Annotated in this window: 93 protein-coding genes and 1 pseudogene; 39 read left to right on the top strand and 55 right to left on the bottom strand. The window is 39.6% G+C overall.

The features are described 5' to 3' along the window. The first annotated feature begins 51 nt into the window (after positions 1-51). A protein-coding gene (locus tag L641_RS0106025) for an IS3 family transposase (RefSeq protein WP_139016074.1) occupies positions 52-1598 on the top strand; the annotation gives its coding sequence in 2 pieces (ribosomal slippage) (positions 52-532 and positions 532-1598; 1548 coding nt in all). Between the two features lie 243 nt (positions 1599-1841). Here the strand turns inward: L641_RS0106025 and L641_RS0106020 are convergent. From L641_RS0106020 to galU, 22 genes are all read right to left on the bottom strand, one after another. Then, positions 1842-2555, bottom strand: a complete 714-nt coding sequence (locus tag L641_RS0106020) for a VpsP family polysaccharide biosynthesis protein (RefSeq protein WP_024601429.1) — start codon at positions 2553-2555, stop codon at positions 1842-1844. Continuing rightward, positions 2548-3276 (bottom strand): CpsB/CapC family capsule biosynthesis tyrosine phosphatase, encoded by a 729-nt coding sequence (locus L641_RS0106015; RefSeq protein WP_024601428.1) that lies wholly within the window; start codon positions 3274-3276, stop codon positions 2548-2550. Before L641_RS0106015 ends, L641_RS0106020 begins: the two co-directional genes overlap by 8 nt. 12 nt (positions 3277-3288) lie before the next feature. Then, complete coding sequence (locus L641_RS0106010; protein ID WP_024601427.1) at positions 3289-5496, bottom strand: polysaccharide biosynthesis tyrosine autokinase; 2208 nt, start codon at positions 5494-5496, stop codon at positions 3289-3291. Between the two features lie 24 nt (positions 5497-5520). Beyond that, positions 5521-6042, bottom strand: coding sequence for a polysaccharide biosynthesis/export family protein (locus L641_RS0106005; protein ID WP_024601426.1), 522 nt, complete (start codon positions 6040-6042; stop codon positions 5521-5523). Beyond that, entirely contained in the window at positions 6039-7253 is a 1215-nt protein-coding gene (locus L641_RS0106000; RefSeq protein ID WP_024601425.1) for an outer membrane beta-barrel protein, read from the bottom strand. Before L641_RS0106000 ends, L641_RS0106005 begins: the two co-directional genes overlap by 4 nt. Continuing rightward, the gene (locus L641_RS0105995; protein WP_024601424.1) at positions 7237-8640 is read right to left on the bottom strand and encodes an undecaprenyl-phosphate glucose phosphotransferase; all 1404 of its coding nucleotides are present in this window, start codon (positions 8638-8640) and stop codon (positions 7237-7239) included. The genes L641_RS0106000 and L641_RS0105995 overlap by 17 nt, the downstream gene beginning before the upstream one ends. Before the next feature lie 177 nt (positions 8641-8817). After that, positions 8818-9216: a hypothetical protein gene (locus L641_RS0105990; protein WP_024601423.1), complete on the bottom strand. Its 399-nt coding sequence runs from the start codon at positions 9214-9216 to the stop codon at positions 8818-8820. 109 nt (positions 9217-9325) lie between these two features. Further along, the gene (locus tag L641_RS0105985; RefSeq protein ID WP_024601422.1) at positions 9326-11527 is read right to left on the bottom strand and encodes a choice-of-anchor A family protein; all 2202 of its coding nucleotides are present in this window, start codon (positions 11525-11527) and stop codon (positions 9326-9328) included. 706 nt (positions 11528-12233) lie between these two features. After that, a complete protein-coding gene (locus L641_RS0105980) occupies positions 12234-13316 on the bottom strand; it encodes an acyltransferase (RefSeq protein WP_051385858.1) in 1083 nt (360 codons plus the stop codon). Positions 13317-13365: 49 nt separating this feature from the next. After that, positions 13366-14295 carry a glycosyltransferase family 2 protein gene (locus L641_RS0105975; RefSeq protein ID WP_024601420.1) on the bottom strand — a complete coding sequence of 310 codons (930 nt, stop codon included), beginning with the start codon at positions 14293-14295 and terminating at the stop codon, positions 13366-13368. A 17-nt stretch (positions 14296-14312) separates the two neighbouring features. Beyond that, positions 14313-15224, bottom strand: coding sequence for a glycosyltransferase (locus L641_RS0105970; protein WP_024601419.1), 912 nt, complete (start codon positions 15222-15224; stop codon positions 14313-14315). Between the two features lie 20 nt (positions 15225-15244). After that, positions 15245-16258 (bottom strand): glycosyltransferase family A protein, encoded by a 1014-nt coding sequence (locus L641_RS22610; RefSeq protein WP_024601418.1) that lies wholly within the window; start codon positions 16256-16258, stop codon positions 15245-15247. Then, positions 16258-17406, bottom strand: a complete 1149-nt coding sequence (locus L641_RS0105960) for a hypothetical protein (protein WP_024601417.1) — start codon at positions 17404-17406, stop codon at positions 16258-16260. Before L641_RS0105960 ends, L641_RS22610 begins: the two co-directional genes overlap by 1 nt. After that, positions 17403-18287, bottom strand: coding sequence for a polysaccharide pyruvyl transferase family protein (locus L641_RS0105955; RefSeq protein ID WP_024601416.1), 885 nt, complete (start codon positions 18285-18287; stop codon positions 17403-17405). Before L641_RS0105955 ends, L641_RS0105960 begins: the two co-directional genes overlap by 4 nt. A 1-nt stretch (position 18288) precedes the next feature. Continuing rightward, complete coding sequence (locus tag L641_RS0105950) at positions 18289-19767, bottom strand: oligosaccharide flippase family protein (RefSeq protein ID WP_024601415.1); 1479 nt, start codon at positions 19765-19767, stop codon at positions 18289-18291. After that, positions 19767-20720: a glycosyltransferase family 2 protein gene (locus L641_RS0105945; RefSeq protein WP_024601414.1), complete on the bottom strand. Its 954-nt coding sequence runs from the start codon at positions 20718-20720 to the stop codon at positions 19767-19769. The genes L641_RS0105950 and L641_RS0105945 overlap by 1 nt, the downstream gene beginning before the upstream one ends. A 32-nt stretch (positions 20721-20752) precedes the next feature. Further along, positions 20753-21577: a glycoside hydrolase family 16 protein gene (locus L641_RS0105940; protein ID WP_024601413.1), complete on the bottom strand. Its 825-nt coding sequence runs from the start codon at positions 21575-21577 to the stop codon at positions 20753-20755. Positions 21578-21580: 3 nt separating this feature from the next. Continuing rightward, a complete protein-coding gene (locus tag L641_RS0105935; RefSeq protein WP_024601412.1) occupies positions 21581-22480 on the bottom strand; it encodes a glycosyltransferase family 2 protein in 900 nt (299 codons plus the stop codon). After that, positions 22477-23460, bottom strand: a complete 984-nt coding sequence (locus L641_RS0105930; RefSeq protein ID WP_024601411.1) for a glycosyltransferase family 2 protein — start codon at positions 23458-23460, stop codon at positions 22477-22479. The genes L641_RS0105935 and L641_RS0105930 overlap by 4 nt, the downstream gene beginning before the upstream one ends. Next, positions 23457-24419 (bottom strand): NAD-dependent epimerase/dehydratase family protein, encoded by a 963-nt coding sequence (locus L641_RS0105925; RefSeq protein WP_024601410.1) that lies wholly within the window; start codon positions 24417-24419, stop codon positions 23457-23459. Before L641_RS0105925 ends, L641_RS0105930 begins: the two co-directional genes overlap by 4 nt. After that, positions 24416-25645, bottom strand: coding sequence for an O-antigen ligase family protein (locus L641_RS0105920; protein ID WP_158000844.1), 1230 nt, complete (start codon positions 25643-25645; stop codon positions 24416-24418). Before L641_RS0105920 ends, L641_RS0105925 begins: the two co-directional genes overlap by 4 nt. 130 nt (positions 25646-25775) lie before the next feature. Then, positions 25776-26669 (bottom strand): UTP--glucose-1-phosphate uridylyltransferase GalU, encoded by an 894-nt coding sequence (gene galU / locus L641_RS0105915; protein ID WP_024601408.1) that lies wholly within the window; start codon positions 26667-26669, stop codon positions 25776-25778. A 259-nt stretch (positions 26670-26928) separates the two neighbouring features. Here galU and L641_RS0105910 point away from each other — a divergent pair, with 259 nt between their 5' ends. The 4 genes from L641_RS0105910 to L641_RS0105895 all read left to right on the top strand — a co-directional run bounded on the left by L641_RS0105910 (position 26929) and on the right by L641_RS0105895 (position 31571). Beyond that, positions 26929-27627: a transglutaminase-like cysteine peptidase gene (locus L641_RS0105910; RefSeq protein ID WP_024601407.1), complete on the top strand. Its 699-nt coding sequence runs from the start codon at positions 26929-26931 to the stop codon at positions 27625-27627. Then, the gene (locus tag L641_RS0105905; RefSeq protein ID WP_024601406.1) at positions 27611-29617 is read left to right on the top strand and encodes an EAL domain-containing protein; all 2007 of its coding nucleotides are present in this window, start codon (positions 27611-27613) and stop codon (positions 29615-29617) included. The genes L641_RS0105910 and L641_RS0105905 overlap by 17 nt, the downstream gene beginning before the upstream one ends. Positions 29618-29638: 21 nt before the next feature. After that, positions 29639-30184 (top strand): hypothetical protein, encoded by a 546-nt coding sequence (locus tag L641_RS0105900; protein WP_013464705.1) that lies wholly within the window; start codon positions 29639-29641, stop codon positions 30182-30184. 64 nt (positions 30185-30248) lie between these two features. Next, the gene (locus L641_RS0105895) at positions 30249-31571 is read left to right on the top strand and encodes an O-antigen ligase family protein (protein WP_024601405.1); all 1323 of its coding nucleotides are present in this window, start codon (positions 30249-30251) and stop codon (positions 31569-31571) included. 883 nt (positions 31572-32454) lie between these two features. Here the strand turns inward: L641_RS0105895 and L641_RS0105890 are convergent. From L641_RS0105890 to yceD, 14 genes are all read right to left on the bottom strand, one after another. Next, positions 32455-34314 (bottom strand): alkaline phosphatase D family protein, encoded by a 1860-nt coding sequence (locus L641_RS0105890; RefSeq protein ID WP_024601404.1) that lies wholly within the window; start codon positions 34312-34314, stop codon positions 32455-32457. A gap of 4 nt (positions 34315-34318) precedes the next feature. After that, complete coding sequence (locus tag L641_RS0105885) at positions 34319-35098, bottom strand: YchF/TatD family DNA exonuclease (RefSeq protein WP_024601403.1); 780 nt, start codon at positions 35096-35098, stop codon at positions 34319-34321. Between the two features lie 17 nt (positions 35099-35115). Further along, positions 35116-35442: a PilZ domain-containing protein gene (locus L641_RS0105880; protein WP_010389644.1), complete on the bottom strand. Its 327-nt coding sequence runs from the start codon at positions 35440-35442 to the stop codon at positions 35116-35118. 12 nt (positions 35443-35454) lie between these two features. Next, positions 35455-36369, bottom strand: a complete 915-nt coding sequence (locus L641_RS0105875) for a DNA polymerase III subunit (protein WP_024601402.1) — start codon at positions 36367-36369, stop codon at positions 35455-35457. Between the two features lies 1 nt (position 36370). Then, entirely contained in the window at positions 36371-36997 is a 627-nt protein-coding gene (tmk, locus tag L641_RS0105870; protein WP_010389641.1) for a dTMP kinase, read from the bottom strand. A gap of 5 nt (positions 36998-37002) precedes the next feature. Next, positions 37003-37989, bottom strand: a complete 987-nt coding sequence (gene mltG / locus L641_RS0105865) for an endolytic transglycosylase MltG (protein WP_024601401.1) — start codon at positions 37987-37989, stop codon at positions 37003-37005. Further along, positions 37989-38786, bottom strand: a complete 798-nt coding sequence (gene pabC / locus L641_RS0105860; protein ID WP_024601400.1) for an aminodeoxychorismate lyase — start codon at positions 38784-38786, stop codon at positions 37989-37991. The genes mltG and pabC overlap by 1 nt, the downstream gene beginning before the upstream one ends. A 68-nt stretch (positions 38787-38854) precedes the next feature. Continuing rightward, the gene (gene fabF / locus L641_RS0105855) at positions 38855-40093 is read right to left on the bottom strand and encodes a beta-ketoacyl-ACP synthase II (protein ID WP_024601399.1); all 1239 of its coding nucleotides are present in this window, start codon (positions 40091-40093) and stop codon (positions 38855-38857) included. A gap of 269 nt (positions 40094-40362) precedes the next feature. Beyond that, the gene (gene acpP / locus L641_RS0105850) at positions 40363-40599 is read right to left on the bottom strand and encodes an acyl carrier protein (protein WP_008109873.1); all 237 of its coding nucleotides are present in this window, start codon (positions 40597-40599) and stop codon (positions 40363-40365) included. A 250-nt stretch (positions 40600-40849) separates the two neighbouring features. After that, positions 40850-41596, bottom strand: a complete 747-nt coding sequence (fabG, locus tag L641_RS0105845; RefSeq protein WP_010389634.1) for a 3-oxoacyl-ACP reductase FabG — start codon at positions 41594-41596, stop codon at positions 40850-40852. An 11-nt stretch (positions 41597-41607) separates the two neighbouring features. Further along, positions 41608-42534, bottom strand: a complete 927-nt coding sequence (gene fabD, locus L641_RS0105840; RefSeq protein ID WP_024601398.1) for an ACP S-malonyltransferase — start codon at positions 42532-42534, stop codon at positions 41608-41610. 55 nt (positions 42535-42589) lie between these two features. After that, positions 42590-43627: a phosphate acyltransferase PlsX gene (gene plsX, locus L641_RS0105835; protein WP_024601397.1), complete on the bottom strand. Its 1038-nt coding sequence runs from the start codon at positions 43625-43627 to the stop codon at positions 42590-42592. Between the two features lie 12 nt (positions 43628-43639). Continuing rightward, the gene (gene rpmF / locus L641_RS0105830) at positions 43640-43810 is read right to left on the bottom strand and encodes a 50S ribosomal protein L32 (protein WP_008109865.1); all 171 of its coding nucleotides are present in this window, start codon (positions 43808-43810) and stop codon (positions 43640-43642) included. A 9-nt stretch (positions 43811-43819) separates the two neighbouring features. Next, a complete protein-coding gene (yceD, locus tag L641_RS0105825) occupies positions 43820-44344 on the bottom strand; it encodes a 23S rRNA accumulation protein YceD (RefSeq protein ID WP_008109862.1) in 525 nt (174 codons plus the stop codon). A 131-nt stretch (positions 44345-44475) separates the two neighbouring features. On the opposite strand from yceD, the gene L641_RS0105820 reads away from it, so the two are divergent. Further along, positions 44476-45081, top strand: a complete 606-nt coding sequence (locus tag L641_RS0105820) for a Maf family protein (protein WP_024601396.1) — start codon at positions 44476-44478, stop codon at positions 45079-45081. 4 nt (positions 45082-45085) lie between these two features. On the opposite strand, the gene L641_RS0105815 is transcribed toward L641_RS0105820, so the two are convergent. Next, on the bottom strand, positions 45086-45730 hold the full coding sequence (locus tag L641_RS0105815) for an HAD-IA family hydrolase (RefSeq protein WP_029750333.1): 645 nt from the start codon (positions 45728-45730) through the stop codon (positions 45086-45088). An 11-nt stretch (positions 45731-45741) separates the two neighbouring features. After that, entirely contained in the window at positions 45742-46701 is a 960-nt protein-coding gene (gene rluC / locus L641_RS0105810) for a 23S rRNA pseudouridine(955/2504/2580) synthase RluC (RefSeq protein ID WP_024601394.1), read from the bottom strand. A 770-nt stretch (positions 46702-47471) separates the two neighbouring features. On the opposite strand from rluC, the gene rne reads away from it, so the two are divergent. After that, entirely contained in the window at positions 47472-50666 is a 3195-nt protein-coding gene (gene rne / locus L641_RS0105805; RefSeq protein WP_024601393.1) for a ribonuclease E, read from the top strand. An 883-nt stretch (positions 50667-51549) separates the two neighbouring features. Here rne and yejK read toward each other — a convergent pair. Continuing rightward, positions 51550-52566, bottom strand: coding sequence for a nucleoid-associated protein YejK (gene yejK, locus L641_RS0105800; protein WP_024601392.1), 1017 nt, complete (start codon positions 52564-52566; stop codon positions 51550-51552). A gap of 63 nt (positions 52567-52629) precedes the next feature. On the opposite strand from yejK, the gene L641_RS0105795 reads away from it, so the two are divergent. The 6 genes from L641_RS0105795 (at position 52630) to L641_RS0105770 (ending at position 58454) form a co-directional block, all read left to right on the top strand. After that, entirely contained in the window at positions 52630-52842 is a 213-nt protein-coding gene (locus L641_RS0105795) for a DUF1414 domain-containing protein (RefSeq protein ID WP_008109847.1), read from the top strand. A 5-nt stretch (positions 52843-52847) separates the two neighbouring features. After that, a complete protein-coding gene (locus tag L641_RS0105790; RefSeq protein WP_024601391.1) occupies positions 52848-54344 on the top strand; it encodes a DUF3413 domain-containing protein in 1497 nt (498 codons plus the stop codon). A gap of 145 nt (positions 54345-54489) precedes the next feature. Next, positions 54490-54972 (top strand): DUF4124 domain-containing protein, encoded by a 483-nt coding sequence (locus tag L641_RS0105785; protein WP_024601390.1) that lies wholly within the window; start codon positions 54490-54492, stop codon positions 54970-54972. Between the two features lie 192 nt (positions 54973-55164). Then, positions 55165-56883, top strand: a complete 1719-nt coding sequence (gene aceK, locus L641_RS0105780) for a bifunctional isocitrate dehydrogenase kinase/phosphatase (protein ID WP_013464685.1) — start codon at positions 55165-55167, stop codon at positions 56881-56883. Positions 56884-56899: 16 nt separating this feature from the next. Then, positions 56900-57838 (top strand): LysR family transcriptional regulator, encoded by a 939-nt coding sequence (locus L641_RS0105775; RefSeq protein ID WP_024601389.1) that lies wholly within the window; start codon positions 56900-56902, stop codon positions 57836-57838. 172 nt (positions 57839-58010) lie between these two features. Next, positions 58011-58454: a PA2169 family four-helix-bundle protein gene (locus L641_RS0105770; RefSeq protein ID WP_024601388.1), complete on the top strand. Its 444-nt coding sequence runs from the start codon at positions 58011-58013 to the stop codon at positions 58452-58454. Between the two features lie 331 nt (positions 58455-58785). Here the strand turns inward: L641_RS0105770 and L641_RS0105765 are convergent, their stop codons facing one another. From L641_RS0105765 to L641_RS0105755, 3 genes are read right to left on the bottom strand one after another with little or no spacing between them, the layout of a single operon-like run. Continuing rightward, positions 58786-61818, bottom strand: a complete 3033-nt coding sequence (locus L641_RS0105765; RefSeq protein ID WP_024601387.1) for a TonB-dependent receptor — start codon at positions 61816-61818, stop codon at positions 58786-58788. 9 nt (positions 61819-61827) lie between these two features. Further along, the gene (locus tag L641_RS0105760) at positions 61828-62904 is read right to left on the bottom strand and encodes a FecR domain-containing protein (protein ID WP_024601386.1); all 1077 of its coding nucleotides are present in this window, start codon (positions 62902-62904) and stop codon (positions 61828-61830) included. After that, positions 62901-63458, bottom strand: coding sequence for a sigma-70 family RNA polymerase sigma factor (locus L641_RS0105755; RefSeq protein ID WP_013464680.1), 558 nt, complete (start codon positions 63456-63458; stop codon positions 62901-62903). The genes L641_RS0105760 and L641_RS0105755 overlap by 4 nt, the downstream gene beginning before the upstream one ends. Positions 63459-63758: 300 nt before the next feature. Here L641_RS0105755 and L641_RS0105750 point away from each other — a divergent pair, with 300 nt between their 5' ends. The 6 genes from L641_RS0105750 to L641_RS0105725 all read left to right on the top strand — a co-directional run bounded on the left by L641_RS0105750 (position 63759) and on the right by L641_RS0105725 (position 71058). After that, the gene (locus tag L641_RS0105750; RefSeq protein WP_024601385.1) at positions 63759-64367 is read left to right on the top strand and encodes a PilZ domain-containing protein; all 609 of its coding nucleotides are present in this window, start codon (positions 63759-63761) and stop codon (positions 64365-64367) included. Between the two features lie 114 nt (positions 64368-64481). Beyond that, positions 64482-65537, top strand: coding sequence for an agmatine deiminase family protein (locus tag L641_RS0105745; RefSeq protein ID WP_024601384.1), 1056 nt, complete (start codon positions 64482-64484; stop codon positions 65535-65537). Then, positions 65534-66427 (top strand): carbon-nitrogen hydrolase, encoded by an 894-nt coding sequence (locus L641_RS0105740; RefSeq protein ID WP_013464677.1) that lies wholly within the window; start codon positions 65534-65536, stop codon positions 66425-66427. Before L641_RS0105745 ends, L641_RS0105740 begins: the two co-directional genes overlap by 4 nt. A 50-nt stretch (positions 66428-66477) precedes the next feature. After that, positions 66478-69951, top strand: coding sequence for a transcription-repair coupling factor (mfd, locus tag L641_RS0105735; RefSeq protein ID WP_024601383.1), 3474 nt, complete (start codon positions 66478-66480; stop codon positions 69949-69951). Next, the gene (locus L641_RS0105730) at positions 69951-70787 is read left to right on the top strand and encodes a peptidoglycan binding protein CsiV (RefSeq protein ID WP_024601382.1); all 837 of its coding nucleotides are present in this window, start codon (positions 69951-69953) and stop codon (positions 70785-70787) included. Before mfd ends, L641_RS0105730 begins: the two co-directional genes overlap by 1 nt. Before the next feature lie 16 nt (positions 70788-70803). Then, positions 70804-71058 carry a hypothetical protein gene (locus L641_RS0105725; protein ID WP_013464674.1) on the top strand — a complete coding sequence of 85 codons (255 nt, stop codon included), beginning with the start codon at positions 70804-70806 and terminating at the stop codon, positions 71056-71058. 23 nt (positions 71059-71081) lie between these two features. Here the strand turns inward: L641_RS0105725 and L641_RS0105720 are convergent, their stop codons facing one another. The 3 genes from L641_RS0105720 to L641_RS0105710 form a co-directional block, all read right to left on the bottom strand. After that, positions 71082-72449 (bottom strand): hypothetical protein, encoded by a 1368-nt coding sequence (locus L641_RS0105720; protein ID WP_013464673.1) that lies wholly within the window; start codon positions 72447-72449, stop codon positions 71082-71084. Between the two features lie 107 nt (positions 72450-72556). Beyond that, positions 72557-75244 (bottom strand): TonB-dependent receptor, encoded by a 2688-nt coding sequence (locus L641_RS0105715; RefSeq protein WP_024601381.1) that lies wholly within the window; start codon positions 75242-75244, stop codon positions 72557-72559. 755 nt (positions 75245-75999) lie between these two features. After that, a complete protein-coding gene (locus L641_RS0105710) occupies positions 76000-76422 on the bottom strand; it encodes a hypothetical protein (protein WP_024601380.1) in 423 nt (140 codons plus the stop codon). Between the two features lie 337 nt (positions 76423-76759). Here L641_RS0105710 and ccoN point away from each other — a divergent pair, with 337 nt between their 5' ends. The 11 genes and pseudogenes from ccoN (at position 76760) to ttcA (ending at position 86775) form a co-directional block, all read left to right on the top strand. Next, the gene (ccoN, locus tag L641_RS0105705; RefSeq protein ID WP_013464670.1) at positions 76760-78193 is read left to right on the top strand and encodes a cytochrome-c oxidase, cbb3-type subunit I; all 1434 of its coding nucleotides are present in this window, start codon (positions 76760-76762) and stop codon (positions 78191-78193) included. Positions 78194-78205: 12 nt separating this feature from the next. Next, on the top strand, positions 78206-78880 hold the full coding sequence (ccoO, locus tag L641_RS0105700) for a cytochrome-c oxidase, cbb3-type subunit II (RefSeq protein ID WP_024601379.1): 675 nt from the start codon (positions 78206-78208) through the stop codon (positions 78878-78880). 6 nt (positions 78881-78886) lie between these two features. After that, positions 78887-79072 carry a cbb3-type cytochrome c oxidase subunit 3 gene (locus tag L641_RS0105695; protein WP_010389598.1) on the top strand — a complete coding sequence of 62 codons (186 nt, stop codon included), beginning with the start codon at positions 78887-78889 and terminating at the stop codon, positions 79070-79072. Further along, positions 79069-80103, top strand: a complete 1035-nt coding sequence (ccoP, locus tag L641_RS0105690) for a cytochrome-c oxidase, cbb3-type subunit III (protein ID WP_013464668.1) — start codon at positions 79069-79071, stop codon at positions 80101-80103. The genes L641_RS0105695 and ccoP overlap by 4 nt, the downstream gene beginning before the upstream one ends. A gap of 149 nt (positions 80104-80252) precedes the next feature. Then, positions 80253-80744, top strand: a complete 492-nt coding sequence (locus L641_RS0105685; RefSeq protein ID WP_024601378.1) for a FixH family protein — start codon at positions 80253-80255, stop codon at positions 80742-80744. An 8-nt stretch (positions 80745-80752) separates the two neighbouring features. Then, positions 80753-83125, top strand: a complete 2373-nt coding sequence (locus L641_RS0105680; RefSeq protein WP_024601377.1) for a heavy metal translocating P-type ATPase — start codon at positions 80753-80755, stop codon at positions 83123-83125. After that, positions 83122-83289: a cbb3-type cytochrome oxidase assembly protein CcoS gene (gene ccoS, locus L641_RS0105675; protein ID WP_008109812.1), complete on the top strand. Its 168-nt coding sequence runs from the start codon at positions 83122-83124 to the stop codon at positions 83287-83289. Before L641_RS0105680 ends, ccoS begins: the two co-directional genes overlap by 4 nt. After that, positions 83282-83953, top strand: coding sequence for a sulfite exporter TauE/SafE family protein (locus L641_RS0105670; protein WP_024601376.1), 672 nt, complete (start codon positions 83282-83284; stop codon positions 83951-83953). The genes ccoS and L641_RS0105670 overlap by 8 nt, the downstream gene beginning before the upstream one ends. Before the next feature lie 42 nt (positions 83954-83995). Next, entirely contained in the window at positions 83996-84733 is a 738-nt protein-coding gene (locus tag L641_RS0105665; RefSeq protein WP_013464664.1) for an FNR family transcription factor, read from the top strand. Between the two features lie 107 nt (positions 84734-84840). Further along, positions 84841-85768, top strand: a pseudogene (gene uspE, locus L641_RS22210) (universal stress protein UspE). A 92-nt stretch (positions 85769-85860) separates the two neighbouring features. Next, positions 85861-86775, top strand: coding sequence for a tRNA 2-thiocytidine(32) synthetase TtcA (gene ttcA / locus L641_RS0105655; RefSeq protein WP_024601375.1), 915 nt, complete (start codon positions 85861-85863; stop codon positions 86773-86775). A 48-nt stretch (positions 86776-86823) separates the two neighbouring features. Here the strand turns inward: ttcA and L641_RS0105650 are convergent, their stop codons facing one another. Continuing rightward, the gene (locus L641_RS0105650; protein WP_024601374.1) at positions 86824-87888 is read right to left on the bottom strand and encodes a hypothetical protein; all 1065 of its coding nucleotides are present in this window, start codon (positions 87886-87888) and stop codon (positions 86824-86826) included. Between the two features lie 64 nt (positions 87889-87952). Beyond that, the gene (locus L641_RS0105645) at positions 87953-89011 is read right to left on the bottom strand and encodes a hypothetical protein (protein ID WP_024601373.1); all 1059 of its coding nucleotides are present in this window, start codon (positions 89009-89011) and stop codon (positions 87953-87955) included. A gap of 324 nt (positions 89012-89335) precedes the next feature. Between L641_RS0105645 and L641_RS0105640 the strand changes: the two genes are divergently transcribed. After that, complete coding sequence (locus L641_RS0105640) at positions 89336-90625, top strand: amidohydrolase (protein ID WP_024601372.1); 1290 nt, start codon at positions 89336-89338, stop codon at positions 90623-90625. 132 nt (positions 90626-90757) lie between these two features. Further along, the gene (locus tag L641_RS0105635) at positions 90758-91390 is read left to right on the top strand and encodes a trimeric intracellular cation channel family protein (protein WP_024601371.1); all 633 of its coding nucleotides are present in this window, start codon (positions 90758-90760) and stop codon (positions 91388-91390) included. Between the two features lie 13 nt (positions 91391-91403). Here L641_RS0105635 and recD read toward each other — a convergent pair whose 3' ends face one another. The 7 genes from recD to L641_RS0105600 all read right to left on the bottom strand — a co-directional run bounded on the left by recD (position 91404) and on the right by L641_RS0105600 (position 106210). Then, on the bottom strand, positions 91404-93422 hold the full coding sequence (gene recD / locus L641_RS0105630) for an exodeoxyribonuclease V subunit alpha (RefSeq protein WP_024601370.1): 2019 nt from the start codon (positions 93420-93422) through the stop codon (positions 91404-91406). After that, the gene (gene recB, locus L641_RS0105625; protein WP_024601369.1) at positions 93419-96985 is read right to left on the bottom strand and encodes an exodeoxyribonuclease V subunit beta; all 3567 of its coding nucleotides are present in this window, start codon (positions 96983-96985) and stop codon (positions 93419-93421) included. The genes recD and recB overlap by 4 nt, the downstream gene beginning before the upstream one ends. Continuing rightward, the gene (gene recC / locus L641_RS0105620; RefSeq protein WP_024601368.1) at positions 96972-100271 is read right to left on the bottom strand and encodes an exodeoxyribonuclease V subunit gamma; all 3300 of its coding nucleotides are present in this window, start codon (positions 100269-100271) and stop codon (positions 96972-96974) included. The genes recB and recC overlap by 14 nt, the downstream gene beginning before the upstream one ends. A gap of 168 nt (positions 100272-100439) precedes the next feature. Beyond that, on the bottom strand, positions 100440-101501 hold the full coding sequence (locus L641_RS0105615) for an alkaline phosphatase D family protein (protein WP_024601367.1): 1062 nt from the start codon (positions 101499-101501) through the stop codon (positions 100440-100442). After that, positions 101498-102628 (bottom strand): alkaline phosphatase family protein, encoded by a 1131-nt coding sequence (locus L641_RS0105610; protein ID WP_024601366.1) that lies wholly within the window; start codon positions 102626-102628, stop codon positions 101498-101500. The genes L641_RS0105615 and L641_RS0105610 overlap by 4 nt, the downstream gene beginning before the upstream one ends. A gap of 68 nt (positions 102629-102696) precedes the next feature. Continuing rightward, positions 102697-104970 carry a TonB-dependent receptor gene (locus L641_RS0105605; RefSeq protein WP_024601365.1) on the bottom strand — a complete coding sequence of 758 codons (2274 nt, stop codon included), beginning with the start codon at positions 104968-104970 and terminating at the stop codon, positions 102697-102699. Positions 104971-105166: 196 nt separating this feature from the next. Then, a complete protein-coding gene (locus L641_RS0105600; protein ID WP_024601364.1) occupies positions 105167-106210 on the bottom strand; it encodes an alkene reductase in 1044 nt (347 codons plus the stop codon). Positions 106211-106383: 173 nt separating this feature from the next. Here L641_RS0105600 and L641_RS0105595 point away from each other — a divergent pair, with 173 nt between their 5' ends. The 5 genes from L641_RS0105595 to L641_RS0105575 all read left to right on the top strand — a co-directional run bounded on the left by L641_RS0105595 (position 106384) and on the right by L641_RS0105575 (position 111742). Beyond that, positions 106384-106962, top strand: a complete 579-nt coding sequence (locus L641_RS0105595) for a TetR/AcrR family transcriptional regulator (protein WP_013464648.1) — start codon at positions 106384-106386, stop codon at positions 106960-106962. Positions 106963-107026: 64 nt separating this feature from the next. After that, complete coding sequence (locus L641_RS0105590) at positions 107027-107416, top strand: DUF2750 domain-containing protein (protein ID WP_013464647.1); 390 nt, start codon at positions 107027-107029, stop codon at positions 107414-107416. 229 nt (positions 107417-107645) lie between these two features. Then, complete coding sequence (locus L641_RS0105585; protein ID WP_024601363.1) at positions 107646-108758, top strand: methyl-accepting chemotaxis protein; 1113 nt, start codon at positions 107646-107648, stop codon at positions 108756-108758. A gap of 299 nt (positions 108759-109057) precedes the next feature. Then, entirely contained in the window at positions 109058-109939 is an 882-nt protein-coding gene (locus tag L641_RS0105580; RefSeq protein WP_024601362.1) for a c-type cytochrome, read from the top strand. Between the two features lie 165 nt (positions 109940-110104). Further along, positions 110105-111742 (top strand): diguanylate cyclase, encoded by a 1638-nt coding sequence (locus L641_RS0105575; RefSeq protein ID WP_024601361.1) that lies wholly within the window; start codon positions 110105-110107, stop codon positions 111740-111742. A 201-nt stretch (positions 111743-111943) separates the two neighbouring features. Here L641_RS0105575 and L641_RS0105570 read toward each other — a convergent pair whose 3' ends face one another. Then, positions 111944-112474, bottom strand: coding sequence for a hypothetical protein (locus L641_RS0105570; RefSeq protein WP_024601360.1), 531 nt, complete (start codon positions 112472-112474; stop codon positions 111944-111946). A gap of 323 nt (positions 112475-112797) precedes the next feature. Between L641_RS0105570 and L641_RS0105565 the strand changes: the two genes are divergently transcribed. Together L641_RS0105565 and L641_RS0105560 are read left to right on the top strand one after the other, a co-directional pair. Continuing rightward, positions 112798-113994 carry a hypothetical protein gene (locus L641_RS0105565; protein ID WP_024601359.1) on the top strand — a complete coding sequence of 399 codons (1197 nt, stop codon included), beginning with the start codon at positions 112798-112800 and terminating at the stop codon, positions 113992-113994. A 183-nt stretch (positions 113995-114177) separates the two neighbouring features. After that, a complete protein-coding gene (locus L641_RS0105560) occupies positions 114178-114939 on the top strand; it encodes an IS5 family transposase (RefSeq protein WP_024600859.1) in 762 nt (253 codons plus the stop codon). Positions 114940-114969: the final 30 nt, after the last annotated feature.

The following is a 114969-nucleotide window of genomic DNA, read 5'->3' as shown; positions in this document are numbered from 1 at the left end:
CCCCCTGTGTCAGGATAGTTGTCGCCTCTAACTTTTAATAGAGGCAATAAAATGAGACGTCGATTTACACAAGAATTTAAAGTTCAAGCTGTTGAAAAAGCATTATCTCAATGTGATGATGTTCGCCTAGAAGATATTGCGTTTGATTTAGGCATCGGTTATTCAACCTTGCAACGATGGATTACGCTTGCTAAAAAACATGAACTTGAAACTAAAAATAATGGTAGTCACATGACAACAGAAAAACGCCCTCATGACTGGAGCTTAGAAGAAAGGCTTAATGCCATTATTGAATGTGCGAGTTTAGATGAAGCAGCTCTTAATGAATATTGCCGTGCTAAGGGGCTTTACCCGCATCATATTAAACAGTGGAAGCAAGATTTAGTAACACCACCTTCAAATAAAACAGTAAAGTCAGACAGTAAACAGCTTAAGCAAGAAATAAAGCAACTGCAAAAAGAACTGAATCGCAAAGATAAGGCCTTAGCTGAAACTGCCGCTCTACTTGTACTCAAAAAAAAAGCGGATGCGCTTTGGGGTTTCAACGAGGACGATTAACCAGCTCAACTGAACGTCATGAACTGATAAAGCTCATTACCGACGCGCAGAAATCAGGGGCAAGGCAAGCAAAAGCATGTGAGTTACTTGGTCTAACGGCAAGAACAATTCAACGCTGGATTGAAGCTGATGATATGACAGATAAGCGAACGAGTACGATAAAGCGACCACCTAACAGGCTAACTGAATTAGAGCAACAGCGTATTATTAAGACAGTAAATTCAATAGAATACGGACATTTACCACCCAGCAAGATAGTCCCTAAACTATTAGATAAAGGTGTGTGGATAGCATCAGAAAGCTCGTTTTATCGTGTTATGAAATCACATAAATTATTAACACACAGAGAAAAAGTTAAACCAAATAAAAAGATAAAAAAACCAAAAGCGCTCAAGGCAACACGTGTAAACGAAATTTATACATGGGATATCACATATTTGCCAACAGCGGTTAAAGGTCAGTTTTTATACTTATATTTAGTGATGGATATTTATAGTCGAAAAATAGTTGGTTGGCAGGTTCATGACACACAGCTAAGCACACTGGCGGCTGATTTAATGGTAGATATTTGCAGGCGAGAGCAGGTAAAGCCAGATCAAGTCACGTTGCACTCGGATAATGGCAGTCCAATGAAAGGGGCAACGTTATTGGCAACATTGCAGGAGTTAGGTATTGTGCCTTCATTTAGCCGACCGTCAGTGAGTAATGATAATCCTTATTCTGAATCGCTATTTAAGACGTTAAAGTATCGCCCAGAATACCCTGAAAAAGCCTTTGAAAGCATCGGTAGTGCAAGGAAGTGGGTTAACGGATTTGTTGATTGGTACAACGATGAGCACTTGCACAGCGGTATTAAATTTGTCACGCCAAACCAGCGTCATTTAGGATTAGATAAAGCGATACTAGCGAACCGTCACCGAGTAAATGAAATAGCGAAATTGCAGAATCCAATTCGTTGGTCAGGAAAATCTAGAGATTGGACAATGACCAATGAAGTAAATTTAAATCCAGAGAAAAAAGAAGCAATGCGGGCGGCATAAAATTTAATTTGATGCGACAACTAACTTGAAAAACTCCGCCACAGAGGATAGGAGAACACAGAGAAAGTAATTAAAGACAAAGATTAAAGAACTGTTCTTAGTTATTAGATTTCCAAAATTGAAGCTTTTTCTCTGTGCAGCACGAAGCGCCTCGGTGCTCTCTGTGGTTCAAAAAAGGTTAAAGTTCAGAGTAGACGAGCTGCGAGGTTCAAGGCCCGTTACTCGAAGCTCGTGGCTCGTGTTTTAACCACAGTATTTATTAAACATCCAGCTGCCTCTGATAGCCTCATAATGAGAACCAAATTGCAGCGATAAACACACTATTGGCAAACGATTCATTTGCTCAGCCATACTAAACACATCATAAAATTTATAACCATATTTAGAAGCTAATTTAAGCTCATTCACATAAAGGGCTTTGTAGGTAGGTGGTAGTTCACTCCAGTGCATTAACGCAATTTGAATAATGCCTAAATGAATATCTAACTTATATGGGCCTACTTTTTTGGCTTGCTGAATATAATTGTATACCCGCTCTGTTGGTCCCTCTTGATAACTTACAACTTGCGCTAAGCTCATCCAAGTTTGTGCCCAAGTTTGTCTAAGCTCAACTGACTTTAATAACGCCTGCTCAGCTTGTTGATATGTTTGCTTTACTTTATCTGATTGCTCACTTGATGTGCTATCTATACCACTGAGGCTTAGTAATTTGATATGGGCTAAAAAATGCCAATAATGAGGATGCTCGGGATCCATATTCGTAGCTAACGTAATCGCATTTTCTGCAGCTTGAAGCGATGAACCAGATAAAGCACCATCCGACTCTTGCACAATATTAAGTGCATGAAAGTACCATGCATTAGCGCGCATACTTTGCATGCTGCTATATGCAATTACAAGCACTATTAGAGCTAAAATAACAGCAGGCACTACCTTGACCATGTTTAATTTAGTCATTAAATAAGCTCTCGGTTAATTGCAGCGGGTTAGTTACAAAAAGCGCTGTTGCCTGCTCTTCACCTATTAACTGCGCTACTGTATTTTTAGCTTGGCTTAAAATAGGCGGTCGGCGCTTTACTGAATGCGCATCAGAGGCAACATAGTTCACTAAACCATCTTTTAGCATTTGTAACGCTATAGCTTGAGCGCTTTCGCCCCACTCGCCTTCAATACTCGATGCAGTTAATTGAAAGTCGCAGCCTAACTGCTTTAAGTGCTGAATATAATAAAGGTTTGACTGAATATCGCGATTACGCTCAGGGTGCGGAATAATAACGCGTGTGTTTTGTTTAGCGAGCCACTGTATAAACTTATCGTAACCTTGTGGCATGTGTGAATGCGGTAACTCTAATAACAACACATTTTTGTCTGCTATTTTACCAATAAAAGGCAGCTTATTAGCCATCACCATTGCCATAAGTTCTACGTCTAAACGCACCTCAGCAGCAGCCGCTAATTTAACATTAATACCCTCTTTATGTGCCTCTAGCTTTAAACTCTCTAAATCGTTTTTGATTTGAGCAGTCGCATTGTTAAAGCGACCCATATGTATATGTGGCGTTGCCACCATATGAGTAATGCCGTCGTTTTCAGCCAATTTTAAAAGCGCTAAAGATTCAGTTAAATCTTTAGCGCCATCATCAATACCCGGCAAAATATGCGTATGAATATCAATCATAAATTAACTTCGTTACGCTTGTGGCTTTTCAGGTTGCTGAGAGTAATCGTAATAATCATAGTAACCATGACTATGCTCATCTTTAGACTTACTCATATCTACCTTGTTAAGTACCACACCAGCAACATGGGCTTTTACTTCAAATAAACGCTCAAGGCCAGCTGTAATTGGTTTAATACGGGTTATGTCTGACTTAACAACATAAACAACCGAGTCAACACTTTGCGCAATTACTAATGCATCACTTACTGCCTGTGTAGGCGGTGTATCAACAATAATGTGATCGTACTGCGCTTTTAACTCGCCAAGTAACTCAGCAAAACGTGGGTTTGATAAAAGCTCAAGTGGATTCGACGGTATTTGCCCGCTTGGCATAATAGTGACACCCGATTGTGTATCAACATGTACACACTCAGCTAGTTGCTCAGTACCTATCATTAAATTACTTAAACCTGGGTGAAATACAGGTATATCAAAACGTTTAGCTAACGTTGGTTTACGTAAATCGGCATCTATCAGTAATACCTTGCCCATTTGTGCCAACGACATCGCTAAATTGGCAGAGGTGGTGGTTTTACCCTCTCCTGGGGAGGTAGAGGTAACCGCTATAACCTGATGCGCTCGGTCAAGATGAGTTAACAATAAACTAGTGCGGAATGTACGTACCGACTCAGCAAAGCGGCGATAAGTATCTTCTAAATAAGCATGAATAGGAAAATAGCTCTTTTTAGGAACTGCAACGTGAGGCAACAAACCAAGCATACGCTGCGCAAGTTTATTTTCTACATCGTTTTTGTTTTTAACTGTGTCATTTAAGGCATCAAAAACAAAGGTCATTACCACTGCAAAACCAAAACTTGCCACAAAAGCTAAAATAACAATTAACTTTTTGTTAGGCTTGCTAGGTTGGTTTGGTGCATAAGCACGGTCAGTAAAGCGAGCAGCAGCTGAACTAAAGTCACTGGTCACTTCAGTTTCTTTAGAGCGAGATAAAAAGGTATTAAAAATATTACGGTTTGTTTCAACTTCACGCTTTAACTGATTATATTGTGTTTCTTTGCGGGTAATCTCTTGATACTCAGCGCGAATTTTAGCTAAATCACGCTCAAGCGCATTCACTGTTCGCGTAGTTCTATTAAGCTCTTTTTCTATACCGGTAATTAAACCTTTAATTTGCTTATTAAGGTTTGATTTTACGGTTGCAAGCTCAGCCTTAGCTGAGATCATTTTAGGATGTTTAGGGCCATAAACCTCGCCAAGCTCACTGACTTTACGCTCAACGAGTACCACCTCGCGTTTAACATCTTGCACTACACGGTGTGAAGTAATCTCAGGCATACTGCCAAGTAGCTCTATGTTTTCGTTACCATATTCGTTAATCACACGGTTAATGCTTTCAAGGTTATTTTTAGCCGCACGCGCATCAACTAACTGTTTAGACATTTGTTCAAGCTCTTGGGTAACCAGCCCTGCTATGCCTTCAATATCTACTAATTTTTGTGCTTCTCGATAGGCTTGTAATCGCACTTCAGAGCTATCTAGTTGTATACGCAATTCAGATAAACGCGTGTTTAACCAGCTCGACGCCTGTTGGGTAATACCCATTTTAGCGCGCATTTGGCTTTCTATGTAAGACTCACCCACAGTATTAGCGACTAACGCAGCCAACTTCGGATCGCTCGACTCGAAACTTACGCGTACTAATTGGGTATTGCGTATAGGTGAAACATTTAAACGAGACTTAAACGCAGCAAGTAAACCTAACATTTGTCGTTCAGCCTGTTCTTCTTGACTAATAACGGAGGTTACTTTTTTGTTTAAAAAAGGCAGTAACTGTTTGACCATGCCTTTTAACTCACTAGTAAGCGATGGTTTACCTATGAAATCTGTGTGATCTTTTAAATTAAGTTTAGTAATTACCTCACGGGCAATACTATCCGATTTCATAATTTCAAACTGGGTTAAATAATACTCTTTTTTAGTAGAGTCTAAGCCATAAATTTCATCAAAACTGACCGCTTTGGTTTGCTCCGACTCAATCAATAAAGTGGCTGTGGCTACATACTTAGGTACTAACGTTAACGCAAACATAATAGTTAATAATGTAACTAAAATAGCAAAACCTAAAATTTTCCATTTACTTTGCTTAATAACATTAAGATAAGCACCTAAATTAATAACTTCCTCGTTGTTGCTAGGTTTTTCAGAGTGTGTATTCATTTTTTAATTACTGCCTTAAACTGCTTAAAACAAGCGCTGTTCTATTTTTATGGTGTCACCCGCTGCAATTTGGCTGTTTAAACTACCTTTTTGTTGCTGCTGTTTGGTTTGTTCTTTAAAAATAAATATTTTGTCAACTGAGGCACGCTCGGTTAACCCACCGGCTAATGCAATAGCTTGGTTTACCGTCATAGCTGGTTGGTAAGGGTATCCACCCGGCTTTTTAACCTCTCCATGAATATAAAAAGGTCTGTAATCTACTACCTGCGCATATACATTAGGGTTTACTAAGTAATCAGGCTGTAAACCCTTGCTTATTGTTTGCTCAACTTGCGAAACACTTAAACCCACCAGTTTAACCTTACCCAAAAACGGGTAATTAATCTCACCGCTATTACCAAGCAGTGAGGTTACATCTAAATCAGGCTGACCAAATACTTTTATTTCTATTTTATCACCCGCACCTAAAATGTAGTTTTGCGAATCGTTCGCAAAACTACAAAAGCTCAGTAATAACATTAAGCCAGTTAAAATTTTAACCTTCATTCATTTCCCTTTAATGCAAATGTAAAGTTAAGGCCTACAATTACGCGGTCAAATTCAATATCAGTTTGGGTTGAGTTACGATCTATAAAATCAACATAGCCCGTTACCATACCAAAATTACTAGCTAAATAATTTAAGCCTAAGCGAGCATTTTTAACTTTGTCTTTACGGTTTAAGTTACCTGAATATTGCTGTTCTACATAATTAGCGCTTACTACAGAGCTTAAATAGTCGCTCCAATCATGCTGCCACGTAGCACCATAAACACTCTCTTTAATGTAATCACCTTGTAATAAAGGGTCTTTTGCCGCGCGTTTTGTTACCAGTTGCAGCGTAGAATAAGAAAGCGGCTTCCAAACAGCAGCGGCTTCCCAGCTTAAACCACTAAAGTTATCGCGCAGGTTTGACTCAAAATCTTTATTTTGGTAACCCACTTTAAAAGAACCAGAAGTAACGGCTGTAGCTTTCCACTCCATACCTAATAATACTTTTATGTCGTCTGAGTCACGGGTAATACCGTTTGAGTCAATTACATCATAACGGTAGTTTTCTTGCTTTACTTCTAAAAAGGTACGCGTGCCTGCTTGGGTATTGTAATATCCAGTAATGGATAACATAGGTTTATCGTAATCACGGTACTGCGATATAGTGGTAAAATTTTGATAATTTTTGTTATAATAACCCGCTGTTAAAGCAACCTGAGCTTTAGAGCTTTGTGCACCGTATTCGTAGCGAGCTTCCAGGTTTTGTTGTTGGTAATGTGTTGGTTCAGCTATAACGCTGCCTTGACCTTCAGTTAAACCGGCACCTCTTTGCTCGTATAACCAGTCAGCGTTACCCGTCACATCTAGTCTTTGTTGGCTAGTAAACTCTTTATGCACACCTGCGCCCAAGTTTACTTGAGTAAAGTTATCGGTAGTATCTTTATTATGAAACGACGTGCTTGATGCAATATCAAATTTATAGCTATCTGGGCCATCTTCAATTAAAGCGTTTAAACTCGGCGCTATATTCCATATTAAACGTGACTGAGTGGCAGACGGCGTCATAAAAAAGTTGTCGTTGCTGCTCACGCCTAGCTGTAGCGTAGGTGTAATCTCGGCGCCGTCTTTAGTCATTACACTGCCTGGCTTTAATTCTACTGCCAATGCAGGTGCACTTAAGCCCAACGCAACAAGTAAAGTGGTAATTGTATTAGTACGCATTTTCACTTTTAAATCCCTTAAAAATTGTCATAAAAATTATTTTTACATCAAACCATAAAGACCAATGTTTAATGTAATGTAGGTCGTATTCAACTCGCTTGGCCATTTTATCTAAAGTATCTGTTTCGCCGCGCCAGCCGTTAATTTGTGCCCAACCGGTAATACCCGGTTTGGTTTTATGCCTAAACATATAAAACTCTACTTTTTTTCGGTATTCTTCGTTGTGGGCAACCGCATGAGGCCTTGGGCCAACAATCGACATATCGCCTTTTAAAACATTTATAAACTGCGGCAGTTCGTCAAGGCTAGTTCGGCGCAAAAAACCACCTAGTGGAGTAATGCGGGCATCGTTTTTGGTTGCCTGAGTCACTACATCACTATTCTCGGTCACGGTCATCGAGCGAAACTTCCACACTTTTATTTTGCGGCCATCTAAGCCATAACGATCTTGCTTAAATATTATAGGCCCTTTTGATGTCAGCTTTATGGCGGCAGCAATAGTCAATAATAGTGGGGTAATTAAAGTAACAATAATAGCTGAAACGACTATATCTTCTGTGCGTTTAATAAATTCATGAGCACCAATACACGGCGCTTCAAACACGCTTAATGTATCAACATCACCCACGTGCTCAATGCGAGCATGTATTAAATTTGAGAGCAAAAAGTCAGGTACTATGTGCACATCGACGGTGGTATCACCTAGCTGTAATAAAATATCAGCTATTCGTTTTTGCGCTTTCATGGGGAGAGCTATATAAAGTATGTCTATTTCGCCATTACGAGCAGCATCTACTGCACTTTGTATACGCCCCTCAACACCTTGCTGTTCGAGTTGTTCAAACAAACGCTCGGGGCTTCTGTCGTCGTAAAAACCTTTAAAGTTAAACCCTAACTCGTCGTGTTTTACAATTTCAGCATGTAAATAAGCAGCAGACTCTGTAGCACCAATAATGGCCACATTGCGTTGTGATAGTCCTAACTTACGGCGACTACGTTTATACCAATAAACCCCTAAGCGCCAAATAAATAAATATGCCACACTTAACGTAAACCAAATAGCTATTCCCACGCGAGAAAGTGACTCAGTAAACTTAAATAAAAAAGAAACAACCAGTAAAAACGCAAAGGCAATTAAAACACTACCCCATGCACACATTACCATTGTTCTAAATTTGCCCGCTCGCCAAGAGCGATAAGTAGAAAACAGCTCAGCGCTGTATAAAAAACTAAGTGCAACAGTTAGTGCTGAAGCAGCATAAATAGGAGTGAGTTTAAAATTATAAATTAGGGCTGCGCACTGAAAGGCTAAAAACAACGCAAATATGTCGAATAATCGGTAAAAATTGGCATCAGAGGAACCTGAAGGTTTAAATGTCCTTGGAGATGTCATTTTGCTTAATTCCTTATAGCTAATTCAGTGTGAGTAGCACCTCACAAAATCCACGAGGATAATATAGTATTAGCCAATTTTGTTCAATTACTGATTCCGACAAAAGTACTAAAATTCATGTTTAAACATTTTAGCTAACTCTTGCTTTGTTCACTAAGTATCAAGAATACTCACATTTTAATTAAATACCCCCTTGAACCAACTCCAAACCCCAAACGAATATCCATCAAAAATATCAATGCCCAATGCTGACTTAATCAAATATAAAACCAGCAATGTAAGTAAAATAATAAAAATAGCCGCGATGCTTAAAATTAGCGCTTGAGCCAATTTTGCTACTTTTTGCTCTTTTGCGCTTAATTCACGCCTGTTTAGCCCCGCTAAAAAAACATAGTAGTAACGGTATTTAAAAAACTTAACTACGCCTCTGCAATCAACAGCATGATTACCCCACTGCCTAGCACCAATGGCTATTTTTAAATACGCTAGCTGTTCATCGGTAAAAGTAGATTGAATGTTTTTAGGCATTCGTTCTAGTAAACTTCTAATAGCTGGATCTTGCTGTAAGTTCGACAAAAAAACCTCAAATTCTACGTGATTATTAATTGCCAATTATTTTAAACAACAATTTAATAATAAAAAGCCAATTAAAACTTAATTGGCCTTTTATTTGCTAAAAGTACTTTTATTTAAGTGTACTAGAGCGATAAGTATTATTATTTAACCAGCTTGGTAGCTCTACTGTCGGTACAGTGCCATCTTGGTTAATATTTGTTTGGTGGTACGAATGCTGGTTCCAAATGCGAGTTGCATTTTTCCACGGTTTACTGGTATCAGCAGCACCATAAACAGTTACACCCTTGTTTATACTATAACGACTATCAAAGTTGTTAGAAACGGTAATTAACTCAGCATTGTCATCACCCGATAAATCTACAATTAAAGGGTACTCCCAAAGTGACCATGTAGAATTTGCAACAGTCGATAACACTTCACCATTAATACCATTTAAAACTCTAACCTTGAGGTGATCTTGTACGATAACTTCATCAATGCCATCGCCATTAAAGTCATAGGCGCTGACACCCATTTTACCGTTAAATACATCGCCATTAGCAAACGACCATACAACTTCACCCGAGGTATTGTACATATCTACAGAGCTGTATCCTGAGTAGACTATCCCTAAACTATTAGCACCTAAAAAGTTTGAAACTGCTTGAGCGCCGCCACCTAAATTATTAGGGTTTGTTATTTCCCATTTAACGTTACCATCATGCTCAAGTACCGCAAAAACACTTTCAGATGTGTTATTACTAGGATTACTAATAACTATTTCAGGTTCCAAGTCATCATCCAAGTTAACAACTGAACTAAACCACATGCCCCCTGGTGCACCATATTGCCATAGTTGCACACCATTTGAGTCATACAAACCACCACCTGAGAGCACCTCTTGAGTACCATTATTATCAGCATCAAACGCTATTGAAGCAGCAGACCAATTAGTGCTGTAAAGTAAACCTGTTTCATAACTGAATACATTATTTCCGTTTACAATCTCAACAACACCGTCATTATTTATATCACTTAAAGTTACTGAACCTAGTGGTTTGCCCGATTTAGCAAACTCTTTTTTAACTTCACCTAAATGGTTAACGACTTGTATTACAGGTGAAGCAAAATCACTTAAAACTATTTCAACAACGCCATCACCATCTAAATCGGCTGCAGCTACCGTGTTACGAGGGTCACTGAATACACCGCCGTTTTCGTATGTCCATAATTCGGTACCATCAATACCGCTTAAGGCACGAACTAAACCATTTTTATAGAAGACATTATTTTTGAATGTAACAACAACTAAATCAGCCACATCACTGTTATTAATAACGCCATCGCCGTTATCATCATTCAGTTGAGCAACAACAGGAGTTGAAGCAACTTGCGTGTGTTCAGGCATGAATTCGCTTGAATCCCAATGCCACTTTTGTACCATTTCAAACGGCGCTATAGGTTGAGCTTTAGCTGGTAATTCTCCATCAAACTCGCCACCTAGTAGCGCCATTGAGCCATAAAAACTTTGGCCAATAATTGGCATTTTTGCCGTGCCGTATACACCTCTGATATCAGCATAAGGAGCTAATATTACCCCCTGCCAACGATTGCCTTTAATATCTAGCTTTTGTGCATTAGTAAAGTTGAACACGGTTTTACTCGCATGGTGACGTAAACGTGCAAAGCTTTTACCTTTTACAACTACGTTATCATCACCTGTAATATTAAAAACTAAAGTGGCATCCGCAGGAATACCCCATACTTTAAAAGTATGCGCTTTAGCAAAGTCACGAGCTTCTAAATTAAATACTTGTCTATCAGAGCTTCCATCACCTTGTAAATAAAGGCCGCCCCATTTACGGTACACTGTACCTGTTTCATCCAGTTCACTTAATTGTGTACTTAAATCTTTGTAATATTGCTCTTGCTCATCAAAGTTAAATGGTAATGCCGATTCATCTTGGTTAGAAAGGATTTTAGAGCCCCACTCCATACCCCAACGAACACTCCAGTGAACATCAGTACCGCCACCGGCTACCATGCTACCAACATATTGGCGACCATATTTAAAATCGATGGTTGATTCACTAATTAAGTAATATTCTTCTGGGTTGTATGGGCGAGTGTAACCCACGCTGTAACCTTTAAGATCAATTTCACCTGCGGCGATAGCACCGTCAGCACGACCAAAGTTTGATTTAAAATCATTAAAAACAAATGCTGAAAAATTATTGGCAACGCCTAAATCTGCAGCCAGTGTTGTAGAGCTGGCTAATGTAAGTGCGATCACTGCACTCAATTTTTTAAATTTTAATAGTGAGTTAGTCATTTTTTCCCTCGAAAATGAAAAGTGCATGATGGCACCAAATTTAAGTCATTTGTTTAACGAAAGTTAATTCATCGAATTCTTGGTGAACATTATATACACAATTAAAATCAAAAGGAACAAAAAACACTACAAAAGTACCAAGTAAGTGCCCATTAAAAAGGAACAAAAACTAAAATCAATGACTTAGAGTGAGCTAAAACTCCAAAAAAGCGAAAAACAAACCAAAAAGCATTGCTAAATGTTTATTTTATGTAAACGGAATTAAAAGAGGTGAGTAGTATATCAACTCCCAAAGAAAACTAAGCATATAAAAATTTGTCTATATTTATATTAATTTGCACTTTTTATGTACGCGAGGATTGAAAGGTAACGGTGACTACTTAAGTTAAGAAAAACCGAGCATTAAATTACCGATTAAAATGTCTTTATCATTTTAAAAAGTTATGTTCCATGAGTAATAAAAATAAATGTGAGTAAGTTGTCCAATGCCAAAAACTTAAAATTTTTGTAAAAACTCAACTTAAAGAAATTGACAGATACTAATTTAGAAAACTTATTGTCAGCCGTTACTTTAAATTGGTTAATATAAAAGGTTTTTATCTTGTCGAGATTAAAGCTCTACCACCAAAGAGTAACCTCTCAGAGTGATAGAGTTAGTATATATTTATTAAAATTGGGATTAGGGATTAGGGATTAGGGATTAAGATTAAACATTCTTCTTTAAAGAAACTGGCTTTTCTATAATTACAAAAAGCACAAACGACGTTATTAAAGTCAAACAAAAAAGTGGGATCCAAAACCAGAAATATAGAAAGTCATAAATAGGATTTTTTTCAAAAAACACACTAAAAACTAAAAAACAAAATTTTAATGTTAAGCCGTGAATCAAATAATATGAATAACTCATGTTACCTAACTTTCTTAAACATTTATTAACCAACCACTTTGAACTAAACGAAGCACTACTAAAAGCATTTAAACAAAAAATAAAAAATAACACATAAATCACTGCAATCGATAAGTTATAATTTATGTCTACTAACGCTCTTGAGCCAAAAAATAATATTGCAGCTATAAAAGCTATAGTACCCATTTTCCTGGATGTTACTTTTTGAATTTTATTAAACTCATACAATAAAATGCCGCAAATAAACATCATTAAGCGTACATTCCCATCGTTAATGTAAAACCAAGTAAAACCAAATAAGGTAATTAATAACCAAAAATTAATACGGTGGTTACTTTTCCAGCTTTTCATATTTGTTGCAAAAATAATAATTGGAATAAATATGTAGTAAAAAACCTCGTAGCTTAAGGACCACGCAACAGCAATAATTGGGTCAATATCAAACAAACCAGGTAATAACATGAGGTTTTGTATTACATAAATTACAAGTAGTTTCAATTCTTGAGGTAACTTACTCTCAGAAGGAAAAATAAAAGATAAGGCAAGATAAATCAAAAACACGAAGATAAACGTTGGGTAAATCCTTGAAATACGACGTCTAGCATACGTTATTACATCAAAGCTCAACTTATTTATAATCGTACCGTATATTAAAAAACCACTTAGTACAAAAAATAGGTCAACTCCTATATGCCCTGCTGAATGAATAAATGAAGCAATATATGTAGTGTCGTATGAAAGCCAAGGGGATATTAATGAGCTGTAATGAACTAGAAAAACTAAAAACACAGCAATTCCGCGTAAACCCTCCATTGCTCGAAGTGGTGTATTGGCACCATGAGATATTTCTAGTTGATTTGAAACCCAGGTAATCATATGCATTTATGAAAAATAACCCTTTATGAAATTTTTGAAATTAAATGTGTTTATTTTAAAATTTAAATAAAGATGATAATCTTTTTTTAATAGGTAGGCTCAATAGTAAAACACTTGAAGGATTTGAAAACACATTCTTTAGAGCGGATAGTATTTGGCGCGTTTTAATTTGTCTTACTAACACTAAATAGTTGTATGCACAGATTAAGTTTTTTTCACGACTTTGCTGAGCATTTAATTCTTCTTCTGATAGCGTATGCTCATGCATAAACTTTTTATCAAAATCTAAAAGCTTAGTGATATGAGACACTTCCATTTTACTTGATATAGAACCATCACGAATAGTGTAAATATAACCTGCCTGATCAAGTACCTGTGCATTTGCACCATTTGCTAAGCAACTTGCTAAAAAATAATAGTCTTCCCCAATTCTAACTTCTGGCCAGTATTGAATATCCTTTGCTTTTACAAACTCATTTTTAAACAAAGGTTTAACATAACCCGTTGATTTAACATTTGAAAATACGAGATTCGTTTTAATGAGAAACGATAAACTTAAATCACCTAAGGGTAAGTCAGATGTTGAATAAAAAGGCTTAGAAATTACACCATCACTATTTAATTCACAAAAATTATCGATTAGAACATCAGCGGTTTCAGAAGCCGCATTTAACATATTTGTTAACCTACTTTCATGCATTGCATCATCTGAATCTAATACAGCTATCCATTTTCCTTGCGCTGCAGCAAAGCCGATATTACGAGCAGCACCTGGACCGCCATTTTTTTCAGAACGAAGTAACTTAACGCGTAAATCTTTAACTGATTCAACCACAGCACATGTAGAATCGCTTGATGCATCATCAACCACTAACACTTCAACCGAAACTCCTTTCTGTGCCAAAGCAGAATTGATCGCGGTTAAAATAAAATCTTGTGCATTCCATGCGGCAATTACAATTGAAACATCAATAGCGTTTGACATTATTAATCCTAAATAAATTACGTATACTTACTAACTCGGCCTTTACTAAATAAGCCATAAAAAAAACCAACTCCATGAGATAGATCACATAAAGAATTTAACAACGAACTCTTAGGTGATAAGGCATGATAAGGTAAAAAAAACAGGCCTTTCGCTAAATAAAGTGTGCCTTTCACTATACAGGTTGTATAGTTTTCAAAAGGCGTTCTAATTGCAGACTCAATCATAAAGCCGGTAGCGCCAATTCTAAACGTTCGACGCATCGCCCACTTAATCGATAAGCGACTTTGCGCGATATATTCGCTAACAACAGCCGTTTCACTCCATACAAGCTTGCCGCCTAACTGGTTAACCCGTAAAAACAACTCTTTATCTTCGCCGCCATTAATAAGCGCAGGATTAAAACCAAGCTTATTGGCCTTCATAAAATTAATATCTATCAAAACATTATTAGTTGCCGCCCATTTTATTTCAGCGCCATCGGCTAATTTACGTTCATGGTATACCGTAGCGTTACAATAAAATGAACTAGTCCCTTCAGGAAATATTGCTAACTGTGGGCCTGAGGCAACATTAGCGCTATCGTTCGTTTTTACCAAGGTTTTAATCCAATCCGGAGAAGCAAAAGCATCATCGTCTATAAATGCTAAATACGAATAGCCTTCCTGTTTCGCAAAGTTAAGTGCTGCATTTCGTGCGTGGGGGATCCCTTTTATTGGCTCCAGCAAATACTTCACACTTTTTTCACTGGTGTTATAACTAGTAAGTATTTTTTGAATCTGCTCATCTGCTTGCTTATTATTTTCTACAACCAGTATGTCTATTTGATAGTCACCAATGTTAGTGAGTGTCTGCAAGCTTTTTAAACACTCATTAAACGTTGTGTTCCTTGTACCTGTAGTTAAGGTTGCTACAATTATTTTTTGCATAATATTTCGCTATTAATAATTTATCTTTGCAGAATTTTTCTGTTTAAAGCCGCTCTAATAAAGCGAAATGGTACAAAAAGCATTGTTATTGGAAATCTCTTGAATAAGAATTTTGCCAAACAGCGATTAAAGCCCACCTGCGAGATTAAATGTTTTATCATCAAAAAAGAGTAGCGATTTAAATGAAGCTCAGTCTTTTCTTTAATAAAATCATATTCCTCTTTTTGTAAAGAGAAGGTAGATAGTATCTTTTTATACAAAATAAAGTGATATCCTTGTTGAGAAGATGATGCAAGCTTATCCCAATCAAACGAATCAAAATAGATGTTTACACCCTCACCACAGTGAATGTTTTTATTAAATGAAAAAATAACTTTTTTACAGTTACTCACCAATTGCAACCAGAGAAAAAAGTCTTCTCCGGCACTTACTAAAGAGGGATCAAAGCGCGCATCAGGTTGCGATTTAAAATCATAAACAATACACGAAGTTTGGCTTAAATAATCTTTAATAAATAAGTTAAAACAACTAGCACCGGATAACTCAGCTAGCTGTTTATCTGCACTTAACTCAATATTATATGCGGCAGCCGTATCATTCCAATGCTTGAAGCAATCCAATGAAGAAAACCAAGAACTTTTTTCATCAAAACGGCTATGATCACAAAAATAAAATCCCGCACCTAATGATAACGCTGATAACGCTTCTGAAATGTGATGCTCTTTCCAAACATCATCTGAGTCTAAAAAAGCAACAGTACTGATTCCACACTGTTGCAGATAATCTAATGCGGTGTTTCTGGCAACTGCTGGCCCTGCATTTTTTTGCTTAATTAATTCTATACGACAATGTTCCGGCAACTCTAAGGCAGCAAGCTCGTTGTCTGCAGGTATAGGAGAGCCATCATCAACAATTACAATGATAAATGCTGTACTTTTAACCTGTTGCGTGGCAATTGATAACAGTGCTTTCGCGAGTATACCTTGCTCTCTTTGATAAAAAGGGATCACCACTCCAATATTATACTTAAACATTAAACTCTCCCGCTTAAGCGTTTCAAACCACGATAAAGCGGCTTTACTTTTGAAGGTATTTTTGACATTAGCAGGGCTCCAAATGGAATTGAATAATTACTTTTTTTGGCAAAATTTACTATTTCAACTGCCATGGGGGCTTTATCTGAATACAGTTCATAAAAAACATTTAATTTCTTTTTATCGTAAAGCGAAAAGTCAAACACCTCTTTATAAAGCTCCCTTTTACCTAATATATCTAAGGTAGCCATTGTTCGCCGACACTTATAACAATGTGAGCAATTCTTTTCGCTTTCTTCATCTACACAAACATCTAGATACTGATATGAATCAGGAAAGTTAGTAATAAGTTTGGTTTTATCGAATCGAGTTAAAAGTGTTCCATGAGGTAAAACAACAATATTTTCTGTAGATAACAAAGGTAATAATATTGGGTCAAGATGCGCGATTGTGGGTCTGTTATAAAATTGAAAATCACTAAGATGATACGCAGATGCATAATAAAACTGATTTATACCTTGCTGTAATAATAAAGCAACTGAAACGTTTCTAAGAGTATGATTATAAACAAAGTTTAATAACTCATTATCATAAAACAGGTCTAGATTTGAATTAACTTTAAGCAAAGGTGTTTTTAATTGTGCGGCGCATTTTGAAACCAACTTGTAGCGTTGTTCAAATAATCGTTCGCCCGCTCCACCATGTGAACCAACATTATTAAATAGAAAGTATTCAATGTTCTCTGCCTTTATATCAGCTACTGTGGCGAATGAGTCGACCCCTCCAGAGAAGCCAGTGGCTATTATATTGTTTTTTATTTCTTTGCTAGCCCCAATCAAACGCTCTGCCGTTATTGGGATAATATTTAACTCAGGATAAACCGAACGCAACAATACTTGAATGGTTGGCAAACAAGTAAATAATCGACGAGATAAATGGCCATTTAAAATAATAGGCTCGTTTGCAGCCATGCAAGGCATTAATAAGGCAATTAATACACAATCCACTGACTCGGATAACAATTGCTGCTGTTGCACTGGTACATAATATGTTAACGATGATTCAGTAAAAGGTGAATCGCCAAGCTCAAAAGAGATTTTACATTGCTCTGCATCAACATGTTGTATTTCTGGTGCATGAATAATCATAAACTTATAACCTTACAATACTGCGATAATTTTTCTAATGCCATCTCAGACTTCTCAATAAAAGTATTATCTTTACTCATTTGCCCGTGATTTTTAGCGAGCATTAATAACTTCTCAGCTGCTCTGTCGATAAAATAAGAATCCGTAAAACTGAATAAACTACCTAACTGCTCACTGCGTTTACCTAATCCTTGCTTACCTGTTTTATGTGACCATAAGTCTTTAATGGAAGAACTTGGCGTAGTGTTGAACTTAAGGTCGATACGCATTGATTCGGACCAATCAAACCATTTATTTCTGTGTAGTGGAAAGATGGGTTCTAATGCTAGCCAAGGTACTCGCAGTGTATCGGCTAAAATAGCGCCATGCATAGCTTCTGTTATTAATAATTCAGTTTGCTGTATGGCTTGTAATGAAGTCAACACGTTGGGATCTGTAGGGTCTATATAATTTATTCCAGCTTGCTCACACACTTGTTTCCAATTACCTCGATTAATGCTCTCCCAGTGAGGCATAAAACTCACGTTATATTTTTTAGCTTGTGCTGGTAGGTTCATAAATCGAGTTAAAATTGCAGCATCGGTAATGGCTAATTCAGGGTCTAAATTGAGTGCTTTAGCCGTGCGAGGGCCGCGCACAAAAGCAACATCCCAGCTACCATCTTGTAAGTTAGGTTTACCAGAATACCCCCCATATCCAGAACCCATAACAATTTTTTTAGAGTTTGATGGTAAATAATCCCATAATATTGAGCCAATTCCTAAAAAGAGCTCGTCGTCATTGTCATCAAAAAAGCCAGGAGCGACCAATGCATCCCACATAATATTATTTAAGTCATCACCAAAGTTGGGAGTATCGCCTTTATAAAAAGTAAGTTTCATGTTATTGAGAGTCCTGGATATTAAGTTTTTTAGCAAGCTTGTTTAACTGGTTATTATTCGGAAATAATATTAAACCGATGGTAACTAATTTTTTTCTGTCAAATAAAAGCAACTGAGCTAAATAAGTTATAAAAAAGATAGTGGCTGAAATAATAATATCTATCATTATAAATTTAGATGGCAGAATAAGCTGAGTTATCAGTGAAGTTGTAATTGCCGCGACAAAACAACAAATTAAGGGCACTATAAAGTTGGTTATGTACTCTTTTATATTAAGCGATAACAGCTGGCATGACTTCCACATTGAAACTGCACAATACAAACACTTACCGAATATTAGTGCTATAAGTAAGGTATTTAACCCCCAATAAGCACTTATGGCAGTTAGCGGGACAATAATTAACGAAAGCTTAACTTGCAGTTGAAACCACCATTTAGCATGGTTGCTTAATACAATGATATTTTTTTGTGGTATGCCTAAAATAATAAAAGGGAACATGATACAAAAAGCTTGAAACACCACCGCTGCATTTAGCCATTTTTCTGTAAATAGCATTAAAAATATTTTTTCGCTATTGATAAAACAAAAGGTAAATAGCGGAAATAAACATAACACCGAAAAATAGACTGAGTTCATAAATGCTTTTCGAAACTCTATTAATTCTTCTTGTTTTTTCGCTAAAAGAGGAAGGCTAATCTCGTTAACAGTCACAATAAATATATCACTAATAATATTGGAAAGTCGTTTAGCTACATTATAAAAACCTAGCTCTCGCTTACCAAGAACGCCTCCTATAATCACTGATTCATAATGATTTAGCGCTGAACTAACCCCATTAGTAAGCGTTGAATAAGTAGCGAAGCTGTTGAGCTTAACTATACTCGCCAGTGAAAATTGAAAAGTGACCAAGTTTCTAGTTGGAAAATAGACAGCAAAAAAGTTAGCGATAGATAAAATAGCTTGTGCCCAAACTAAAGCCCAAACACCAAAGTCTAATAACAATAGCGCAATAATAATAACTGCAGATATAACCGCTGAAAATATTGTACGCAGCGCAATTAGGGAATATAACTGCTGCTTTAGTAAAACAGTATTTAATGTATAAAAAGCCCCATCAAAAATGAGCTTTAAACAAAATATGGTAATGGCTAAATTAAAGGTTTGGCTTTGAAACTCAAAAAATGACAATAAAGATAAAGCAACAATAATGGCAGATAAAAGCAGCGAAACAGCCAAATTTAACCAAAAGATACTGCTGATTGTAAGTGTATCTTCAATTTGGTATTTAATAATGGCATCACGCCATCCCGATGGCATAAAGCTACTGGCGATAAAAATAATTGCTAATGCCATAGCCACTAAACCAAAGTCTTCAGGAGCAAGGATGCGTGCCGTATAGGCAAAAACACTAAAATTAATAATAGGCGGGAAAAACTTGCTAAAAAACAGCCAAAAAACCCCTTTTGATGAATGGATCATTAATTGGCGGTTCTCTTAATAAAACGTTTAACAAATTCAACTTTTAATTGTTCAGTTATATATACCAAAGCTGAAAAAGAATTAAACAGCGCTTTTAAACTAGAAGCTACTTTTAGGTTTTTCAATGAGGTATAGAACTCTATCCATTGAATTTTGACATTAATACTTTCTGCATGCTGACTCAGCAACTGAGACTCCTCAACTGTTACGGGTAATGATGACGCCATTTTATAGTCACAATCACGCAGTTGTATTAAGTCGTGCAAACTATGATTGCCTGATAAAGAATTTTCACGTACGAGTGCAACATAGCCGCAAGCTTCAATCAGTCTTAATTTAGCACCCAATGCAAGGCAGCGGCAGTATAATTCGTAATCTTCACCCAAGCGCATATTTTCTTGATAGGCTAATTTATTTTTAATAAGGAAATCACGTTTTATTATAGGCTTGATAAACCCTAGCTCTTGACGTTCTTTTCCTTTTTTACTGATATTAGAAACAATAAACTCAGATAATGTGATATCTCGTGGAAAATTATAACTTTTACCCATCATTTCAGTTTTTGTTGAAAGAGGTTGCCCTTCAATAACTCTATATTGATCATCAGCAACCAATTGGTAGCCGCCACTATTTACTAACAACTTTTGGTACCGTCCAGCTTCAATAAAGTCGTCAGAATCAAGCACGGTTACCCAATCACTCGTGCAATGCTGCAAAGCTATATTTCTTGCTTTGGAGGGGCCACTATTAGTACCTGTAGAGTATACAGACACTTTGTCATGTAAATTTTGATAATGTTTTGCAATACTCATTGTTGTATCAGTTGAGCAGTCGTCAACTACAATTACTTGCGCAACACATTCATCATCAATAACTGATTCAATTGCTCTCGCTAATGTTTTATCTGCATTGTAAGCAGCAATAATGACTGCAACATTTTGATTATTAGACATTTTCATCCTTTAAATATGCGAGAACTAAGTTTTTATTGATAAACTCTTACGTAATCAATTACAAACTGCTGTGGAAAAATAGTGTTATCTATTCCTTTCCTTCCACCCCAGCCGCCACCAATAGCTAAGTTGATAATTAGGTACATTGGTTGATCAAATGGCCAAGATTTAGGCGAGGTATCCTCTTTGTGATAACTGTAATGTAGTAAGTCATCAACATAAAAATCTATACGTTCAGCTGTGCGCTCAACACTATATGCATGAAACTCATCTGCAAGATTTTTAACTTGTAAAGCGGTATTAACAGCGTTACCTTTTCTGTGGTTTCGCGCATTTGTATGGATAGCTGAGTGAATCTTATCTGGTTCAAAACCAACATACTCCATAATGTCAATCTCACCACACATCGGCCAACCCACTTGTTTAAAATTACTACCCACTAACCATATTGCAGGCCAGACACCACGCCCCATTGGTAGCTTAGCTCTAACTTCAATTCGACCGTATCCAAAGCCTGGTAAGTGCTCTGTGGTTAAGCTTGCCGATGTATAGCTATCTTTTGGCTGCTCATCAAACAAATACTGCCATAGATTTTCTGGTTTTTTAGCAGGTTGATAATGTGACTCTATTATTAAAAATCCATTTTCTATTCGGCTATTTGAGCTATTTGCTTTTTCATATCGTTGAGCTTCGCCATTTCTTAAGTACCCTTGTTCATAATGCCATTTACTATTATCTGGCAAGCCAGCAACACTAAATTCATCACTCCAAATTAAACGACCTTTATTTGCAAGTACACTTTGACTAAAGGCTGAAAATATTATGAAAAGGGCAAAAAAACATAATTTTATAGGCATAATTTAATACAGCTCAATATTGTTCATACCAGTCAACTTTGTCATAACACCAAAGTGAAAACACCCTCTTAAAAACCAGCTATATCTTTTACTAGGATATAAACACCATAAAATCGTCATAACTAAACAAAATGCAAATTTTGAAAATGCTTTGAGCATAAATTTAACTGTAAATAATTTACCACTAATAGCTGTATACTTGGTTGGAGCATAGGTCTGCCCCATTCTAAACCTTCGTTTGGCCAACCAATTTAAAGTCGCTCTCCCAGTTGGAACAGGTTCACAAACAGTAGCTTTTTCAGCATATTTTAACTTAGCCCCTTTTTTGAACACCCTTGAAAAGTAGTCGGTGTCTTCACCACCACTTTTGCCAAGTGCTAGGTCAAACCTCTCATTTTTAAGGTGCTCAGACCCTAAGTTTAATAAAGTATTGCAGGTATAACCCGTTTCAATTACACCATCAACAAATACAGGTGTAGTTGAATGAAGATCACACTTAACTATCCAATTCGGTGCATCATTTGGATACACAGATTCTACTGGGCCTAAAACAACGTCGGCATTTTCATTTAATGCTGTTTTGTATAATTCCGATAACCATGTTTTTGAAGCTGTTTCATCATCATCAATAAAAGCAAGCCATTGGGTTTTACAATTATTTAAACACGCATTTCGAGCTATTGATATATTTCGAGATGGCGCGTGAACGTAAGTAAGTTCAATACCCAATTTATTTGCTGTTTTTTCTATTACTTTGCGCATAGTAGGCTCAACATCATTGTCAGCAACAACTACTCTTACTTCCATATCTTCAGGTAATACCTGTTCAGCTATTGAAGCTAATGTTTCTTTTATTTCTACACGCTTATATGTACAAATAGCAATTGTAATTTCAACCATCATGACTTACCCGTAACTAAAGAAAGTGAGTTGGTAATCAATTTTTTGCAAAACCCAATTGACCAACCAAAATGCATAGTAGCTGCAATAAATCCTGATAGAAGATTAGTTAATGAGCGGCTCTTTAAAGCGAGCAACGTTCCATAAGCTAAACACACGCTTAGCCAGCCAATAAAGGGAATAGTAAATACCCAGCTAATTGGCGCAAGTAAAAAAATTAACAAGCATGGAAATACTGATAAGGGTATTAACTGTCGTATTTTGGGGATTTGTTTGTGCTTTAAAGCATTACTCGCACGCCCTACACCATAACGATAATATTGAACAAAAAGGCGATTAAAAGAATCCCGTGGGAAATATTTCATATTCGTTTTCCCAGTTAACCAAATTCTATACCCTGCAGCAGTTAGCCTAAAATCAAGCTCTGCATCTTCGTTTGCAATAAATGCCTCATCATAGCCACCTACTTTCTTAAATGCTTCAATCTTAATTAGCGCATGGTGCCCGTGAATAACCCACTTACCCTCATTACTATCATTGCGATGAGCAGACCCACCATTACCTAACTTAGAGTTTTGTGCACAGGCAGCAGCCTTTTGAAAACCATTTATTCCGACTGTATCCATGCTTATCACGACAGAATCTGCCTTGACTGCTAACACTTCTTCATTGAGTGTTTTTAAAAAGTTTGACGGATATTCCCCATGTGCATCTACTCTTGCAAAATAAGTAAAGCCGTTGCCAAATTTTTCTACAGCTAAATTAATTCCAGCACTTTGAATTTTTTTCGGGTTATTGATTAATTTTATATTTGGATAATTTTTACAATAGCTATTAACAATAGCTATTGTGTTATCGCTGCTTCCACCATCAGCAACAACGATGAGTTTAGGTGATTCGTTAGTGAGTTGCTGCAACAATTTAGCTATGTGTGCTTCTTCGTTTAAGCAAGGTATTACCACTAATAAATTTAATTCACTCACTTAAAGCTCCCATTAGTTTCATGCGCCCATTTAGCAAGTGCATTTTCAAGGCCATTGTCAAATAACAAGCCTTCATCTTCGAGCCACTGGGGGTATACATCAGTCGAGTTTATTAGTTTTAAAATTCGCTCAGGGTGAATACCGATATCTAGAAAGTTCACTGCTTTTAATAATGAAGCACCAGCCAACATTACACTTTTAGGAAATAGCATGGTTTTTACATTTGGAAAGTGCTGATCTTGAAAAGCATTTACAATATTCTCTAATGTATAGCGAGTGGTATACGCACCATTAAATAAAACAAAGTGAGTGTTTTTATTTCGGGCGTGTTCTATTGCATAAAGTAAATCATCAACATAAATACATGATTTTATAGTATCTTTTCTGCCAGGATATATAAAAAAACCTTTATCTAACAAGCTAGCAAGGCGGGTAAAGTTGCCTCCTTCACCCGGACCAAACACAACTGCAGGCCTAACAATGATCAGTTTTGAGCTTTTATTACGCTCATGCCATGCTTTATGAATTTGCTCTGCCATCATTTTAGAGTAACCATAAGACGACACTGGTGTTGGTGATGATGCCTCAGTTTTTCTGCTCTCCCCTGCTCCATATACTGATATAGAACTAGTAAAAATAATTTCATTTATGCCATTATTTTCAGCAAATTTAGTTACCTCATTTGCACCTAAAATATTAGTTTCATAATATTCATGGTGTTCATGGCCTGGGGTTGTATGTATAGCTGCAAAATTATAAATGGTACTGATACTTTTGCCATTAAGTGAAAATGCACTTAAATCTCTCACATCTGCAGTTATATAAGTAACACCTTCAACATTTACTTTTGGTGGTTTTATATCGACTGAAATTATTGGCGATATATTGCTCTTAACTAATTTATTAATAAGGTGTGAGCCAATAAAGCCAGAACCACCAAATACTATAACGCCACTCATACATTCCACCTTAATTTTATAGACTTTAATTCAGTTGTTTGGTTTAGGTAAATCCATGCACTACATGTTAAAAAATGTGAAATTGTAAATTGTGAAAACCAACCTGCTTCCAAAAAGGTTTGCAAAAACATATATAAAAACACCATCAATGCAAAACCTTCTTTACTACCAAATTCTAATTTTTTGTTGTTCGCTAATAGCCGAATAAACTTGCCAAGTAACATAATAAAAATAAAACCACCTAGTAGTCCCATTTCTACCGTTATATCGATATACATATTGTGAAAGTGAAATCCGGCACCTGAAGGCACATGTGCATACTCCCAAATTTCTTCAGCTAATGGGTTACCTTCGTAGAACACGCTTTGATAACCTAAACCTAAAATTGGATTTTCGGAAATACTTTCTAATCCTCGAGACCAAATAAATGTACGACCTGTTAGTGTGGGATCTTTATCAAGCTCATACATAAAATTATCAAAAGTTGTACTATTTCCAATAGCAATTAAACCAGATACTAGTGCTAAAAAGCTCAAGACTATAAGCCAATTTAGGTTACTTCTAACTAATTTTGCCATGTGAATTTTTTGATAATAAATATAAAAAAATACCACAATTAAAACTAATGAAGTTGTTACTACAGAGCCTAAGCTTTTGGATTTTATTAGAACCAAAAATGATAATATTAATAAGGCTGATCCAAACATTCTTGTTTTTCGGCTAATACTTTGATTTTTATACATTACCACCCCAACAAAGATACTTAGAGCGGCATTCATTGATAAAAAGTTCTTACTTTCAAATATACCAATTAAACTTAATTCACCTGTCATACCATTTAATGCGTACCTGTCAGATACAAGACATAAAAACATTGTTACAAAAAAACAGATGCCTGCAGTTTTAATAAACAAATCAAAACGCACTACCGCTGTGATTATCATTGCAAACACTGTTGTTAGTAATAATTGAATACCACCTCGTAATGTTAAAGGTGGAATATCTGACCAAGCGCTAGATAAGATAGCTAATAGCGGTATTGCTAAAAGTAGCCAATTTTTAAAAAGCAGATTGAGTAATTTGTTTTCATAAAGGATACAAAAAAGGATTCCACTAATTAAAAAACACAATACAGCAAGAGCGCCAAACAAAGCATTAAATAATAAACCCATTAGTGAGGTGAACAGTAAAATACTAATGACTATTTGCTTACTAACTTTTAGCATGATTGGCATTCATAATATGATAACTTTATCCAATAGCATAACTGCGGATGTAACTTGAAATAATTTAAAGTATTCAATAATAATTACACAATATGTGGTATTTAAATGCACGACATCTGCCAAGAATGATTTAAGACCCTAGTAGTGCTTTAGCACGTTTTGTAAACTCTTCACCCATTGTGCTTGACTGCATTGCATATTCTACATTTGCGAGCATATAGCCTAGTTTTGAACCGCAGTCGTGTGACTTACCCTTTAGATGGTACGCTTCAATTGTTTCAAGATGACGTAACTGCAGTAATGCATCCGTTAATTGTATTTCACCGCCAGCTCCTGGAGGCGTAAATTCGAGTAAATCCCAAATAGCAGGCGATACAACATAACGCCCTGTTATGGCTAAATTACTGGGCGCTTCATCATTATTTGGTTTTTCAACCATGGTGGTTATGGTTGCATTTTCGCCAGGCGCAATGTTTTTACCCGCCAAATCAACCACACCATAGTTATGCACTTCATCATGAGGGACAGGCTCAACCATAATTTGATTATGTTGAGTGCGTTCAAATCGGTCGATCATTTGTGCAAGGTTATCAACCTTAAGATTTGACTTATATTGATCGATAATTACATCGGGCAATAAAATAGCAAAAGGGTTGTTGCCAATGATTGGGCGCGTTTCAAGTATTGCGTGGCCTAAGCCTAACGGCGCCGATTGACGAACCGATATAATGCTTACATCTCGCGGTATTATTGAACGCACCTCTTCTAGTAGGCTGCGTTTTACGCGGGCTTCTAGAGTGGCCTCTAGTTCAAAGCTAGTATCAAAATGATTTTCTATTGCGTTTTTAGAAGCATGAGTAACCAGTATAATTTCTTTGATACCGGCTTTTACTGCTTCGTTTACAACGTATTGAATGAGAGGTTTGTCGACTAGTGGAAGCATTTCCTTTGGCGTTGCTTTGGTAGCTGGCAACATACGGGTACCTAAGCCTGCAACAGGCAAGACTGCTTTTAATACTTTCACTTCAATTCCTTTTATAGTTACTTTTTAGTTATGGCTTAGCTATTTATAAATGCCACTACAAAAAGCGGATTTTAAACTCTACTAACCACATGGGCGGCTATTATACACAACACATTTAATCGCTCAAGCTAAAAAGCAGTCTTTTTGATTGTTTTATGTGAATTTTTTGTTAACTGTTTATTTTCGCCTTTTTTGTAATCTATCATTTCATTCTCAATGGGAATATAATGGCTTTGTTAACATTTTAGGGATGGGCTTTGTGCGCGTTGGAATTTGCATCATTATATTAGTATCTTTTTTTGCTTGTGCACAAGACATGCTTTTGCATCTGCGAAATAGCGATATAATAAGCCGTGCCAAACAGTTTTACGGCGATGCAGGCCACCAACGAATAAAAACGTGGCTGAGTTTTATAGATGACTCCGCCGATAAGAGCGAATGGCAAAAAATTCATTTAGTTAATGATTTTTTTAATAAGCATATAAAGTACAAAACCGATGACGAACTTTGGCAGAAAAAAGATTACTGGGCCACCCCTCTAGAAAGCCTAGGTGTTGGCATGGGTGACTGTGAAGATTATGTTATTGCTAAATATTTTACTTTAATCGCTTTAGGTATCCCCGAAGATAAAATACGCTTTATGTATGTACGCCAGCGTACGGTTAATCAACCACACATGGTGCTTATATACTTTGAACAACCAAACCAAATACCGTTGGTGCTCGACAATTTTAATACAAAATTAGTGCCTGCAAGCAATCGGGGCGATTTAAAACCTATATACAGTTTTAATGGCCAAGGTTTATGGTTAGCCAAATCGAAAGGGTTAGGTAATAAGGTTAAAAATAGTCGTGGCGTTTCTGCTTGGAACACTATGCTTGAACGAATTGAACAAGGTGAGCTTGCCCCCGCCGCCAGTAACAATAAAGGAACTAGTAGTTATGTCTCGAATATTTAAATATGGATTGAGTTTAAAAACTCAAGTATATGGCTTGATCATATTAATTTCGGTTATTTCATTTTGTGTACGCGTTATTACCGATGTGGATACAACCCGTAATTATTTACAAACGCAAATGGCCAGCCATGCGCAAGACACCGCTACCAGTTTAGGGCTTTCTATATCTCCTTATTTAGAAGACGATAGCCTAGTAATTGCCGAAACGATGGCAACCGCTATTTTTGACTCTGGTTATTACAGCCAAATTAAATTTACCGATGTGCAAGATAATATAGTGTTTGAGTTACAAAACCCTAAACGCGTTGAATCTGTTCCTGGTTGGTTTATTAGTGCTGTTGAACTGAGTGCGCCCACTATGCACTCTGAAATAAACAATGGTTGGATGATGGCAGGTACACTTGATGTAACCAGCCATACTGGGCAATCTTACCTTACCTTATGGCAACACACACTCCGCAGCTTATATAGCTCATTTTTGCTATTAGCAGCATCACTGGCTATTGCATTTTTAATTTTACGCGCAGTATTTAAGCCGTTAAAAGCAGTAGAAGACCAAGCCACTTTAGTGACTCGAAAACGCTTTACCTTAAATAAAGAAATACCAGTAGCACGGGAGCTTCGCACTGTAACCCAAGCCATAAATAACATGGTTATAAACTTACAAAGTACCTTTGATTCTCTGACCAAACAAACACAAGCGCTTACTGAAGAAGTATACATAGATTCGTTAACGGGGTTGGGTAACCGTAAGTCGTTTGAAAACCACTTTAATTCTGTTGTAAATAATATTACTGACGATACGCCAATTACCGCGATGATGCTTACCCTACCCTCGTTAAATAATATTAACCAAGTGGTAAGCTACCAAGATGGTGATCAGCATGTACTTGATGCCGCTAAAATACTTAAGCATGTCGCCGATGAGTTACCAAATTCAACCATATTTAGGCTTAACGGGGGTACGTTTGTATTACTGGCCCCATATGACGTTTTATTTTTAAATAAAGCCCGCCTAGACCTCATTGATAATTTAAGTCAAAAAGAAAACAGCTTACATATAAACGGTTACGCTAATTTAGCCATTGTTGGCGTTGAGCAAGGAGCGAGTTTAGGTGAAGTGTTATCGCTACTTGATACTGGTTGCACTATAGGTGAAGACACTACGTTTGATAAAAACGATAAAGAGTCATTATTTAGTGTTAACCAATGGCGTACCTTAATTAAGTCGATTATAAATGCTGGCGAAGTGAGTTTTTCGGTGCAACCTGTTAAACAAGCTAATAAAACTGATTCTCAGTGTTACTTTGAGGTATTTGCACACTTTATTCATGAAGGCGAAAAGGTAAATAATGGTCACTTATTTGCGATGGCTGAAAAGTTAAATTTAACCGAAGAACTCGATAAAAAAATTATACGTAGCTTTGTAGATGTAAAAGAGCACTACCCTAATGATGTGTTTGCGTTAAATATTAGTAAGGCCTCATTGTATTCAGCCGACTTTATACAATGGCTTACCCTTTACTCGCACACTAAACCGGTAATTAAAACAAACTTAGTGTTTGAACTACATGAAATTGGTTTGCTTTATAACGTGCATGTTGCGTCTTTACATATAGATGCAATTAAAGAGCTGGGTATTAATGTGTGTATTGAACACTTTGGTACTAGCTTAACGTCGTTTAGGTATTTACAAGGTCTTGATATTGAGTACGTTAAAATTGATGGTAGTTACATTCAAGATTTGGTAACTAACCCGCAAAGTCAATTTTATATTCAAACAGTTAATAATATTTGTCATGGCTTTGGTATTAAAGTTTTAGCCTGTTTAATTGAAAAAACCGAGACTTTAGAAATACTTGAATACCTAGGATGTGATGGGGTACAAGGTAATTTAATACTGCCACCATCAAAAATTATTAAATCTAATGAAAATGGCGTAAATAAAGAGTTTACTTTTTGCACCGATGCGCTAAAATTTTGCAATTAGTACTCAACCAAGGGACGAGAAATGAAAAAATTAATTTTAGCTGGCTTAGTAGCTAGTGCGTCTGCTCTAACTGCTTTGCCAACCTATGCACAAACGGATAATAATGCTGTGGTTCAAGAAGTGAGCATAAATAGCATTATTGATATTCTTAATAACGTAACAGCAGATACTACGCCAGAGCAATTACGCGAAGATTTAGTAGAAGCGATTAAACGTATTTGTAAAAATAAAGAAAAAATCAAGCTAGACGAAAAACTGCTTAATGGCGCTTGTGGCGCTGCTGATATAGATGCAATGGTTGCTGCTGTTGTGGCACGTTTTGGTGCAGACAATCCATTAATTTCTGACTTTTTAGCTGCTCTTTCGGATGCTGGTTTAGATACTGATGCAATTACCCTAGCAGCAATTACCGCAGGTGTTGATGCAACAACCGCTTCTGAAGCAACTGCTGCAGGTCCTGGTGCGGGTCAGCCTGCTCCGCCAGTAGGCAGCTTACCAACATTACCAACACCTCCAGGTTCTGGTGGTACAGGCGGTGATAACGGTATATCTGAAGTCGGTAACTAGTTTTTACTATTAGTATATTCAAACGCAGCCAATTGGCTGCGTTTTTACTTTGTTTGAGTTTATTTTGAATCGTTTTATATTTTTTCTTATTTGTCTGATCCTTTTTTTGCTTCCCCTTCCTTTAGGTAGTTACAGGCCTTGGGCAATTTTAGCTATTGGTATTTTAACTAGCTTTACCTTTATTACTCACTTGGCAAACAGTGTTTTAAATAACCAGCAAGCACTCTTACCTCCTCGATATACTTGGCCGTTATTTACTGCCTTAGGCATTGTTGCTTTGGTGTGCGCGGTTCAGTTATTTGGCGTAAGTGTTGATGCTTTTCAAACAAAACAAATGTTATTAAAAACCAGTTTTTTAATAATGTTGAGCTGGTTAATATTTAATTACTGTAATAATGTAAATCGTATTAAAAAATTAATTTACGCCGTCATTTGCGCCGGTGTTTTTCAGGCTTTGTATGCTAGTTACTTAAACTTATCGCCCGATATTGTTAGCCCTTTATTTGGCTACAAACACACCGACAGAGCTATTGGTACTTTTACCTATTCTAACTTTTTAGCTAACTATTTAGCGCTGTGCTTATGCTTAGGCATTGGTGTGTTAATTAGCGAACTAAAACGCACTAACAACGGCTACAAGCCTACTTTAAAACAAACCTTACGTGCTTGGGCTGAGATTATATTAAGCTCTAAAATAATTTTGCGTATATCGCTAATTATTATAATTGTGGCGCTTATTTTAACCCGTAGTCGCATGGGTAATTCGGCTTTTTTTATCGCCTTAATTATAGTGAGCTTACTGGCGCTGTTTGTTTATAAGCAAAAGCCTAAAGCATTTAAATTGCTGATTGTGAGCTTTTTCATTATCGATTTAATCATCATTGGTGCCATTTTCGATGTAGAAAAGGTAAAACAACGTATTAGCGAAACCAGCTTGCAATCGGAAACACGAGATGAAGTTGTACGTGACTCAATTCCACTGATTTTAGATAACCCGTTATTAGGCTCTGGCGGCGGTACTTTTTACACTGCGTTTCCCGCGTATCAGTCTGAGCCCTACTCTGGTTATTACGACAATGCGCACAACGATTATGTGCAATTTGCAGTTGAGCTGGGTATTCCTGCAACGGCGTTATTGGGGCTGTTAGTGGTTTATTGTTTATGGCTATGTATTAATACTATGCGAACGCGCAAAACGGCCCTTTATCAGGGTGTGGCGTTTGGTTGTGCTACAGCTATTGTGGCAATGATGCTGCATTCGTCGGTTGATTATTCGCTGCAGGCGGGGGCTAATTCGATGTTGTTTATAGTGGTGTTATGTTTAGCTTTATTAACCAATAAGTTACCAACACCAAAGCGGATTAAAAAACGGCGAAGTGAAAGTTAACGGGCTGCGGGGAGCGGGTTACGAGCCTAATCCCGAAACCCGTAGTTCGCAACCCGCCGTCAGCAAGCTCTAACACCTAACACTTCATCCAGTTATATCATTACAATAAGATCTTAAGAAAATTATGCACAAAGAGGGCTATGAGACGCTGCGCTTTTAGAGGTTAAAGTCGAAATTATCGGGCTGCGGGGAGCGGGTTACGAGCTGTATCCTAACATCTTTTTGGCCTTCTCATTTGTTCCTCATTCCCTTCTCTTAGTTCAATTAGATCTTTAAGAAAAGTACGCACAAAGAGGGCTAAGAGACGCTGCGCTTTTGGAGGTTAAAGTCGAAAGTTAACGGGCTGCGGGGAGCGAGTCACGAGCTGTATCCTAACATCTTTTTGGCCTTCTCATTTGTTCCTCATTCCCTTCTCTTAGTTCAATTAGATCTTTAAGAAAAGTATGCACAAAGAGAGCTAAGAGACGCTGCGCTTTTAGAGGTTAAAGTCGAAAGTTATCGGGCTGCGGGCCTAATCCCTAACACTTGTTTTATCTTCTCATTTACTCCTCATTCTCTTCTCTCAGTTCAATAAGATCTTTAAGAAAAGTATGCACAAAGAGGGTTAAGAGACGCTTCGCTTTTAGAGGTAGTAACAAAATAATTAGTCACTTAGGTTAATGGCTTTGGTTTCTCATTTACTTCTCATTCGCTTCTCTCAGTGCAATAAGATCTTTAAGAAAATTATGCACAAAGAGGGCTAAGAGACGCTGCGCTTTTAGTTATTTAGCCCGCAACTCGAAGCTCTTCGCCCGTCGCTCACGACATTAAAGAATGACGCGACATGAAGTCGCTGCTACAAATCGGCAATAATATCGACCTAAAACCTATCGCCTGTTCAAATTTACTGCTCTTCTAAATCAAATTCGGTGGTGTGGCCGTCGCCGTGTATGAGCTGGTAACGGTCTAAATTACCGCCTTTGAGAGTAACCAAACTAATAGCCGAATCACTTACTAGGTACTTTTGCCCTTTGCCTTTAGTTTGGTGTTTGTCGACTTCCATGTGCCAGCGTTTGGTAAAAAAGTTAAGCGGACTTTTAGGGCCATATAAAATGGAGTCGAGCTTATCAAGCACATTTATTAGCTTACGCGGGAACTCGTTTTTAATGCCACTAGCTGTGAGCTGCCAAATTCTGTTGGGGTGATCGCCAAAACGCTTTTGCACTGAAAAACAAAACGAATAATGCACGTCGCCTGATAAAATCAGCGTTTCATTTGGGGTGTCGGTACGTCTAAATGTGTCGAGCAATTTTTTAGCTGAGCCTTCGTGCGCCATCCAGTTTTCTACATCAACCATAAGCGGTTGCCCACACATGTTAAACACCGCTTGAATCGCCTCTATTGATTTGACTCCAAACACCGGTGCGGGCGATACAATAATGACTTGGTCATGGCTGAGTAGGCTTTCCTCAAGCTCAGTGAGACGCTCCCAATCTAACAAGCCTGAGGGTTCATTAAAGTTCTGCTCGTTACGCCAGCGATGTGTTCGGGTATCAAGCACCACCACTTTAGGAATAGTTGTTAGCTCATAATGCCAATGGTTAAAATCGTTTAGATGTTTATCAAATGCTTTGAATTGCCATTGCTTATCCCCAGCTAGACTTGTTGTAAATGGAGTAAGTAGCGCACCGGTTTTTTGTAGTGCGTCGTTACCCATTCCCTGAAACAGCCAATAGCTTGCTAAGCCATTATTTACAATACGCTTGCTACTGGGGTTTTGATTAATGGCTTGCTCCCATCCGGCGGTGAGGTTCCAATCATCAGTGACATCGTGATCGTCAAACATCATTAAGGTAGACACATTGGCACATAATCGCTCTACCTCAGCTAAGCCTTTAGCGTAATCAATGAGTGTGGCTTTTTCTGTGCTAAACAATGCTTGGCTTTTTTCGTTACCGCCTGAGTAATTTAGCTTTGATAAGTCAACATATTGCCATGCGGTACTACTAAAATTAAGTAAATACAGTGCCACAAATTCTTCAAAATGAATAAGGTGGTTATACGCTTTTACGCTAGAAAAATGCGGCTCGTCTTTTTTTAACCAGTAACCTATGCCTAATTTAGAGCGCTTTTTCCATGAGGTGGTAGGGAGTAAATGATGGCGGCCATAAAGCTGTTGGCTAATATCGTCGGGTAAATCCAGCGCAAGCGCTTGCTCTTTGTAAATGCCTAATTGCTCAATGAGTTGATGGATAGCTAATAACATAGGCCCTGCTACATCGTCAGCATATACCTGATCGCCCGAGAGCAATAGCAACTGCGCCCCTTGTTGATTATGACTGCGTTGAGTAGCTTGCCACTGACTTGAACTAACTAGGCTGTCTTTTGCGGGATGATGTGCATTACGACACGAGCCATGCAATATTTGCGTCAGTCTTTTGGGGATCACAAACGCAGGTAACGCGCCATCATTAAAACTAAACGCTGATAAATCAACGGGGCTGTCATCAAAAAATAACTGATATTGTAGTAATATGTCGCGCGGGAACTGACTGTTTATAGGTTTAATAACTATGAACTGTAAAAATAAATGTTCACCCAGTCTAACGCTGTTTTGTTCGCTATAGCATTCGTAGCCCATTAGCTCTATACGGCCGTTTACCTGCTTTGAGGTAGCAAACTGAATACAAACTGTGGTTTTTTCTGCTCGGCGCACCATAGGCCCCATAAGTAACAGTGGGTGTTGCACCGAGAGAGTCGTCATGAGGTTAGCCTTTAGCTGCTAATTTAAATAAAGAGTAAAAGTTATCAGTAGTGGCTTTTGCCAACTCGTTAAAGCTAATGCCTTTGAGCTCACTAATGTAATAAGCAACGTCTTCAACATACGCTGGCTGATTAGTTTTACCACGATATGGTACTGGCGCTAAGTAAGGCGAGTCTGTTTCAATAAGCAGTCGATCGAGTGGAATTTGTTTTACTACTTCTTTAAGCTCTACCGCATTTTTAAAAGTCACAATGCCTGAAATAGAAATATAAAAGCCCATATCAATGGCTTTTTTGGCCATATCCCAATCTTCAGTGAAACAGTGCAATACTCCACCGCAATTTTCTGCTTTGTGCTCACGCATTAAATTAATGGTATCGGCACGGGCATCACGAGTATGAATAATAAGCGGCTTTTGTAATTCATTAGCTACCTCAATATGGCCAACAAAACTCGCTTGTTGCACTGCATGAGTGTCTTTTGCGTAGTAATAATCAAGCCCAGTTTCGCCAATGGCCACTACTTTGTCGTGTGAGGCTAAATCAATTAATTGCTGTTTGTTGAGTGCGTCTTTTTGATCAAGCGGGTGCACACCACATGACGCAGAAACGTCGTTGTAATGTTTTATTTGCTCTAGCATATTGGGGAACTGATCAAGTGTGACGCTTACACATAAAAAATGTTCTACTTTTTTAGCGCGGGCGTTATCAAGTACTTGGTCTAGGTTTAAATCGAGTTTATCAAAATCAAGACGGTCTAAATGGCAATGAGAATCTACAATCAAAATAAGGCCTGTTTTTACTACATGGTATAAGTTGGATTGCCGGAGTTTAACATAGTCCCCAGCAGTTTTTCGATCTTCGCGTTTAGATTGGTTTTATCATCTAAAAAGCTAATGCCGATCCCCGGTGGATTTGAGCTCTGAGCGCCTTGTGGAGTGACCCACGTAACCTTTCCGGTTACCACGTCATCTTCTAGCGCATCTGGCAAGGTAACGCGTAAGGCAAGTGAATATCCTGGTTCATAACGCATATTAGTGCGTACAAATAAGCCACCTTTTTTTAAAAAAGGCATGTAACAGCGATATAGTTCGTCAAGGTCGTCTATATCTACTAATAGCTCTTGCATATCTAGTCCTTTTTATTGGTTACGTAATATGTACGCTAGTCGTGATACCGCAAGCGGTAAATTTAGCCCAAGTATTTGTATATTATTCTGTAAAAAATCATTCAGCGCTTGCTGAGCTACTTGGTAAGAGTCAAAACTCATACCATTTAAAAGCTGTTGTTTAAGCTGCTCACTTAAAAATAAAGTGAAAATACGAATAAGCTCAGGCTGTTTATTTATTATATCGACTAACGCATTGAAATTATGGCTTTGTTTAAACTCAGTTGCAAATTTATAAAGTGTATCAATATTTTCAAGCTGATTTTGCTGTTGCCACTGCTTTACTTGTAGTGGTTGGCTATAAAATAACGACAACCACGGATAGTTAGGCACATCCAAACTACTTAACCATTGTTGTGCTAATTGGTTATTGGTTACTTTAACCTCGGTTTTAGCACAACGGCTTAAAATAGTCGCTGGTAATTGCGCCACTTGGCTGGTTGTCAGGATTAAAAACCGACTATTACTTGGCTCTTCAAGGGTTTTTAATAACGCATTAGCGGCTGCGGTGGTCATTTTTTCGCAGTTTTGAATAATCGCTACTTTATTGCCATTTTGAGCCGCGGACTGGTGCATAAAATCGCTTATGCCGCGAATATCATCAACACCTATGCTTTGCCCTTCTACTTGGGTAATGCGCTTGTCTGGGTGTGTACCCGCTAAGTTTAATGAACAACTTTTACAGTGCCCACAAGGTCTTAGTACGCTTGCAGGGCTACTTAACTGTGCTTGCGTATTTTGGCATAACAAACTGTTTGCGAGTTGCTCACTTAGTTCAAATTTACCAACGCCAATAGGCCCGCAAAACAACTGTGCATGGTGAAAGCGCTGCGCTTTATAGCTTTGAGTTAAGCGTTGCTCTACCTCATTAAGCCACGGCAATGCCATATTATTTTAACCCTGAAAAAAATGTGCGTAGTACATTGGTAATATCACGATGTACTTTATCGATGCTTTGGTTGGCATCAACTGTTTTTATACTGTCATCATCATTTGCAAGCTCAATGTAACGCATACGGGTGCGCTGAAAAAACTCAATGGCTTCTTGCTCAATTCTATCTAGCTCACCACGGCCTTTTGCACGTTCAAGGCCAATAACAGGGTCAATATCTAGGTAAATGGTTAAATCGGGTTTTAAGCCTTTTAACACCATAGACGATAACGATGCTAAGGTGTTTGCACTTATTCCTCGCCCGCCGCCTTGATAGGCCTGTGACGATAGATCGTGACGATCGGCTAATACCCACTGCCCTTGCTCTAGTGCCGGATTGATCACATTATGCATTAGCTGTGAACGCGCGGCATACATAATTAGCAGCTCAGTTTCAAAAGCAATTTCTTCTTGGTGCTCTGCTTTTACTAAAGTACGTAACGATTCAGCCAGAGGCGTGCCACCGGGTTCGCGTACATTAATAAAGTCTACATGGTGATGATTTAAAAAGTCTTGGCACAGGGCAATGGCGGTAGATTTACCCGCGCCCTCTAGGCCTTCTATAACTATAAATTTTGGTTTCATAAACACTAATTCTTTTTATTTAAAATATACTGGTTAACCGCCGCATTATGTTGTTTTAATGTGGTTGAAAACTGATGGCTACCATCGCCTTTTGCTACAAAGTAAACATACTCGCTTTTGGGCGGGTTTACCGCCGCTAAAATGGCTTCTTTGGAGGGCATGGCAATTGGTGTGGGCGGTAATCCGTTAATACGATAAGTATTATACGGCGTGTAATTTCTTAGGTCTTTACGTTTTATATCGCCGTCAAAATCTTCGCCTAGTCCATATATTACGGTTGGATCGGTTTGTAAGCGCATATTGGTATTTAATCTATTTATAAATGCCGATGCAATTAACGGACGCTCACTGGCAAGCGCGGTTTCTTTTTCGATAATAGAAGCCATTATCAGGGCTTCATAGGCGGTATCGTAAGGTAAATCACTTGCCCGTTGCTGCCATGCATCTACCAATGTTTGCTGCATTTTTTGCGCTGCACGCTTTAATAAACTACTCGCACTGTCGTTACTATGATAATGATAAGTATCGGGAAACAACCACCCTTCAAGGTGAGTTTGCTTGCCGATTATTTGCTCGCCAAGCTGTTCGAGTTTTAAATCGTTTTGTAAATGTGGAGCAATTTTTACCGTATTTAATACATCTCTAAGTGCTTGACCTTCAATAATGGTAAAACTAAAACTAATTTGCTCACCCTGGTTTATTTTTTTTATGTTGTTGATCACGCTATCTGCGCTTAACTCGTACAAACCTGCTTTTAGGTCAGTCAAGGTTGGGTCGAGTTTAGCTAATATTTGAAACCGCCAGCAATCCTCTAGCCACTGTTGCTGTTGCCATTGACGGCACAATTTATTGAAGCCGGTGCCTTTTTCAACTTTAAATTGGGTATTAGTAGCTACCTTTAGTGGCGTTTGAATGGTTGCTTGTAATTGCTGGTAGCCAATCACAGAGCTAAAAAAAGCCAGTAGTAATACTGATAATATAACTTTTAACACTAAGCCTCCTTGGCTAGTAACTCGTTTAGTAATGATTGACTATGCGCAATATCAAAACAGTACTCGCCTATACTTTTTACGGGCACAATTTTCATTAAGCTGTTACATAAAAATACGGCGTCTGCTTGAGTAAGGTCATCAACGCTGACAGTTTTAAATTCAACGGCTAATTTATCACATAAAGATTGTAGAAAAACACCTTTAATACCGCATTCATCGAGCCTTGGGCTAATTACTTTATTATTTTTTATTGCAAAAATATTAGCCGCCGAGGTTTCAATTACATTGTTGTTGTAATCAAGCACTAACGCATCATCGCTATGCTGAGCTTGCAGGGCATTTTTGATCAATACTTGCTCAAGCCTATTTAAGGTTTTAAGCCCTGCTAAGTGCGGTTGTAAAGCCAGTTTAATTGGACTGATGGCTAAACTAATTCCTGTCTCGTGTAAGCTGAGATAATGCGCTGGATAAGGTAAAACACTCACAATAATGTTTAAATTACATTCACTTGGTGGCGCATAGCCTCGCCCGCCCTCACCTCGTGTTACCACTATTTTAAGAACCGCTTGAACCTGTGATGCTATTTGCTGAGTAATGTGCGACTCAAGTGCGCTAAACTCAAGCACTGGAAACCCTAAACGCTGCGCGCATTCAATTAAACGCGCTTTATGATAAGCCCAATGCTCAACCTGTCCATCAGTAACAATTGCGGTTGTAAAAAAACCATCGCCATAGTTTAAGCCCCTATCGCGGGTACTTATGCTACTGGTTTCACTTGCTGTTATTATTGTTTGCATATTTTTTTACACATAAAAAAACCCAGTTAAACAACTGGGTTCTTATTGTCGTTCGTTGTTAAAAAAGATTATACCTTTTTAAACAGTAACGAGCCATTAGTACCACCAAACCCAAATGAGTTACACAAAGCGTAATCAAGTTTAGCATCACGTGCTGTATGCGGCACGTAATCTAAATCACAGCCTTCGTCTGGGTTATCTAAGTTAATTGTTGGCGTCACTTTTTGCTCGGTCAACGATAAAATAGACACTATCGACTCAACAGAACCTGCCGCTCCAAGTAAGTGACCCATCATAGATTTTGATGAACTTACCATTACATCTTTAGCTGAATCACCAAAAATGGTTTTAACCGCTGACGTTTCAGCTTTGTCACCCGCATGAGTAGACGTACCGTGTGCGTTGATGTAGCCAACTTGCTCTGCATTTACTTGCGCATCGTTTAGTGCGTTTTCCATTGCCAGGGCTGCACCTGCGCCATCTTCTGGTGGTGAGGTCATGTGGTACGCATCACCACTCATACCAAAACCAACAAGTTCTGCATAAATTTTAGCGCCACGTGCTTTCGCGTGTTCGTACTCTTCAACAACCACCACACCAGCACCATCAGAAAGTACAAAACCATCACGGTCTTTATCCCACGGGCGAGACGCTGCTTGTGGATCGTCATTACGCGTTGAAAGCGCACGTGCGGCGTTAAAGCCACCCATTCCAATTGGTGTACAGGCTTTTTCTGCGCCACCGGCAACCATTGCATCAGCATCGCCATAAGCGATCATACGAGCGGCATGGCCAATGTTGTGCAGGCCTGTAGTACATGCCGTTACAATTGAAATATTAGGGCCACGTAAGCCGTGCATTATAGATAAATGACCCGAGATCATATTAATAATGGTAGACGGTACATAAAACGGCGATAACTTACGTGGGCCGCTGTTTAATAATTTTACGTGGTTTTCTTCAATAAGGGTTAAGCCACCAATACCTGAACCCACCGCTACACCTATGCGTGTTGCGTTTTGTTCAGTGACTTCGAGGCCAGAATCTTGAAAAGCTTGAACACCCGCTGCAATGCCATACTGGATAAATAAATCCATTTTTTTAGCATCTTTTGGTGACATGTAAGCCGATGCATCAAAATCATTGATTAAACCAGCGAAGTGAGTACCAAATTTTGATGTATCAAAGTGGGTAATATTTTGAATACCACTTTTAGCATCTAATAAGCCTTGCCAGGTTGATTGAACATCATTGCCTAGCGGCGTCAACATTCCTAAGCCAGTTACGACGACACGACGTTTAGCCACGGTTTGCCTCCAATAAGGAATTATTATTATACCAATTAACTTAGCTCAGTTTATTTCAGCGCTAACGCTGTTGCTAGTTATGTTATTAGTATTGGGGATGATCATACCCAAGCTACCTCAAAGTGCGAGTCTCAAACCAATAACCAACGCTGAGCAATAACAATTTAATTGCTGATGATGAGTGAGGGTTTGGAATTGAATCATGGACTTTGAGGTGGTTTGGATATAAAGATTAAAGGCAGCGAATGCTGCCCTTAATTTGCGATTAATTACTCAGCGTGAGCTGTAACGTAATCGATTGCAGATTGTACTGTAGTGATCTTTTCAGCTTCTTCATCTGGGATCTCAGTATCGAACTCTTCTTCAAGAGCCATTACTAATTCAACAGTATCAAGAGAGTCTGCACCTAGGTCATCAACGAATGAAGCTTCGTTTTTAACTTCTTCTTCTTTAACACCTAGCTGTTCGATGATAATTTTCTTTACGCGTTCTTGGATATCGCTCATTCTTCTTTCCTTTATTAAAAACGCCAATGCGTTATTTTCAGATTGCGGCGTAGTTTACGTCCGATAATTCTCTGATTCAATCTTTTGACCATAAATAATTTGCTGGTCAAACCTCTTGAGTGTTTATTTTATCTTTTATCGCTTATTTTCACAGCGATTTCAAGTATGTTTAAAGCAAGTTTGCGAAAAATTCAATATTTTTTAGCAAACCCGCATACAATTTCTAGTTTATTTGATTCGCATTGCGAACTTAAACCATATACATCGCACCATTTACATGCAAAGTTTCACCTGATACATACGCAGCGGCGTCAGATGCTAAATAACATACTGCAGCTGCAATCTCATCTGGCTGACCTAAACGACCCGCAGGTACGTTTGCAAGCGTTGCTGCTTTTTGCTCATCTGTCAAATCATCGGTCATGTCTGTTTGAATAAAACCAGGTGCAACCACGTTTACTGTAATACCACGAGAGGCTACCTCACGCGCTAGTGATTTAGAAAAGCCGATAACACCCGCTTTAGCAGCTGCATAGTTGGCTTGACCCGCATTACCCATAGTTCCCACTACTGAGCCGATATTGATGATACGGCCGTTCTTTTTCTTCATCATTGGGCGAAGTACGGCCTTAGATAAACGGAAGATAGAACTTAAGTTGGTATCGATAATATCGTCCCACTCATTTTCTTTCATGCGCATCAATAAATTATCGCGCGTAATACCGGCATTATTTACTAATACATCAATATCACCTAAATCGGCTTTAATTGCCGCTAATGTCGCCTCAATCGATGCAGGATCAGTTACGTTTAACGCATAGCCCTTACCGTTATCACCTAAGTAGTCACTAATTTTAGCCGCACCCGACTCGCTTGTTGCTGTGCCCGCTACTTTTGCACCTTGTGCTACTAATGTGTTTGCAATGGCCTTACCAATACCACGGCTAGCGCCAGTGATCAGGACAACTTTGCCCTCTAAAGAAAATAAATTACTCATTTTATATACTCTTATTTAGCTGAATCGATTGATGCAAGGTCGTTAACTGAACCACACACCATCGCTTTATCAATACGTTTTGCAAGCCCGGTTAGTACTTTACCAGGACCAAATTCATAACTTTGCGTTACACCTTGTGCAACCAGTGCTTGAACCGTTTCGGTCCAGCGTACAGGGCTATATAGCTGGCGCACTAATGCCTCTTTAATTGCATTTGCTGAACCTTCAGCTTTTACATCAACATTATTAATTACATCACACTTAGGTGTATTAAATGTTAAAGCGGCTAAATCGGCGGCCAATTTTTCTGCGGCTGGTTTCATTAGTTCACAATGCGACGGCACACTTACAGATAATGGCAGTGCTCGTTTTGCTCCGGCTTCTTTACAAGCAACAGAGGCTCTATCAACTGCATCTTTATGACCGGCAATAACAACCTGACCAGGCGAGTTATAGTTTACTGGAGAAACCACTTCACCTTGTGCCGCTGCTGCACAAGCGGCTTTAATTTCATCGTCGCCTAAACCAATGATTGCGGCCATAGAACCTACACCAGCAGGTACGGCTTCTTGCATGTATAAACCGCGATTTTCAACCAGTTTTACGGCTTCGCTTAAACTGATCACATCGCTACATACTAAAGCTGAATACTCACCCAAGCTGTGACCTGCCATAACGACGTCTGCATCTGGGTTTGCAGCTAACCAATGACGATAAATAGCCACGCTTGCGGTTAATAGTGCAGGCTGAGTACGGTGTGTTTGATTTAGTTTTTCTTCTGGACCGTTAAGTACAAGGTCTGCTAGGTCGTAACCAAGTGCGGTTGAAGCATCTGCAAATGTAGCTTTTACTATGTCAGAACTCGCTAGTAGCTCTTGTAACATACCCACAGTTTGCGAGCCTTGACCTGGAAAAAGAAGTGCAATTTTTTGTGCCATAGTTTGCTCTTTTAATTAAACAAAATAAATAATGTGTAACACGGCACGTTAACTGTTATTCAACCGCCGTGTCTTTAGAATGTGTTTTTTCGAAAATAGCAGCTATTTTATCTGGAAGTTGACGTTCTACTTCTTTCACTGCTTCGTCGATTGCAGCATGAAATGCTTTAGCTGAGGCATTTCCATGGCTTTTAACAACAATACCGCGCAATCCTACCAGAGAAGCGCCGTTATACTGGTCGGGGTTCACTCTTTTATAGAGTTTTTTTATGATTGGCGCCAACATAAACGCCATACACTTGTAAACAACGTGCTTTTCGAGAGCACGAGTAAACTTTTTCATGATAAGTTTAGCAATGCCTTCACAGGTTTTAAGTGCAACATTGCCAACAAAGCCTTCACAGACAATAACATCGGCTTTGCCAGAAAAAATATCGCTGCCTTCACTGTAACCAATATAATTAATCAGCTCGCTTTGTTGCATTAATTGTGCGGCTTGCTTAATTTCTTCGTGGCCTTTTATATCTTCAGCACCAATATTCAATAAACTCACTTTAGGGTTATCGCAGCCAAGTGCTTGACCTGCAACCACAGAGCCCATAATGCCAAACTGATACAACATTTGTGCATCACAATGCACGTTGGCGCCTAAATCGAGTAAGTAAACGGGGTTTTTACGTTCAGTAGGTACAGCAGAGATAAGTGCGGGACGTTTCACCCCTGGAAGCATTTTTAATACGTAATGCGCCATAAAAAATAGCGCCCCTGTATTGCCAGAGCTAACACAGGCTTGCGCTTCACCCGATTTAACTAAATCAAGGGCAACTCGCATGGAGGAATCTTTTTTTGAGCGTACAGCAACAGCGGGTTCGCAGGCATTGGTAACAACGTCGTTACAATGGCGAATAATTAATCTAGGATGAGAAAGTGAATCGAGTGATTCTAATTGTTTAACTATTACTTGCTCGTTGCCACATAAAATGAGTTTTAAATTGGCATTAGCATTTACCGCACGAACGGCTGCGGGGATAGATGAACGGGGGCCATAATCGCCCCCCATCATATCTAACGCTATGGTTAGATTAGTCAGCATATAAGCAATCTCTTAGTTAGAAATTACTTGAACGCCTTTGTAGTAACCATCTGCAGTCACATGGTGACGACGATGAGTCTCACCAGATGTTTGGTCTACAGTTAAAGTTGGACCACTGATCGCATCGTGTGAACGGCGCATGCCGCGTCTTGCACGAGACTTTTTGCTTTTTTGTACAGCCATAGTCTTCTCCTAAGAATCTTTCTTAAGTTGTTTCAAAATATCAAATGGATTTGGTTTATCATCTTCCGCCTTTAAAACACCAAAGCTGGCAGGCTCTGCTGTATAACTGCATGAAGCTTCGTTGTGGGTAGGCACTAATGGCACTGCTAAAATAAGTTCGTCTTCGATTAGCTCAAATACGTCTATTTCACCATTTTCATCAAGTGCTACTTCGTCGTAGCTTTCTGGAAGATCATCTGACTCTGCATCCAAACCGACTGGCGAATACACAAAGTCTTGATCCAAATCCAACCCTAAATCACCATTACAACGTTGACAAGTTACAGTTACGTGTGTGGACAAATTGCCACTAATCACAACTAAACCTTGCTCATCGTTTTTGCAATGAATTTTTACCGCTATTTCACCTACTTCTTCCTGGATAACCCCTCGTAAACGAGGAAGTTTCTCAAGCGGTACAACGCCGTCATACTTTAAACGATGCTGAGCTGCTTTGCCCGGATGAAGGGTGATGGGAATTTTCACCTTTTGCATAGGGGCTGCATCATATAGATAGTTAGTAAGTTAGTCAAAGTAAAAAACCAATTTTACGTTGTTTTTCACGTGTTTTACTCACGGATCTGATTTATCCTAACTCAATCTGATTTACGCTAGGAAAACATGCCATGAAGCACCTCCTTATATTAGCCTCAAGCTCGCCATTTAGGCAGTCTTTATTACAAAAATTTAATCTGCCGTTTGAAACGTTTTCGCCAGATGTTGACGAAACGCCGCATAAAAACGAAACACCAAGCACGCTTGTTAAGCGCCTCAGTGAATTAAAAGCAGCTGCAGCCGTCGATCATTTTGACCAAGGTCTCGCGATTGGCTCAGATCAAGTTGCTGTATTTAATCAGCAAATATTAGGTAAACCACACAATAAAGAAAACGCCATGAAACAACTCAGCTTATTTAGTGGGCAAACGGTTACTTTTTTAACTGGCTTGTGTGTATATGATATAGACACTAAGCAAAGCAAAACCCTTGTTGAGCCCTTTAATGTCACTTTTAAAACGTTAACAACGGCGCAAATAAGTGCTTATTGCGATGCAGAGCAACCTTATAATTGTGCAGGAAGTTTTAAAAGTGAAGGCTTGGGTATTTGTTTATTTAAAAAGCTCAGTGGTGATGACCCAAATAGTTTAATTGGTTTACCACTGATTAAACTCAGCCAGTTATTGGCTGAGTTTGGTGTTGATGTATTAGCAGCTCAAGTGCCTAGCGCAAATTAACTGATTAACCGAGTAATATATTTTGCAACTGCTGATAGTTGTCAACGGTTGCAATCGGGGTTAATTCATTGAGTTGCGCAGCGTTGTGCACACCCATGGTTACCCCTATTCTATCCATACCTGCGGCTTTTGCCATTGCCATATCTATTTGCGTGTCGCCTATCATTAGCGCTTCATCAACACTTACCCCTAGCTCTTCAAGCAATTGATAAAGCATATCGGGAGCGGGTTTTGATTTAGCGTCGTCGCTGGTACGCGTAGCACTAAAAAAGTGACGCAGCTGGCTCTCATCCAATAAACGCTCCAACCCTACCCGACTTTTACCTGTGGCAACCGCCAATATTATGCCTTGATTTTTTAACGCAGTGAGTACCTGTGCAACGTGATCAAACACCTGTGTTGGGGTGGTATCAAGTGCATATTGCTGTTTATACCCTGCAATAAGCGCTTCGTGATGCTCACTGTAATCAGGGAACAAAGTTGCGATTGCGTTTTCAAGCGACAAGCCAATAATATTTTTACTGGCAGTATCGCTCGGCGGTTCAATATTGAGTAACTGTGCACTTTTGCGGATACAATTAACTATTTTGCTAATTGAATCCATAATGGTGCCGTCCCAATCAAAAATCACCAGCTTGTAGTTTTTCATGGTGGGTGAGATCACGCTTTTGCTGCTCTAAGTTTAACTAAACAACTTGATAGTGCTTTATCAAGCGGTGCTTCTACTCGCATAGTGGTTTCGTTTTTAGGGTGGTAAAAACTTAAATTATGGGCGTGTAAAAATAAACGATTTAAACCACGTTTACGCATTGACTCGTCAAACCCTTGATCGCCATATTTGTCATCACAGGCAATAGCGTGGCCTTGACACTGAGTATGCACACGAATTTGGTGAGTACGACCGGTTACAGGGGATGCTTGTACTAATGAGCAATCGTTAAAACGCTCAAGCACTTTAAAGCGGGTATGCGACGGTTTGCCCTCAGTGTTATCAACACGTACTACGCGCTCACCCGATTTAAGGGTATTTTTGCGCAAGCCTTCAGTCACATTTTTTGTTTTAGAGTCCCATTGACCCTCAACAAGTGCCCAATAATTTTTTTCCATGGTTTTTTCGCGTAATTGCTCATGCAACGCAGTCAGTACAGAGCGGCGCTTAGCAATGAGTAAACAACCTGATGTATCACGGTCTAAACGATGCACAAGCTCAAGGCTGCGCTCTTCTGGGCGTAAAACACGTAATGCTTCAATAAGGCCATAGCTTAGACCACTGCCGCCATGCACAGCCATACCCGATGGCTTGTTAATAACCATCAGGTATTTGTCTTCAAATAGAATATCGTCTTCGAGACGCGTTACTTTATCGAGTTTTGACGGTACGAACTCTTCACGCTCTGACACTCTGATTGGTGGTATACGAATAACGTCGTCTAGCTGCAATTTATACACAGGCTTAATACGTTTTTTATTTACACGCACCTCACCCTTACGAAGAATTTTGTAAACTGCGCTTTTAGGCACCCCTTTTAAATGGGTAATAAGAAAGTTATCAATACGCTGACCTAGGTGGTCTTCGTTGATAGTGACAAAAGTTACTTGTAAGCCGGTTTTTTCTGACATTGCCTAATCACTGATTTAAGTAAAATAATTTAGTTGCTAACACGGTTATAATAGTGGGATAATCAGCAGCGCAAATATTTAGTATTTGCAAATAACAACGGTGCTTTTTAACACAACAAAACATTCGTGATGCACATTCTGGGTAACCGATCATACAGATCCGAGTTAAGTTTTCCAAAGCTTTTATACATACCCAGTTAACACGTGCGCACAACTAACGGCAATGCGCGTAATATATTGCTGCTTAAGTTTGAACATGAATTGATTTTTAAAGTGATAGTAAAAGCAATGAACAGATAATTTGTCTGATAGTGGCGGCGTAAAAAAACGCCGTTCAGAATTCGCTCAAATATTGTAGTACCGTACAGCAGCTTATTTAGAACTAAAAAAATCTAATAAATAAGCGTTCATTAACATCGGTAGCGATTTTTGCTCATAAAAACGATAACGGTAGTTTTAAAAACGAAACTATGGTTTGAAGCTAAAGAGCCCTACGCACCTAATATGAATGCATTTAATAAGATTGTTATGACAGGCCAACTTCTGGATAAAACGAGTATTGAGCTAAACAGCCGACACGTTTGTATCTCCTTAGAATTTAATAGCGTGATTACACCCTATTGTTTGCCGGCATTTAAAATACTGCTTACTAAATACAGAGCCGTTCCGTTAAAGACCCAGTCGTGAGGCTGCACATTCTAAAAATAGGAACACCTGAACAGGCGAGAAAACATCGTCATGTCAGCGACATAAACTAGTAGAGTAACATTATGAAACGTATGCTAATCAATGCAACGCAGCAAGAAGAAATGCGCGTAGCACTGGTTGACGGCCAGCGCCTATATGATTTAGATATAGAAAGCCCAGGTCACGAACAGAAAAAAGCCAATATTTACAAAGGTAAAATCACACGTATTGAACCATCTTTAGAAGCAGCATTTGTTGATTACGGTGCTGATCGTCATGGTTTCCTTCCTTTAAAAGAAATTGCCCGTACTTACTTCCCGCAAGGTTACACCTTTCATGGTCGTCCGAATATTCGCGACGTGATCAAAGAAGGTCAAGAAGTTATTGTACAAGTTGATAAAGAAGAGCGCGGCCAAAAAGGGGCAGCACTGACTACCTTTATCAGCGTGGCCGGTAGTTATTTAGTGCTTATGCCTAACAACCCTCGCGCTGGCGGTATTTCTCGCCGTATCGAAGGTGATGAGCGAACTGAACTTAAAGAGTCGCTAAGCCGCTTAGAACTTCCAAAAGGTATGGGCTTAATTGTTCGTACCGCGGGTGTTGGTAAGTCGTTTGAAGAACTAAACTACGATTTAAAAGCATTATTAGTCCACTGGGAAGCCATTCAACAAGCGGCAGACAGTGCAAAAGCACCATTTTTAATTCACCAAGAAAGTAACGTAATTTTCCGTGCAATTCGCGATTATTTACGTCGTGACATTGGCGAAATTTTAATTGATAAGCCTCGTGTTTTTGAAGAAGCTAAAGCGCACATAGAGCGTTTTCGTCCTGATTTCATGAGTCGCGTTAAGCTTTATCAAGGTGATACACCGTTATTTACACATTACCAAATTGAAAGCCAAATTGAGTCTGCGTTCCAACGTGAAGTGCGCTTACCTTCAGGTGGCTCAATTGTAATTGACCCTACTGAAGCACTTACCTCTATCGATATCAACTCGTCTAAAGCAACAAAAGGCGGCGATATTGAAGAAACAGCGCTTAACACCAACCTAGAAGCGGCAGATGAAATTGCACGTCAACTTCGTTTACGTGATTTAGGTGGCTTAATTGTTATCGACTTTATTGATATGACACCTCCACGTCATCAACGTGAAGTAGAAAACCGCTTAAAAGATGCTGCTCGCCCAGATCGTGCGCGCGTACAAATTGGTAAAATTTCTCGCTTTGGCTTACTTGAAATGTCGCGCCAACGCCTACGCCCTTCACTAGGCGAAGCAAGCCAAGGTGTTTGTCCACGTTGTAGTGGTCAAGGTACAATTCGTTCTAACGAATCAATCGCATTGTCTATTCTTCGTTTAATTGAAGAAGAAGCGATTAAAGACAACACCGCTCAAGTTAATGCTCAAGTGCCTGTTGCTGTTGCCGCTTATTTATTAAATGAGCAACGTCGTAGCGTTCACCGTATTGAAAAGCATCATAAATGTGATGTAGTGATTATTCCTAATCAACACATGGAAACACCTCACTACGAAGTAATGCGTTTACGTAAAGATGAAACGCTTGAAACTGTAAGCTACGAGCAAGTTGTTGCGCCTGAGCCTGAAGCATTTGAAATGTCTAAATCGCCAGCGGCACCTGTTCGTGAAGAGCCGAAGCTTAAAGGCGTCGTTATGCCTTCAACGCCTGCTCCACAAGCGGCAGCAAAAGCTGCGCCGGTAGTAGAAGCAAAAGCTGAAATTGGTTTATTTGCCGCATTAGGTAAATGGATTAAGTCGTTATTTGCAAATGAAAATGAGCAAACAACACAAGAGTCTTCTGAGAAGAAATCTCAAGAGCGTACCAATAACAACCGTGGCAATGATAATCGTCGTCGTAACAACCAACGTCGTCGCAATAATAACCCACGTAATAAACCACGCAACGAACGTAATACAGATTCTGAAACTAAAAATGAGTCAGCACCTGTAAGCGATACGCAAGAAAAGAATGAGAATCGCAATAAGCGCCGTCGTAATTCAAATACGCGTAAACGTCCTGAGCATAAAACAGAAGATAAAACGCAAGTAAAAGCAGAAGCAACTCAAAAAGCGGATACTGCAGTTAAATCTGATAAGAATGCTGAGCCAAAAGAGCAAAAGCCTAAGGTACGTCGTCAACGTCGTAATTTACGTAAAAAAGTTCGCGTACAAGACGAAAGCACAGAGCAAGTTCAAACAACTGAGCAAGCTGTTGAGCAACCAGTGGTTAAAGAAGACAAGCCACAAGTGAAAGAGCAAGCTCCTGTTGTTGAAAAGCAAGCGCCGGTATCTGATGAAAAAGCACCTGTACCTGCTAAAGAACAAGCTGAGGCTGTTGTTGATGCAAACGATAACGTGGCAACACAAGATGAAGAGCAAGAGCAAACACGTACTCGCTCACGTCGTTCACCGCGTCATCTTCGTGCATCTGGCCAACGTCGTCGTCGTCCTGAAGGTGAAGGCACGCAAGAGAAGTCTGATGAAGCGCCTGCTTTCATTCCAGTTGCGGATCAAGCCGCTGCTGAATACGAAGCAGAGCTAAAAGCAAAAGCACATAAAACGGCCGTTGATGCCTCTGATGCAGTTGAACAAAACATTGTTGAAGAAGAATTAGCGAAAGTTGAAGAGCCTGTAAAAGCTGAAGAACCAGTAAAAGCTGAAGAACCAGTAAAAACTGAAGAACCAGTAAAAACTGAAGAACCAGTAAAAACTGAAGAACCAGTGAAAGCTGAAGAACCAGTAAAAGCTGAAGAACCAGTGCAAACTGAAGAACCAGTGAAAGCTGAAGAACCAGTGAAAGCTGAAGAACCAGTGAAAGCTGAAGAACCAGTGAAAACTGAAGAACCAGTAAAAGCTGAAGAACCAGTAAAAGCTGAAGAACCAGTAAAAGCTGAAGAACCAGTAAAAGCTGAAGAATCAGTACCAGCTGAAGAAGTTGCTGTTGAAGCTGAAACAGCACCGGTTAGCGCTACTGAAACACCTGTAGAAGCGAAAGAAGCACCTGTGGTTGAAAATAAACCTAAGGCAGTTTCGCAAACGAGTTCAGCTAATGTAAACGCTAAAACAGTGATTACAGCAGGACATGCAAGTGCGCCAATGGCACAGCCTGCGCCTGTAGCCGATAGCGAAACCAAGCATACATCGGTTGCAATGGCACATGACAAACGTGAGTTAATCCCTGACAGCGGCCTTCGCCCTGGCTCGGTAAAACCTGCCGGTCGTGCAAGCTCAGCAATGACTAAAACGCTGAGTGCTGAATAAGCACTGAGTTTAGCTAAGAGCATAAAAAAGCCGCGTTAATTTTAACGCGGTTTTTTATTGTCTGGCATTTATGTAACTGGCAACGGGATTCGAGCTGCGAGAATCGGTTAAAGGTTAAAGGTTAAAGGTTAAAACATTCGAAGCTTCGCTTCACACGAGATCAAGCTCTATGTCTACCAGTTATCTGCTAATACCTGTTTTATCTTCTCATTTACTCCTCATTCTCTTCTCTCAGTGCAATTAGATCTTAAGAAAATTATTCACAAAGAGGGCTAAGAGACGCTGCGCTTTTAGAGATTAAAGTTACAATCTTAAGTTAACGGGTTGCGGGGATCGGGCTTCGAACCTGATCCCGAAACCCGTAGCTCGCAAATTGCCGTAAGCATGACAATAAGATTTTAGTAATTTATTTACCACAGAGGATAGAAGAAAACAGAGGAAATGATTAAATACAGATGTTATGAAATTAAAAAGTACAGGGTATTGGTTTTGTTTTGTATTCTCGGTGCAGCGCTTAGCGCCTCGGTGTACTCCGTGGTTCAAAAATGAAGATAGAGGTAAAGTTAACGGGCTGCGGGGTTAGGGTTACGAGCCTGATCCCGAAACCCGTAGCCCGCAAATTGCCGTAAGCATGACAATAAGATTTTAGTGATTTATTTACCACAGAGGATAGAAGAAAACAGAGGAAATGATTAAATACAAATGTTATGAAATTAAAAAGTACAGGGTATTGGTTTTGTTTTGTATTCTCGGTGCAGCGCGCAGCGCCTCGGTGTTCTCTGTGATTAAAAAACCAAAGATTAGAGTCAAAAAAGTTAGCGGGCTAAAAGGTGCGGATTACGAGCCTGATCCCGAAACCCGTAGCTCGCAGCCCGTTGTGAGTTTAATCTTGCTGTTGTTCCATAAATCGCTGTAGCTGATCTTTTAGGTTTGGTGGAATGCCCTTGATCACTAACGTATCAGTGGATTCATTATAAGTTACACGCTCGCCTAAATGCTTACGCTCAAAACTGATACTGACTCCCCCGCCTAAGCCTGAAAATTTAACCATGCTGGTTACCGTTTTTTTATCAACCGGGAATGACTCTTCTAAGTCATAGCTTTGCTCTTTACAAAAACTTTCAAACGGGTTGTCGTCGCCTTTGGTAAGCGTTGCTGAAAGTTCACTCACATTAGCTTCTTCACCCGTGGTAACACAGTCTTTACAGTAATCGAATACTTGCTTACGTAACTCGTCTTTTTCAGATTTATCAAACTCTTGCTCTGATAAGTAGTCTTCTACCGCATTGAGCATCACTTGACTTTGCTGCTTAGGATCAATGCCCTCTTCACAACCTAAAAAGTCTAAGAAAAAGTCAGCGACTTTACGCCCTGCACGACCTTTAATAAATGAAATATAACGATTGTCGTCTGCCTGGGTATCCCATGCGGTTAAGTCAATACGAGCAGCCAATTGCATACGCGAAATATCTAAATGACGCGATGCGGCTAAATCAAGCTCAGAGGTCATTGAGTAATGCTCTTTGATATTGATCATGGCAATCAACATATAATCAGTCGCCACGTACTGATAATGACAAAATACTAAATAGCCGGTTTCATTAAAGGCGTATTTATCTAACTCTTCTTTTAATACCGTTGATGCTTGCTCGGTCATATGCCAAAAGCCAAGCTCATTATTGCGATAGCTTTGCATGGTAGAGGCTACAATACTGTTTTTTTCGCCACTAAAAGCACAAAACCCTTTGCCTGGCTTGCCATTGTAGGCATGGTGTAATTGCTCAATGAATACAGCCACTTTATCGTTGATAGTCATTTCGTCGTTACGAAGGTGAATTTGAGTGTCGTCGTCTTTTTTGTCTACATAGTGAACGACTAATTTTTTAACATCTATTGCCATCTTTGTTTTTCACGCCTCTGGTGTTAAAATACGGGAATATAACTCTTTTTATTGAACCAACTGATGCCAATCTTATCAAAATACTCTAATGAAGAAGTAGAACAAATCGTCGATCAGCTTATTGATGTTTTATCAAAACATAATGCGCCGGTTGATTTAAGTCTTATGTGTTTAGGAAATTCTATCACGCATATCTTAAAAGAGCATGTACCAACAGGGAAAAGACAAGCCGTTACCGAGAACTTTGCAAAAGCACTCGCGCAGTCGGTTAAGTAAACTCTATGAATTTATCGCAGCACAACCAGTTTTCATCGAAAGCGAGTCAATTATTAAGTTGGGGTCATTGGTTTACATTTGCCAATATTGGCTTAGCGCTTTTAATTAGCTTAAGCTATTTATTTGCCGATTCGCCACCGACCACTTATATGGGTATAACCTATATGATGGTTACTTGGCTAAGCCACACTAGCTTTATTGCATTTTTAGCGTTTGTGCTGACGGTTTTCCCTTTGAGTTTAGTATTCCCCTACCCACGGCATATACGTGGTATGGCAGCAGTGATTGCAACTGTCGGGGCCTCAATACTGACTTTAGACGCTTACGTCTACTTTAACTTAGGTTATCATTTAAATGCCTCTGCACTGCCTGAAATTATTTCACTGTTGTGGCATCGTGTAACAAACTCACCCGCACTTACTACCTTGCTAGCAGGCAGCATAGTGTTAGCAATATTAGCGTTTCAATTGACTGTTAGTAATTTTACTTGGCATCATTTAGGGCGTTTGAAACAGTTTAAATTTGCCCGTTATGCTGGTTCATTTTTAGTGATTTGTTTTGCGCTAAGCCACAGCATTCATATTTGGGCTGATGCCAATTTAAAATTTGATATCACTAAACAAGATAATGTACTACCGCTTTCGTACCCGACTACGGCAAAAAGCTTACTCGCTAAAAACGATTTGCTGGATGTTGAAAGCTACGAGCAAGCGCACAACGTTAAAATTAATAACCAAGGTATTAATTATCAAGCACCTGCTCCATTAGAAAAATGTGAAGATTACAGCGCAGCAAAAGTTGATATCTTGGTGTTTGATAATGACGAGCAGCTAGCAAAGTTTGTTGCCAGCCAACAAAGTATTTATAAAAACACGCAATTTTTACAACCCACCGATCATAGTGATATGTTATTTGGGCTTGTGTACGGCTTGCCAGCATTTTACAAAACGAACATTATTGAGCAGCAAACGTTACCCGTTTGGCAAAGCCAACGCCGTAGTGTGGAAGTGGCCGGTATTGATGAGCTGAGCTTTATTAACGAGCAAGCACATAAAGACAGTGCAATAAGAATTGTTAAAGGGGCTGAAAACGCCACTGTACGTGATGACGCCACCGAATTTTTTGCTTTTAGTATCTCGCAAGATAGCAATGAAATTGTAACCACGTCAACATTGTATAGCTCCGATAAATTTATTTCTAAGGTGAACGGTTTGATTCAGCCTAGCGATATTATCGCTACAAGCCTTGGTCAATACTTAAACTGTAATGCGATTGCGCAGCAAACTATGCTGGGCGAAAACTTGTACAGTAAAAGTAATAATATTGGGGTTAATTACTCGCAAGGCGTTGTGATTGCTTACAAAAAAGATAGAATCACGCTTATTGATCGTGATGGAAATTTTAGAAATATCTCTGCCGCTGAAGGGTTTTCAATTGAACAAGGGCTTGATATTCCATTTTTAGTGCATGGTATTAAAAAGCTTAAAACATTTTCTCAATAGCACCTCATAATACGAGCGAGTCATTAAAACTGACTCGCTTAGTTTCTGTTATTACTCCTTTGCACTTGCTATCCCAACAACCTAGGTTATAGTTTTTAGCATCAATTGTTTTTAAGCTCAGTAGCGCATGTTAAGGATAACTGTTATGTGTAAAATTATTAACCTGATCGTTACCGCCTGTCTTTTTTGTTTAAGTACATATACTTCAGCGCAAGCCACCTACTTTAAGTGCGTCACTCCCAAAGGTACCACTTTCTCTCAGTTTCCTTGTAGTGATAATGCTACCTCACACACAATAATCGCCACTGAGCCTAAGCAAACGGGTAAAGAAATAAACTATACCAAACAGTTAAACGAGCTGGAACGAGATACGATTATTTCCAACCTAGAAGCAGAGCTGCGCAGTAATCAGCATAAGTTAGCAATACTTTTACGAGAAAAAGACAGGGCTGATTTTAAACAACAGCAGCGTTTAAATCATATATTGAGCGCAGATGATAAAAAGCGTATTAGCAAAGATATTAGAAACGCACAGAAAACATTAGATAAGCAATATAAAAAAGATAAAGCATTGATTGAAAAGCGTATTAAAAAGTTACAAAAAAAGATTGATGCCTATCAACCTTGATCAGGCTAACTTCAATAAATATCATCTTAATTAGCTTGGTTTTAAATATAAAATAACATACCCTTTACATCCATAGAGCATAAACTCTATTGTGTGTTTAGTGGTGTAATTTCCTTTGACCCGCTTTTACAAATTAAATGGTATCCACCGGCATTATCCTAAACACCTAAAGGCGTCTATTAAGGAGTACTGATGCAACCACGCCAAATTGCTGAATTAATTTTAACCGGTTTTAAAAAGCATTATTTGCTGTTTCAAAGAACGACAGCCAAGGCTCCCTACGCTTTTGCTAAAAGAGACTGGCAAGCTATTAATGATATAAGTCGCCTGCGTATAAGCTATTATGATGATCGGGTGAACGAAACAACAAAAACACTACGAGAACGCCAGCAAACAGACGCGCTAAACGAAAGCTTATGGCTCGAAGTGAAAAAGCTTTACCAACACTTTTTATGTTTTCATCCGCAAGCAGAACTTGCTGAAACATTTTATAATTCAGTATTCTGCCGCTTGTACCACCGCCGCTATTTTCACAATGACTTTATTTTTGTAGAAGCCACGCTCAAAGATGCGCCTTCTGTGCCTGTTGAAGCTGAATACCGTAGTTATTTTCCTGTTGTAGATGGTTTAAAGCCCACCATTAAGCGCATTATTAATCACTTTGATTTTAAAGCCGACTTTGTCAATCTAGAACGTGATATTCGTTTATTAGTTAAAGCCTTTTATAAACAAGCACCCGATACACACCACCAGCATTGGCAAATGCGTTTTGATATATTACATACCCCGTTTTATCGTAATAAAGCCGCTTACATTGTGGGGCGCGTTGTATCACAAAGTGGCGTTCAGCCTTTTATTATTGCCGTGTTACACCATGAAGATAAAGGCCTCTATTTAGATGCCTTACTTACAAAGTCGTCACAAATGCGCGTTATTTTTGGCTTTGCGCGTGCCTATTTTATGGTAGAAACTCATGCTCCTTCAGCGTTAGTGCGGTTTTTAAATCAACTTATGCCTAATAAAACCCTCGCCGAGCTTTACAACGCCATAGGCTTTCATAAACAAGGTAAAACCGAGTTTTATCGCGAGTTTTTGAATCATTTAACCCATTCTAATGACGAATTTACCATTGCTCCCGGTACACCGGGTATGGTGATGATGGTATTTACCCTACCCTCGTTTGGTTATGTATTTAAAGTTATTAAAGATAAATTTGGCGAAAGTAAGCCGTTTGGTCGCGATACGGTATTAAAACGCTATCAACTGGTTAAAAGTCATGACCGTGTTGGCCGAATGGCTGACACCATAGAGTATTCAAACGTCGTATTTCCTTTGGCACGATTTGATAGTAACTTGTTAGCACAGTTGCACAAAACCATTGGCTCATCGATGGTGATTGAGGGTGACTGGTTAATCATAAAACATTTATACATTGAACGGCGAATGACACCGCTTAATTTGTTTTTAGAAAATGCAGACGAAAAAAGTGCCGCCGATGCCATTGAAGAGTATGGCCAGGCGCTTAAAGAAATGATTGCCGTGAATATTTTCCCTGGCGATATGCTGTTAAAGAACTTTGGTGTAAGTAAGCACAAACGTATTATTTTTTATGATTACGATGAAGTGCAATATTTAACAGACATGAACTTTAGAGCACTACCCAAAGCAAAAAGTTATGATGATTATTTGATGGATGAACAAAGTTACTCGGTTGCTCCGCAAGATGTATTTCCAGAGCAATTATGTACCTTTGTAATGCCTAACCCAACATATAAACAATTTTTAACCAGTACGCACCCTGAACTACTTGATGTGAGCTTTTGGAAACAAGCACAACAAAATATAAAAAATGGAAAGGTGAGTCATATTTATCCCTATCCTACAGCACAGCGTTTTATCCATTACTGGTAAACGTTAAGGACACACAATGAATATAAGTAAAATAGATTTAAATTTACTGGTTTATCTCGATACATTACTGCGCGAATGTAACGTTACTCGTGCCGCTAACCAGCTTAGTATTACTCAACCGGCAATGAGTAATGGACTGAAACGCCTACGTAACCTTTTTAACGATCCTATTTTAGTGCGTACCAGCGATGGTATGGTGCCGACCGAGCGCGCTATTGAGTTACAGCCTGTTATTCGCGGCATTTTGATGACGCTTGAGGAAACGCTAGCACCTAATCGCGAATTTGAAGCTAAACAAAGTAAACGCGTGTTTAGAATTATGGCCAGTGACTATGCAGCCAGTACCATGGCACCGCGTTTGTTAGGGAAATTACATGAAGAAGCCCCAGACACCACATTAGATATTTTAACGCCCAGCGATGTAACCTTTCATGATGTAGAAAACGGTAAAGTAGACATGGCAATTAACCGCTTTGAGAACTTACCGCAATCGTTTCATCATAAGCGAATTTGGAAAGATAGCTTTTGCTGTTTAGTAAGATCCGACAACCCTATTATTGAAAACTTTAACCTAGATAGCTATTTAAAAGCCCGTCATATTTGGGTAAGTAAAACTGGCTTTGGTGTTGGGGTTGGCATGGATCCTAAAGATGTGCAAAAGCTGGGTTGGGTTGACGAAGCGCTCGCCCATTTTGGGAAGCATCGAAATATTGCCACCTTTACTCGTAACTACCATGTTGCGATTCATTTAGCGAAAGAAAAAAACCTCGTGGCGACTTTACCCTCAAAAGCGGCCAATATTTATGTAGACGATCCAGGGCTTAAAATACTTGAGCCACCTTTTCCTATTCCACCATTTGAACTTGATATGATATGGAGCCCTTTGTTACACAGAGATGCTAGCCATATTTGGTTACGTCAAAAAGTAGCCGAAGTAGCTGAAGAGCTTAAATAACCTTCTTACATGCTTTTATGTAAATTTTGCTTGCTAGCAGCATGTTAGCAAGCTTGCCTAGACCTCCCCATAATAATAAAACCATGAAAAACAATTAGTTAAAAAATAAAACCGCGTTGGAATGCCGCTTGCTTAGTTATCTATATATTTAAAATTAACAGAGGTCATTATTATGAGCACCCATCAAGGACAAGAGATAAATCATATCACCGACATTATCCAAGTAATGAATAGCGGTATCGACTTTTACGAAAAAGCACAAGATAAAGTACAAGATCCTAGCGTAAGTGCATTATTTCAGCGCATGATTGACGCCCGCAAAGTAAGTGTTGAAAGCTTACAACCCTATGCAATTAATCAACAAGGTGCACGTGAAGATGGCTCTTCGTTCGCGGTAGAAGCACGCAGAGCATTTACCGCTTTACTCAGTACATTCACTAGCGATAACGACCAAACCTACATTAAAGAGCTTGAAGAAGTAGAAGATAAAACCTTAGAAGAAATCAAAACAGCGTTAAAAAAGCCTCAATCACATGATTGTGAAGCGGCGCTGTCAAAGGTATTGCTTACCATGCAAAGCTGTCATGCTGAAATGAGTAAAATGCAAAAACATTAAGTTTAAAAACTATAAAAGGGCCTTACGGCCCTTTGGTTGTTAAATAACAATAGGAGAGTTATTAGGGTCTGTTGACCTTTTAAGGTTGAATTTGCAGCAGTCTGTTTGGTATTTAGGCAAGACAGAGCCTATGTGGTGTGGTTATTCCCCATAAATAGGCGATAACGCCGCATCAATACCAAACAGGCGCTGCCCGAAGGGTTCTGCCTAGGGGCGATTTACTCTTTGTTGCTCGGTTTTTACTTAGCCCACTAGGTTACAAACCTCGCGCCGCGATTAAACCGCTCCTAGTTTGAACAAATTTTAATCCAAAAAGGTCAACAGACCCTTATTAAAAGCGGTATTCTGCACCTACGTAGTAGTAAGCACCGTTAAAACCAAATGGCGCTGAACGACGAGAGTACTTAAATACCCCATCACTGCTGACAATGGTATTACCTTGAGCATCTACAATAGTACCTGAACGTGAATTACCTATGGTGTTTTCATCTGGATAAACATCAAATAAGTTATTTGCGCCAATGTTTACCGATAAATTATCAGTTACAAAGTAATTAACTTTAATGTCAGTTAAAATTTCAGCACCGTAAGTCTGGCGACCGCCATCTTCAACTGTGTACTCACCAAAACGATTAAGTGATAAATTAACAGTCCAATCGTCACGGCGATAAAGCGCACTTAAGTTAATGCGATCTTCTGGTTGCCATTCTTCAATGATAGAAATTTCTTGATCAGAAAACACATCATCGACTGGCACGGTTTCAAGACCAGAGCCTGCAGGTGTAAATAACGACACCACATCGGTTTCGGTAAAGTTGGCCGCTAATGTAAAATCAAGCGTGCCGCCTAGGCCTTCTGTATTCCATGTAGCTACAAAGTCGATACCTTGCGTTTCTGTGTCAGCCCCATTTAAGAAAAACTGTCCTGCACCAGCATCCGAGCTCAATAACGCGGCATCAAGACTGTTTGATAAACCTTTGCCTAAGCGATTACTAATTACAATACGGTCGTCAATATCGATTGAGTAGTAATCAAGCGTTACATTAATATTATCGCTTACATTATAAACAATACCTAAACTGCGGTTTTGTGATTTCTCTTCTGTTAACTTAGGAATACCTAAACTTTGCGCCAGTGTTGAATCGTTTCTAAACGTGCCCACTTCTTCAGCCACTAAATAGCCATCAGGACCAACAACAAACTGCGTGCTAATATTGTTAAAGTACAACTGCTGCATTGAAGGCGCTCTAAATCCTGAGCTTAATGCACCACGAAGTGAAATATCTTCGGTTAGTGACCAGTTACCCGCGAGTTTAAAGTTAACTGTATCGCCAAATCCTTTGTAATTATCGTAACGTAACGCCCCTGAGATAATCACATCTTCAATAACGTAAGCTTCAGCGTCTAAGTAAAACGAGATCACATCGCGCGACTCATCAACCGACGATGCTGGCGATGAACCACCAAAGCCTTGTGTGCCACCTGATGCATTTTCGCTACCAATACCACCGCTCAGTCCATCATAAATATTAACACCATTGTTGGTATCGTAATCGCGGTATGCGTATTTGCTGCCCTCTAAAATACGGTACTCATCGGTGCGTATTTCTGCGCCCATTGCTAATGAGTAATCATCAAAATTTTGAGTAAAATCAAGATTAATCGTTTGCAGTGATAACTCCATACCATACGCGTAACCTTCACGTGGAATAGTGGCGCGAATATCTGCGGCGCTCAAGCCTTGGTCGTAACGTAAGAAGTTGGCATAAGAGGCATTAATCGTATCGCTAGTGGTGTAATCAATGCTGTTTTCACCATAGGTGTACGATAAGTCTAAGCTTGAGTCGTTATCAAACTGCGTTTTATAACCAAAGTTATATGAAATATCGTCAATCGTAGTGTTTATTTTTGGTAAAAAGCCAGCCGGAACTGTCGCATCACCATCTTGTAATACTGGGTTACCACCGGCATTGGCATTATGACGGAAAAATGCTGCTGATTCGTTATCACGCGTTGAGTAGGTAATAAAACCGTATAGTTCACCCGCTCCTAATTCGTAGCCGGTGTTAACCGTTAAACCAAATTGTTGAGAGTCGGCATCGCCAATTCTAAATGTATCGCGTGGCGCGGTTAGTTCACGCGGGTCGCCTGCCAGTAACGTGCCGTCACTGAGCTCAGTACAACCATAAAATTGACATGAACCATGAAGCCCTGCACGGTTAGTTGGTGCGCGGTCACGGTAGTTTATAGTTGTATTTAAATAACCATTGTCACCTAAAGCAAAGCCTTTATTAAAGTCGATGTTAACAGTTTCGCCATCACCTTCTGAATACTCACCGTAGTTAATAGCGGCTTTACCACCTTCGCTGCCATCTTTGAGCACAATATTTATAACACCGGCAATTGCATCAGAACCATATTGAGCCGCAGCGCCATCACGCAGTACTTCAATACGTTTAATTGCTGAGGCTGGAATAGCGTTCATATCGGTACCCGCCGTACCACGCCCCACCGAAGTATTAATGTGAATAATACTGGCTTGGTGACGACGCTTACCATTGATCAATACCAACGTTTGATCTGGCCCTAGGCCACGTAGCGTTGCTGGTCTTAATGCGTCAGTACCATCACTGATAGATGAACTTGAAAAGTTAAAAGAAGGTGCAATAGCTTGAAGCATGCGGCCAACTTCTGTTTGGCCGGTATTTTCGAGTGCTTCTGCACTTAAAATATCAACGGGGACAGGTAAGTCTTCAACTGAGCGCCCTGCCACACGACTACCTACAATAGCAATTTTTTCGATGTTTTGTTCTGCGCTTTGTTCAGCGGCATTGATTCCTTGTGAATTAACTGCAAGTAAAGCAGGTAATACAGCTGCACTAACTCCTGAAAGCTTCATCATGTTGTTATCTTTCCTATTGATTTGTTTGAGTTTAATACTCAGTAAACCATTTTGATCAACAACCGCATCGAGCTGTGTCTCAGCCAGTAATGCTTTTAGTGCATCAAGTTGAGAATAAAATCCATACAACGAATTTGCTTCGTATTGCTTGGCAAGTTCATACGAAAAAACCACAGTTTGTTCTGTTTGCTTAGCAAATTCTATTAAGGCTTTGTCTGCTCGTTGCGCTTTTATATCAAATTGCATCATTTGCCCCTCGGTTTGACTTGCATACACACTGATACTTAAAAACAGCGGTGCAACAAGGCCAAATTGAGTTAAATGGCACGTATGGTTACTGCGCAACTTATATAAACAGTTAGCAAACAAAAATCCTCTATAGTTTTTTATCATTTTTTTAATCTTTAAATTACTTTTTACACCCTTATGAGCAACATTGATTAGCAATGGTGTGATTTTCATTACGATTACCTATGATTTTTTTTGATATTTTAGGCTAACAACATGCTCGCCTAAACGTTCATGTTCAATCGAAAAATTATTTTGTAAGCTCTCTAACAGGCCTGCCACATCACCCGCTTTAAAGACACCGGCCACTTTTATGCGCGCTAACTCATCAGATGATAGTTCAAATCGCGTAGCGGTATAACGGCTGACTTCGTTTAAGGCATCAACCAGTTGCTCACCATTAAATATCAACATGCCATTTTGCCAAGCTAAGTCACGCTGTACATCATCAACCGATAACTGTGTGATTGGTTTGGTAACGCTTTGTTCAATAATGGCTTTTTCACCGGAAATCACAATATTGGCATTAATTTGACGAATTTCATGATTGTTATTATCAGCTTGTTGATACGCTTTAAAATCATCAGCATTAACAGCAACGCTAGGATCGGTGATCATCACTTTACCCTCAGTAACAACCAGCTCGAGATCTGACGAAGTATTGCGCTGCACATTAAATACAGTACCGAGAGCGGTAAAGCTTTTATCACCGGCCATCACGCTGAATGGGCGTGATGCATCTTTAGCAACATTAAAACGCCCCTCGCCACGACTTAGTAACAATTGCCTACGGCCTTGGCTATAAGCGACTTCCAATGAGCTATTGGTATTAAGTTGTACAATTGTGCCATCTGGTAAAACATAGGTTGCTTGCTCGCCAACTTTTGTTTTATAAATTTTTGTATAATTTACCTTGGCTAAATTTTTGTTGAAATTGCTATCTATATTTAGCAATAAATAGCTGCACATCATTAATGCAGCAACAATACTTGCTGCCATGCCAAATACATACGCAGGCTTTGTTTTGCTATTAGCCGGTTGTTTATTTGGAAATAATACGCTGAGTTCGTTAAGTACACTCAGGTCATCCCAAAGCTGAGCTAATTCATACACCGCATTTTGATGAGCAGTACTTTGTAGCATCCACAGTTTAAATTGTTCTTGCTCTTCTTTTGTAAGGCCACGGTCAATAGCACTGATCCATTGCGATGCTTTTTCTAATATTAATTCTTTTGAGGTAAATTGATGGATGTTATTCATTTTGCTGCCCTCATTATGTCCGCACTTTGTTGGCAATGGTCGCTCTCATCGTGTGACTGTTCGCGCATATATAGCATGGTATTTAATAACCCTTTGGCAATATGTTTTTCTACCGTACTTTGACTTAGCTGCATTTGCTGTGCGATCTCTTTTTGGCTCATCCCATAGACTTTTTTTAAAATAAAGCACTTTCTTACAACAGGACTTAATTGCTCAGTCGCCCGACAAAATAATAAAAAACGCTCTTTAGAGGTGTATTCGTCTTCTAATTGCATTGATTTAAGCAATTTGGGGAGTTCAGTTTCGTGATTTAAAGGGGTGCTAAATTTATTATCCCATTTAGCTATATGATTAAGTGCTAGGTGTTTAGCTGTTTTTAACATGTAACTACGGGTGTATTGAATATCTTGCTTTAATTCGGCTTCATAACTTTTAACAAAGGTTTCTTGAACAATATCATCAACATCGTCAGGCAACACAATTTTAGACACGAAACGCCGCAGTTGCGTGGATATGTCTGAGAATGTACTGGCTAATTTAAGTCCTCGAGCCACGTGGGTAGTCCCTTGTTATTATTATTACCGTAAGATTACGAGTTTTAGGGCTAATTACAAGGAGTTTTGTTAATTATTGGTTATTTATTAGTTGCTAACATACATAGTGCAATGTAAACGTATTACCTTTTAAAACTTTTTTAATCATTATGCCTGTTTGGTAAATATTGAAAGTTAGCGCAATTTTAGTTGATTTGGCTTTTTATAATGAGGGCAAACAGATATTTAGCTTAATTTTATTGGCGTGTTGTGTAGTAATTTAGTAGTCGCAACGCTACTATTAACGGATAGGAGTTACATATGAATAATCAAAAATTATCAGATTTTGAGCTTTATTTTCAAATTGATGAAAGTAATCGCGTCAATCTGTTTGCCGTAGATGATTCGGCTGTGCCAAAAAGCTTAGCTGAACTTGAGGCTGATATTCCGCCTTTATTTAAACTTGCTAACGAAGTAAGCAGTTTAGAGCAAAGCGCCTTAGGCCCATTGCGTAATTTAGGTGATATTGCCCAAGAACTAACTACTTTTTTACAAGCTCAGTCGCGCAAAATAGATTTGATCATGAGTCATATTTTAGCCTCTGAACAACCAGAAGATAACTCTATCTATTGCGACAGTTACGGCGGTGGCGGCATTAAGTTTACCAGTGAACATTTGTATACATTAGGGCAAAAGTTTCGTACTAAACTTTTTTTACAACACGAGGCCTCTGCAGTGTATTGTTATAGCGAAGTGGTTGCCATTGAAAAACAGGATAATGAGCACTACCAATATACTCTGTTATTTGTATCAATAAGAGACAGCGACCAAGAGCTGGTTGTAAGAGCCAGCTTACATGCGCAAACTCGCCAGCTTAAAAAGCGCCAGCAACTTGAAAAAGCCAAAGAGAGTACAAACGATAAAAGCTAGCGTTTATTTACTTCTCAAATCGCTTTAAAATTGTGAGCCAAACGCTCATTTAGAAGTGACTTAGCAGTAATTGAACTGCTAAACTAGCCCCATCTTTATTTGTATTAAAAATCCATGAACTTTAGACTTTTACCTGAATGGGCCGAGCAAGACGCTGTTATGCTTACATGGCCGCATAAAGACACAGATTGGGCTGATAATTTAGCCCGTGTAGAACCTGTATATATTGAGCTTGCTAAGCATATAACAACGCAGCAAAAGCTTGTCATTGTGGCGCATAATAGCGCCTTAAAAATGCATATTACAGCATTGCTAAATAGCGCTAACATCCCTTTGAATCGTGTTCATTTTGTAGTAACCCCTACCAACGATACGTGGGCGCGCGATCATGGCCCGCTTACTTGTAGCGCTATTGACTCACCTGAGCAACTAAAAGTATATGATTTTACTTTCAATGGTTGGGGCAATAAATTTGAAAGCGCATTAGATAATCAAATTAATCGTACTTTGGTAAAAGAGTTAAGTAGCAAAAAAAACCACTATCAAGCGCTCGATATGGTACTTGAAGGTGGCGGTATTGAAATAAACGAGCATGGTGTGTTGCTAACAACCAGCGAATGTTTGCTTAATAAAAACCGTAATCCAAATTTAAACCCAAGTGACATAGAAGCGCTTTTAAAAGCGCACTTGGGCGCAACAGACTTTTTATGGGTTGATCATGGCTATTTAGCAGGTGACGACACCGACAGCCACATTGATACCTTAGTGCGTTTTGCACCAAATAATACCCTTGTGTATGTGCAATGTGACGATAAAAGCGATGAGCACTTCAGCGCGCTTAATGCCATGCAAAAGCAACTACAAAGCTTTAAAACTGCCGATCGCACCCCATATAAGCTAATTGAGTTGCCATGGCCAAAAGCCGTGTACGATGATGAAAACACGCGCTTACCCGCCACCTATGCAAATTACTTAATTATTAACAATGCGGTATTAGTGCCTACTTATAACGATGTAAACGACCAACGCGCGTTAGCACAGGTTCAAAAAGCATACCCAGATCACACAATTATTGGGGTAAATTGTTTACCTATTATTGAGCAATTTGGCAGTCTTCACTGCATTACAATGCAATTACCTCGTGGATTTTTAGCTGGAGCAGCACAATGACAAGCCCTGCAAATTTATCAGTTGCCTTAGTGCAACAAAGCAACAGTGACAACGCTGAACACAATATTGAAAAATCAATTGCTGGCATTCGCGATGCAGCCAGTCAAGGTGCACAACTTGTTGTGCTACAAGAGTTACACCGTAGTTTATACTTTTGCCAAACCGAAGATGTCGACGTCTTTGATTTAGCCGAAACAATACCTGGGCCGAGTAGTAATACGTTAGGTGAACTTGCTAAAGAGCTTGGTATCGTGATTGTCGCGTCTTTATTTGAAAAGCGCGCTACAGGCCTTTATCACAATACCGCAGTGGTGCTCGAAAAAGACGGCAGTATTGCCGGTAAATACCGTAAAATGCATATACCGGATGACCCTGGCTTTTATGAAAAGTTTTACTTTACTCCTGGCGACTTAGGCTTTGAGCCTATTCAAACCTCAGTGGGCAAACTTGGCGTACTGGTGTGTTGGGATCAGTGGTTTCCTGAAGCGGCGCGTTTAATGGCGATGGCAGGTGCAGAGCTTTTAATTTATCCAACGGCCATAGGCTGGGATCCACGCGATGATAAAGACGAGCAAACCCGTCAAAAAGATGCTTGGGTTATTAGCCAACGAGCCCATGCGGTAGCCAATGGCGTTCCGGTGATTAGCTGTAATCGTGTTGGTCTTGAGCGCGACCCGAGTGGACAAAGTGACGGCATTCAATTTTGGGGTAACTCGTTTATTGCAGGTCCCCAAGGCGAAATATTGGCAGAGGCCGATAATCAAAGTGAACAAATATTAATGGTTGAACTTGATCAAAAACGCAGCGAGAACGTAAGACGTATCTGGCCGTATTTACGCGACCGCAGAATTGATCATTATCAAGATTTAACAAAAATCTATCGCGACTAAATAATAGTATGGCTCTTAGCAGCTAAGAGCCTAATTTAATGGAGTAATTAATGGCGTTTGAGCAATGGGCAGCCTTGCCTTGGGTAAAATCTCAAAAAGATAAAATTCAATGGGGCGAGCTTTTAGGCAGTGGCTTGAGCATTGCCATTGCACAAGGTGTAAAACAACAAGATAACTTAGTGTTAATAGTTACGCCAGATACACCAAGTGCTTTGCGCCTTGAAACCGAATTAGAGTATTTGCTTCCTGATAATCCGGTAATGATATTTCCGGATTGGGAGACATTGCCTTATGATCATTTCTCTCCCCATCAAGATATTATTTCCGCGCGCTTAGCAACGCTTAATACCCTGAAAAACGAGCAACAAAGCGTGCTCATTATGCCTGTATCAACGCTGATGCTGCGCACGGCCCCAGCTTCGTTTATATATGGTTCAACGCTTAATTTTAAAGTGGGCGATAGATTAGACACCCACGCTTTGCGTGAAAACTTAGAGCAAGCGGGTTACATGCACGTGCAACAAGTTATGGAGCATGGCGAATATGCAATACGTGGCTCTATTGTTGATTTATACCCGATGGGCAGTAAACACCCATTTAGGCTCGATTTTTTTGATGACGAGCTTGATACCATTCGCTTATTTGATGTGGAAACACAACGCTCAGATGAAAAAGTAGAAAAAATTGAGTTACTTCCTGCCCATGAATTCCCCACTAACGACACGGATATTGAACGCTTTAGAATAAACTATCGTGAAAAGTTTGGCGCAAGCGCAGAGCAAGACTCTGTTTATATGCAAGTTAGTAAAGGTAACTGGCCTGGAGGTATTGAATACTACATGCCATTATTTTTTGATGGCTTGGCGACTATTTTTGACTATTTGCCTGAATCAACGACCGTGATGCAATTAGGCGATTTAGAACATGCGGCGGATAACTTTTGGCACGACGTTAATGTACGCTATGAAAACCGCCGTGTGGATCCCTTACGCCCACTTTTACCGCCGGATGAATTGTATCAGCCTATCAATGAGCTATTTTCAAACCTGGGCAATTATGGCCGCATTCGTTTATCGCAAGCAAAATTGGGCACTAAAGCAGGCAATAAAAACCTTGCCGTTAATGAATTACCCAATGTCCGCATTGATCATAAACAACATGAACCTTACAACGCATTCATTAGCTATGTGGCAGAGCAAAAAAAGAAAAAAGGCCGAGTTGTCATTAGTGTTGAGTCGGATGGTCGACGTGAATCCTTACTGAGTATATTAAAACCCAGCGGCTTAAAATTTAAAGAATTTGATACTTTTGAGCAATTTACCAACAGCAGTAGTGACGTTGGTTTAATTGTAAGCCCACTTGAACAAAGTGTCGTGCTTAGCACAAAACCTAGCCTGAGCATTATTACTGAGCAAGAATTGCTTGGAATTAAAGTATCGCAACGCAGACGCCGTAAGCACAAGTATGAAGCAAGCCAAGATGCGCTAATTCGTAACTTAGCAGAGTTAAAAGAAGGCCAACCGGTTGTGCACCTTGACCATGGTGTTGGCCGTTATCAAGGACTGCAAACAATTGATGCTGCCGGTGTGGTTACTGAATTTGTAACCATTATTTATGCCGGTGAAGCAAAGCTCTATGTGCCGGTATCAGCGCTTCATATGCTTAGCCGTTACTCTGGCGGTGAAGAAGCCAGTGCCCCACTGCATAAGCTCGGCTCTGATGCGTGGGATAAGGCAAAAAAACGCGCCGCTGAAAAAGTACGCGATGTCGCTGCTGAATTGCTCGATATCTACGCTCAGCGCCAAGCAAAGCCGGGTAATAAATTTACGCTGGATGGCCAAGCTTATCGTCAATTTAGTGATAGCTTCCCGTTTGAAGAAACGGATGATCAACGTAACGCTATTGAAGCTGTACTGGGTGATATGCAATCAAAACAAGCCATGGATCGCTTAATCTGTGGTGATGTAGGCTTTGGTAAAACCGAAGTAGCAATGCGTGCAGCGTTTGTTGCGGTTAACGATAATAAGCAGGTGGCTATTTTAGTCCCTACCACCCTACTTGCTCAACAACACTACGATAACTTTAAAGACCGCTTTGCTGATTTTCCAATTGAAGTGGGTGTGCTGTCACGTTTTAATTCGACCAAAGAGCAAAAAGAAACCCTTGAAAAAATGAGTAATGGCAAGCTTGATGTGGTTATTGGCACGCACAAACTAATTCAACAAGACATCAACTTTAAAGATTTAGGCCTGTTAATTGTTGATGAAGAACACCGATTTGGGGTGCGCCAAAAAGAAAAAATTAAAGCCCTGAGAGCTGATGTTGACATACTCACCCTGACCGCTACGCCTATCCCCCGTACTTTAAATATGGCCATGAGTGGTATGCGCGATTTATCTATTATTGCTACCCCACCGGCTAAACGCTTAGCCGTTAAAACGTTTGTGCGCCAACGCGACGAAGAGCTTATTCGCGAAGCGGTACTGCGTGAAATTAAACGCGGCGGCCAGGTGTACTTTTTACACAACAATGTAGAAACCATTGAGCGTGTTGCTCAAGAAATTAGCGAATGGGTGCCTGAGGCAACAGTTACCTCAGCCCACGGGCAAATGCGAGAGCAAGAGCTTGAGCAGATCATGACCGATTTTTATCACCAAAAATACAATGTACTGGTATGTACTACGATTATTGAAACCGGCATTGATGTACCCACAGCAAATACCATTATTATGGACAGAGCCGATAAACTCGGTCTTGCTCAGCTGCATCAATTACGCGGACGTGTTGGTAGAAGTCATCACCAAGCCTATGCTTATTTACTCACAGGTAACCCTAAAGCGCTCTCTAAAGATGCGAAAAAGCGTTTAGATGCCATTGCCTCATTAGAAGATTTAGGCGCAGGCTTTGCCTTAGCAACCCACGATTTAGAAATTCGTGGTGCCGGTGAGCTATTAGGAGACGATCAATCTGGACAAATGCAAACCATTGGCTTTAATTTATACATGGAAATGCTTGAACAGGCTGTTAACGCGCTTAAAAATGGTCAAGAGCCAACCCTTGAAAATTTATTACAAAAACAAACCGAAGTTGATTTAAAGCTACCTGCCTTGTTACCTGATGATTATATTCATGATGTTAACGCGCGTTTAGGTATGTACAAGCGTGTAGCAAGTTGTGCTAACCTTGCTGATATTGATGAACTGCAAGTAGAATTGATAGATCGATTTGGTTTATTACCTGATGCAGCTAAAAACCTATTTAGTTTACAACAACTAAAAATGCAGGCGAGCAATTTGGGCATAACCAAAATAGAAGCTAACCCGAAAGGAGGCTACTTTGAGTTTAGTCAAAATACCAAGGTTAATCCTAGCTTCATTATTGGTTTGATACAAAGTGCGCCACACATTTATAAAATGGATGGCGCAAATAAATTACGCTTTGCCATTAGCGAGGCGAATGCCCGTGAACGCTTAAAAATGATCACTGCTATGATTGCAGATTTCGAAAAAAAGGTTAGCCATTAATGTTGCTGAAAAAATCGCTGGTTATTTTATGCTGCTTATTTAGCAGTACTGCATTTGCAGAGCGCTGGTTTGAAGTAGAAGTGTTAATATTTAAACAGCGCCCTGCTCCTTACTTACAAGAAGACTTTAGCTTAAAGCATGACGCCATTGAAGATAAAAACACCTTAGATTTATTGGCCTCTGCTTATAAAAACCAAGCAATGGACGCGTGTATAAACGGTGACCCACGCTTTCAAACACGTACATTTGCTGACACTTTGGTTAATTCAAACCCACAGTCTGCAGCGTGTAACGACAGCATTGATTATGTAAAAAGTTACGATGTGCTGCCAGTAACCCCTCAAGCACCAGTACAAGATACGATGGAGCAAACTTACCTGCTCGCTCCTGAACAACTGCAGTTTGAACAACAACGCCAAGCTTTAGACCGCAAAGGACTCACCCCTATATTACATACCGGCTGGCGGTTTGAAGGCGCAAGTAAATCACGCTCCCCTAGTATGCACTTATTTGCAGGCAACCAATTAAAAAACAATATGAACACCGGTTTTAGTTACGCCAATTCTGACTTTATTAGCTTACTTGATACTCCTGAGCCATTGTTTAATGAAGCACAGTCTCCGACCATGAAATGGGAGTTAGATGGCTTATTGAAAATACATTTACGCCATTATTTATACATTAATGCGGATTTCGATATTAGTGAAAAGCAAGATAATGGTGAGCTAGAATCAGCCCGTTTTTCACAATTTAGACGCGTTTTTAGCGAAGATATTCATTACTTTGATCATCCTCGTATGGGTATGATTGTACAAATTCGAAAATTTAACCATTAACAGTAGGAAAATAATAATGAAGAAGCTCCTAATAATTGCTGCAGCACTGAGTCTTGCTGCTTGTTCAAAAGTAAGCATGGAAAATTACGAAAAAATTAAAATTGGTATGGACAAAACAGAAGTTGAAGCACTTTTAGGCAGTGCTGATAACTGTGTAGAAAAAACATTACATACTAGCTGTACTTGGGGTGATGACGCTAAAAACATCGAAATTACCCTGGTATCAGACAAAGTAACGCTTTACAGCAAAAAAGGGCTAACGGATAAATAAGGACAACAAAGGAATAACGTATGTTATTCCTCTTTTTTTGCATCGCTGGTGTAAATAAGCTCTATGTTGACTATTTTACTGCGGTTTAAAGTGATTTTGTAACGCTGATAGAGCGTTTTATCCGGTTCGGTTAGAACCAATACCATGTTTAACTGATAGCGCCTTTCTACTCCCTGTTTAGAAATTTTATTGTTTTCTAAATGATAGAGCTTCCCTTCCCCTTTTTTTAAATAACGTGCAAACGGCGCGAGATTAAATTGTAGCGTTTGCTGCAAGCTATCGTAGCCTGGCAAAAATTCTTTAGCACTTACCCGGGTTTCACTAGCAAAATGCAGCCATTGCGCCGCCTGTTTGTTTTGCTGACGACGCTTAGAAAAAATTTTCCTCACTTCTTTGGGGATTTTTTTAAACCGGGTGTACTCTAACCAAATAAACTGACTCGCCACTTTATCTTTTGTGATACTGTTTTTAAAAATAAAGCGCCATTTTGGCCGCCCTCGCACAATAGCACGCCAAATAATACGGGTAATATCTTCTTTAAATATTTCTCTCAGCCCGTAAATAACCCCTAAAATTAGAATTAATGAAGCGGTTATTTCAGTAAAGGTAGAACGCGCATTTAAAATAACCACCATCACAAAAGCCATTATAACAGCTGTTACAGAGCCTTTTACCAACCGCTTTAAATAGCTATTAAGATAGCGTGTTTGGCGCTGTAAAATCACTCCATGCTCTATTAAACGCTGGAGTAAACGCATCTTATTAGTAATTCTGTTGGCGTCTTTAAGTGTTGAATCAGAATTATATTGCTGCTCTGCTCGATACTCACTCTCTGACTTACAAAAGTTTAATAAGTCGTTTCGTTCTTTAGCGTGATCGCTACTACGCGGGCCTTCATCAAGTAGCTTTAAAAAAGTTTGTTCAATTTGCCAGCTTAGGTAGTTATCAGCATTAGTATAAAACGGGATCAGCTTTTCGTTATCTGGGGTGTAACGTCTGAGTTTTCTAAGTAGGCTTTGGCTTTGTTCACAGAGCTCCATGGCTCGTTGATAAAACTCATCGCTTTCTTGAATTTTTAACGCATCTTTAATATCGGCATCAATTGCCAGACGCACTTGATAACAATATAAATTTAAATTTTGTCGGTAATCTTGCTGCTCACCTTTGTTTTTACTCACAAAGCGGCTTCGTACCAATGGAAGATGAATGTTATTCGCGTTATAGGCTACAAAAGATTTAAATTGGTTATTAAAGTAAGACTCTTCGCTGAGTGTTTGCGCGTTAATACCCATTTCGTTTGGGATAGAAAAATAAAGATCGAGACGCTGCTCTGCACGCGGTGATAGTTGCGGTTCAATAACAAACGATAAATTTTCGTCTTGCTTTAACAATGATGCCTCCTTCGGTTATCTACCTGAGTTTACGTGCCTCTTTAATTTTGTTCAACAAAAAAGGCCTAGTAAAAACTAGGCCTTTTAATAGTTCTAATGAATTAAAATTAGAACTTAACGTTTACGCCAGCGAATAAACGACGACCTAACGTATCAAACGTGTACGGGTCAGTGTTTGAATCGTTATTACCTGAGTAATACGGTGGCTCTTTATCAAATAAGTTATTAACACCTGCAGACAATGTCACTGTATCATTAATTAAGTAAGATCCACTAATGTCATGGTACACAACTGAAGGCGTTGAAGGTGCATAACATGTCTCACCATCAATACATGCGAAGCTATCTAGGCCAGCAATGTAGCGTGCTTCATAAGTTGCATCCCAGTTATCTCCTTTAACTATTAAGTTAAAGTTTGATTTGATATCTGCGTAACTACCAGCGCCACCCGTAATGTAACCAGCGTAATCTACAACAGCACCCGTATCAACAACGTATTCATCTAAATATGTTGTATCAAGGCCAGCTCTCCAGCTTAAGCCTAATGCATCAAATGAATACTTCAGATTTAAGTCAATGCCAGATGTTTTTTCAGAACCAATATTACGAAGCTGATTATTGAAAACAATTCGACCATCAGCTTGTAAAATTGCACCTGTGCTTGCACAAAGTTCGTTTGAACTGCTGTTTGCATTACCAATACATTGATCAACAACGAATTGGTTGTTGTATGTTGAAATAGCATTTTCGATTTCAATGTCGTAGTAATCTACGGTCATTGAGAAACCTTCAAACCATTGTGGTTCGTACACCACACCAAACGTTAATGTATCAGCTTCTTCTGGTGTTAGATTTTGATTACCGCCCACAGTTACTTCTGCCTGGCTATCAGCACCTGGGTATTTTACTTGCTCATAAGATGGCGCATTACCAGAGTATAACTCATCTACCGTTGGAGCACGGAATGCGGTTGAACGTACGCCACGGAACATCAATTCATCATTTGCTTTCCAAGTAAAACCAAGTTTCCATGTTTCATCAGAACCAAAAGTGCTGTAATCAAACGCACGGATTGCCGCACTTAATTCAACATATTCTGCAAATGGAAGCTCAGATAGTAAGGGTAATGCAAACTCAACATAAGCCTCATTCACATCAAATCCACCACTTGTTGGATCTACACGTGGATCGTTACCTAGACCTTGAGCAGCAATTGAATCAGGATTATACCATGCCTTTTCTTGGCGACGCTCTACACCCGCTGCAAATGCAGCATAACCAGCAGGTAGTTCGAACATTTCACCAGATAATGAAGCTGCCAAAATAAATAACTGGCTTCCACCTGAGTTTTGCTCTGTGTATATATAATCTTGAATGTTTTCTTGTGACCAAGATGCCTCATTTAAAGGCTTAAATGTACCTGCTGCTAAGTCTTCTGTGATGGCGGAAACATTGTGCAGGTTACTCATTTTATCAACGGAATCATTGCGACCAAAGTTTGCTGATGCATCCCATGAATAATCACCAATAATACCTTCAGCACCCACAACAACTCGAACAGTATCAACTGTTTGCGATAAGTCACGAGTACCGCTTTCAGCCATACGACGACGGTAGCTTATTTCGTCACCATAGGCGTAATTAGTCGGTGTTGTAACGTAATTATCATTAGCATCTTTTACAAATGCACCGTTAACGACTTGTCGCTTATCATAAGTTTGTGACAGTAAGCTGTCACCCATATCTTCGGTATATTTAAAGCCAAAGTTGATAGGCTGTGGTGCTAACTTTTGCTCTGACCAGCGTTTAGTATAAGTAAACTCACTGAAAAGCATTGTGTCATCATTTAGTTCGTAATTACCTAAACCTGTGATGTTTAAGCGTTCCATAGGTGTGTATAGGTAGCTTTTAGACGCATAGTTGTATGCATCGTTTTCATCGGTATAACGGTGTAAATTACCGCCAAGGCCACTTAAACCAGCATCGTTAGCAACACCCTGCTTCTCGATTTCACCTTTATCGTTGATGATATTAGCTGTATTAACATTGTAAATATGGCCGCCTTCGCTGAATGAAGAACCGCCACAGAAAAGTCCATTTTCGCCTTCAAATAAAGGACATGATGAGAAACCACGATCACCTTGACTTGCTTCACCACGATCAGTGTATTGAATACCAAAAACCATATTACCTTTGTCAAATGTTGTACCTAAGGTAAAGTCGATTGATGTTTCTGACGCATCATGTTTTGAAGTCATGGCTGTGTTGACGTTTAAATCTAAACCTTCAAAGTCATTTTTAAGGATAATATTTACAACACCCGCTACAGCATCTGTGCCGTATACAGCAGAAGCACCGTCTTTAAGTACTTCAATTTGTTTGATCATTGATACTGGAATAGTATTTAAATCAACCGTTGAAGCCGCACCAGTACCTGAATTGATCATACGACGACCATTAACAAGTACTAAAGTACGCTGTGAACCTAAACCACGTAAATCTATAGATGCACCACCGCCAGAGCCATTATTAACGCCAGGGTTTGTCATTGCACCACCCGTAGCCGTCATTTGTTGTAATACGCTATCTACAGATGTTGCACCTGATGCTTTAATTTCATCGGCACCGATAAGTGTAACTGGGCTAGCAGTTTCCATATCTGAACGCTTAATACGAGAACCCGTTACTTGAATTTTTTCAATTGACTTTGCTGCTTCGTCTGCAGCTAAAACCTGAACACTTGAGAACATTGGGATCGCTGCAATTACAGCTAAACCAAGAGTTGATTTTTTCATGGATGAACCCTACTTGTTGAAAATTTACCTAAATTGGTAATGCTCACTTTTATGAGAATTTTGAGTGAGCGGGAGCAACTTAGGCGCCTTTAACTGAATGAAAACTTAACGAACGATCACTATGCAACCAATGAAAATTAAGACGTCCCACGAAAGGAACAAAGGTTACAGTATGTTTCATTGTTAATTAATAAAAACAGTTAAAAATCATAAACTAAAGACCAAGCAATCACATAAAAAACACAGCTGAAATCAAATGAGTAGAGTTTGTAATCAAATGTAATTATTACAATAATGTGCCCTAAACAGGAAAATTAACATGTTAATCACAGCTCGTTATTAAAACGGTAAAACTAGGTGTTAATTCCTAACCATATTTATGCAAGTAGATTGTTTATTTAGTCTGAATTTTTTTGTTATAAGTTTTAATCATGCAAATTTTATGTGTATTGAAGGTTTAAGACGGGCTGCCAATTAAACTAAAAACGGCTATCAAAGTGGGTCCATTCGATAAATCTACATATAAATGATATAGGTGCTTTATTGCACGTATGAGCACAATTGAATAAGTAAGCCAAGCAGAGCTTAAGTTATAAACTTGGAAGGTAAATGGGTATGTAAAAGCTTTATTAAGAATGGTTATTTTATCAGATGTACTTTAATTGCAAATAACTATTAAATGTGAGGCATTTGGCTTTGCCGCTATAATTTTACGGGAATGGCGCAGTTAAAAACCACGCCTGAGTAGAAAGCCTTTAATAGGTAACGTTAAAAAAATATTCAACATTTTCACTTATACCAGTGTTTGTATCGACAGTAGTAAGAATAAGCTTCCACACCATGTTTTTTTCTGAGCAAATCCCTACCATGGTATTAGCTACCCAAACGCTGCCCTGATTTTTAAATTGTACGGGAATGTAACCCATATACATGCTAACGCCTTCTAATTTAGCTGCAGTTATTGTTACACCAGTCGGTAACTGAGTGTAAATTGAAAACGGTGTCTCTGGTGATAGGGTTTCTTCGCTTAGCCAAACTTTAACTTGATTTGGAAAAATACACGGGTTGTTATTTTTACACTCTGTTTGTGATTGATTTACTTTTGGTGTTGATCCAGAAAAGTCACAACCTAGTAAGAATAGTAGAAAAGAAAGTAAACATACTCTATATATATACATGCAGGTTCTCAAAGTATCTAATGTATTAGCCCAACATTTGGGCACGTTGGTTGATTATCGGCTTTAATGGGCAAGTAAGGTACAAATCACCTCAAAAAATAGACAGCAAGTTAATAAAGTTTGATTGATGTCATATTATTACGCAATTGACCTATCTTTTTAAGGCCAAAAAATTTATCATTTCAACCGCAAAAAAAACAAGTATTTCTTGAGATTATTATCTTTAACAACCACATATTGTGGGTTTTAGATAGTATACTTTGGAATAATAGTAGGTCCTACTTTTACAAGTAGGTAATTCATTTCTAAACGCATTTATTGCAGCGGAAGCCAGAAAATGAGCCAAACAGTAGCATCACAAACTGAGTACAATTATAAAGTTGTACGCCAATTCGCTATTATGACAGTGATTTGGGGCATCGTTGGCATGGGTATTGGGGTTCTGATAGCTGCCCAATTAGCTTGGCCAGCTCTTAACTTTGACACACCATGGTTAACTTACTCTCGACTTCGTCCGTTACACACGAACGCAGTAATTTTCGCATTTGGTACAAGTGCACTTTTTGCGACGTCTTATTACGTCGTACAACGTACATGTCAAACGCGCCTTCTTTCAGACAAATTAGCCGCCTTTACCTTTTGGGGTTGGCAGTTAGTTATTGTTCTAGCAGCAATTACTCTACCTATGGGTATTTCAAGTTCTAAAGAGTATGCAGAACTTGAGTGGCCAATCGATATCTTAATTGCTGTTGTTTGGGTAACTTACGCTATTGTATTTATGGGCACTATTGCAAAACGCAAAGTAGCGCATATTTATGTAGCTAACTGGTTCTATGCTGGTTTCATTATTACCGTTGCTGTTCTACATATTGTTAACAGCATGGCAGTCCCAGTCTCATTGACTAAATCATATTCAATCTATGCAGGTGCCGTAGATGCAATGGTTCAATGGTGGTATGGCCACAACGCAGTAGGCTTCCTTCTAACTGCGGGTTTCTTGGGTATGATGTATTACTTTGTACCAAAGCAAGCGGGTCGCCCTGTTTATTCATACCGTTTGTCGGTTGTTCACTTTTGGGCACTTATATCTCTTTACATTTGGGCAGGTCCTCACCACCTTCACTACACTGCGCTTCCTGATTGGACGCAAAGCTTAGGTATGGTGATGTCTATTATCTTATTCGTACCGTCTTGGGGTGGTATGATCAACGGTATTATGACGCTCTCAGGTGCATGGCATAAGCTACGTACTGACCCAGTTTTACGTTTCTTAGTGGTTTCATTGTCTTTCTACGGTATGTCGACGTTTGAAGGCCCGATGATGGCAATTAAATCTGTTAATGCGTTATCGCACTACACAGATTGGACTGTAGGTCACGTTCACTCAGGTGCATTAGGTTGGGTTGCGATGATTTCTATCGGTGCTATTTACCACCTTATCCCTGCGTTATTCTCGCAAGGTCGTATGTACAGCATTAAATTAATCAATACACACTTCTGGTTACACACTGTAGGTGTTGTTTTATACATTGTTGCAATGTGGATTTCAGGTGTAATGCAAGGTCTAATGTGGCGTGCAGTTAACTCTGACGGTACATTAATGTACAGCTTTGTACAGTCGTTAGAAGCCTCTCATCCTTTCTATGTTATGCGTTTCTTAGGCGGTGTATTCATCGTTACAGGTATGCTGGTTATGGCTTATAACGTTTATCGTACAGTTTCAGCGAAAAATAACTCGTTAGAACTTGATGAACAAGCGCAGTTAGCATAACGGAGTTAGATAATGAGCAATAAAAATTCACAAAACAAACACGAAATTATCGAGAAAAACATTGGCCTCATGGCCATCTTGACTGTTTTCGCAATCAGCTTCGGTGCATTAGTAGAAATTACGCCGCTAATGTTCCAAGACGATACAACCAAGCCAGTGGATGGGTTACGCCCGTTAAATGCACTAGAGTTTGAAGGTCGCGACATTTATGTGCGTGAAGGTTGTGCTAACTGTCACTCTCAAATGATCCGCCCATTTCGTGATGAAGTTGAGCGTTACGGTCACTACTCTGTAGCAGGCGAGTCAGTATGGGATCACCCTTTCCTTTGGGGTTCTAAACGTACTGGCCCTGACTTAGCACGAGTAGGTAAACGTTACTCAGACGATTGGCATTATGCGCACTTAATGGATCCACGTGCCGTGGTTCCTGAGTCTAATATGCCAGGTTTCCCTTGGTTAGCAGAGAACACGCTTGATACAAGTCTGACTCTGAAAAAACTACAAATTTTCCGTGACACGTTTGCTATCAATCCAGAAAACCCAAAACACCCGGGTCTAGGTTATGGCAGTGACGAGGAATTAATCGCTGACATTGCTAAAGTTAATGCAATGAATGACGGTAAAGGTGCAACAGAAATGCAAGCCCTTATCGCTTATTTGCAACAACTTGGCACACATTTGAAGTAGATTATTATGGACTACGGGACATACAGAGGCATTTTGACTCTGGTAATTTTAGTATTATTTATTGTGATTGTTGGATGGGCATATAGCAAGCGTAGTAAAAGTCGTTTTAAAGACGCTGCTAATGTCATATTTGAAGATGAAAAAAAACACAACAATACACTCTCTAACGAGGAAAAGGGGTCTGAGAAATGACTAGCTTTTGGAGTATATGGGTTATTGTATTAACCCTTGCATGCTTAATCATTATCTTTGGTCTACTAGTTTGGAACTTAAAAAACTATGTAGGCGTAAAAGAAGGTGAAAGCTGTGGACATGAGTTTGACGGCATTCAAGAATTAAACAATCCACTACCGAAATGGTGGACTTACATGTTCTTCGCAACGTTTGTGTGGTCTGTTTATTACTTAGCAGCCTACCCTGGTTTAGGTAACTGGGAAGGTTTAGCAAAATGGACAAGCTCAAACCAAGGTATTACCTCTTTAACTGAATCGAAAGAAGCAGTCATTGAAGCGAAAGAAGATGGCCGTTTTGTAAAGCTAGATGCTGAATACCGCGCTGCTGAAGAACGTTTTGGTCCTATTTTTAATGAATTGGCTCAAATACCTGTTCTAGATTTAGTAGAGTCTAAATTTGCTGGTGATGCAGCACAGCAAGTTGCGCTAGAAAACGGCACTAAACATGAGCAAACTCAAGGTCAACTCGCTGTTGAAATTGGTCAACGTTTGTTCTCACAAAACTGTGCACAATGTCATGGCTCTGATGCTCGTGGTGGTACTGGCTTCCCTAACCTTACTGACAACGATTGGTTGTACGGTGGTTCTCCTGACAAGATCAGAGAAACATTACTTTTAGGTCGTGTTGCAGCAATGCCACCTTGGGGTGATGCATTAGGTGAGCAAGGCGTTAAAGAAATGACGGCTTACGTACTTAGCCTATCTGGTCGTACTGTTAACCAAAAAGATGCCGATGCAGGTAAAGCGAAATTCGCGATGTGTGCTGCGTGTCATGGTCCAGATGGTAAAGGTTCAGTAGCGCACAACTTACCGTTTGGTGCACCAAACTTAACTGATAACATTTGGTTATACGGTGGCTCTCAACGCGCTGTTGAAGAAACACTTAACCATGGCCGTGCTGGTGTAATGCCTGCTTGGAAAGAGATTTTAGGCGAAGATAAAATTCACCTATTAACTGCTTACGTTTACAGCTTATCGCAAGATAAATAACGATAAAGTTAACAAAACGTTTCAGTTTTAATCTTTTTATTTCAGTAGATTAATTCAGATCAAAAAAGCCTCCACTCGGAGGCTTTTTTTTAGTCTTTTCATTCTATTTATTATAATATAGCCGCACATTAATTAATTTTAGAGCGACTATGCAACCGACTCCGTGGTATAAAAATTTTTGGCCTTGGTTTTTAATCTTCTTTCCTTTAGCTGCAATTATTGGCTGCATTAGTTTATTTATTACAGCCATTGGTAACGGCCCAGATATGGTTGTAGATGATTACTATAAAAAAGGCAAAGCAATCAACTTAGAACTCGTTAAGTTTGATAAAGCAAAAGCGTTGTATTTACATGGCGACCTAAATGTATCAGATGAGCGTGTCAGCTTTAAATTTACCAAAGGCGATACCAGTAATATACACGCATTAAGATTGTCGTTTTTTCACCGTACCATAAAAGCGCACGATTTTGAGGCCACTCTCACCCCAAATGCTAATCAAGAGTTCACTGCATTATTAGAAAGCTATATACCAGGCGCATATTCGGTATTTATTGAACCCGTTGATAACAGTTGGAAAATGAAAGAAAACGTTAGTTTACCAACCACCGCCACCGTTTTAGTGACTCCTAACTATAAGTAGTATTTAGTATGTCTAAAAATTGCTTTCATTGTCTTGAAAGTGTGCCTGCTGGATTTAGTGCACATGTTGTTATAGACAATACCGCTGAGCCAATGTGTTGCATTGGCTGCCAAGCTGTTGCACAAAATATCATTGACCAAGGGATGACCGACTACTACAAATATCGCACTGTTAGTGCCGGTAAAGTAGAGCAACTCGTCCCTGAACAACTCGCTTTTATTAAAAGCTATGACAATGAAGATATTCAAGATGAGTTTATCAGTACGCATAACGACAACTCTGAGGTGCTTCTCAGTGTTGAGGGCATTACCTGCGCCGCCTGTGCCTGGCTTATTGAAAAGCAATTACTTAACCTTAAATCGGTAAAGCGCGTTGATGTAAACACCTCAACTAATCGCGCTATGATCCAATGGGATAAAAGCGCAACCCCTTTAAGTGAGCTAATCACCTCACTGGCTGAAATAGGTTACAAAGCCTATCCATTCCAATCAGATGTAGAAGCCCAGCAAAAACAACAAACAGCTAAAGCCTATATTCGCCGCCTCGGCGTGGCAGGCTTAATGACCATGCAAGTGATGATGTTTGCCTTTGCTATGTACTTTGGCATGTTCTCTGGGATGGACAGTAATTTTGAACAGTACTTTAGATGGATCAGCTTGATCCTTGCAACGCCCGTTATTTTATACAGCGCCCTGCCCTTTTTAAGTAATGCAATTAACGGCTTAAAAGCAAAACAACTGAATATGGATTTACCGGTATCATTGGCGATTTTTGGTGCCTATGGCGCAAGCTGTTACGCCACCGTAATGGAAGTCGGTGAAGTTTACTTTGAATCTATTTGTATGTTTACCTTTTTACTCTTATTAGGTAAATACTTAGAATTTAGAGCGCGCTTAAAGGCCAGTGAATTTACAGCCAACTTACAAAAGCTACTGCCACTGACTGCCCGTACACTCGATGAAAACGGCAAAGAGCACATAATTGCCGCTAAAAAGCTCAAGCTTAACGATATCGTTTTAATAAAAGCAGGCGAAACTATCCCTGCCGATGGCATCTTAGTCAAAGGCAGCACCAGTGTTGATGAGTCTATGATGACTGGTGAACATCAGCCAGTACGAAAGTATATTGATCATAACGTATATGCGGGCACGGTTAATCATGATGGTATTATTGAAATAAAAATCAATAAGCTGGGCCAAAATACCCTGCTTAATCAAATTATTCGCCTGCAACATAATGCCCTAACAAAACGCCCACGGTTAGTAGAAATTACCGACAAAGTCGCGCAGTGGTTTGTTGCCGTGTTACTGGTATTTGCCTCTCTAACCGCCATTAGCTGGTATCAAATTGACCCTGATGTCGCTTTTTGGATCACTATATCGGTGTTAGTGGCCACCTGCCCGTGCGCATTGAGTTTAGCTATTCCAACCGCGTTAACGTGTGCTGTGGCTACCTTAACTCGTAAAGGAATATTAATTAAGCAAGCACATGTGCTCGAAACACTCTCAAAGCTTACTTTAGTTGCTTTTGATAAAACCGGTACGCTTACGCAAGGTAAATTTAGCCTCGATGTTGTTGACATACTTGATGATAACTACAGCAAAGAGCAAATTCTTGATATTGCAGCACAGCTTGAGAGCTATTCTGAGCACCCTATTGCTAGTGCCTTTAAAGAGTTTAAAGGTCAGCGTAAATTTGACGATGTACAGCTCCATCCAGGGGTTGGGATCAGTGCTCAATACGATAATACGCATTACGCCATTGGTAAAAGTGGTTGGTTTGATACCAAAAAAACCAATGCGCAAGCTACCCTTTACATAAACAAGCAACTCGTTGCACGCTTTTATTTTGTTGATAAAGTAAAAACAGATGCCGATAAACTCATTAACTCGTTAAAGGCTGCCAATCTAAGTTGTCATATGCTAACAGGTGACGCCTCAGATGCCGGTGCCAAGGTGGCTAAAAAATTAAAGCTTGATTCAGTACAAGCCAGTTGTAGTCCTAAAGATAAACAAGACGCCGTTGATCATTGGTCAACCCAAGGCGAAGTTGTTGCTATGGTTGGCGATGGCGTAAACGACAGCCCAGTCTTTGCCAGCGCCCATTTATCAATCGCCATGGAAACAGGCGCTGATATCTCTAAAAACAGTGCCGATGTTGTGCTACTTAACAGTGATTTAGCCTCTATTGATCATTTGTTGACGATTGCTAAGCAAACACGGCGTATAATTAAGCAAAACCTAGCGCTTTCTTTATTATATAATGGCTCTATATTACCGCTTGCTGCTATGGGTTTAGTTGCGCCTTGGATGGCGGTAATTGGTATGTCTGCCAGCTCTATTATTGTGATATGTAATTCACTAAGGCTATTAAAGTTATGAGCATAATTTATATTTTAGTTCCTATCGCTATCTTGTTTGTACTAATTGCCATTGGCGTGTTTTTTTGGGCAGTAAAAGGCGAGCAATTCTCTGATTTAAACAAGCAAGGCCACAGTATTTTGTTTGAAGACGATAAAGAGCAACATAATAAAAGTAATGATTGACCCGATTTTTGTTAGTGCTTTTTTAATGGGGTTGATTGGCAGTGGCCATTGCATTGCTATGTGCGGCGGCATTGCCAGCTCATTACAGTTAGCCAGTAACAAGCGCCAAACTTGGTTGTATTCTCTAGCCTATAATAGCGGCAGAGCGCTAAGTTATATGCTTGCTGGTGCCCTAGTCGCCGGTATTAGTAGTCAATTTGCCACACAAAACTCGGCCTTTGCGCTGTTTTTATCATTTTTAGCGGGCGTGTTTATGTTACTGGTCGGCGTTTATATCATGCGCTTAGCCGCGACATTACAATGGCTCGAAAAACTCGGCAAAACCCTCATTTGGCAGCACTTAATTAAACTTAATAAATATTTAATGCCCATTGATTCCCCATTAAAAGCGCTTGGTTATGGCGCACTATGGGGCTGGTTACCGTGCGGCTTAGTATATTCTGCGCTCACATGGGCGATGACCAGTGGCACTGCCATAAATGGTGCTCTGGTTATGCTGGCATTTGCCCTAGGGACGTTCCCTGCCATGATCACCTTAGGTGTGGCTGCACAAAAGCTCAATACGCTTTTTAATCACCCTTGGACGCGAATAATATTAGGCAGTGTTATCATTTGGTATGGTATCTACCTTCTGATCATTGCAACAGACAAGCTAGTGCATTAACATTGGTAAATGTTGTGCATAGAAATTTAACGGATTGAACTTATGGATTTTTCTCAAAGTCGTGCTAAAGGTAATTGTGCCATTAGCTGTAATAACTGCAGTATTAGCCAGTTATGTTTACCATTTTCTTTAAATGGCCAAGAAATGGATAAACTTGATGAGATCATTGAGCGAAAAAAACCATTACATAAGGGTGACTACTTATTTGAGTCGGGCGCACCTTTAAATGCAATTTATGCAGTTCGTTCGGGGTCGTTTAAATCGTATACCTTGTCAGAGCAAGGCGATGAACAAATTACAGGCTTTCATTTAGCGGGTGACCTTGTTGGCTTTGACGCCATCAATAAAATGCAACATCAAAGTTTTTCTCAAGCACTAGAAACCTCAATGGTATGTGAAATTCCCTTTGAAACTCTTGACGAACTAGCCGGTAAACTGCCTAAATTGCGCCAACAAATAATGCGTTTAATGAGTAGTGAAATAACCTACGATCAGGAAATGCTGTTATTACTGAATAAAAAATCAGCAGAAGAACGCCTAGCGAGTTTTATTTATAACTTATCAGAGCGTTTTGGTGAGCGTGGTTTTTCACGTAAAGAATTTAGATTTACCATGACCCGCGGCGAAATTGGCAACTACCTTGGTTTAACAGTAGAAACTATCAGCCGTTTATTAAGCCGTTTTCAAAAAGCCGACTTAATTAAAGTAGAAGGTAAATTTATTACTATTTTAGATAATGACGCTTTAGCCAAAACTGCTGCGATTGTTAAGCCTCGTTAATTAAATCAATAAATTGATATAGAACAAGAATATTAGTGCTACCCCTTTAACTGTTGTGTATTTGCGTTACACTCAAGGTATAACTGTTAAGTGAATGGAGTAGCACAATGGAAACGATTAAACGTATTATCGCGGTTATTGACCCAACTAAAGACGATCAAAATGCCCTCGCGCGTTCAATAGATTTAGCCAAAAAATCAGGGGCTAGCATTACCGCCTTTATGACGGTGTACGATTTCTCTTACGAAATGACTACTATGCTCTCTGGTGATGAACGTGAAGCAATGCGTAAAGCGGTGTTAAAAGATCGCGAACTATGGTTAAAAGATCTTGTCTCTCCTTATCAAAACATTAATATTAATACCCAAGTCATTTGGCATAACCGCCCTTACGAAGCCATTATTAATACCGTTATTAATGATAAATATGACCTAGTGATCAAAGGTACTCATCAGCATGGTGCGCTTAAAGCGGTTATTTTCACGCCAACAGACTGGCACTTAGTCAGAAAATGCCCAACCCCTGTATTATTTGTAAAAGATATGGCGTGGCCAGCACATGGGAATATTTTAGCGGCTGTTAATGCAGTCAGTGAAAACGATCAGCACCTGTCACTTAATAAACGCATAATTAAAGATGCACAATTTTTATGTGAACTGGCTAATGCTAAACTTAACTTAGTCAATGCATACCCTGCTACACCGGTTAATATAGCCATAGAGATCCCTGAGTTTAACCCAGGGTTATATAACGAATCAGTTAAAAAACATCATATTGAATCAACCAATGAACTCGCTAGTGAGTTTAACCTAACCTCTGATCAATGCTTTATTGAAGAGGGATTGCCAGAAGATGTGATACCGGATGTTGCAAAAACGCTTAAACAGCGAATTAGTGGTTATTGGCACTGTGGGACGGACTGGCTTAAGCGCTGCCTTAGTAGGCAACACTGCTGAGCATGTTATTGACAGCCTTGATTGTGATGTACTTGCACTTAAACCTGATGGGTACGTAAGCCCGCTTGCAGAAAGTTAGCGTTTGCAGTAGCTCCCATATTACATATGGCATATAATACGCCCCTTTATTTTTAGCAATTAATTTTGCCGTACTATTTACAAGGGGGCGTAGTGTCTCATTCTGCTCAAGCCAAAGCTCAATACAACTTAAATAAGCTTCAAAAGCGTTTACGCCGCCTCACAGGTCAAGCTGTCATGGACTTTAACATGATTGAAGAAGGTGACCGTATTATGGTGTGCTTATCGGGTGGCAAAGACAGTTACACTATGCTCGACATGTTGCAACATTTACAACGTGTTGCACCTATCAAGTTTGATTTATTTGCAGTAAATCTCGACCAAAAACAACCTGGTTTTCCTGAGCATGTGCTTCCTGAGTATCTTGATAATTTAAATATTGAATACAAAATTGTAGAAGAAGATACCTACAGTATTGTTACTGATATTATTCCTGAGGGTAAAACAACCTGCTCGCTTTGCTCTCGCTTGCGCCGTGGTATTTTATATCGCACGGCTAAAGAGTTAGGTGCGACTAAAATTGCACTGGGTCATCACCGCGATGATATGATAGAAACCTTGTTTTTAAATATGTTTTATGGCGGAAAACTAAAAAGTATGCCGGCTAAACTAATGAGCGATAACGGTGAGCATATGGTTATTCGCCCACTGGCATATTGTAAAGAAGCCGATATAAGCAAATATGCGTTCAGCCAAAGCTACCCTATTATTCCGTGTAATTTATGTGGCTCACAAGAAAACTTACAGCGTAAACACACTAAAAATATGCTGGAGCAATGGAATAAAGAGCACCCGGGCCGTATAGAGAGTATTTTCACCGCCATGCAAAACGTTGTGCCTTCACACTTAGCTGATAATCAATTATTTGATTTTACCAACTTGCAAACGGGTGACGTTATTGATGGGGGCGATATCGCGCTCGATAAACCAGATATTCCAAAAGCGCCAGTTAATAATGAACAAGATGAAACAAACCAAGCCGACGTGGTTACCATTAATTTAAGCTAATTTTTAAGGGTTTGCAGTAATGCAAACCCTTCACTTTGTTCTATGCTGCTACTGACCAGCAGCTAATCCTTGTAAAAACTCTAAACTCTGCATTTCTTGTTTGTTTGCCTGATAAGGCAACTGCTGTAAGCTGTCGTAAGCAAAATCTTCAATAGTAAACTCGCTAATTTCACTTTCACCAAAACTGTTAAGCTCACCTGGGCTTGGCGACATACGTTCAATAACAAAGTCCCTCAACCGTAAGTCATTCGTTTGCTTGGGCAAAACAGACCAATGCGCTTTAAAGTCAATTTGCTGACTGCCCTCATTTAAACGTGCTTTAGCAACTAAATGTGCTAATGGCGAAGTTCCACTGTATAAGTTAGCTCTTAAACGGTATAAGCCACTTTTTATAACTGTTAAATTAGCAGGCACTATCATATTATCATTACGTGGATACGCGTTATCAAAGCTAGTTAGCGTTGCACTAGGCGGCATATAGTGTATTTGTGCCACCACAGGAACTATTTTACCCGCGATATCGGCTTCAACTAATAATTGTAAATTACGTGGATAGTCTTCTTCACCTTTAAATATCATTGCCAGCTCATTTTGACGAGCCACACCGCTTTGCGTTTTTAGCGACTTTTTGGTGTCTGTATTACTGAGTGTCACTACCGCCTTACCTAAATTTGGGGCGCTTACGGTTAGCTCTATAGCTTGTGGATACACATACCGATATTGAGACAAGCTCACTGTTAACTCCCCGCCTTGCTCACCCACTGGGCTGCTAACAGGAAAGAACTGATTTGGCTTAAGTCTGTCCTCATCATATACCGTTAATGGTTGTGAATAAGGCGGAAACGCCAAACTTTGTTGATACTGTTGTGCCACCGCCGATGCCGCTTTGGCTAAGTCTTCATCAAATGCTGACTGAGTTACTGAGCTGGTTTTTGTTGTTGCCTTTGTCACAGGTTGGCTTAGCGTGCGCTGCTGAGCTGGAGGTGTCGATATCGGCTTTTTATCATTGAGAGGGGCTTGTTTTAGGGGGTAACTTGCATGACCCTCATCAATTAAAAACCACATAAGTAGGCCCATGCTGATAACAAAGCCAATCACGTAGGACTTTTTCATCGGTTAGTTATCCTATATAAAACGTGTAGTACGTATACTACACGATGTTTTAAGTATGCTTATATCACGGGATCACATTATATATAAGTGCCGATGCACTCAAATTATCTGAGTCTTTTACATAACGATATTGTTTCTTCCAAAACCAACTACCTGTGGTTTCATCTACGGTTTCAAACCCTAGCGTGTCGTCAGCTACCGTAATGTTATTCATCGCAATCGTTACATTTCCTTGGCGCTGCGCTTGTTGAATCTCATTATGACTGTAACTGTTAGTCATCATTAATGGATAATGATATGGCATAAAACTATTAACAGCATCACCTTGCGATTTTAAACGCCCATTAGTGTCAATATTGGTGCTACAGCTACCAAATGAGTTTACCGAGCTTGCACCACATGATGAGTGAGTAGCCACCACCGAGTCGTCATTACCGCGTAAAAATCCAGCCGTTAAACCTAAGTAAGCATTACCATCGGCTACAAAACGTAAACGAGGTGTGCGTGCATCAGGTAATGGCGCAATTCTGCGTGCATTATTTACTTTTAAATCGTGCAATACGCCTACCGCCTCATTAACTTCACTGCCTAACCACCACGTTAGCGCGGCATCTACAGCAAAATTCCACGATGCGCCTGTTAATGTACTCACCGCTAAGTCGGCCAATTCACTGCCGCCACCAGCACCGGCTAAATCAAAGGTGGCAATAATATTAAGCGGCTGTAATCCGGCATTTGCAAGCCAGTTTTCTTGGTTATCTATAATATATCGGGCAACTAAGTCACCGGTTGAATGAGTCACAAATACACAGCCTGGCTCGCATAGATTTGAGCGAGAAATTTGCTGTAGTTTAGGCCATATCCAATCGGTGGTGATTTTTCCTTCTATTCGTTCATATGCAGGCCAATCGATGCGCTCGTCTGCGCGGTTCACCCAATAAGACTGCCAATAGCTTTGTCCATCGTTTACCACATCACTGGCTGCTCTATTGGTAAGTTGTGATACCTGCAAACCATGAATTAAAATTACCTTATACTCTTTACTGAGCGCAGAAAAACTCATTAGCAGGCTTAATGCTGCTGCAAATAAAGAGACGCGTTTAAATATGTGTGTGTTGTTCATATTAATCCTTAACTGATTCAATATTTTTATTATGCTTAGCTTGTTACACGCTGTTGTCGGTGCATGGTAAAAGCAACGCATTGACCAGTATTGGGAACAAAGTTAAAAAATGCAACATTTTGTTATCATTTTCACTGTTAAGGCTAAATATCTGCGTTAAAATACGACAAAAGCGCTAAACTATTGTGCTATTTGGAACAGTTTATGGGCTTTATAAACCGCCATTGAAAACACCGTGAGCTTTTTTGTTAACTATCGCACTGCACTACTTTTTATCAGCGTAATAGCGTAAGTTAGTTACATACGAACAACCAAGGAATCATAATGATAAAAAAAATAATATGTGGTGGCTTTTTATTAACCGCCATTTCCGCCCCTAGTTTTGCCGCGAGTGTTAACACCCAACTTGAACAAGCAACACAAAGTGTGAGTGAAAAAGTCATTACATGGCGTCGTCACTTACATCAATATCCAGAGCTGAGTAATCGCGAATTTGAAACCGCCAAGTACATTACTCAACATTTAAAATCACTAGGTCTTGAAGTGCAAACTGGTGTTGCGCATACCGGTGTTGTGGCTAAATTAAGTGGCGGTAAAAAAGGCCCTCTAATCGCATTGCGTGCTGATATGGATGCTTTACCGGTTACCGAACAAGTTGATTTACCCTTTGCCTCTAAACAAACATCAACCTATCGTGGCAATGAAGTAGGCGTTATGCATGCCTGCGGGCACGACACTCATGTTGCTATTTTAATGGCCGTGGCAGAGTCACTGGTAAAAATAAAAGATCAGTTAGCGGGCGAAGTACTGTTTGTATTTCAACCGGCTGAAGAAGGTGCCCCCGAGGGCGAAGAAGGTGGCGCTGAGCTGATGTTAAAAGAAGGCTTATTTAAGCAAAAGCCTGAGGCCGTGTTTGGTTTACATGTCACGAGCTCACTCAATACAGGGCAAATTGGCTTTCGTGAAGGGCCACTAATGGCCAGTGAAGATTCTTTCACAATTAACGTAACGGGGCGTCAAACACATGGTTCACGTCCATGGAATGGCGTAGACCCAATTGTTGCTTCATCACAAATTATTATGGCAACTCAAACAATCGCCTCTCGCCAAGTTGATGTAACTAAAGCACCTTCAGTCATTTCGTTTGGCGCAATTAATGGCGGCATACGCTCAAATATAATCCCTGATAATGTAGAGCTGATTGGTACCATTAGAACCTTTGATCAAACTATGCGCGCCGATATTAAAAAACGTTTAGCTAAAACCGCTGAGCTGGTTGCCGAATCCGCTGGTGCAAAAGCTGATGTGCATATAGATCACGGCTACCCTGTAACAGTAAATAATGTTGCACTGACCCAAAAAATGACCCCTACACTTGCCCGTATTGCAGGTGCTGACAACATTATTACCACAGATTTGATTACCGGTGCAGAAGACTTTAGTTATTATGCGCTAGAAACCCCTGGACTGTTTTACTTTTTAGGCGTTACTCCAAAAGATCAAAACGCTAAAATAGCGCCAAGTAATCATTCACCTCAGTTTTATGTTGACGAAAGCGCATTACAACTTGGCGTAGAATCATTATCTCAACTGGTCGTTGACTACTTACAATAACAACCCAGTATAACAAGCACAGGGCTAATAACCTGTGCTTATGTTATAGAGAGTGTTATTCAGCTAATATAAATCCCCAATCACTTACCTTTAATATCTAATATAAATTCTCAATCTGGTAAGGACACCTCAATGACGGCAGAGTATTTTAATTTTTTAAGCCTAATTGGCGTGGCATTCTTTGCAATTTCAGGTGCATTATTAGGCCACGACAAAGATATTGGTGGATTTGGAGTGGTGGTTGTTGGATCAGTCACTGCGCTTGGCGGTGGCACGCTCAGAGACATACTTCTTAATCAACCTGTATTTTGGATAGCCAACCCCGATTATTTATATGCCACCTATGGCGCTATTTTTGTCACCGTTATGTTTATTCGCCACTTGCCCGACCTGTCTAACTATTACATGTTACTGGTTGATGCCATCGGTATGGCTATTTTTAATGTGGTCGGTATTGAAAAAGCATTAATTGAAGGTACAACCATGGTGGTTGCGCTTACAATGGGAATGACGACGGGTATATTTGGCGGCTTAATACGTGATGTGATCTGTCGAGAAGTACCGCTGGTGATGCGCGAAGAGCTATACTCCACCGCGTGTTTTGCAGGAGGCTTAACCTATGCCACGCTATTTTTATTAGATGTCCCTTATTTATGGTGCATTATAGGTTCATTATTGGTAACCGTTTTTCTAAGATTAGGCGCACTGCATTTTGGCTGGCAACCCAACCTATTTAGAAAACGAACTCCAAAAATAAGAGATTAGTATAAGTATGGCTTTACACTAATCGCTCATACAAGCCTGACGCCCGTGATACACTTTTCCCCATGGCCAGTTGCAGCACTTTTTTATCTGCCACCAGCTCAAAGGTCTGTTTTGCGCGGGTAATTCCCGTGTACACTAATTGCCTATTAATACCGATACTCGCCTGCTTGAGCGGCGGTAATACCATCGCGGTATAACTAAACTCTGAGCCTTGGGATTTATGAATGGTCATTACATACACTTTATCGTGCGCCGGAAGCCGTGCGGGTGAAAATGCCCGTTCATTCCCTTGCTCATCGATAAACAGTGCCTTGAGTTGGCCGCTATCATCGGGCATTAGAATTCCTATATCACCGTTAAATAATTTTAGCTGGTAGTCGTTTTGACTAACCATTATCGGCATCCCTATATAATGCCGCTGATTAGGATTAACGCTAATTAAACCTTGCTGCTGTAATACCCGTTCAATACGCTGGTTTAAACTATTAACACCATAATCGCCTTCACGTACCGCAGCAAGTAACTGATAACTGGCAAAAGCTGCATGCACTTGCGCAACACTGGCACCTTGCGCTATCAGGGTTAGGTAATTAGCATAATGACTTGCGGCACTATTTACTAACTTTTCAATCGGTGTGGAAACAAAATCATAGTCTAAAATAATATCGCTAAAATGCCCTTCGCTGCTTTGTTGTTCAACGTAATTTAATATTCCTCGGTTGTTGGTATTAACCGCCAGCGCCAATTGACCTATGCCACTTTTTGCATCAAACCGATAGCTATGTTGTAAAAAGGCAATGCAGTCAGCAAGTTTAAACTCACTTTGACTTTGCGCTTTGAGTTTAACCGCGCCATTAAAGCACAGCGTATTCAATTGCTCACAGCGTACTTTTGAATAACACGGTGTTTGTCCAAGCACTAACCCTTGGCATAAATCACTCATTACACTGCCGGTATCAACCGAGGCGAGTTGGTCTTTATCGCCGAGTAAAATCAATCGAGCATGATCTGGCAAGGCCTCAATTAATTTAGCCATAAGTGATAAGTCGACCATGCTGGCCTCATCAATAATCAATACATCAACATGCAACGGATTGCTTTTATCGTGCCGAAATTTATTGGTAAATGGCTTAACTCCCAACAACCGATGAATGGTTTGCGCGCTTTGCGGGATCAACGAATTAATATCATCTGGTATTTCACTAAGCTTATTTTTAGCCCCTAAAATTGACTCTGTTAGTCGTGCCGCTGCTTTACCGGTGGGTGCTACTAATTTTATGCTCAATGGCGCCGCTTGATATAACGATTGTAAAATGGCTAGCAGCTTTGTTACTGTGGTGGTTTTACCGGTGCCAGGTCCGCCCGTGATCACACTAAAACCTTTTGTTGCAGCAATGGCACAAGCTACTTTTTGCCAATCAATGTCAATACTCGGATCATTAGGAAAGTAGCGGGTTAATAACTGAGCAAGTACTGCATCATCAATGTTAAGTTGTCGTTCGCTCATTGTCAGTAATCGTTGGGCAAGAGTCTGTTCATAGCCTGCTAAACGAGAAAAATATAATCGTTGATTAAACAATTGCAGCGGCTTTTGCTCCCCAACACTGTGATGTGAGAGTAAATAACGTATTGCTGCCTCAGTCGTAAAGTCATTACTAAATGGGCTGAGAGTGTCAGGCTGAGTGCTCTCTAGTTTAGTAAAGTCGCTTTGACGTAAATTAAACGGATTAGTCCAATCAACCTCTGTTAGGGTTAAACAGCTATGCTGGCTTTGTTGCGATAAACACAGCATTAAAATTATATAAAAGAGGTCGTCATACCCTTGCTGTGCGTTTGTGCCACTGAGTAATTCAGCCAGTTTTACATCAACCACTCGCACTCTATGTTCGTTTGTTAAATACGCTAGCAACGGCACGACTTTAATACTTTCGTTGGCCTGCATCGTTGGCTGTGCTGTTGTGAGCACAGGTTCATCTAAAGGCGCATCATCTAAGTCATCAAACAAACCCGGTTGTTGATTTAAACCACTCATAGCATGGCTCCTTGGCTAAACAAGCCATCTAAAATAACGACTTGATCTGCACTTAGCTGTTTAAAGTACACTCCCTCACCTGCTGGCATACCGCGTAAAAAAGTATAATAAACACCGCCTAAATGCGTCTCTATTGAATAATCGGGAATTCGCTGTTTAAGTAAGCGATGCAGCGCTACGGTATAAATTAAATACTGTAAATGATATTGGTGGCTGGTCATGGCTTGCTCAAGCTGCTCTGGCTCATAATCTGCGGGGATACTGCCCAAATAATTCGATTTATAATCTAAAATATAATACTTGCCTTGGTAGCAAAAAATTAAATCTATAAAGCCTTTTAGTAACCCTTTAACATGGGCAAACTCAAGTTTACTTTGGTTAAAGCCAAAATGTTTAATCAACACTTCATTAAGCTTAGGGGCACTGAGGCTGCTAAGCGGTAAGTTAAACTCCATTTCGACTAAACAGTCACTTGGCGCTAATTGGCTCAAACTTAAATTATTCTCGCTGCTTAACGGACAATTAAGTGCATCGAGTACCCATTGCTCGGTAATTTGCTGCCATTGCTCATCAATATGGTATTTTTCAAAAGCATGCTCAATCACAGCTGTTAAGTTTTGCTCTGTATTCGTGGGATGATTTACCGGACTGGTAAAATCAAGCTGCTCAAATATTTCGTGCAAACAACTCCCTGGTTTTGCACCCTTTGGAAAGCTATACGGCGAAAGAAGTTCATCTTGCTGCACAGCAAACTCATCTCTTTGATGATCTTCATCGCTGCGCCCTGGAGCAAGTTGATCAGCATGCTTTTTAAAGCTCAAAGCACTAAAGCTAGTTGCTCGCCAGTCACGTTCAATCTGTGCCGTTACTGTATTTATAAGTAAGTTTTGTTGTTTAGTGTCGCTGTTATTTAAGCGAAGTATGCCCTGCTCAAGTAATTCGCCTGAGGTAAATTGCTGGTATTGCATAGCATGATTAGCCTCACAAAATTCACTTAAATGGGTGCGCCACACTTGGCTGCTGGTTATCTCTAACCCTGAGAACAACACATGCCCCAGCGCACTACTTTGAATTGCTAAACGGCTACTTTGCCCTTGAGAAATGTTATACACGCCCAGCGAACAAAAATGCACTGCACGGGTCAGTGCGACATACAATAGGCGTAAATCTTCGGCTAGGCGCTCTTGCTCTGCTTGTTGCAAGGCGTCTTCGTCTTTACTTAAATCAAAAATTAACTTGCCGTTATGGTGATAAAGCGCGTCTTTAGTTTCACGATAACCACTGGCAAATGGCATAAATACCAATGGGTATTCAAGCCCCTTTGAGGCATGCATAGTCACAATTTTAACTAAGTTCGCATCACTTTCTAAGCGAACTTGCACTGTTTCGCCATCTTGCTGGCTCACCTTTTGCGCAAACCAACGCAACAAACGAAGTGTCCCTTCAAGCTCTATTTGTTTTTGCTGCAGTATTTCGCCAAGGTGTCTAAAGTCGGTAAGCCAACGTTCTACGTTATAGCCCAAGCCTTTCCATTTGGCACTGAGTTGATTATGACTCAGTAAGCGCTCAAGCATGGCCATAGCCCCTTGCTTGTGCCAAATATGGCTAAGTTGAGCAAAAAAGTTTAAGTGTTCTTGCCATGCATTTTCATCATCGGCCAAAGCAAAAATATCGTTATAGCTTAAACAAAATAACGGGCCGGCTAATACACCGCGAAGTAATGTCTCATCGTACTGACCATGCAAAGCCGTTAAAAAATTGAGCAAGTGATGACTTAACTCTTGGCTAAATACACTGTCGCGAGACAAATACACACTGGCAATATTGGCTTTGCTCAAGGCCTGCTTCATTATTTGTGCTTCAACGCGGTCGCGCACCAAAATACAAATATCAGCAGCACTGACAGGGTTAGCTCCAATACAGGCAACACCTTGGTTTGCTTGCTCAAGTAAAGTAACTATTTTATTAGCAAAATGGGTGGCTAAATGTGCTTGCCCTACGCCTTTACTGGTCGGCTTATTTTTTTCATCGCCGGCTTCATCTACAAACACATTAAATTCAAACGCGGTGGCAGGTTTATCGTCAATTAAAAACGACTCATCTGCTTTTTTACCCTTGGCTTTCACTTTATTAAATGGAATGGCGTCGTTATAAATAAAGCTGTTGTCGTATTTACTAAACAAGCTATTTACGCTGTTGACGATATCGCTGCTGGAGCGAAAATTAGTGCCTAGGGTAAATTGTTGCGACTGCTCTACGGCCTCTTTGGCACCAATGTAGGTAAATATATCTGCGCCCCTAAAGCCATAAATAGCTTGTTTGGGATCGCCTATCATAGCTAAAGTGGTATTGCTTTGAGCATAAATTTTACTAAAAATACCGTACTGAATCGGGTCAGTATCCTGAAACTCATCTATCATTGCCACCGGAAATAACTGCGCTATTTTTTGTGCGAGCACATCACCTTGTTCACTCTTTAAGGCACTGTGTAAATTAGTCAGTAAATCGTCAGGGGTGATCACGCTTTGTTCTTGTTTGCGTTTAACTATGGCCGCTTTTACCCAGCTCGCCGCATATTGCACTATCGCAATTTTTAGCCCTTGGTTGATGGTGTTGTTAAGTGCGGCTAAGGCATCGAATTGGCTAATAAGTGGATGAGTCAGTAATGTGCCATTTTTTTTATAATTAGCTGCATTACTTAAGTTCTCGCTACTCCACACCTCAAACGAATACTTACTGGTACCAAATTCAAAAAAGTCATCATTGCCTAAGCAAAATGCTTCAAGTGCAGCAAGACTGCCCTTTCGCCCAGGTGTTTTTGAGCCACTTAAATCGGATGCTTTAACAGCACCAATAAACTCTTGCTCTAGGCACGCTTTTTTAAAGGCTGGAACACGCGCCAAGTATTCATCTCGCGCTTGCCATACCGCATCTAAACTAACTTGCGGTGTTATCTCTGCGTTCGCTTTATTTAAAATACTGCTTACATGACTAAATAGTGATTCGGGCGCGGCAAATACAGCTAAAATTGCATCTGTTCTTTCTTTACTGAGTGGGTATACAAACGCACGCCAAAAGTCTTTTATGGTTTCAAGCAGTATCTCGCGCTCATCTAAAATAAACTCTAAGTTAAATGCGACCCCCGACTCAAACGCATGTTGTTTTAGCATCCGCTGACAAAAACCATGAATGGTAAAAATAGCCGCCTCATCCATTGATTTAGCTGCTGCATCGAGTAAGTCAAACGCACGATGCTTGTCATCAACGCCCGCTATCACACCTTCAATGAGTTCATCGTTTGGCTGTTGCCCCAATAAGGCATCGCGCGCGGCAATAATACGGCTACGAACACGGTCTTTAATCTCTTGGGTAGCCGCATCGGTAAAGGTTACCACCAAAATTTGCTCAACACTCAATGGCGTACTCAGCTCACCGGGTATTTGCATGCCTAATAAATAGCGTAAATACAAACCCGTGATCGTGTAGGTTTTACCTGTGCCAGCACTGGCTTCAATTAAGCTTTGGCCCTTTAATGGCATAGTGAGTGGGTTAAGCGCTTGCATAGTCACTCTCCTTGGCGTGCTCAAATAACGGGGCGAGTAATTTTTCGCTCCATTGTATAAACTCCTCTTGGCAATCATTGAGCGATTGCACCGTGAGACGAATATAAGGGTTTTCCCCTTCACCTCGGCCAATATACTGTGGGCTAAATTTACTGTTAGCTTTTGCCATATCGCCACCGCTTTTCACGTATTCATAACCACTCACCGGAAAAAACGCCACCGGCGCGTTTCGCAATGCTTTGTATAGTTCAAACCAATCTGCAAGCAGCAAGTCGGCATTGGCTTTACTCATAGGGGCAAAGCTAATTTGTTTATCTAAACCCAGTAATAAGGTTTCAACCTCTTGTTCCATGCTTTGAGCTGCCAGGTGATAAAGAAAGCCTTTTATTAAATCTTTGGCTTTAATACTGGCACTGCGGTAAAACACTTGTTTTTGCATATACACATGGTTAAGCCAGCCTTCAATGGTGGTATTTTCAAGCGCAAGTAACACTTCTATCGGTTCGCTTTTACCGGCTTTTATTTGCTCTTTTACTTGCCCTGCAAGCGCATCAACTCGGTGCTGCATACCCTCATAAATTAAGCTGCCAACATTGGCTTGGGGCAACTCACCGCGCTGCAGGATTTGCTCGGTACTGAGCGGCGTATTGTTAATGTTTGCTTCAAGTATTTCGTCAAGGTAAAAATAACGGCGCAGCGCATCTAGGCTAAACGGTTCTTCGTCTTTCGCTATATCGTTAAATTGCGGCAAGCGTAACCCTAAACTTTGTTGATAAAAGCTCTCTTGGGCATGGCATACACTACGAATAAACACATCAAGATCAAGTAGCTCTGGGGGTGTTACATCAAGCGCAGTGATTGCTTTTGGCTCAATAGCCTCGCTAGGCAGCCAAATTGGGTTATAGCTGTGATTGTTAAGTCCTGCCTGTTCAGCGCTAGCTGGCAAATAATAATGACTATTAAAAGGTTGTAAATGTTGTTGGCTAATAAGGCAATCTGGCAAGGGTTTATCACTGGGTTCGCTAAGTTTGAAGCTGCGACCTATGTATTCTAACAATTCACTGACAAGTGTTGATGGCATGCGTGGCTGGTTATCAAAACATGAGCGACCAATGTAGCTCATATATAAATTATCTCGAGCACTTAAGAGCGCTTCTAAAAAGAGGTAGCGGTCATCGAGTTTTCGTGAACGGTCACCTTTTTGCTTTTTCGAATAAGGCACTAAGTCAAAACCGATAGGCTGCACGGTACGCGGGTAATCGGCATCATTCAAGCCTAGCATACACACCACCTTAAACGGCACGGCGCGCATTGGCATTAACGTACAAAAGTTCACTTGTCCTACTAAAAAGCGCTGACCTACACCTTTTTCTTGTATACCTTGCTTGATTAGATAGCTCACTATGCGCTGCGAAACGGCTTTACTGTAGTCGCCGTTGTCGTGGTGCTTCGCAATGTCTTCGAGCACTTTTTGCAGCACTAATAAATCCCAACTATCATCGTTTTCGCTCTCATACACGGCATTGAGTAATTCACTTAATATATGGGCTTTATTGGTAAGCGTATCATCTGGGGTGAGTTTCGCTTTAAAGTCTTGAAGCACATCAATAAAATGCACCAGCTTATTGAGTGTGTCAAGCGCCATACCTTCTACTTCATCGGCGCTGTAAATACCATTAAATGGGCACTGTTCGTCGCGCATGGCAATCCCCAGTAATAAGCGGTTTAAGCCATGTTGCCAGGTATTTAAATCAATGGCGGGTAAATCAAAGCTTTGTTTATGCTCAGCGTTTACACCCCACTTTACCCCTACTCGCTCAAGCCAATAATGTATTTGCTCGTATTCATGGGCCTCTAGGCCAAATTTTTCGGCAATTTGCGTAACCTGTAATAAATCAAGAATATCCGACACGCCAAAGCGCGAAAACGGTAAATTAGCTAAACTGGCAAACGAGCTCAGTACTGGTTTTTCTTGCTCTATGGCTAAATCGGCAAGGGCGTATGGTATAAATCGGCTGCCCTGCGCACCACCAAAAACGGCCTCAATGTAAGGGCTATAAATACCTACATCAGGCATCATCACAATGATGTCTTTGGGGGTAAGCGTTGGGTTTTGATTAAACAAATTGAGTAAGTAGTCGTGCAGGCGCTCGACTTCCCTTAATGGCGTGTGGCAGTCACTTAACGTAATGCTGGTATCGTGTGCACTTATGGGCAGTTTACCCTCATCGTTTATAAACCATTCTTTGTTATCGGTAAGCGATTCACCTTTAAAGGCAAGTTGGTATATTTCACTTTGCACTTGCCCAAGTAAGGTATCGTCAAACGCATCAATAAAACCATCAATCCAACGGGCATCAAGCTGCACTAGTTGCTCAAAATAATCGCGGCCGAGTTTACCCCACGACGACAACAACGGATTACCAATAAAATAGTATTCTTCATCAGGATTCGTTTGCTTTTTTTGCTGCGCTTCCACCAGCGGCATTTTGGCGTATTTAGCGTTTATTTTAGCCGCTGTTTTTTCATCGATTATATCGCCCCAATAATGCTCGCTGGGGTTAAAAAAGAATAAAAACACCTCAGTTTTTTTACTCAAGGCTTCAAACACGTCAAGCTGTGAGCTGGCAATCGCAGATATACCAAATAGGCTAATACGCTTTGGCAATAAGCTGCTATCCATACTCTCAAGGGCGCTGAGTAATTGTCCTTGCATGTTGGCGCGGTGAAATTGGCTTTGCCCAAGTGTTTTACTTAATTTGACAAGGCGGCGCCACAAATCGGGTTGCCAAGGAGCAATGCTGATATCTACATCGTCAAGCGTATCAACACCGCTATCCCAAGTGGCTATCCAATGGGGGCGATACATTAAATATTGGTCGTACACATCGGCTATTTTTTCACATAGGGCAAAGGTTTTTTGGCCGTCAATATCCCCCTCTAAATAGGTTTTTAGGGGTAAATACAGTGGCTCGTCAATACAAGTAGGTAAAATTGCAAACAGTTTCCAAGCAAGGTTCGGTTTATTAAACGCCGACTCTTTAGGCACGTTTGGCAATAGTTGCTGGTACAACTGCCAAATAAAGCTCGACGGCAGCGGAAAGTCTACCTGCGCAGCCACGCCTAAATTTTCACTTAAACCAATTTTTAGCCACTGCGACATACCCGGCGATTGCACTAACACCACTTCTTTATCAAATGGGCTTTGCAACGGGTTTACCTTTAACAGTTGATGAAACTGCGCTTGCAGGGCTTCCATACGGTTTGATTGAATAATATTGAGCATACGATACCAGCCTTACTTGAGATAAAGCCAGTGTAAGGTATTTTCAATTTAAGCGGTAGCGCTAAGGAGGAATTGGCGTTAATAAATCAGCATGTTAGCCAGTAGCTAGCTGATTTTTTAAACGCACAGGACTCACTTTAGTCACTGTGCGTTTTTATATTAAACCAACTATTGGTATGGGCTTATGCTAGATAAGCTAAAGTCACTTTGCATTATTACGTTACCATCAATGCCTTTGAGCTTAAGTGACAAGCCTGGATCTGCTTGCTGCCAATCAATGGTTAAATCGCCATAGTTAACATTATGCGTGTAATCACCGACACGATGTTTATTTGGGCTAACGTCTTTCCATTTTTCAGTCAGGCCTGAGCTGGTCATTTCAAATAGTGGGTAATCAAGATTGTGTTGATACCTTGAAATTTCCCCCCAATGGGTATCGCCGCTGATGATCACCACGCCATTTATTTGGTGTTTTTTAATTAACGCAAATAAACGGTTTCTATCCTCTGGAAAATTTGCCCACGATTCCCAGCCAGTAAAATCAGGCAGTAACTGCAAGCTTGATGCAATTAGTTTAATCGCTGCTGGTTTTTTAAGTTCGGCTTCAAGCCATTGCCACTGCGCCTCCCCAAGCATAGACGCGCCTTTTACTTCGGTTGGACTGTACGGTCCTTGGTTATTTGCTTTACGCTTGGTGTAATACTCAAGTTCGCTCACTGAATTAAGCTTATCGCGATTAAAACGTAAGTCAGGCATGATCACTTGCACGGTTTGCTCGCCTTCGCCATACATGTACGAGGTATAAATACCATCAGCACGAGTGCGGCGCGCTGAGTTTGCCGGTTCATCCCAAAAATCGAGCATAATTTGCCGTGATGTTTCTTTATGCGGATACTCTTTACCCGCATCGTTTTGACCATAGTCGTGATCGTCCCACATGGCTATTAATGGTGTATTTGCTTTTAAGGTTTTAAAGCCAGGCTTTGCCCCTAATCGTTGGTATTTATTTTTAAGCACGGCCATGTCGTTAGTATCGCCATAAATGTTATCGCCTAAAAATATAAATAAATCACCCTGCTCTTTGTTAATCGCATTAAAGATGGGGATGTCTTTATCTTGATGCCCACACGAGCCAAACAATATTTTAGACGGCGCAGCCATTGCGCCACCACTAATAACAAAAGCAAGTAACAGCGCTGAATGATTAAAGGTTTTTAGTAACTGTTTCATTTTAAAATCTCATTAATAGCCGGTGCCATATTAGGGTTAATCGTGTTTGGGTTTTGCCCAAGTGCTTTTAAAACGGTGGCGGCAATTTGCGCTTGTTTAAGCTCATTATCGGTTTTTATTAAGCCATTACCTTTAATTGTAGGGCCAATGGCAGCAAGCCAAATATGCTCTGAGCCAATAATTCCCTCAGGAAATGCCTTTTTACCCTGCTCCGACTTTGCTAATGCCCGTTTAGAGCTGTGATGTTGCCAATCGTTTGCGTAGCTGCCACGGCCGTGATCGGTAGTAACAATTAACGTAGTATTATTTTTATAACCTGCCGTGCTTTGAATGGTTTGCCATAAATCTTTTAAAAATGCATCGCTTTGTTTGGCCGACTTTAAGTAAGCATCGTAATGGCCATCGTGAGCAAAGTCGTCAGTTTCTCCTAAGCTAATCACCAATAATCTTGGCTTTTTAGCCAGCATATAGGCTTTAGCAAATCGATAGGTAAAACTATCAAGCCGCACATTGTGCCATGGGCTGGGGATTTCTGTTTGTAATGCGTTTAACAGGGGCGCGTCGGCAAATAAATCATCGGCAATAGGCATAAACCCTGCATTTACATACACATGACTACGCTTAGTATTTACAATGTAAGGAAACACATCCCAGCTACCAAATAAAGCCGTGCTGTTTTTAAATTCAGGCTGCGCATCTAATCGCTCTAAAATGGTTTTATTTGGATTAAATACTTTATCGTTACTGTTAATGTTTTCATCCACTTCGCCGGTAAGAATTTCGTTATAACCAGGGTATGAAAAATACCATGGATTACTCACTGACATCGCTGAGCCGTTTGCTCTGTCGCCCATAATTACGCCTTGAGTGGCAATCGTTTGTGTTAAAAACGGCATTAATAATTGCTGGCGCTGTTGCACCCTTTCATCCCAAAATTCATTGCTTAACTGTGCTGGTTGCTTAACAAATTCTTTATTATTGAGCAGGTTTTTATCGGCACCATTAAATACTTCCTGCCAGCGCACGCCGTCAAGGGTGACTAACACTACATTTTGTTGAGCAGCCAATGCCACATTATTAAACAATAAAATTAAACTTAATCCGGTTATTTTTATCATGCTTTTCATGGTGTTCTCATCAACTTTATAGTGTAAAAAGCCCATCGATGATGGGCTTATATAAGGTTACTTTAGGTTTAAAAAGTAGCCGTTAATGTAACCGCTGCTGTGCGTGGCGAGCCGATAAAGTAAGTACTCCCATTGCCCGTACCACCTGCCAAGTAACTTTTATCGGTAATGTTATAAACCACAAAGGCAATATCAACGGCTTTAAACGGGCCTGCGTTAACTTCGGCTGCATAACCTGCGTTTAAATCAAGCACGGTGTAGCTATCTACATCGCCACGCTCACCGGTGTATTTAGCCGATAAACCAAAGCGGAAATCGCCACTGTAGTAATCGGTTGATAGCACAAATAAATCATCCACTGAGTCAATTACTTTGCCTCCAGCTTCAAAGCCTGGCGCATCGCCTTTGTATTCAGAGCTATTATTGGTGTATGAGCTATATACATTCCACTCATTATTAAGCATATAACTTGCTGACAGCTCTAGACCTTTGGACTCAATACCGCCCACATTGAGGTACGAGCCGTTTGTGCCTATGGTGTAGTCTATACCGCCCGTGTCGCTGCCTGGTGCTATAAAGGTGATGCGGTTATCAAACTCAATTGAATAGGCCGTTGCTGTTAATTTAAGTGCATTATTTTGATAGCGCACACCCAGGTCAATATTTTCAGCGGTTTCTGGCTTAATTGCTGATAAGTCAGAGCTATCGCGTTCAAGCACACCGTCTTTAATGGCGGCAAAGTTTTCGCTATAGCTGGTAAATAACTCAGTATTACTATTTAGCTGATACAAAATACCACCACTAAATAGAATGTCTGAATCACTGTTTACTTTAGCTGTTGTGGCGTTTTTATAGTGGTCATACTTTTCTATATCCACTAAGTATTTTTTTACCCCTAGGTTTAAGGTAAGGTCGCCAAATGCCATTGAGTCTTGTGCATACCATTTAAGCGTATCAGTCTCAAAGGTGTTTTTATATTGCGTCCAATAAGGGGTGCTATCAAAATGATGATAAATACGGGCATCGATTACTTTATGCCAATCTCGTGACTCATCACGGTCACTTTGCTCATACCAAAAACCCGCTTCTATATCGTGCATGCCAAAGCTAGCTTGATAATTAGCAATTACCCCTAAACGATCTTTATTGTAATGAGTATGACGATAAGACATAACAGGCGTTGCATCAGCGTCGTAACACGCAGGATTAAGCTCAGGGCCCGACTCCCACGGCCAGTTTAAACTTGCGATACAACCTGCGTTCGGCGCAAGTGGATTACCGTTGCTATCTGTAAAGCCATAAGAGCCTGCGTTTGTGCCCCCCTCGGTGGTTGGGTTGCCATTTTCATCTACAGGGGACGTTAAATAAGGTGGGATCCAATCGCCACGACCAGAATTTTTATGATAATACGGGCTAACGGTTAATAATGATGTTGGAGAAATCGCGTATTCAAATTTTAAATAGCCTAGAGTATTTTCACGCAAGGTGCCCCAACCTTCTGCAAACATTTGGTCAAAGTGCGGAACGCCTGTCCAGTTCCATGTTAGCTGATCCCAATCAGGGGTTTGTTCAAATTGCTCTAGGCTCACGCTATTGTAGTTGCTCTCGCTTACATCGTCATACGATAAGCGCCCTGTAATAGTTAGCTCATCAAGGGTGGTAACAAATTTCGCTTCAGCGTGTTGGTTATCTTTTCCGCCATTGCTGCCTGAGCCAATCCAGCGGCTGGTATCGGTTTGTGAGTAACTCACGTACGCTTGGGTATTATCGAAAATGGTGCCAGTTTCGTGCTTAACATAATAACGCGAAGCATCGTGACTGCCTGAGGTATAAGCAAAGGTGGTGCTTTTATCTAAACTCGGTGCTTTACTTACAAAATTAAAAGTACCGCCTAATGCCTCTAATGAGGCAGATTTAATATCTGAGGTACCTTGGCCAACTTCCACTGTCACCAAGTTTTCGCTATCGAGATAACGATTCGCTTTAGCCCCGCCACCATAATTAGAGCCACCATTAGGAATGCCGTCTATCGTCATACCTAATTGCTGTTGGTTAGAGTCAATACTAAAACCACGCATGGTAATGGTTGTTGACCAATCATCGCCGCCAAATGCGTCGCCTTCGTTTATGCTAATCCCTGGCAAGTTATCAATTACCGATAACACACTCGATACCGAGCTTTGTTGTTCTAGCATCGCAGGTTCAATAACGTTGTTTGCATAACTGGTTGGTTTTGCAGTAACAGTTACTTCTTCTATCACGTTATCGTTAGCATAAGCTGAAGTTGATACCGCCATGGCCACAGCCATGCTCAAAATCGATTTATTTTTTAAAGCGTACATTGTTGTCCCATTTGATTCTAATTATAAAAGGTAATTATGAAAGCGGGCACAGTCTATTTTTTAAGTATGACAACGAGGGGCAATTTTATTGACAAACAGGTTAAAGAAATATGAGTTAATTATGGCAAACAAATGTATAAAAAAAGACACCTAACTTTGCAATTAGGTGCCTTATATTTAATTTAGTAAAAAGCGATTACTTAAGCTCAGCAAGCATCTCATCACTATAAGGTGTCACTTCTTCACCATTTTTAATTTTGCTAATGTAATCTGGGTTAGCAATAAGTGGGCGACCAATGGCAATTAAATCAAATTTATTATCGTTGATCGCTTGTTTGGCAGTTTCAAAACTATAACTACCTACACCGACTAAAGTACTTGCATAACCGGCACGTAAAAACTCAGAAATTGATTTACCTTGCAATGAATCAAAACGCATACTGTCGTCAAAAATACCGCCATGTAAATAGGCTAATTTGCGGTTTTCAAGCTCAGGCAATAAGTAGTCAAACACCGCTTTATCACGGTTATCTTCGCTCATGTTAAAATAAGCACCGGGTGTTAAACGTATTGCGGTACGCTCATTGCCTACAACATCAATAACTGCATCGGTTACTTCGAGTGCAAAACGCGACATATTTTCTGGTGTTTGCCCGTACTCGTCATCACGCTCATTGGCAGCATAATGTAAAAATTGGTCAATTAAATAGCCATTAGCACCATGAATTTCCACGCCGTCAAAACCTGCTTTCATCGCGTTTTCTGCCGCTTTAGCGTAGTCAGCCACTAAGCCTTTAATATCATCTTTAGTGGCAGCTTTTGGCGTAATATAAGTTAGCTCGCGCATACGCGGTACTGAACCTTCAACCCCTATCGCCGATGGTGCGAGTACATCACCACCAAAAAAGTGAGGGTGAGCAACACGGCCAACATGCCATAATTGCGCGAACATTTTACCGCCATTGGCATGCACGGCGTCAGTGACTTTTTTCCAACCTTGAACTTGTTCACTAGTGAAGATACCCGGTGTATTTGGGTAACCTTGTGCATCGGCACGAATAATAATTGCTTCACTAATAATTAATCCTACATTAGCACGGCGAGCGTAGTAATCAACCATCGCTTGTGTAGGCACTAAATTGTCATCTGCCATACAACGAGTTAGTGGTGCCATTAGTACGCGGTTTTGCAGTTCAATGCTGTTATTTAATTTAAAAGGTGAAAGTAAGTCTGTCGACATAATGTTTATCCTTTATTGAATGTACATTCAAGATAAGGTCACTTGAATGAATATTCAAGTATAATTTTGAAACTTTGTTCAAGATTGCGTAAACTGCTTTACCTAAACGCTGCTTAAGGTAGGATTATTGTTGAGAGTTCGTTTTACCTACTCTGCCAACAAGAAGAGTCATTATGAGAACTGCAGAATTTGATACAGAGTTTGTACTGCGCCAAGCAATGGCGATGTTTATGCTTCACGGTTATGCAAAAACCAGTATGCAAAAACTTACTCAAGCAACCCATTTACATCCGGGCTCGTTATACGCGGCATTTGGAAGTAAAAAAGGCATTTTTTTAGCCGCTACTGAGCAATACCAAACCGATCGCAATACACAGTTTACGGCGCTGTTTGAGCACAGCAGTTGTATTTTAGATACGCTGAAACAATACCTTAATATCATTGTGCAAGAATGCGTTGACGGTGAAGCAACCAAAGTGTGCCTGCTCACAAAAAGCATTAGCGAGGTAGAGGGTAACGATCCACAAATTTGCCACGTATTGCGTACTAATTTAACTGCATATGAGCATGCTTTTGCGCAGCAGTTACAAAAAGCAATTGATAATAAAGAAATTACCAATGGCCGAAGTGCCATAGAGCTGGCACGATTTTGTGTTATGGGTATATATGGATTACGCACCTACGCATTAACAAACCAAGACCCCGACGCACTAAACCAACTAGCCAATGAGCTACTAGCAGCCATCAGCTAAACTAAATTTTAAAGCGCAGCAGCTCGCTGCTCTTTGTATACTCCACAGTGAGAGAGAGCCAAAAATGACCACCGATAATTTATCAAAGCAAGACGACGTAATTTTAGGCCTTGGCGCAAAAAAACGACTCGCATACATGTACGAAACCGTGCAGCAATTTAAACAAGTGTGGATTTTAAACGATGACGACGGCTGCGTAATGCTCACTAACGAGGACGACGATTGCGTGCCGGTATGGCCAACACGAGAGTTCGCACAAGCCTGGGCAACCGGCGAATGGCAAGGCTGTACACCTAAAGCAATTCCAACAAACGATTGGTTTAGCCGCTGGACACCTGGCCTTGAAGAAGACGACTTACTGGTGGCCGTGTTCCCTACCGAAGAAGACGACGGCACAATTTTATTCCCTGATGAGTTTCAAGCCCAGTTGAGTAAATCAATTAGGAAGTACTAACTTCTAAAGCAGTGTTCACCTTAAACAAGCTTATTATAAGCATTAAAAGAAAAGTTTATTTACCAAAAGGTTATAAAGCATCTATTATAGTGTTGTAACTTACTTTTATAAAAATCGACCTGGGTGGACGTCAATTCCACCCCTGTAAAAAATCGAATAAAGTAATCAATGTTCAGGTAAATTTAATAAAAAATATACGTTTATTTTCTGTGTTTAAATTGGGGTCTACATGCTGTTCAATTCAAAATATAAAAACAAAATTAATGAGTTAAATAACGAGTTAATTCAATTAAAAAAAACCAATGAAAAGCTTGAAGCGCAATTGTTAGCAGCAAACAGCGAGCAATCACAACAAAACGACAATGAAATAGCAAATGATACAGCCTTTGTAAAACAGCGTGAATTAAACACATTATCATTACAGTCATCTGATTTAATTAGTGACATCAGAGAAAGCTTAGCCTCAACTTCACATAAACTAATTAATGATATTACGTCATTTAAGTCATCCCAAGAATTACTTGATACAATTTTAGATATGTTAGCAACGACTTCATCGTCAACACATAATATCTCAAGAGATACAAAATCAGCCACTAAATCCGTTAAAGAATTGCAGTCAGTAACAATCGGAATTAATGATTTTGTAAACATAATTAAAGGGATTTCTGATCAAACAAATTTACTTGCACTTAATGCGGCCATCGAGGCCGCTAGAGCCGGAGAGCAAGGACGAGGCTTTGCTGTTGTGGCAGATGAAGTAAGGACGCTCGCTCAGCGCTCTTCTGATGCATCTAACGAGATCTCTAATTTAATAGCTAAGGTCAATGAGCAAATGCAAAGCGTTGTAAATAACATTACTAACGTTAGCGAAGAAAGTGATGGCATTGCAAATAGCTCATCAGAAATTGATGCTACCGCTAAAAAGGTGGTTGAACTATCACAAAATATGTATAGCGTTATTGTTAATTCAAGTGCCGATGCATTTATTCAAACAGTAAAAATGGATCACATTGTATGGAAATACGATATTTATAAAGTCATTTTAGGCCAATCAAATAAGACTGCAGAAGACTTTTCTGATCATACCATGTGCCGATTAGGACAATGGTATTACCAAGGTGAAGGTGCATTAAAATATTCAAGCATTAACGACTTTAAAGCATTAGAGCAACCACATGAAGATGTCCATAAGAATGGCTTTGCTGCTTTAGAAGCATTCCAATTAGGCGATATCAATACTGCTGTAGAAAAAGTATCTCTTATGGAGCAAGCAAGTTTTAAAGTAGTGGACATACTTAGCGCTTTATCACACAAAATTATGGACTATAACTGTAAGTAAAATAGTCAAAAAACACCTCACTTTGCATAGCGTTATGGTTCATAATCATTTGGCTATGCATACCAAACTTATATAAATTAATCACAAACTAATGACACCTCCACCTAAGCACTGCTGTTCAATAATCAAACTAACTAAATTATTAACCCTTTAAGTAATCGTTAACTATATTTTAATGATAGTGGGTCACGGTTTACCGATTCATCTTACCAATTTCACCGGTATTAAAAACACTTAGCCACATTACAGCAATAGTGAGCACTGTCGTTTAAATACTCTTTTTTATTTAGGTTTTAATTATGTTTAAAGTTCATTTAAGTGTTTTATTCGCGACGTTGTTTACTTTGCCCGTATACTCACAAGAAGCGCAAACACAATCACTTGTGCAAAAAGCGTTAAGTAATGCGCCCACAATTATAAACTTATCAGCAAATCACCCTAAAACCCTAGTAACGCCCGCTATTAATGAGCTCGATGCCAGCCCTGAGTCGGATTTAATTCGTTATGGGCGCTTATTAATTATTGATACCTATAAACAACTTCCCAATAACGTAAATAATAAGCTCAATTGTAGCACTTGCCATCTTAATGAAGGGCGTGTAGCTAAAGCCGCGCCTTATGTGGGCATGAATGTGGTATATCCAAAGTATCGTTCACGTAATGCAAAAATAAACACCATTGAAGACAGAATTAATGGCTGTTTTCAACGCTCAATGAACGGTCAGCCACTGCCTACTAATTCAGTGCCAATGCAGGCTATTGTCAGCTACATGAACTTTTTATCACAAAATATAAAAAACAAAAACGATCTGCAAGACAACACAGGTTTTGTCACTATTAATAAAGAGCTAGTACCAAACGCCGATAACGGAAAAACTCTTTACGTTCAGCACTGTGCAAGTTGTCACCAACTAGACGGTCAAGGCTTATATCCTAATAATACTTACATGTTCCCAGCCATTGCCGGCAGTCAGTCGTTTAATGATGGTGCAGGTATGGCACGCACTTACACCGCAGCGGCATTTATTAAAGGAAATATGCCATTGGGCCAAGAAGGCATGTTAACCGAGCAACAAGCTATTGATATTGCTTATTACTTTTCACATTTAGAACGCCCTATTTTTGCCAATAAAGCGGATGACTGGCCAAAAGGTGGCGCACCAAAAGACGTGCGTCGATAACAACGTACTGTAGCGTAATAATTTGCCACTCACTTATTTATCTTCTTGGAGCGATATAAAGTTAACAGCCACATTTTAAGTAAAAATACGCTGAAACAGTCATAACGATAATTATTCTGCTAAAAATGCAGTATAATTTTTAAGGATCACTAACTTAGGTATTACATGCGGTACACTTTCAATTTAATATGTTGTTTGCTACTACAAACCATTGGTTTTAGTGCATCTGCTGTAACACTAAACGAAAATGACAGCTTACAATTAAAATCAGCTATTTGGCATCAAGTAGATTTAGCTAAACCAACCCAAGGTGAGCAACTCGTTAATGCCTATGACAATGTTAATACTCCCATCACTTCGCTGTACAGTGCGAATGGCAGTGCAATAGCAAAAATTAGTTTAACCACAACGAGCGCTGGACGCTGGTATATAATACCCCAAGTTAATTACTTAGATAGTGGCGTTGCTTTTTATCAAGATGCTAGTGGGATCAGAAAAGTCGCTGACTTTTCACAAGATAGTGCCATCCCATCAGCCATTGTAATGCACAGCCGAGCTTTTGAATTACAACTAGAAGCTAATTCACACGGTGTTTTATGGCTTTATGTTAATGCTAAGCACTTTGCCAAACCTGTCAGCATTAACGTTATTCCTCAATCTAGGTTTGTTAAACTTCAGTTTTATATCAATTCATTAAGCTTAGTGTCTATAACGATAATGCTGACCTTGGCTTGCATGGCCTTGATCATGTTTTTTAAAACACGACATCGCGTGGCATTATTTTGTGCAGGTTACATAGGGTTACATGGCATTGGTTGGGCATTCGCAGCGGGGATAGCTGCGCTACTTTTTAATTACCATGCGATTAACACCCATTACTTTGGCATGTATATTTTTGCCTTTGCTATTGCCTCTGCCAGCTCATTTGCCTATTACTTATTTAACTTTGACCAACATACCCGTTCTGGTATTAGCCGATTTTTAAAGTACTTTTCCATAACGGCACTTGCCTGTGGTTTTTTAAACCTATTTTTATCCTTCCATTGGGTGTTCTATTTAGCTCACTTCCTCGCTGCAATTTGGGTGTATTTAAGCTTAAAGCTTGGCTTTACAATGCTGGGGATGAAGGACTTTAGAGCGAAATACTTTTTAACTGGCAACCTTGTTTATAGCTTATCCTTGGTTATTTTTATTTTATCGCACCTAAATTTAATAGAAATAAGTTCACCTGAATTATGGGTGCTTATTGCTCTGGCCATTGATTGTATCTGTATTTTGCTTTCTTTATCTGAATGGCTAAAAATAAAGCAAAACAATTATATAAAAGCGCTAGAGTTATCACGCATAGATCCACTCACCAAAGTAGGAAACCGGCTGCAATTACAACAAGTGCTCGATAACTTAGATAATTTTTACCTCATAGTGTTTATAGATTGCGACAATATTAAAAGCGTTAACGATCACCTAGGTCATGCTCACGGTGACAAACTACTCATTGAAGTTACACGGTTAATTAAAAGCGCGTTAGCCGATAAAGGTGAGGTATGCAGAACTGGCGGTGATGAGTTTATTTGTGTGTGTAACGTTAAATCAGCACAACAGCTCGGCCAACTCACCCTGAGCATCAACGAATCGTTAAATTATATTCATCAACAAGTACAGAAAAACTGGCCCCTATCAGGCCTGAGCTATGGCATAGCAAGTAGTGAGGAATGTAATGACTACAAAGCCTGCTTAACCTTAGCCGACCAACGAATGTATACATTAAAGCACCAACGTAAAAACAAACGCCAACACGTTTAGTGTTATTACAGGCACAAAAAAGGACGCCATAAGGCGTCCTAATATAGAATAATGGGAGAGAGGGATTCTTAAAAACATAATAACACACTGATTAGCAATATAAATACCGGTAAAAGTAAACACAAGGAATACCAATAGGCATACTAAAAGTTATTTATTTTTAAAAATAACCAAGGCGACCTAAAGAAAGCTCAGCTTGCCCTACTCCTCCCAAGCATCTAATAATCTAGTAATCTTACCATCAATAGTTGATAAGTTTTCTCTTATAGCTTTTAAGTCAAGGCTATCATCAAAAGTTCTCTGTTTGTGTTTGTAAGGTTCTTGTACTTTTGTATCTTCAGAAATCAGCTTAGGGTTTTTTCTAGCGTAATTAATTAGCTTTTCAATATATTTAGATTGAGATATTTCATCCGCTGCACTTAACGTCTTTAGTTTATCACGCGCTGATTTAGACACCTCGAGCTGAAGTTTACAGACTTTATTAGAGATATTCTTTAAGCCCCTTTCATAGCTTTTCCATGCTTTATAGAGCTTATCAAGACTAACTTTTTGACTATCTTCATTATCACTTATACGTTTTATTTCATCTCTAATAAAGCTATCTAATGTGGCATCTGGAGATTTAAAATAACTACTGTAACTGTCATAGCGGCATGCTAGCCAGTTACGCAAATCTTCATTATCTTCATTGATCCACGTCAAAATTTTCTTGCTAGCAATCCGATCTGTCATTAGTTCTTCCTTGTGTTTTACCGTTTGCGGATGTTATCGAAAACAATAATCCAATACCAATTTGTAAGCAACCGCTTTGCGGTCAGAATCTACCTCACCAGATATCTTTTAGATACTAATCAACATCTAAATGAAACCCTCAACTACCCACTCAGTTAGAGTCTTAATTAGATTTTTAAAATAAACAAAAATCTATATGGGAGTCTAATTGAGATTGAATATCGCATCTTTTTTAAAATTACAAAATAACACCCTGTTATTGTGTTAATTAAAGTGTAGTTACTCTACTATAGAGTAACAAGACACAGCATGGAAACAATCTAATGAGTGAGTTTTTCAACTTAACCACAGGTCTATCAGCATATTCAAAATGGGTTTTAATTCGTTTAATTGCGAAGAAAACTATTGGAGACGAACTATCTAAATCTGAGCTGATAGAATTAGGATGCCCACACAATAAATTCAAAAAAGTAATAGAAGAACTGCAAGAAATTAATGCAATTTCAAAACTCGAAGCTGAACACTTTAAGCCTGGACGACCAACACTTTCATATACTTTTATCTACAACAGCCATGACAAGATTGATCGATTAAAATTTACTGAAATGCTGGCAAAGGTAGAGGGACTAGAACTAAGAGTACCTATAAAGTTGGTATGGTGTTTCTTTGTATTAAACCAAGATGAGTTTGGATATGTTGAAAACTTTTCAGTGTCAGTTATTGCTAAAGCATGCAAGTTAAAAAATGTAGAAGTAAAAACAGCAATTATAAAACTTGTCGAATCAAAAAAAATTCAACAATTAGCAACTGGATGTACCTTCAAGGAAAATGAGCCATTTACTTGTGAAAAAAATCGACTTATTACAAAGAGGCCATCTGCATATACCTTATCGATACCGAATAATAATAGTCCAATAGAACATATATCAACTGCATTAGTCTTTAACTTATTAAGTTCAAAAAAGATTAAAAAAGATGAGTATGTAGGTCAATTTTTTAATTCGTTGCCAACCAATATTAATAGGCGATACAGAGCGCTTTTTGATATTCACCTAAATAATCTTTTTTCAGGGGATTCATTTGAGTTAGTTAAATCATATTTAGCCGATCAACCCAAGAATTCAATTGATAACTTTCGGAACACCTTGAATCTGCTTACTGTAAAGTGCATAAAAAAAATCCTAAGTTATAAAAACCCAAAACAGCACTTATCTACCCTTGATGTTAGCAATTCATTATTTGGAACAACCAATATTTTTCAAATAGACTCAAAATTATATCATCTAAGTAATTTTATCACTTCATTTATAAATATTTATGTACATAGCTTATTGTTTATTTCATATGCTTACTTTGAAGCATCAGATTCCCTTCGAGTTAAAACCTACAGAGAATACATATATGATATTGATAATGTGAAAGCTGATGTTTTTGTCTTAAAAAGGTACATTTTTTTGTGCCTGAATAAGAACAATCTTACTTCTGAGGTTAGAGTAGCATTTAGTTCAAGAATAAATTAACCACATATAACTTCAGAGTAACTCTAAATACGCTAAACAACTTATCAGTAATGCATTTCTGTATTTAACCACCACAAACTTTACTGGTTTTATTAGGGCGTGTTGATCTTTGTGGTATGAAAAACAAACAGCATGAAGATAAGGTATAATTGAATTCGCCAGAAAACTTTACACCGAACCTACATGCCAAGATTAATGCTAACAGACGGGACATGGAATGTCTTATCAAAAGTAATGTACTTAAGTGGTCGAATTTATAATAAGCCCGACCATAGAAAAACGCTCGAAGGCATACTGTATAAGATGCGCACAGGTATTCCATGGCGAGATTTACCTTCTGATTTTGGCCGTTGGAGTGCTATCTACAGACGGTTTAATTTATGGTCCAAAAAAGGGATTTTGAATGAACTGTTTCGCGCATTATCTCGTGATGCGGACATGGATTGGGTCTTCATTGATGGCAGTATTGTCAGGGCTCATCAACATAGTTGCGGTGCAAGAACTGCTGACAATGAATCAATTGGAAAGAGCCGAGGTGGAAATTCTACGAAAATTCATCTTGCAGTCGATAGCGGAGGGTTGCCTGTTTATTATGAATTATCCTGTGGAAATACGCATGATATCGTCCATGCAGAGTCACTCGTAGCTAATTGCCCAACAAGTAATATGGTTGTCGCAGATAAAGGCTACGACAGTGAAAAACTGAGAGCGTTTGTTCGTGATAATAACGCTACACCCGTTATTCCACGTAAGGGCAACAGTTTAGTAGGCAATGAAGATATTGACTGGTGCATGTATAAATATCGGCACTTGGTTGAGAATGCATTTGGCCGTATTAAGCAATATAGAGGGATAGCCACGCGGTATGAAAAGCTTGAACGAAATTATCATTCAATGCTCGCTTTAGCATTTACTATGATGTGGCTACCAATGTGGGCTGATTGATATATGTACTACAAAGATCAACAGCCCCTA

Source organism: Pseudoalteromonas sp. TB41 (assembly GCF_000497975.1).
Lineage (GTDB): Bacteria > Pseudomonadota > Gammaproteobacteria > Enterobacterales > Alteromonadaceae > Pseudoalteromonas > Pseudoalteromonas tetraodonis.
This window is presented reverse-complemented; position numbering and strand designations above follow the sequence as displayed.

What these genes read in the sequence shown, in the direction of transcription:
- L641_RS0105590 (WP_013464647.1), top strand. Translation starts at nt 107,027, where the DNA reads ATGACCACCGATAATTTATCAAAGCAAGACGACGTAATTTTAGGCCTT.
- tmk (WP_010389641.1), bottom strand. Translation starts at nt 36,997, where the DNA reads ATGAAACCAAAATTTATAGTTATAGAAGGCCTAGAGGGCGCGGGTAAA.
- L641_RS0105565 (WP_024601359.1), top strand. Translation starts at nt 112,798, where the DNA reads ATGAGTGAGTTTTTCAACTTAACCACAGGTCTATCAGCATATTCAAAA.
- L641_RS0105760 (WP_024601386.1), bottom strand. Translation starts at nt 62,904, where the DNA reads ATGAATAACATCCATCAATTTACCTCAAAAGAATTAATATTAGAAAAA.
- L641_RS0105980 (WP_051385858.1), bottom strand. Translation starts at nt 13,316, where the DNA reads ATGCATATGATTACCTGGGTTTCAAATCAACTAGAAATATCTCATGGT.
- L641_RS0105875 (WP_024601402.1), bottom strand. Translation starts at nt 36,369, where the DNA reads ATGGCATTGCCGTGGCTTAATGAGGTAGAGCAACGCTTAACTCAAAGC.
- L641_RS0105945 (WP_024601414.1), bottom strand. Translation starts at nt 20,720, where the DNA reads ATGTCTAATAATCAAAATGTTGCAGTCATTATTGCTGCTTACAATGCA.
- yejK (WP_024601392.1), bottom strand. Translation starts at nt 52,566, where the DNA reads ATGGCAATAGATGTTAAAAAATTAGTCGTTCACTATGTAGACAAAAAA.
- L641_RS22610 (WP_024601418.1), bottom strand. Translation starts at nt 16,258, where the DNA reads ATGTTTAAGTATAATATTGGAGTGGTGATCCCTTTTTATCAAAGAGAG.
- L641_RS0105955 (WP_024601416.1), bottom strand. Translation starts at nt 18,287, where the DNA reads ATGAAACTTACTTTTTATAAAGGCGATACTCCCAACTTTGGTGATGAC.
- L641_RS0105715 (WP_024601381.1), bottom strand. Translation starts at nt 75,244, where the DNA reads ATGAAAAAATCAACTCTTGGTTTAGCTGTAATTGCAGCGATCCCAATG.
- L641_RS0105605 (WP_024601365.1), bottom strand. Translation starts at nt 104,970, where the DNA reads ATGTACGCTTTAAAAAATAAATCGATTTTGAGCATGGCTGTGGCCATG.
- L641_RS0105960 (WP_024601417.1), bottom strand. Translation starts at nt 17,406, where the DNA reads ATGATTATTCATGCACCAGAAATACAACATGTTGATGCAGAGCAATGT.
- L641_RS0105890 (WP_024601404.1), bottom strand. Translation starts at nt 34,314, where the DNA reads ATGACGACTCTCTCGGTGCAACACCCACTGTTACTTATGGGGCCTATG.
- L641_RS0105645 (WP_024601373.1), bottom strand. Translation starts at nt 89,011, where the DNA reads ATGAACAACACACACATATTTAAACGCGTCTCTTTATTTGCAGCAGCA.
- L641_RS0105775 (WP_024601389.1), top strand. Translation starts at nt 56,900, where the DNA reads ATGAATATAAGTAAAATAGATTTAAATTTACTGGTTTATCTCGATACA.
- L641_RS0105745 (WP_024601384.1), top strand. Translation starts at nt 64,482, where the DNA reads ATGAACTTTAGACTTTTACCTGAATGGGCCGAGCAAGACGCTGTTATG.
- L641_RS0105570 (WP_024601360.1), bottom strand. Translation starts at nt 112,474, where the DNA reads ATGACAGATCGGATTGCTAGCAAGAAAATTTTGACGTGGATCAATGAA.
- L641_RS0105670 (WP_024601376.1), top strand. Translation starts at nt 83,282, where the DNA reads ATGATTGACCCGATTTTTGTTAGTGCTTTTTTAATGGGGTTGATTGGC.
- L641_RS0106005 (WP_024601426.1), bottom strand. Translation starts at nt 6,042, where the DNA reads ATGAAGGTTAAAATTTTAACTGGCTTAATGTTATTACTGAGCTTTTGT.
- L641_RS0105880 (WP_010389644.1), bottom strand. Translation starts at nt 35,442, where the DNA reads ATGCAAGAGCTATTAGTAGATATAGACGACCTTGACGAACTATATCGC.
- L641_RS0105740 (WP_013464677.1), top strand. Translation starts at nt 65,534, where the DNA reads ATGACAAGCCCTGCAAATTTATCAGTTGCCTTAGTGCAACAAAGCAAC.
- L641_RS0105920 (WP_158000844.1), bottom strand. Translation starts at nt 25,645, where the DNA reads ATGCTAAAAGTTAGTAAGCAAATAGTCATTAGTATTTTACTGTTCACC.
- L641_RS0105580 (WP_024601362.1), top strand. Translation starts at nt 109,058, where the DNA reads ATGTTTAAAGTTCATTTAAGTGTTTTATTCGCGACGTTGTTTACTTTG.
- L641_RS0105725 (WP_013464674.1), top strand. Translation starts at nt 70,804, where the DNA reads ATGAAGAAGCTCCTAATAATTGCTGCAGCACTGAGTCTTGCTGCTTGT.
- fabD (WP_024601398.1), bottom strand. Translation starts at nt 42,534, where the DNA reads ATGGCACAAAAAATTGCACTTCTTTTTCCAGGTCAAGGCTCGCAAACT.
- L641_RS0105560 (WP_024600859.1), top strand. Translation starts at nt 114,178, where the DNA reads ATGCCAAGATTAATGCTAACAGACGGGACATGGAATGTCTTATCAAAA.
- L641_RS0105950 (WP_024601415.1), bottom strand. Translation starts at nt 19,767, where the DNA reads ATGATCCATTCATCAAAAGGGGTTTTTTGGCTGTTTTTTAGCAAGTTT.
- L641_RS0105940 (WP_024601413.1), bottom strand. Translation starts at nt 21,577, where the DNA reads ATGCCTATAAAATTATGTTTTTTTGCCCTTTTCATAATATTTTCAGCC.
- acpP (WP_008109873.1), bottom strand. Translation starts at nt 40,599, where the DNA reads ATGAGCGATATCCAAGAACGCGTAAAGAAAATTATCATCGAACAGCTA.
- L641_RS0105795 (WP_008109847.1), top strand. Translation starts at nt 52,630, where the DNA reads ATGCCAATCTTATCAAAATACTCTAATGAAGAAGTAGAACAAATCGTC.
- L641_RS0105685 (WP_024601378.1), top strand. Translation starts at nt 80,253, where the DNA reads ATGCAACCGACTCCGTGGTATAAAAATTTTTGGCCTTGGTTTTTAATC.
- L641_RS0105900 (WP_013464705.1), top strand. Translation starts at nt 29,639, where the DNA reads ATGAAAAAATTAATTTTAGCTGGCTTAGTAGCTAGTGCGTCTGCTCTA.
- plsX (WP_024601397.1), bottom strand. Translation starts at nt 43,627, where the DNA reads ATGCTGACTAATCTAACCATAGCGTTAGATATGATGGGGGGCGATTAT.
- L641_RS0105970 (WP_024601419.1), bottom strand. Translation starts at nt 15,224, where the DNA reads ATGCAAAAAATAATTGTAGCAACCTTAACTACAGGTACAAGGAACACA.
- rne (WP_024601393.1), top strand. Translation starts at nt 47,472, where the DNA reads ATGAAACGTATGCTAATCAATGCAACGCAGCAAGAAGAAATGCGCGTA.
- L641_RS0105695 (WP_010389598.1), top strand. Translation starts at nt 78,887, where the DNA reads ATGGACTACGGGACATACAGAGGCATTTTGACTCTGGTAATTTTAGTA.
- L641_RS0105935 (WP_024601412.1), bottom strand. Translation starts at nt 22,480, where the DNA reads ATGATGGTTGAAATTACAATTGCTATTTGTACATATAAGCGTGTAGAA.
- L641_RS0105975 (WP_024601420.1), bottom strand. Translation starts at nt 14,295, where the DNA reads ATGTCAAACGCTATTGATGTTTCAATTGTAATTGCCGCATGGAATGCA.
- L641_RS0105680 (WP_024601377.1), top strand. Translation starts at nt 80,753, where the DNA reads ATGTCTAAAAATTGCTTTCATTGTCTTGAAAGTGTGCCTGCTGGATTT.
- L641_RS0106015 (WP_024601428.1), bottom strand. Translation starts at nt 3,276, where the DNA reads ATGATTGATATTCATACGCATATTTTGCCGGGTATTGATGATGGCGCT.
- L641_RS0105730 (WP_024601382.1), top strand. Translation starts at nt 69,951, where the DNA reads ATGTTGCTGAAAAAATCGCTGGTTATTTTATGCTGCTTATTTAGCAGT.
- L641_RS0106020 (WP_024601429.1), bottom strand. Translation starts at nt 2,555, where the DNA reads ATGACTAAATTAAACATGGTCAAGGTAGTGCCTGCTGTTATTTTAGCT.
- recC (WP_024601368.1), bottom strand. Translation starts at nt 100,271, where the DNA reads ATGCTCAATATTATTCAATCAAACCGTATGGAAGCCCTGCAAGCGCAG.
- mfd (WP_024601383.1), top strand. Translation starts at nt 66,478, where the DNA reads ATGGCGTTTGAGCAATGGGCAGCCTTGCCTTGGGTAAAATCTCAAAAA.
- rluC (WP_024601394.1), bottom strand. Translation starts at nt 46,701, where the DNA reads ATGTCAGAAAAAACCGGCTTACAAGTAACTTTTGTCACTATCAACGAA.
- rpmF (WP_008109865.1), bottom strand. Translation starts at nt 43,810, where the DNA reads ATGGCTGTACAAAAAAGCAAAAAGTCTCGTGCAAGACGCGGCATGCGC.
- pabC (WP_024601400.1), bottom strand. Translation starts at nt 38,786, where the DNA reads ATGCAAACAATAATAACAGCAAGTGAAACCAGTAGCATAAGTACCCGC.
- L641_RS0105815 (WP_029750333.1), bottom strand. Translation starts at nt 45,730, where the DNA reads ATGAAAAACTACAAGCTGGTGATTTTTGATTGGGACGGCACCATTATG.
- L641_RS0105665 (WP_013464664.1), top strand. Translation starts at nt 83,996, where the DNA reads ATGGATTTTTCTCAAAGTCGTGCTAAAGGTAATTGTGCCATTAGCTGT.
- L641_RS0105995 (WP_024601424.1), bottom strand. Translation starts at nt 8,640, where the DNA reads ATGACATCTCCAAGGACATTTAAACCTTCAGGTTCCTCTGATGCCAAT.
- recD (WP_024601370.1), bottom strand. Translation starts at nt 93,422, where the DNA reads ATGAGTGGTTTAAATCAACAACCGGGTTTGTTTGATGACTTAGATGAT.
- L641_RS0105595 (WP_013464648.1), top strand. Translation starts at nt 106,384, where the DNA reads ATGAGAACTGCAGAATTTGATACAGAGTTTGTACTGCGCCAAGCAATG.
- L641_RS0105585 (WP_024601363.1), top strand. Translation starts at nt 107,646, where the DNA reads ATGCTGTTCAATTCAAAATATAAAAACAAAATTAATGAGTTAAATAAC.
- L641_RS0105750 (WP_024601385.1), top strand. Translation starts at nt 63,759, where the DNA reads ATGAATAATCAAAAATTATCAGATTTTGAGCTTTATTTTCAAATTGAT.
- recB (WP_024601369.1), bottom strand. Translation starts at nt 96,985, where the DNA reads ATGCAAGCGCTTAACCCACTCACTATGCCATTAAAGGGCCAAAGCTTA.
- L641_RS0105640 (WP_024601372.1), top strand. Translation starts at nt 89,336, where the DNA reads ATGATAAAAAAAATAATATGTGGTGGCTTTTTATTAACCGCCATTTCC.
- L641_RS0106010 (WP_024601427.1), bottom strand. Translation starts at nt 5,496, where the DNA reads ATGAATACACACTCTGAAAAACCTAGCAACAACGAGGAAGTTATTAAT.
- L641_RS0105765 (WP_024601387.1), bottom strand. Translation starts at nt 61,818, where the DNA reads ATGAAAATCACACCATTGCTAATCAATGTTGCTCATAAGGGTGTAAAA.
- L641_RS0105710 (WP_024601380.1), bottom strand. Translation starts at nt 76,422, where the DNA reads ATGTATATATATAGAGTATGTTTACTTTCTTTTCTACTATTCTTACTA.
- L641_RS0105600 (WP_024601364.1), bottom strand. Translation starts at nt 106,210, where the DNA reads ATGTCGACAGACTTACTTTCACCTTTTAAATTAAATAACAGCATTGAA.
- ccoN (WP_013464670.1), top strand. Translation starts at nt 76,760, where the DNA reads ATGAGCCAAACAGTAGCATCACAAACTGAGTACAATTATAAAGTTGTA.
- L641_RS0105575 (WP_024601361.1), top strand. Translation starts at nt 110,105, where the DNA reads ATGCGGTACACTTTCAATTTAATATGTTGTTTGCTACTACAAACCATT.
- L641_RS0105785 (WP_024601390.1), top strand. Translation starts at nt 54,490, where the DNA reads ATGTGTAAAATTATTAACCTGATCGTTACCGCCTGTCTTTTTTGTTTA.
- yceD (WP_008109862.1), bottom strand. Translation starts at nt 44,344, where the DNA reads ATGCAAAAGGTGAAAATTCCCATCACCCTTCATCCGGGCAAAGCAGCT.
- L641_RS0105985 (WP_024601422.1), bottom strand. Translation starts at nt 11,527, where the DNA reads ATGACTAACTCACTATTAAAATTTAAAAAATTGAGTGCAGTGATCGCA.
- L641_RS0105905 (WP_024601406.1), top strand. Translation starts at nt 27,611, where the DNA reads ATGTCTCGAATATTTAAATATGGATTGAGTTTAAAAACTCAAGTATAT.
- L641_RS0105615 (WP_024601367.1), bottom strand. Translation starts at nt 101,501, where the DNA reads ATGAAACAGTTACTAAAAACCTTTAATCATTCAGCGCTGTTACTTGCT.
- L641_RS0105790 (WP_024601391.1), top strand. Translation starts at nt 52,848, where the DNA reads ATGAATTTATCGCAGCACAACCAGTTTTCATCGAAAGCGAGTCAATTA.
- L641_RS0105820 (WP_024601396.1), top strand. Translation starts at nt 44,476, where the DNA reads ATGAAGCACCTCCTTATATTAGCCTCAAGCTCGCCATTTAGGCAGTCT.
- aceK (WP_013464685.1), top strand. Translation starts at nt 55,165, where the DNA reads ATGCAACCACGCCAAATTGCTGAATTAATTTTAACCGGTTTTAAAAAG.
- L641_RS0105610 (WP_024601366.1), bottom strand. Translation starts at nt 102,628, where the DNA reads ATGAAAAGCATGATAAAAATAACCGGATTAAGTTTAATTTTATTGTTT.
- ccoP (WP_013464668.1), top strand. Translation starts at nt 79,069, where the DNA reads ATGACTAGCTTTTGGAGTATATGGGTTATTGTATTAACCCTTGCATGC.
- L641_RS0105925 (WP_024601410.1), bottom strand. Translation starts at nt 24,419, where the DNA reads ATGAGTGGCGTTATAGTATTTGGTGGTTCTGGCTTTATTGGCTCACAC.
- L641_RS0105650 (WP_024601374.1), bottom strand. Translation starts at nt 87,888, where the DNA reads ATGAAAAAGTCCTACGTGATTGGCTTTGTTATCAGCATGGGCCTACTT.
- ccoO (WP_024601379.1), top strand. Translation starts at nt 78,206, where the DNA reads ATGAGCAATAAAAATTCACAAAACAAACACGAAATTATCGAGAAAAAC.
- L641_RS0105635 (WP_024601371.1), top strand. Translation starts at nt 90,758, where the DNA reads ATGACGGCAGAGTATTTTAATTTTTTAAGCCTAATTGGCGTGGCATTC.
- L641_RS0105770 (WP_024601388.1), top strand. Translation starts at nt 58,011, where the DNA reads ATGAGCACCCATCAAGGACAAGAGATAAATCATATCACCGACATTATC.
- fabG (WP_010389634.1), bottom strand. Translation starts at nt 41,596, where the DNA reads ATGAGTAATTTATTTTCTTTAGAGGGCAAAGTTGTCCTGATCACTGGC.
- ccoS (WP_008109812.1), top strand. Translation starts at nt 83,122, where the DNA reads ATGAGCATAATTTATATTTTAGTTCCTATCGCTATCTTGTTTGTACTA.